This is a genomic window from Paenibacillus sp. FSL K6-4396, assembly GCF_038002525.1.
GTDB classification, from domain to species: Bacteria; Bacillota; Bacilli; order Paenibacillales; family Paenibacillaceae; genus Paenibacillus; species Paenibacillus amylolyticus_B.
In genome coordinates, this window is record NZ_JBBOCR010000001.1 from 4,786,741 (window position 1) to 4,902,083 (window position 115,343).

The window sequence follows — 115,343 nt, forward strand, 5'->3', positions numbered from 1 at the left end:
GTATCCGTAATTGCAACCGCATCGGCCTGAATATCCTCCTGAATAATCCGGCAAATTTTGCGCAGAGAATCCTCATCAATCGATCGAAAATACGGCAAGGTTTTGTTTGCAATCTCCAGTGCCAGCTTCGCCTGACGAGCTGCAATCATTTCCTTTTCCCCTTCCACACTCTGCACCAAGAGCACAATCAGCCCAATGTTGACTTCACCCAGAATCATAGGAAGCGCAATCTGCGAGACAATATCAGCACCCAGTGGATCGGGATAGGAAAATAGCAGGATTAATAACATCGTGAGCGCTTCACAGATCATTCCGGCACCAATACCGATAATCCATCGCTTGGGCTTGGGCGTGTACTTATGTATATATCCGGAGACCAGACCCGCCAGGATACTTGTGATCAGACACGGTATAGCTGTGACTCCATCCATATCAATCAAATACCGATGTACCCCTGAAACAATCCCCGTAATAATACCCACAGGCGCTCCGAACAAAATACCACCCGATAACACGGCGATGATCCGTACATTCACCAGTGAACCTTCAACATTAATGCCCGTATATGTCCCGAAAATGGCAAAAGCACAGAATAACAAGGTAACCGCAATAGACTCCTGCCACCTTAATTTCCCCTTTTGCAGAATCTGCCTAAACCTTGGCACCCTCGACAGAAAGAATAAAAATATAATCAACAGCGCCGCCCGTTCAAATAAACCTAGCAGCATCGTAAACATTTCCAATCGTACTTCCTCCACATCTGTTTGAAAAATAAAATGCATACCGACACAGCCACGCCTTTTTGAAAGAACATCTAGGACATTAATCCATAAAGCTCGTATGCAACAGTTTACCGCTCCCCCCGGAGGAAAGCAAAGTCCATCCTGTGAAAAAACATCAACAAGACAGCACCATGCATGCATATGATAGTTCATCCCTTAACTTCTATGAAAATATCCGACTCCAGAAAAACCTATGTTATAATTAGTTGTCATGTTATTCCAATTATTCCCGATCGCTCATCGGCGATTGTCCTGCGAATAATCTTAAGCATCTCAACTCTGACACTCATCGTTCAAGTCTACAACCTTAAAGGAAACCCATATAACTTTATTTTAATATTCGTATTTATCGCTTCATTAATAGCCACTCGTTCTTTTAACGGTACGAACAAAAACAGATAAATAAAAACAATAGGCATGGCTGGCTCTATAGTTCAATCCTGAAACTAATCCAAAAAGGCCAACCAGACGTACCTGATTGACCTCAAGTCCAAAACTACGAAAAATTTCGCCTGATAAAATAACTTGGTGTGCAGCTCCAAGCATGGCAATAACTGTTGACCAAATTGCTGCCATAAGGAGAATACGTTTTGTCGTCCGGGTCGTAGAGCTCCCAGAAAGTGTCCGCTCCATCCTTCAGCATACCGCCCCAATACCTTCGGATCTGCTCCAGTGCCCGCTCCTCTTCCCCGCACATAAGCAATGCATCAACATAATGATGAACCATGTACGGCGTGGTCATGCCAATAGCTTCTTCGTTACTCGTTAACCGATCAAGTAATTGCCGGGCCGCTGGAGCATCCATGATCTCAGCCAGTACCATCCATACTTGCGATGCCCAGGATACCTGTCTTTTTTCACCACTGACGAAAAAGCCCTGCTCACCATCCCACAGATGTGCGAGGGCTGCTTGCTCAGCGTCTTTGATGTGTGCGTTAATCCATTCCTCATACTCCGGCAGCCCTAGTTCTTCGGCAATCAACCTTCCCCTTTTCATACTATAGATGAGAACTGCCTGAGCACCAGCCTGTTTATTTAGTTCTTCATGCCAGTCCAGAAAACAATACCATGTATCGTCATCCCTTACGATGCCCCGCTCATCAAGTCGTTTAAGTCCAATCTCAATCTGCTCTTGAGCGATCGGCCAAAGTTCTTCCAACGTTTCCCTGTCCTTCGTAGCTTCAAAATAGTCCCATAATGTCGCAATAAAGAACAACGCATAGTCATATAGGTAAATGTCATCCACATACGGTTCCGGCTGTTCGTACAAACAGGCGCCTACCTGGCCTCCCTCCAATCTCGTTCCGGCAAAGAGATACAGACAGCGCTTGACGAGATCATTACAGCCGAATGTTTCATAATTGACGAGGGCCTGGAGGCGAAGATCTCCGATCCATAAACGTCGATCGCGCTTCGGTCCATCTTCGAATACCGTCTGCATGCAATCCCGGAGTGTCTTCACGGACACGCGATCTATTTCCAGCAACTCCGTGTCGATACCTTCAGGCAATTGAGGTACTGCCCCTATGTCTGCTGAAGTCACCGTCAAGCAATATATATCGTTAATTCGAATATCGTAACGGATCGACGTTTCTACCACCTCGATTTTCAGATACCGAAAGGCATACCGACGGTCCAGTGTTAGCGTGCTAGGTAACACGTCCACATTCACGATCTCATCTTGAAGCCATGAACGGCTAAGCCAACCCGAATATTCTGCAAAATCCTCACCGACCTCACAGGGCATTTCTCCAAATGTGAGCTTCAACCTGAGAGGTGCATCTGCATTGCTACGTTCGTTAAGAAGCGACAAGGTCAGATAACCGACGAGATGCTCCCCGAAATCCAGCGTAATACTGTCTCCCTTGCGCAGCACTTGATCGGACCAGTGCTCCGCTGGGCCAAGCGACTCAATACGCCATCCCTGAAAAGCCGCCGCATCCGGAACTGCGCTCACGATATGTTCCGGATAGACCTTTTGCTGGCGAAGCTCCGGCATTAGACGCTGTGCTTTTTCCAGCCAGACGTTGTTTATCAATTTTTCATTCATTGCAGTGTCCTCCTTAACCTTTGACCGCCCCAACGGTCATACCACCGATAAAATATTTTTGCAGGAACAAGAACGCCAGCAGCAACGGTAGCGCGCACAGAAAGCACGCTGCGAACAGGACATTCCACTGCGTGGGATTTTGCTGATCGCCCAAAAATCCGAGCATGGCCAGTGGTAACGGTGAATCTCCTGCGCTGGAAATAAAGATCATATTGAAGAAATAATCGTTCCAAATCCAGACACCTTGCGTAATAATGACCGAAACCGTTACCGGAATGAGTAAGGGGAACACGACGGTCCAGAACCGTTGGAATAATCCCGCCCCATCGATGTGCGCCGCTTCTTCTACCTCCTCAGGCACACCACTTCGAATGAAGCCCGTGTACAGGAAAGTTGAAAACGGCAGACTGCACGTAATGAACATGAAAATAGGCGTATATTGATTCGTTGGAATATGCAGTGCATTGATCATTTGCACGATCGGTATCAATACCATTTGCGCAGGTACCACGAGTCCGGACAAAAAAAACAAATACATGAACTTACTTAGCTTTGTCTTCAAACGGGCCATCGGGTAGGCCGCCATCGCCGCAAACAGGACAACAAACACGACCGATACGCCGGTTAACACCACGCTGTTCCATAGCGCTTCCGGAAAGTGCATGCGATCGAAGGCAGCCTTGTAACTTGCAAAAGACATCTCCCGGAACAGGACCAGCGGATTTGTGTTGTTGCTTGGATCGCGGAGTGATGTCGAAAAGGCAATAATTAACGGAATCAGGTTTAACGCCATCACCAACAACACAACGACCTGAACGGACCCTTTCCCCAAAACTTTACGAAGCATCATGCCGACACCTCCCGTTTGTTCATTTTCAGGACAAAAACAGCGGTAATGACGATAATCACGGCAAAGGAAATGACACCAAGAGCCGAAGCTTTACCAAAGAGTTGTTCGGTAAATGCCATCTTGTAGATGGTATAAATCAGCGTGTTGGTAGCCGTGCCGGGACCGCCATTTGTCATGATAAACGGGAAGTCGAACGCTTTGAGTCCATTGATCAAACTTAACGTCACGTTGATTGTAATTGCTGTTGCCAGTAATGGAATCTTCACATGTCGCAGCAATCTCCATGAGCCGCAGCCATCAATCCGTCCGGCTTCCAACAGGTCGCTTGGAACAGTCTGTAGTCCTGCAAGGAAGATAATCATTGTCGTTCCGATCGTCTTCCAGATTTCCACGAAGATAATAGAATACAGTGCGGTCGAGTAATCACCCAGGAAATTCAGTTCATTTGCGATACCCAGTTTATCGAGAAAGGAAGAAATCAGCCCGTAATCCGGCATATAGACGTAGCTCCACAAAAAGCCGACGACAATCGCACTGAACAATGTGGGAATATACGCCAGGGAACGGTAAATCCCGGTTCCTCTTATTTTCATGTTTAACAGTAATGCCATTGCTAAACCGATGATATTGCCAGCTATGACGGTGACAAACGTATAGATCAGTGTATTTTTTAAAGAAATACCTAGGATGTCGCTCCGGAACAATTCCTTATAGTTGTCGAAACCGATATAGTTATAGGCTTGGGCGTACCCGTTATAGTCCGTTATACTGTACTGGAACAACCGCAGGATCGGGAAGATCCAGAAGGTCAGGTAGAAGATCAATGCCGGCAAAGCAAACCAGTACATGGACTTTTTCATTACAGTAGAGCTCATCCTGCTCCATCCTTTCCAAGGGGCCTGCGGCAAGGGAAGAAGGACAATCATTCTCCCCTTTACAGCAGACAGCATCGTTTTGTTCTAGTTTTTCCACAGCTCTCTAAACTTGGTTTCCATGGCGTTTGCCACATCTTCTGGTGTTGTTTTCTGTCCAGCAATAATCTCGGCAAACTTTGCCTGCATGACGTCCGATACTCCGGCTGGCCACATCTGGTTGCTGAAGTAGACGGAATTACCAGTTTGTTGATAGTTGTCATTCACTTCCTTAAACAATTCGTTTTCAAGTTCTACGTCCTTATAGACGCTGATGGAACTGTTGGCTTCCGCAAATGCTTTGAACAGATCGGATTCACCATCAAACAGGTAGTTCAGTACTTCCTTGGCTGCATCCAGGTTTGCCGATTTGGCGTTCAAAGCGTATCCGGCAGATGTTGCAGCAGATACAAACACCGGCTGTTCCGGCTCGTTACCTGGCAATGAAGCGAATCCGCGAGTAAATTCGGCAGCGCCTTTGGACGTCATGGAGGCATAATCCCATGTTCCCGTAAAGGTCATGGCTGCTTTCCCGTCGATAAACAACTGTGCAGATTGGGCACTGCCAATACCAAGCGAGTTTTTAACGACGTAGTTGTTATCATAGAGCCCTTTGTATTTCGATATCGTTTGAACCCACTTTGGATCAGTCAGCGATTTTTCGCCGTTCTGCAGTTTGACATCAAAATCCATCTCATTTGGATAGACAACATTGGCCGCAATCGGGTACATACCGAATTGGATCATCCAAGGGTCCTTATCCCCCATCGCAATTGGCGTTACGCCCGCAGCCTGCAACTTTTGGCACAACTCCAGGAACGAAGGCCAATCCTTCGGAAACTCGGAATATCCGGCCTGCTGTAACAACTCCTTGTTGTAATAAACGCCGAGGAAGTCTAGTCCTTTGGCCACTCCATAAGGTTTTCCCTCATAGGACATATCTGCCTTCGCGCCTTGGCTGATGTTGTCCCAGAACTTCAGATCGGATAGATCAGCAGCAAATCCTGCCTTTGCGAAATCATTGACGCCGCCAGCTGCATTCTTTGGAAAAATCAAGAACATATCCGGCCCCTGTCCAGCCGCAAGCTTGGTACGTACGGATGTATTGTACTGATCATCAGGCAATTTCTGCACTTCAAGGGTAATGTTCGGAAACTTCTCTTTTACCAGACGCGGCAAGGTTTCCAACTCGAAATCCTCTCCATCAGACGCCTTGTTTCCCGATAGCATCATCGTCAACGTAATCGGCTTTCCTGATTCATCTGAACTCCCGTTGCTATTATCCGTGCCGCTCCCCTCCTGACTACTAGAGCTACATGCGCTCAGAAACATCATGAGCAGTACCAAAGTTAGGGACCACAGTCGTTTTCTTTTTTTCATCTTGTCATTCCCCCAATTCATGTTTATTCTTGCTTTGTGCACATTCTCATCATACGGTGGGCAAAAGTGCATTTGCTTTGGCTCGTATGGTGCACTATTTTTAGAATTGACAAATGGCGGGAGGAGCACGTATGATTCTGTTCAACATCAAAACTAAACTTTTTCTGGTCCTCGTCCTCGTATCAATCGTGCCAATTATCGTTGTTTCTGTCAGTTCCTATCGCAGCTACACGAAGCTGGTGAATGAGCAGACCTCTCTCGTGACGTCGACAACTATAGGCAATTCGGTCAAGAGCATGGAGGAAATTTTGCAGAACATCGACCGGATCTCCGTCACACTCCTTCAGCAGTCTTCCAATGCAACCGCTTACAGCACTGTGAGTGATGAACTAATCAAGTTGAACGGTACCAACGATCAATATGAAATCTTCATGATCCGCAGCAAATTGAAATTGATCTTTGAAAACATTCTGCTTGGTTACAATTACATCAATGGTTTGTACCTTTTCACACCTGATGGGAAATGGATAAGTTATGGCAGTAGCGGCACTGACCTACGCCTCGATTATGTCGCACTTCGCGATGAGTGGTATCTGGATACGATCCAGCGTAAAGGCGATTTGTATATTGGTGAAGTTGGCGTCAAACCTTACATCATTAACGCCAAGGAATCCATTGGCTTCTCCAGAGCTCTTTACGATCCCAACAACAACGAGTTCCTAGGCGTGTTTATGCTGGATTGCAGTATGAACATTTTTGACGGTCTAAAACGTAATCCGGCACCAAGCTTGTCCAATCTATATCTAGCGAACGACGCTGGCGAGATCCTGTACTCCAGCGACGGAAGTAGAGTTCACACGCCTCTCTCCGATACTCTGGCTGCGGCAACGCATCAAGTCGGCAACAGTTCACAGTACAAATTCATCCAAGATAACATGATGACGGTAATTCAAAAGGTTCCCGGCCGCAATTGGAACGTGATTGCCAACATCTCTATGGATCGGCTGTATGAGGAGTACAACATCTCGCAAAAGTTGCTGTTATACGTGGCCATAAGTTGTGCCGTCATTTTCCTTCTACTTTCCTTTTTCTTGTCCAATCTGATCACCAAACCCATCATCGAATTGACCAAACTGATGCGCAAAACCAAATCTCATCGTTTTGTGACCATCAAGCCTCAAGTAACGAGGCAAGTCGACGAGATTGGAATCCTTTACCATGAGTTCAACAAAATGATGAAAGACATCGATACGCATATCCGAGAGAGTTACCAGAATAAAATCCTCATGCTGGACTCCCAGATGAAGGCATTGGAAGCACAGATCAACTCCCATTTCCTCTACAATACGCTGGAGTCGATTAATAGCATTGCCGAGATCGAAGAAGTTGAGAGTATTGTGGTGATGACCAAGTCACTCGGGGACATGTTCCGCTACAGCATCAAAACGGACAGCGAGCTGGTCGCGGTCAGCGAAGAAATCCAGCATGTAGAAAACTACATGGCCATCCAGCAGATTCGGTATGGTGACAAGTTCGCGTTCAACCTGAATGTGGACCCGGAAATTCGGAGTCGTCGCATGCTGAAACTTCTGTTGCAACCACTCGTGGAAAATGCCATCTATCACGGGTTGGAGAACAAACGTGGGAAGGGTTCCGTTACCATTACCGGTTTGTTTCAGGGGGACAGCATCGTGTTCGAGATCTGGGACGATGGCGTGGGCATGTCCTCAACGCAAGCGGAAGAACTTCGACAATTGCTCCAGCAGCCACCTGAATTCGTCGCCGTTGGTCAAAGGCATAAACAAAGCATCGGCATCAAAAACGTGCATTCACGAATTGCTTTGTATTACGGAGAGGGTTACGGCCTTTCGTTTCATACCGATTTGAATACAGGAACTCGAATTACACTCGAAATTCCGTCCAATTGGGAAAAGAGGTGACCAAGAGATGTACACGTATATCATTGTGGACGATGAACCCTTGATCCGCAAAGGTTTGTTGAAAAAAATCGGGACTTTTGAGCACTCGCTTGAACTCTTAGGCGAAGCAGATAACGGGGCAGATGCCTTGGCTTTGATTGAATCCTTCAAGCCGGACATTATCTTTACGGACATGCGCATGCCCGAGGTAGACGGCAAGTTGCTGATCAGGACAGTATGCCAGCAATATCCGCGCATCAAGTTAATTGTCATTAGCGGGCATACCGATTTTGATTATATGCAGGAGGCCATCTCTGCGAAAGTTGTAAATTACCTGTTGAAGCCTTTTAGCCGGGAAGAGATCCACGGTACGCTCCACCAAGCCATCCATGCCATCGAACAGGAGCGCTCTCTTCAGCGGGAAGTCGTTCTAAGAGAAGTAGAAACGGAGCAGATGAAAAGGGATGCAGACATGCAAGCCTTCCTGAATTATGTGCTGGCTCCCCATTCGTCCATCAAAACACCTGTGTTCCGCTCTGCGGAATTTGCCGCCATCATGGCATCTGACCAGTTCATTTTATTGACGATTTATGGTCCTCAACCGCTTACAGCACAGCAACTACCTACCTTTTCGAATGGCCTGTACATTCCTCATCCACAAACGGATCAGGTACTGTTTTTCCTGATGCATGATCTGGATTACTCAGGCCAGCTTGATTTGCAGAAAATGGCGGAACAAACTGCGAGTATCATTTTGACCAAATCTGAAACTACGGATTGTTGTGTGGGGATCAGCTTGCCTCATACAGGCATTGGTGGGGTCCGAGAAGCTCATCATCAAACGATCCTTGCGTTGGACGAACGAGCCTTTACCGATTTTGGCAAATGTTACGTATTTTCACGGGAGCAAATTCCACTACATCAACTGAAGTGGGCTCGAACATATGAACTGTTATTTTTTATAGAGAGCGGGAATGTGCCGAAGGTGGAAGAGGTCATCACCGATTTCTTTGCTTTCTACATACGCCAGCCTGACGCTTTGCTTGCCCACCTGAAAGAGCAGTGCAGAGACATTATCACGGAAACCAAACGGCTGCTGAGTAACTATATCCAGAACGGAGGCAACAGTAGCGCCTCTTCCAGCTTGGAGGCCGTCCTGAACGTCTCGTTCGATATGGAGTGCATTAGGCATTACATGGTAAAGGTGCTGACGGAAACAGCTCTTCTGCTTAAGGAAGACAACCCCTACGCATCAGATCAAGTGATCGACAACGTCAGGACATATATCGATAATCACTATACCAAGGATTTAACGCTGGAATGGGTTTCGTCCCTGTTCTACCTGAACCCGAGTTACCTCAGTCATTTATTTAAAGAAAAGACATCCGAGAACTTCACTGATTACGTAAACAGACTACGGATCAGGCAAGCCAAGCAGCTTTTAACGAGCACAGACGATAAAATCTACCGGGTTGCCAAACAGCTGGGTTACGACAATCCAAAATATTTTTTTCGGGTGTTTAAAAAATTGACCGGTTGGACCCCAGAGGAATACCGAAAGCAACACAAATCCTTCACCGCAAAAAACAAGGAACCAGGCCATGCATGATGGCCCAGTTCCTTGTTTTCGTTGTTGTGGCTCTTATCGATCATTCGGCAGGTACTGCCCTTCTTCCATCAGCCCATATTCCTTGAAGCTCGCAAGTAATAAGATGGTCGATTTAACCAACATAACATACTCAATGAAAACTTTGTTTTTGCGGTAACACAAGCAAGGTCATAGGTCATTTCGATAACTAAAACGAATATTCAACAGTAATTGCCACAAGGCTTGTCCCTAGTTATAACAATCAAAAGGGCGTTCCATAAGTCATCTTCCTAACTTATAGAACGCCCCACCCACCTAAAATTACTTCATAAACATTCGATGTAATTTGGTTTTATAAAATATATCAATTTACACAACAACGGAGAGGACAGAAATAACCTAAAGAAGCGAAGCGTGCGCCTTTATCCCCGGATTTTACCCTTGGAAAGGGTCAATCAGAAAATCCGGGGATAACAGCGCTCGGAAGGTTATTCTGTCATCGTAGTGCCCTCGTGTAAACGAATGTTTTTTCCACCCACATTACATCGAATCCCTACCTAAACATCCCCCACAGCTTAATCAAATGAAACGTATTGTTCGGATCAATCTTCTGCGCGAGCACAAACGCAACAAACTGCTCCTCCTGCGCCGGAGAGAAATTCTCATTCATAATGACAGCGGAAGACTTGACCAACCTTCTGACCTTGGCCTTATCTTGCAAATCAGACTTGGTCACGCCATCAATCAACTTTTTGATACGCTCTTTGACAGCGGGATTTTTCATCTTTAATTTGATCCGCTCCACCAGCTGCGGACTAATTCCATATTGTTGATAACCCAAAACGTATAGCACCTCCCAAAAGAATGAACTCACTTCTTATTCATATGTCGGGAGGGCTTGTACACTTGTCTTTTTTTACAAAGGTAATACGAAAAACCCGCTATTATGGCAAGCTTTAGTCAATCAGATCACCCTTGAATACTTGCTGTTGCTGTAGGAAATCACGCAGAGGTGCATAGTCCATAGAGGTCCAGAAGGTCGCATCCTCAATTAAGTGGGTCACGTCATCTCTGGCTTGTTCGAGCACAGCAAAATCGGCAACCATATCGGCAAGACGGAACTCGGGTAATCCGCTCTGTTTGGTACCAAAGAAATCACCCGGACCCCGGAGATCCAGATCCCGACGAGATACCTCGAATCCATCCTCGGTTTCCGTCATGACCTTCATACGCTCCTGTCCGACCTCCGTCTTGGGATCAGCAATGAGTACACAATAGGAAGCATGCGCACCACGACCGACCCGACCACGAAGCTGATGCAGCTGGGAGAGACCGAAGCGGTCCGCGTCCATAATGACCATCAACGTGGCATTTGGCACATCGACCCCAACCTCGACAACGGTGGTGGAGACAAGCAACTGAATATCATTGCTATAGAAGTCCCGCATCATCTCTTCTTTCTCCGCAGCCGTCATCCGTCCATGCAACAGACCTACACGATATTTCGGAAAGTTCTGCTGCATCTGCACATGCAGATCAATCGCGTTCTGGACATCCAGCTTCTCCGACTCTTCAATAAGTGGACAGATCAGATAGGCCTGACGGCCCTGATCCACTTCTCTGGAGATAAACCCGAGCACCCGCTCCATCATATCGTGTTTAACCCAATACGTAGAGATGGGAATCCGTCCTTTCGGACGCTCCGAGATCGTGGATACTTCAATATCCCCAAAAGCAGTAATCGCAAGTGTCCGTGGAATTGGCGTTGCCGTCATCGTTAAAACATCCGGGTTATATCCTTTGCGTCGTAAAACGCTGCGCTGATTCACTCCGAAGCGATGCTGCTCGTCCGTCACCACAAGACCCAGATCACGGAAGAAAACATCTTCCTGAATCAGGGCGTGTGTACCCACCACGATATCAATCATGCCCATTTGCAATGAGGCGATCAGATCTTTGCGTTTGCGTCCATTTACACTGCCCGTTAACAGCCCTACGGTTACCCCAAACGGTTCAAACAGCTTTTGCAGTGAGCGCATATGCTGCTCCGCCAGAATCTCTGTAGGCACCATCAGAGCCCCTTGGAACCCAGATCGAACAGTCGTGTATAGTGCAATTGCCGCAATAACCGTTTTACCCGACCCTACATCACCCTGCAATAACCGATTCATTGCATAGGGCGAACGCATATCATGCAGAATTTCAAGCTCCACCTTTTTCTGAGCATCTGTCAGTTCAAAAGGTAAACTGCGTACAAACTCACGAATCGTCGTATTGTCCGTGGTATGCACTACACCATCCATGCGATTTCGGTTGAGCGCGCGATACGCCTGCATTTTCAACTGGAACAGAAACAGCTCTTCATACACCATCCGCTGTCTGGCCTGTTGACCTTCCCGGTTGTCCTGTGGACGATGAATTCCCGCAATCGCCTGTTTACGAGGCATCAAGCTGTATTTCTTCATCAAGGACTGAGGCAGAATCTCAGGAATCATATCTCCGAATTGAATTAATCCCTGATTGATCGTTTTCCGCATCCATTGTTGCGTCAGTTTGCCGGTTACCGAATATACAGGTTGCAGTGTACCTGAACGCCCATCGCCTTTATCAGGGAACTCCGAGTCAGTCACTGTCATCTGCATGCGTTTTTGTTCCCATTTTCCCGTAATCACAATCTCCCGATTGGGGGTAAGTTGTTCTTTGAGGAAATGGCGGTTGAACCAGGTGGCTGTAATCATCCACTCTTCCGTCATGATCTTACAGGTAAGACGGGACTTTTTACCGTATCGTTGTAATACAGGAATACCCATTACCTGCCCCTGGACCGTAATCTTGTCCCCATCCTTCACTTCACTAAGTGAACGCAGACGATAATCCTCGTAACGGAACGGATAATATTCAAGCAGGTCTTTAACAGTAGAGATGCCAAAGGCGTGAAGCTCTCCCTCTTTGAGAGCACTCACGCCGTTAATTTGCTTAACTGATATTTCTTCCAATTTCATGTCTAATCCCTCATTCCGGAACAGGCCACATAAAGATCGCAATGACACCAGGTCCAACATGACTGCCTATTACGGCTCCAATATTGGTATAGATCACTTCATTCAGTGTAAAATGACCCCGCAGCTGCTCTGCACAAGCGATCGCTGATCCCGGGTCAGCGGTATGACCTACCGCCAGGTTCACCCGTTTGCCTGCAAGATCCTTCTGGAACAGCTCAATAATGCGTGCCATTGCTTTTTTATGACCTCTGACTTTCTCAACTGCGTAGATAACGCCTTCTTCATCAATAGACAGGATCGGCTTAATGTTAAGCAACGTTCCCAAGATGGCTGAAGCTTTGCCAATCCGACCGCCCTTTTGCAGATACTCCAAAGTATCTACAAGAAAGAACAACTTGCGAGATTGTTGCATCCCTTCAATGGCAGCAGTGATCTCGACTGCTGACTTGCCCTGTTCGGCAAGTTCAGCAGCCTGTACTACCATTAGACCGTATCCATACGAAGCTGACTTCGAATCCAGCACGGTGATGTCACCCTCACGCTCCAGCAAAGACTTGCCAAGCATGGCCGATTGATAGGTACCACTCATGCCGGATGACAGGTGGATCGATACAATCGGGCGTTCCGGGTTCTCATCAAGCAATGCTTGGTACACATCCATGAAATCGGTTGGAGATGGCTGTGAGGTTGTAGGCAACACAGATACCTTCTTCAACTTTTCGTAGAACTGTTCCGAAGTCAGATCAACGCCATCTGCATAGGTCTCTTCACCGAATAGAACACGTAGCGGAACAATATGAATCCCGTATTTGCGAATGAGTTCTTCGGGAATATCTGCCGTACTGTCTGTTACTATCGTAACCTTGTGGCTCATGACTCTCCTCCTCTTCGCTAGAGTGCTATTAGGACTCTACGGAGAACAGATAATAATACACCGGCTGTCCTCCAAGATGTACCTCTACCTCAGCATCAGGATACTGTACTTCAAGCCATGCAGCGAGGGCAGCAGTAACCTCAGGGTCAGCTTCGTCCCCTTCAAGGATCGTCACCACTTCATCTCCACTCTCCATCATCTGTTTGAGCAGACCTTCACATGCTTGAAGCATGGTTTCATCCGTCGCTACAATTTTGGAGTTATGAATACCGATATAGTGCCCCGCCTTGATATCCAATTCATCATATTGCGTATCACGAACCGCATGAGTCACTTGACCGGACTGTACCCGGCTGATGGCCTCCAACATTTGGTCACGGTTTGTTTCCGCAGACTCATCTTCTTGGAAAGCAAAAGCAGCAGCCATTCCCTGTGGAATGGTCTTGCTTGGAATAACCGAAATCCGGCGCTCATCTTCAAGCAATTCACGAGCCTGCTCGGCAGCCAGTACAATATTCGAGTTATTCGGGAGTATAAATACCTGCTCCGCAGCAATGGAACGAACGGCTTTTACAAAATCCTCAGTACTCGGATTCATCGTCTGTCCACCGGATAGAACAACATCAACACCAAGACTTTGGAAAATCTCTGCAATACCGTCACCGGAGGATACCGCAATAAAACCATACGGTGCCATCTCATCTGCAGGAAGCACAGCCTCTTCCATACTGCGCGCTGCCTCAGGTGGAATCTCTGCAAACAATTCAGGTGATGGAGCAATGTCCATGCCTGCTGTCAGGAGATCCCGATGCTGTTCACGCATATTGAGAATATGAATCTGTGTAATTTCACCATAATGCAGCGCCAAGTTTAATACATCGCCTGGTGTCTTGGAATGGACATGAACTTTGATGACTTCATCATCGGCAATGATGATGATCGAATCCCCATTAACTGACAACGCTTTCCGGAATGCTTCGTCATCAAATGCCACTCCTGCGTTCTCTCCAAGCTCACGATTAATGAAGAATTCCATATCATACAGGAATTCAATATCTTCCGTTTCCAGTCTCGCCTGAGCAGACAATGGCATCTCCGGTGCAATCACCTGCTGTGCAGGCTTCTTGATATCCACTGCTGTCGGTGCAGCCGGTTTCAAAGCAGATGCTGCCACGGATGGGGTTACTTCTTTGTTCAGCGAAGTACGACTCCCTCCGTCACTTTGCAGCAATACTTCCATAAAGCCCTCGTAGATATATACAAGCCCCTGACCACCTGAATCCACAACACCAACCTGTTTTAGTACAGGCAGTAATTCCGGAGTCATTGCCAGTGCTTCTTTTGCTTTTAACAAAACTTCATTCATTAATTCAGTAATATCATTCGTCCGTCTTGCATAGTAGTTGGCATGTTTCGCCGCTTCCTTGGCTACGGTAAGAATGGTCCCTTCAACGGGCTTTACGACTGCTTTGTAAGCTGCGTCAACACCGTTCTGCAGGGCTGCTGCAAATTGGAGCGTATTCAGTTCCTCATAGGGAGCAGCTGAACGACTAAAACCACGGAACAATTGCGACAGAATAACTCCTGAATTCCCCCGTGCGCCCATAAGCAGGCCTTTCGATAGAATACCGGCAGCTTCGCCGATGGAGGCAGAACTTTTTCTTTTAATCTCTGCAACTCCTGCACTCATTGTCAAATTCATGTTCGTTCCCGTGTCACCATCCGGCACAGGGAAAACATTCAGGGAATTGACGTGCTCTGCATGCTGTCCAAGTTGTTCCGCTCCGGCAAGTACCATTGCGGTGAAATCTGTTCCATTTAAAGAACGTATACTCAAGTGAGAATTCCCCTTCCTAGCTTGATACACGAACACCTTGCACCAAGATGTGTCTGGTCTGTTCATGCGCTAACGCGGACTGCGTTATTCTTCGTCCATACCTTGTCCGGCACAGGCATACAATACAACATGTCAGCCGGATTAACGGTCTGGGCGGCCGGGCTACCAATATCCTGCACTCTCTGCACCCCTAACTTCGGGGCATACGGATATGCACCGGTATCAAGAGCCGGCATGAATGCCGCATGGAGACTGGTGCCAATGATGGAATGCCGCAGCTCACAGCGTTGCCAAAAAGCAGACCACCGACCTCTAAGTACGGTTTATTCTCCGACTTCCTCGCGGCAACAGCCTGTTCACCACTGTATTATGGACTACTCAACATTGTACTATATTAGACAGGAGAAATAAATAAAGTTTTTGGATCAGTTGACGAAGCTTTTTTAATTATGATATTATATTCAAGTATTGTTTTATGCAGGTTAAGTAATGGAAATGATCCGGTTCATGCCGGCTTAAACAACGCCATTAGCTACTGAAACCTGATCTTTATGATCAGGAAGAACAATTTAGTCCTTATGGAATGACTTTTCGTTTCTGAAGGCAACTGGTTATTTTAGGATAGGAGGTGTAATCTATGTCTCGCAAATGTTATGTGACAGGTAAGAAACCGGGCACCGGTAACCACGTATCCCACGCTAACAACCGTAACCGTCGTACTTGGGGCGTAAACGTTCAGAAGGTCCGCATTCTCGTTGACGGCAAACCAAAACGTGTATACGTAAGCACCCGTGCACTGAAAGCCGGTAAAGTGACTCGCGTATAATCACGCAAAGCTACTATAAATCGGGTAAGCAAAAAGCACCTTGTTCCTTGCAGGTGCTTTTTTGGTATTCAAAAAAGGGATTCTTGAATACGCTCATTAACATGTGAATGGCCGCCGCATGGCGCTTCGCAGGTACGAATTCCAGATAAGCCTGAGCCACAGCGGCGGTATTCCCTGTTACCTTATCAATCGGATCAGTTCTTTTGAAACGTATTAAGAATCGCCTTTACAAACCCTCCCAAAAACTTCGGCAGTTTGAATGTGTAAAATTTCATAATTCACCCTCCCCATCATGCTCATGCGTCCGCCGTATCCTATGCTTCAGGCCTTCTTTACCTCAAACACGACAAAAAAGGCTACATGAGAAACCTGCTCATGTAACCATATTTATGCGGAACCTTCGATCCCTATTCCACAATGACAAGCCCGAAGATCAGGTCATTTATGTTTGGGCAGGAATATATTGATAGGCAGCGATCATGAAAACACTCAGTAAATAATACAGTATGCCGAATATGACAAAAGTAACCCGATGTCCCGTACGATCAAATTTGCGGAAATACATAATAACAACGCCTACCCCGATTAATGACGTAATAGCATTAAACGGGGATTGAATAACCGCAAACAAAGCAAGCACAAGTCCCGTCACGAGACTCGCAGCCATCGTCCACAGTGTCTCCTTGAGGGTCATAGATCAGCCTCCGTAGCTACGGCGAATTTCAGTAATCGCGGCAGCACGATCCTCACGGCCAAATACGGCACTCCCGGCAACGAGCACATCTGCTCCAGCTTCCACTACAAGTGGAGCTGTATCGGCTGCAATCCCGCCATCAACTTCGATATGTACATCATGGCGTCCCTTTTCGTTCAACCAGGTACGAATCTGCTTGATTTTGTTCATCGTACCCGAGATGAATGCCTGTCCGCCAAAGCCAGGATTTACCGTCATGACAAGAACCATGTCCACATCATCCAGAACTTCGAGAATGGCAGACGCTGGCGTTCCTGGATTAAGGGCAACTCCTGCCTTCACTCCTTGCTCCTTGATTAGATGAATAACCCGGTGCAAATGCACACAAGCCTCAGCATGAACGGTAATTACCGCTGCACCCGCTTTGGCAAATTCCTCAACATAACGCTCCGGATTCTCAATCATCAAATGCACATCGAGCGGCAAGCTTGTATGTGGAGCGATTGCCTTCACAATCGCAGGTCCAAGCGTAATATTAGGGACGAAATGACCGTCCATAACGTCAACATGAATCCAGTCTCCTCCTGCAGCTTGAGCTTCTGCAACTTCTGCACCAAGGCGGGCAAAATCAGCTGATAATATCGATGGGGCAATTTTAATCATGTTAATACCTCCGCTTCTTATCTTTCATTTCGGTCAGGAACAGCACATAGTGCTGATATCGGCTTTCGGAGATCAGACCTTCCTCCTTGGCCGCAAGCACACGACAGCCTGGTTCATGTGTATGGGTACAACCTCGGAATTTGCACTGATCTGCAAACTGGGCGAATTCGCGGAAACAAGTGGAGAGTTCCTCCACACCGATCTCCAGAAAGTCCAGTTGGCTGAATCCCGGCGTATCCGCAACAAATCCACCATTATCCAACGGAATAAGCTCCACGTGCCTGGTGGTGTGTTTCCCTCGTCCTAGACGCATGCTGATCGCATTTGTCTCCAGCGTCAGGCCCGGCATCAATGCATTTAACATCGAAGACTTGCCTACACCGGATTGTCCGGAGAATACGCTGATCTTACCAGCCAGACGGTCTCTGAGCAATTCACTGCCTTCACCGGTACGTGAACTTGTGGAGATCACTTCATAACCAACCTGCTCATACAATGCTTTCACTTCAGCAACAGTGTCTTTGGCTGGATCAGCCAAATCCAGTTTGGTCAACACAATGAGTGCATCCAGCCCCGCCTGCTCGATGTGAACAAGGAACTTGTCCAACAGGTTCAGGTTCATATCCGGTTCCTTCACAGAGAACACGAGAACAGCCAAACTTACATTGGCTACAGGAGGACGGATAAGTTCCGTCTCACGCTTCCGAATTTCATCAACCGTTCCTTCTCCGTTCTCAGTCAACATGTAGCTGACGCGATCACCTACAAGCGGTGATGTTCCCCGCTTTCTGAAGATACCTCTGGCTCGACATTGAACGGCGGAACCTTCAACCGAAGGAACCCCGTTGTCTTCCACTGGCATGACATAATAGTAACCGCTTAGCGCTTTAACGATGATACCTTCTGGCATAGCTCCGACGCCCTCCTTTAGATGGTGGTACATTTACTCCAGACGCCAGCATAAGCCGCCCTTATGGACGGCTTGATGCGTTAATGACTTCCTTTTTCTTCTCTTTTTCCTTGCCGTGCCCCTTACCATTATTCATGGCAGAAGTGTCCTCATCTACGCTTTCACCCTCACCGTCTGCCGGTGTGGACTCAGGTTCACCTTCCTGATTGGAATCAACACTTCCCTCATCAACGCTACCTTCACCTGGATCAGGCTCATTTTCTGGCGGCGTCTCAGTGCTTTGTTCCGGGTCAATGGAAGGTACGTTTACTGTTCCGTTTTTGGCTTCACTGTAGGAGACAAGATACGTATCCAGGAACTGTCCATCACGATAGACGGACACAGCCCCATTTTCATTTGGAGCGAGTACAAGTGGAATGGTCAAGATCTGGGTTGAGTTCACGGTGCGAGTTCCCCATTCCTGATTCTTGCCACGTGCATCTTCATATGTGATACGGATTTTACTGTTTTTGCCCTCTTCTTTGGGTGATACATTAATATCAAAAGGATATTGCAGCGCTTCAGGTGGATACCCTGTGCTGATAAAGATTGTAATCTTATCGCCAGGACTCACATCTGCGCCCGCTTCCACAGGCCATTGCTGCGTCACTTTGCCCTTTTCTACCGTATAACTTTGTTCTTCCTGTACCTGAGCAAGCTCAAGTCCAGCAGATTTAAGTTTTTCTTCGGCTTCACTGCGGGTAAGATTTTTCAGATCAGGCATTTTGACCGTTTCAGTGCCTTTACTTACGGTTAACTCAATCTGAACTGTCTCTGGATCAAATTCCTCATTGACACCCGGTGTCTGGGAAATAACAGAACCTGAAGCCACATCATTGGAGAAGTCATTTTTCCGCTGAATCTGATCTTCCTTAATGCCAAGTGCAGTCAACTTCTTGACAGCCTCATCATAAGTTTCTTGTTTGACATCAATCATCTTCACCAGTTCTTTTTCTGCACCAACACTGATCTGGACCTCGGAGCCTTCTTTGACAACATCGCCTTCTTTTCTGCTCTGGTCAAACACAATACCGGGTTCGACACCTTCCTGGTACAGACGGATGACCTCATCACTGACGACGAGTCCTTTCTCCTCAAGTAGTTCCCGAGCCTTTTCTTCAGTCTGGGTGATCACGTTAGGTACGGTAACTTCAGGTACAACCAACATACCCTTGACATACCATACAACGCCCACCATGGCGATTAGAATAAGAACGGTTAATGAAATGAGTAGAGCTGGCTTCTTCCAGCTCTTCGATTTCGCTTTACCCTTGCCAGTTTCTTCGTCAGACTCCATCACAGGCACCGCACCCGTCGATGTAACTCCACGCGGTTCAGGCTTGATCGCTGGCATTACGCGAGTCTGGTCTATATCATCCTCATCCGGAAAATCAATCTTCGTTTCATTACGTCTCTCCGGCATCAGGCAAGTTTCCAGATCGGTCTGCATTTCCTTGGCCGACTGATAACGTTCCTGCGGATTTTTACGCATGGATTTTAAGATGACATTTTCCACACTTTGCGGAATCAATGGATTGAATTTGCGTGGTTCATCGAACTCTTCCTGCAAATGCTTCAATGCCACACTGATAGGACTTTCACCCAGAAACGGAAGTTGCCCGGTAAGCATTTGGTAAAGTACGATCCCAAGAGAATATAAGTCCGATTTTTCACCAGTAACGATGCCTTTGGCATGCTCTGGTGAGAAGTAATGTACAGAACCAACTACGGAACCGGTCTGCGTAATCGTTGTAGATGTAACCGCACGGGCAATCCCGAAATCCGTTACTTTCACACGGCCATTCCGGCCAATTAATATATTGTGGGGTTTGATATCCCGATGAATGATTTGATTATGATGTGCATGATCAAGAGCATCTGCAATCTGGGAAGCGATTCGCACCGATTCGTCCACCTGCAGAGGGGCACGTTCTTTAATAATTTCATTCAGGTTTTTGCCTTCCACGTACTCCATGACAATATAATGAACGTCATCTTCCTGCCCCACGTCATAAATGCTGACTACATTCGGATGAGACAGCGATGCTGCCGACTGTGCTTCCCTGCGGAAACGGCGAATAAACTCTTCGTCATGCACAAACTGTTGTCTAAGAACTTTGATCGCTACATTCCGGTTCAACAGAAGATCCTGGGCTTTGTACACAAGAGCCATGCCGCCACCACCGACACGCTCAATCACTTCATAGCGTCCGCCTAGCTGGTGCCCAATCATGACTCACACCCCGTTTCCGTATCCACGGAACCTTCCCTCTGCAACTCGAACAAAGCAACCGTGATGTTGTCGTCTCCCCCAGCAAGTAAAGCCAACTGAAGCAGTCGGTCTGCACGATCTTCCAATGCCAGTTCCAGATTGCCGGCAACCTGAATAATCTGCTCATTGCTGACCAGGTTACTGAGACCATCACTGCACAGGAGAAGAACTTCGCCTTCCTCCAGCTTGACGGTATCCAGATCTACCTTCACCTCGGCATCTGTTCCAAGCGCACGAGTTAGTACGTTGCGACGTGGATGATGGGACACATCCTCTTTGCTAATCTGACCATTTTTGAACAATTCATTCACCAGTGTATGGTCCTCGGTTAGCTGGATCACAGCTTTGTTCGCAATTTTGTAGGCTCTGCTATCACCGATGTGTCCAATAACACCTTCCGTATCGTTCAATAAAGCCGCAACTACCGTTGTTCCCATGTTGTGATACTTGTCATCTGTTGATGCCGTGCGGAAGATAACTTCGTTGGCATGCAAAATAGCATCGCTGAGAGCCGCAGACAGAGACGCATGTGACAGACCTGGTTCCAGTGTTCCCAGATCTTTCACCAACGTCTCTACTGCCAAGCGGCTTGCCGTATCCCCTGCAAGATGTCCACCCATGCCATCGGCAACAATACCCAGAATATATCCTGTATCAAGATTACGAATCCAGGCTGAATCTTCATTCACCGAACGCACTCGTCCGATATGGCTCACATGAACTGTTTTGATCAAAACGTTCTCACCTCAACTCCATATGCTTTGCACGAAGCTGACCGCAAGCGGCAGCAATATCATGTCCCTGTTCACGACGAATGGTTACATTAACACCCTGTTCCGAGAGAATCTTCTGAAAATTGAAAATGTCGCTTCTCGATGTTCTTACGTATTTGCGTTCAGGTACATGGTTAACCGGAATCAGATTCACGTGGCACAACATGTTCTTAAGCACACTTGCCAGTTCTGCTGCATGCTCTGGCTGATCGTTTACCCCACCAATAAGTGCATACTCGAACGTAATTCTCCGACCTGTTTTGGCCAGATAATAACGAAGGGACTCCATCACGTCTTCAAAAGGAAAACGACGGTTAACCGGCATCAATTTCGAACGCAGTGCATCATTTGGTGCATGGATCGAAATGGCGAGGTTAATCTGTGTATCTTCATCTGCAAACTTGTAGATGTTCGGAACGATTCCGCTCGTGGATACCGTGATGTGACGCTGACCGATGTTCAGCCCTTTTTCATGAATCATAATGCGCAGGAAAGTCATCGTAGCTTCATAGTTTTCGAAAGGTTCACCCGAACCCATGATTACAATGCTGCTGACACGCTCGTTGCGTTCATCCAGAATTTTCTGAGCTTGCACAACCTGGGCAACAATCTCACCAGCCGTAAGGTTACGCTTGAGACCACCCAATGTGGATGCACAGAACGTACAACCAATACGACAACCAACCTGTGTGGTTACACAGATGCTGTTCCCGTAGTTATGCTTCATGATTACTGTCTCAATGGCATGATCATCATGAAGACCAAAGAGGAATTTAACCGTTCCATCTTTGGATTCAAACTTGGTAATTTCCTTAAGCGTTACAAATTCAAATTGCTCTGTCAGTTTTTCACGCAATGGCTTGGACAGATTGGTCATTTCACTGAAATCATTCACGCGTTTTACATAAATCCAGTCAAAGATTTGGCCACCGCGAAACGCCGGCTCCCCATTCTCCACAGCCCATTGCTGCAGTTGTTCCAGAGAATAATCATATATAAAAGGTTTCATTTTGTTGTCAACACCTATTCCTTCTTTTCTTTTCGTTGGCTTCCTTCTTTTCGTTCCATTCGTCCTATTCTATCACAAAGACCACGTTACATCCATGTATACCCTTGATATCTGTACTTCATGCATTATAACATCTCAATGCCGCCATCGCACCCTGTCACCACATTCTCTGACAATTATATCGAAGTCCCATCACAAAGAAATCCGCCGAAGTTCCCCTCGGCGGTCATACTTCCGTGCTCTATTAAACTGTTATTCCGCTGTTTTTGTCAACCGTGCAATGAAAAATCCGTCGCTGTGAGCGTATTGTGGCAAAATCTGAATACCACCGTTTACAACCTTCAAGTTCGCTGTCTCCGATTCAGACCAGACGGATGTTTCTGCTGGACTATATTCCGGATGTCGATTCAAGAAGTCTGCAACCATATCCTCATTCTCAGCAGGCTCAATCGTACACGTGCTATACACCAGAATACCACCTGGTTTTAACAACGGCGCAACCTGATCAAGCAATTCACGTTGCAAGCCTGCGATATCTTCGATATCTTTTACGGTTTTGGTCCATTTCACATCAGGCTTGCGGCGAATAACACCCAGACCTGAACATGGTGCATCCAGCAAAATGCGGTCAAACGACGCATCCGGGTACCGTTCATTCAAGTCTAGCGCATCTCCAGTTACAGCATCGATACAGCTCAGACCGAGACGCTCCGCCTGATCCAGAATCAGCTGGCGCTTGTGAGCATGTACATCATTCGCGACAATACGACCGCGATCCTGCATTTTCTCAGCCATGTGAGCTGTTTTACCACCTGGAGCTGCGCAGCAATCCAATACAAGTTGGTCTACTTCTGGCGCAACTGCTTCAGCGACAAGCATGGAGCTTTCGTCCTGTACAGAGAACAACCCGTCCCGATACCAGGACGTTAGAGCCATGTTTCCGCCACTACGTACAAGAATTCCATCGGAACTCAGCTGAGAGGCTTCAACGACTGCACCTGTACTGGTCATCTCATGCATCAGTTTCTCCCGTGTGGTCATTGTTGTGTTGACCCGGACACTCACCGCTGGCGGCTCATTATTCGCTCGACAGATCGCTTCCGCTGTCTCTTCGCCGTACTGGGCAATCCAGCGTTCAACCATCCATAACGGGTGGGAATGCTCCAGTGAAATACGTTCTGCAACGGGTAGATGTTCTGGAATACGAAGTTCATCCCGATTGCGGATCATATTGCGGAGCACTCCATTCACCATACCCGAGATTCCCTGATGGCCCAGTTTCTTCGCCAGATTAACCGCTTCGCTCACCACGGCATGCTCCGGAATACGATCCAGGTATATCATCTGATATACGCTGATTCGCAGCAGGCTACGAACCCATGGTTGCAGTTTGGATACTCCTTTGGCGACGTAACGTTCCAGAAAATAATCAAGTGTATTCATTCTGGCGATTGTTCCATACACCAATTCGGTAGCTAGTCCAGCATCTGCGGGGCTTAAATCCGCCTCTTTCAGACGGCGGTTCAACTCCAGATTACTGTATGCTCCATCTTGCTCAACAGCACTCAGAACCTTGACTGCCAATGTTCGAGCAGATGTTTTGGGTTGCTGGGAGCGCGATGCACCACCCGATTTACCCGAATTCGGACGACGGTTTCCTTCACGTCCGGATGAATTTCCATTAGCTTTCTGGCCTTTTCCTGACGAACGACCTAGTATGTTACCGCTCATCGCAGCACCGTTCCAGTTTTCAGTGTACCACCACGAGCAAAGTCAGCGGCCTGCATCACCTTTTTACCTGCTGGCTGCACTTCAGTCAACCAGAGAGACCCATTGCCTGTGCGGACTTCAATCCCTGCCTTGTTCAATTGCAGCACCGTTCCAGGCTCTGCTTGTCCAGCATCCGAAGAAGTTGCCAGGTCCACCTGATCGGGATTAGCCGCAGCCCAGACTTTGAAGACCTGATCATCCCACATCGTAAATGCACCGGAGAACGGCACAAGACCACGAATCTGATTGAACAGTTCACGTGAAGTACGACTCCAGTCCATTTTCTCGTCATCCCGAGTCAGATTGCGAGCATATGAAGCCTCGGCATCATCCTGAGGGACCGCTGTTGTCTCGCCTGCAATCAATCGTGGCATTTCTGCCTGAAGCAGTTTGGAACCAGCCTCACTTAATTTATCAAACATCGATCCTGATGTATCTTCATCCGTAATTGGCAGTTCCACACGCGAGATCATATCTCCGGTGTCCAAGCCTTCAGCCATATACATCAATGTGACTCCTGTCACGGCTTCCCCGTTAATAATGGAACGTTGAATCGGTGCTCCTCCCCGATATTTCGGTAAAAGAGAGCCATGCACGTTCACACAACCGCGAACAGGCATATCCAGCACAGCTTTGGGCAGAATCTGTCCAAAGGCCGCAGTTACGATCAGATCCGGCTTCCATTCAGCCAAGCGGGCTACCGCTTCCGGATCACGCAATTTAACAGGTTGAAACACCGGCAGACCGTGGCGTTCTGCCGCGGCCTTAACCGGTGTTGGCGTAAGTACTTTTTTGCGTCCCTGTGGTTTATCAGGTTGAGTCACCACACCCACCACATTGTATCCCTCTGCCATCAGCATATCGAGAGAAGGCACTGCAAATTCAGGTGTTCCCATAAAAACAATATTCAAATCGATCACTCCTTAATTACGACGCGGTCCCGTTTGATCGGCTGCAATTTCGTACACTTTCTCGGCGACATCCGTAAAGAGTACGCCATCCAGATGATCAATCTCATGCTGGAATGCACGGGACAGCAAGCCACTACCCGTAATAATCAGCTCTTTACCTTCACGATCCAGACCTTTAACTGTAACGGTCTCGAAACGGCGAACATCACCATTAATTCCAGGGATACTCAGACAACCTTCAGGTCCAAATTGTTCTCCCTCACTTGCAATGATCTCCGGGTTAATCATCTTGATCAGCCCTTGCTCATCACCTGCGTCGATAACAATCAGACGTTTCAAAATACCGACCTGTGGCGCAGCAAGACCCACACCTTCCGCATCGTACATGGTATCAGCCATATCATCCAGCAATTTTTGTACATTTGGTGTAATTTTGGTTACTTCTTTGGCTCTCTTGTGGAGCACCTCATCTGGTTCTTGCACGATAATGCGAATCGACATGTTGTAAGCACCTTCCTAATCCTCATCATAATTTCAGGACGATATCTGTATTTTTGGGGTATTCATTTTAATCTATGTTTATACCGCTTGTTTACATCCGCATTGCTGCAAAATGCTTACATTAACATTTGCGGGTCTACATCCAGACTAATAAGCAATTTTTGCGCCTGAACATCATCGTCCATGCGCCGGGCCGTAGCCAGAGCGAGTCCTATGGCGTCTACATCCCCCCGCCATTTTATCATACATTGGAATCTGTATCTATTCTTGATCCGAGGAATCGGAGACGCTACCGGCCCCAGTACATCAAAGGCATCATTGCTGAATCGATCCAGACTGCCGAGCCATCCAGCCGCATTAGCCTTCTCTTTCAGTATTCGCGTATAGTTCTCGGCAAGACGAATCAATACCGGAAGTTGCTCATGCGAAAAGGTCACCAGAATCAGGCGACAGTATGGCGGATATTGCAAATTGCGACGGTGCAGCAATTCCTCACGTACAAACGACACATAGTCATGCTGACTCGCATGGCCAATGGAGTAGTGTTCCGGCGTATAGGACTGAACAAACACCTCACCAGGCAATTGGTGCCGACCCGCTCGGCCAGCTACCTGTGTTAGCAACTGAAACGTTTTTTCCGCAGCACGGAAATCAGGTAAATTCAACGCTGAGTCCGCTGTTATCACGCCAACCAGGGTTACATCCGGGAAATCAAGACCCTTCGCAACCATCTGGGTGCCCAGCAATACATCCGCCTTTTTCTCACGAAACTGTTTCAGTAGCTTCTCGTGAGCCCCTTTTTCCGTTGTTGTATCCACATCCATCCGAATGACCCGAATACCCGGGAAGAGCTTGGCAAGCTCTTCCTCGACTCGCTGTGTACCTGTACCAAAGTATCGAATATGCTCACTTCCACAGTCCGGACACACTTCTGGAGCCGCTTCCGCATACCCGCAGTAATGACAACGGAGATTATTCGAGCGCTGATGGTACGTCAATGAAATATCACATTCGGGACAACCTGCCACATATCCACAACTTCGGCACATAACAAAGGTCGAATATCCACGGCGATTCAGCAAAAGCACCGTCTGTTCACCACGCTCCAAGCGTTCCTCCAGCCCTTTGTGCAAAGCCCTGCTGAACATGGAGCGGTTGCCATCCTTCAACTCTTCACGCATATCAACGATCCGCACTTCAGGCAGCTTGTTCCCCAGTGCCCGTGTTGGCATCTCCAGTAAGAGTGGTGCAAAATCATCATTACTCTGCGATCTTGCAGCGTAATAACTTTCCAGCGAAGGTGTCGCTGAACCCAGAACAACCACGGCCTCATGCTGCTGTGCTCTTTTTACCGCTACATCACGAGCATGATATTTCGGAGTTTCCTCCTGTTTGTAGGAAGTCTCGTGTTCCTCATCCATAATGATCAACCCAAGCCGACTGAATGGAGCAAATACGGCTGAACGCGCCCCAATCGCAACCTTCACCTGACCCTCACGAATCTTGCGCCATTCATCATAACGTTCACCGCCAGACAGACGACTGTGCATAACAGCAACTTGGTCCCCAAATCGCCCTTTAAAACGTTCTACCATCTGTGGTGTGAGTGCAATCTCGGGCACCAGTACGATAGCCTGCCGATTCTGTTCGATGCATTGTTGAATGGTTTGAAGATAGACTTCCGTCTTGCCACTTCCCGTAACACCATGTAACAAAAACACCCCATGGCGTTGTTCCTGCAATCGGCCATTGATATTGTCGTAGACAAGTTTTTGCTCATCGGTCAGAACCAGCGGTTCAGTCGCTTTGAACGTCCTGCCCTGATACGGGTCACGGAAGACCTCAACGTCCTCGGTGACGATCAGTCCCTTTTCCTCAAGCCCTTTAATCGTCGCGGCCGATACCTGTAGTGTAGATAACACTTCTTTCATCGGCATGGGCAGCAGTTCTTTCATTTCCAGCAAAAAAGCCAGAATCTCCTTCTGCCGCTGTGCTTTCGCCGGGAATGAAGCAAGTGCTTCCTGAGCAGCAGCAATATCTACAGCCAGATCAACGGACTTCATCGTTTTTTTATTTAACTTGTCCTTGATGGCCTGACTTTCCAGCAGTACACCACCAAGCAATAATTTTTTAATTAGTGCAGCATGATTGGGATATTTCCGACTCAGTTGTTGCAGCGGTACCTGACCCCGACTTTTGACAAAACGGATGATATCCTGCTGTACTTTCTCAGTCGTAGACTCTTCTCCCCAAACAAATAACACCTCATCATCCTGTTGTGCACCCGCCATCTGTCCATCAAGTGCATCTCCCAGCGAGATGTATCGCTCTGCTTTACCTTTCAATGCCGTCGGCACCATGACCTGCAATGACAAAATCCGGTTACTGGCATAACGTCCACTCATCCATTCGGCCAACTCAACCAAATCCTTTGACAACGGGGGAACAATGTCCAGTAACTCCTGAATCTGCTTAAGCTTGAATGTTTCCTCTCCGGTACGCGGCACAAGATCAATCACGAATCCCTGCACCGTCCGATGACCAAAAGGTACACCCACCCGGCTGCCAATCTCGATCCATTCCCTCATCGATTCAGGTACCAGGTAATCAAACGGCCGGTCTGTTTCCTTCACGGGAACATCGACTATGACCTTGGCAATCTCCATATCCTAATTCCTCCCGGCAATGCGCTCCGCCGCAATCCGGAGCAACCGATGAGCCACATCGTCCTTGGCTATCACTGGAAGCTCCTCCACCAAACCTTCCCGGTCATAGATATGTACCGCGTTGGTGTCTGTTCCAAATCCTGCACCCGTGCGGGTTACATCATTGGCTACGATCAGATCACAGTTTTTCCGTTCCAATTTCTCACGTGCATACATCTCAACTGACTGAGTCTCCGCAGCAAAACCAATCAAAAACTGATGGGTTTTCTGTTTGCCCAGTGTTTCAAGAATATCTATATTTTTAATAAGTTCGAGCGACAGCGTGTCGCCTTTCTTCTTGATCTTCTCGGGATAAACTTCCTTTGGACGATAATCGGCAACTGCCGCCGCCTTAACCACGATATCAGCATCGTCCCACTCGCGTGTTACCGCTTCATACATATCCTGTGCAGACTGTACATGGATCAACTCCACGTTCTCCGGTGGCTTGGCTTGGGTACTGCCCATAACCAATTTCACATCTGCCCCCAGATCACGCGCAGCTGCGGCTATGGCAAATCCCATTTTGCCAGATGAATCGTTTGTAATGTATCGTACTGGATCAATGCGCTCAATCGTACCTCCAGCCGTAACGACAACCTTCTTGCCTTGTAATAATGAAGCTTGTCCTTGCTGGGCACGGTCTGCAGACTCGCGCTGTTCGAAGAAACGTTCCACCACATCCACAATGCTCTCCGGTTCTTCCAGACGTCCCTTACCCACATATCCACACGCAAGCAGACCTTCACCCGGTTCAATCATCATGGCGCCCCGTTCAACAAGCAGGTTCATATTATGCTTTACAGCTGGATGATCATACATATGTACATTCATCGCTGGTGCAATCATGACAGGGGCTGTCGTCGCAAGAAGAGTTGTTGAGAGCATATCATCTGCCATGCCATGCGCCATCTTGGCAATCACATTGGCTGTTGCCGGAGCAACCAGAACAAGATCAGCCAGATCGGCCAGATGAATATGAGATACGACTGCTGGCTCACGCTCATCAAATGTATCGGTGTATACGGTGTTTCGGGTCAACGTTTGCAGCGTCAATTCGGTAATAAACTGTGTAGCGGAAGCTGTCATAATCACATGAACATCCGCTCCCTTTTGCACCAGTCTGCTGCATAATGTTGCCGCTTTGTAAGCGGCTATGCCGCCAGTCACACCAAGCACGATTTTTTTACCGTTCAACATGTTTATTTCCCCCGATATTTATACGACGTCTAAGTAAGATTCCGTTAAAATATGCTTATTCGTAAAAAAATAACAACCTCGCGGTTGTCAATTAATCCGGCTTGCGCCGTATGCAGTTGAAGAGCAGCCGCAGGCGGCTTACTCTTCTTCTTCGTCCTGTCCTTTGATGACAACGAGCAGGTCTCCATAGATTTCTTCCAGTGCAACGCCAACTTGTTTATGGGATCTCGCACCTCTTAAATCCGTTTTTTCACCTTCACGTAGCTGTCTAGCCCGGCGGGAAGCAGCAACAACAAGGGAATACTTGCTGTCGACTTTGTTCATCATTTCATCAATAGAAGGATACAGCATATTAACAAACACCTCTTCGCATTAGTATAATCGCAAGTTGCCGCCTGACAGAACTGATGTGGCATGTCTTCACACCCGGGCATTCCGAGAAGGAGTGCTTCAGTATATGATATGACAACTGCCCCACTTATATCGCATTCTGCAGCGGCAAAAGGGATTATTTATTGATCTTACAATGTTCGGCGATTATGATGCTTTCTATTCTCTTGCACGCCAAATCAATTTCATCATTAACAACAGCGTAATCATACTGCTCCAGCAGACTGATCTCATCAACCGCCACGGACATCCGGTGATCAATGGTCGCTTGGCTTTCGGTACCACGGCCCTGAATGCGATCTTTCAGCTCGTCCAATGAAGGAGGAAGCAGGAAAACAAAGATCCCTTCCGGGAATTTCTCTTTCACTTTTAACGCGCCTTGAACCTCAATCTCCAGAATGATGTCGCGGCCTTCGTTAATCGTTTTCTCTACAAAATCACGCGGTGTTCCGTAATAATTACCAACATACTCCGCATGTTCCAACAATTGATCTTCAGCAATCATGTTCTGGAACTCTTCATGACTTCTGAAGAAATAGTTAACGCCATGTTCTTCACCAAGACGAGGCTGACGGGTTGTCGCCGATACGGAATAGATCAATTCCGGCACCCGTTTGCGCAAAGCGCTGCATACAGTACCCTTCCCGACCCCAGATGGGCCGGACAACACTACCAGTAATCCCTTAGACATATTACACTCCATTTTATTCGTCGTTATCATCATCTTTCGAAGAAAGACGATGGGCGACCGTCTCAGGCTGAACTGCAGACAAAATGACATGATCGCTATCCGTAATAATTACGGCACGAGTACGTCTTCCGTACGTTGCATCAATCAGCATGTGACGATCTCTTGCCTCTTGTATAATTCTCTTGATCGGCGCCGATTCCGGACTCACGATGGATATAATCCGGTTCGCCGATACGATGTTACCGAATCCAATGTTAATGAGTTTGATTGCCATAATCAGGTTCTTCCCCCTATACATGCGACTCTTTTGCCGAAATGTGGCCGTTCATTCGATATTCGCAGCTTGCTCACGAATCTTCTCCAGCTCCGCCTTCATCTCGACAACACGATTCACCAGAGCCAAATGGTTGGCTTTTGATCCAATCGTATTGACTTCCCGATTCATCTCTTGAATTAGAAAGTCCAACTTACGACCTACGGGCTCATCACTCTTCAGCAGTTCCCTGCTCTGTCCAAAGTGACTCTGTAGACGCGTAAGCTCCTCTTCTATGTTAGAACGATCGGCAAACATTGCAATTTCCATACCCAATTTATGCTCATCAAAAGGGAAAGAGCCTTCTTCCTGCATTTCCGTAAGCCTTTGTCTTAGCTTGTTGCGATAATCACTTACCACAGTCGGTGCAAGATCAAGCATCTCGGTATGCAGTGACTCCAGACGGGTAATCCGCCGTTCCAGATCACTGGCCAGATGAAGACCCTCGCGAGCGCGCATCTGTTCAAGGCTGGACAGAGCCTCTTTCAATCCTTCCTGCAGAACTCGCTCCCATTCGTCCTTCTGCTCTTCGGGAATGGAACTTGTCCCATCCGAATGAACCATGACGTCCGGCAGACCAAGCATATCCACAATACTTGGTTTGCCCTGCATTCCATATTGGGTCTCCAGTTGCTCTGCAGCCTGCAGATAGGCCCTGACCGTCTGTTCATTCAGAACAGCGGGAAGAGCCTGGTCTTCCTCTTTTTCTTTCATTACATAAACATCAATCCGCCCACGTTTCAAACGACTCTGTACGATCTTCCTCAAACCGTCTTCATAATACGTCCACTCTCTTGGCAGACGCATCATCACTTCGCAATAACGATGATTAACAGATTTGATCTCTAATTGTACCTTATAGCCGCCAAAATGAAAGGCGGATTGACCGTATCCGGTCATACTGAATGACATCGGCATCACATCCGTTTTACTATTGTAATTGATTATTAGGGTTGAAACAAGTAGGACATTGATGCTCCGACTTCTCCCATACGTATTGCGTCAGTTCGGCCGTCATGCCGTAGAACATAAACGGTGTCATGAGATAGATGCCTTTGAAATGCGCTGTTGCTACGTCCAGCAGTTCTTTGGCAATTTTTACTCCCATCGCACGGCCTTCTTCGCCTTCCAGACCCGCCATACGGGAACGCACTTCATCCGAAAGCTGGATTCCGGGAACCTCGTTGTGCAGATACTCTGCATTCCGTCCACTCGCTAGCGGCATTACACCTACAAAAATGGGCACATCCAGATGTTTGGTCGCTTCGTGCATTGCTACAATCAACTCAGGATCATAGATCGGTTGTGTCATGATGTAATCAGCGCCAGAGGCAATTTTCTTCTCCAGACGTTGTACAGCTTTCTCCAAATATTTCACATTGGGATTAAATGCTGCTCCGATTACAAAACCAGCTTTTTGCTTCAGTGGTTTACCTGAGAAAGCTACTCCATCGTTCAACTGTTTGATCATGCGTATGATTTCAAAAGAAGTCAGATCGTATACCGAGCTCGAACCAGGCAGATCGCCAAATCTTGCAGGATCTCCTGTTACAGCCAGTACATGATTAATACTCAAAGCATCAAACCCCATCATGTGGGACTGCGTTCCAATCAGATTCCGGTCACGGCAGGCAATATGCACCAGTGGACGAAGGCCCGTGCGATCCTGAACGAGGTGACCCAGCGCCATGTTGCTCATGCGTGTAACCGCGAGTGAATTATCGGCCAGTGTCAGGGCATCGGCTCCGGCTGCTTTCAGTGTCTCGGCACCTTTCATGAACTTGGCAATGTCCAAGTCACGTGGCGGGTCAAGTTCAACGATAACGGTGTGACGATGCTTGACCAGATCAACGATCGTAGGCTGTCCGCCACGTCCGGAACGCTCATCCACATTTTCATGCAACACAATACGCGGTTTGGATTCTGACGGATCAGGCTCCAGAATAGGCGAAGGCACATAGTCAGCAAGTGCCTCCTTCATAGCAGTAATATGATCAGGTGTCGTACCACAGCAACCGCCGATAATACGAGCGCCCAGTTCAGCAAATTGTACTGCCGTCTGACCAAAGTACTCCGGAGTCGCACCATAACGGAACTCACCATCTACATAATCTGCTGCACCCGCATTCGGGTAGACGGACATTGGAATACCAATTCGTCCCGAGACGGTTTCCATGGCACGCATAATCCCGTTTGGACCTGAGCGACAGTTAAAACCAATGACATCCGCGCCCTGCTCCCGCATAATCCGGAAGGCTTCAGGCATTGTATATCCGTCCAGTGTGTGTCCTACATCCTCTACCGCGAACTGCCCAATTACGGGCAGATCACTTAGCTTGCGCGCTTGCAAAAGAGCAATATCCATTTCCTCGATATCATAGAAGGTCTCAAGCAAAATGCCATCCACGCCTTCATCTAGCAGTGCAGAGATCTGTTGTTGATAAAAGCGTTTCAGTTCACTCGTTGACACGTTCGTCCGCTTGCCACCTCGAATGGAACCAACTGCACCAAGCACATAACCGGTATCTCCAGCTACCTCTTTGGCGATGCGTACGCCGGCACGGTTCACGTCCTCCACCTTGGACTCCAGACCGAACTTGGACAACTTGTCGTAATTGGCAGAATACGTATTTGTTTCAAATATTTCTGTACCTGCATCCCGATAACGGCGATGTACATCCGCCACTACTTCAGGTGAAATCAAGTTTAATTCTTCATATGAAATCCCCACCGGGAACCCCATTTGGTACAGAAATGTTCCCATGGCCCCATCTCCAACGAGAACCCGTTCCTGCATAACTTTGCGCAAATCCGCCTTCATCCCATTTCCCCCCGCCTAGCTGTGATCATTTACATACTAATGTAACACAAAAAACGCTAAAAAACGAAGAAAAACACAGGTTTTTGATGAGTATCCAGCTCATATGGACTTTCTTGCCATACAGCCCCCAATATGTCTCTGTACAGGAGACACGACCTATCCTTTTTGACAAAAAAAGAGGCCCGCAGGCCCCTTTGGTTAAACCTTTCACTTTTTATGAAGTGATTCCTTTAAAAACAACTTCAGCAGGTCCAGTCATGTACACATGATTGTCAGCTTCATTCCACTCAATGTGGAGATCCCCACCCTTGAGGCTGATGACTGCTGTACGATCTGTATGTCCATTCAGGACAGAGGATACCAGTGTCGCACAAGCTCCAGTTCCACAAGCTAGTGTTGGACCCGCTCCGCGTTCCCATACACGCATGTCCACATATCCACGGTCACGAACTGTGGCGAATTCCACATTGATTTTTTTTGGAAACATAGGGTGCACTTCAAGAAGTGGTCCCCAAGTCGTGAGGTCAAAATTCACAGCGTCATCTACATAGATAACCGCATGCGGGTTACCCATGGATACGGCAGTGAATTTGAACGCATGTCCATTTGCTTCAATGTAGTGATCAACCACTGGGTTGGCATCCACCGTTGTAGGCACTTGAAGACCGTTCAGGATCGGCTCACCCATGTCGACACGTACCGTTTCCACTTTACCATCACGAATGTTGAGACTCACAGGTTGTACCCCTGCACCAATCGTTTCAATGGTGATTTGCTCCTGGCTCACGTGACCATGATCGTATACGTATTTGGATACACAGCGAATGGCATTACCGCACTGTTCTGCTTCCGAACCGTCCGAATTCATGATACGCATCTGAAAGTCCGCCTTCTCCGAAGGCAGTATATAAACCAGGCCGTCCCCACCGATGCCAAAGAAACGGTTGCACCATTTCACAGCCAACTCTGCCGCATCTGCCGGAAGCTCCTTTTCACCAAATACAACGATAAAATCGTTACCAAGTCCATGCATTTTCGTAAATTCCATAATCTTGCCCACTCCTTTTGGCAGTCTACTGCCAAAGCTATATTCTTGCTCTTCTACAGGATTACCATAGAAATTCATATTCAGCATTTACACAAAAAAGCTATCCTGCAAAATGCCAAAGCTTCCGCTTTGAATCATTTTGAGGATAGCATACCGAAATAGGTAAGGAAAAGGTATTGATTTTATGCCGAAAACTTTGTACTTTTCGGTACGAAGCGGCCAGAACCACCCATACGGCGGCGGTTACGACGACCACCCCAGACGCTGCCTGCGCCCATAAGGAACGTGGGAATGCCCGCAGCAACGATACAGATCGCCCATTCACGCAATCCCAGAGGTACGGTTTTGAAGATCGGCTGTAACGGTTCAACGTACATGACAACCAGCATCAGTACAACCGATGAAATCACCGCAAGAACCAGATATTTGTTCTGTAAAGGATTCCGGTGGAAGATGGACCGCGAACTACGGCAATCAAAGACATGAATAAGCTGCGCCAAAACGAGTGTAGCAAAAGCCACAGACTGTGCCTTGATCAGTTGACCCGGGTTATCCGGTGCAGCCTGAAGGGTGAGCCAGAACGCGCCGAGTGTACATAATCCAATCAACACACCCCGGCTAACGATTTTCCAACCCAGTCTCCGCGCAAAAATATTTTCCTTGGCTCCACGGGGTTTGTGTTCCATCAAATCTTTTTCCGGCTGATCTACCCCCAGCGCCATTGCAGGCAAACCATCCGTTACGAGGTTAACCCACAGAATCTGAATAGGTACGAGTGGTAGCGGCAGGCCCATCATCATCGCAAAGAACATTGTCAATATTTCGCCGACGTTCGATGCCAGCAAATAACGGATAAATTTGCGAATGTTCTCATAAATATTACGGCCTTCTTCAATGGCAGCCACGATCGTTGAGAAGTTATCATCACTCAGAATGAGCGCCGAAGCTTCCTTCGTGACATCTGTACCCGTAATGCCCATCGCGATCCCGATGTCTGCCGCTTTAATAGCTGGAGCATCATTGACTCCATCACCCGTCATGGCGACGACATGCCCTTTGCGCTGTAACGATTTCACGATGCGAAGCTTGTGTTCAGGAGACACTCTTGAGAATACGTATATGCCCTCTACCTGTTTATCCAGTTGCTCGTCTGTCATGCCTGCCAGTTGTTGACCACTTAGCGAGGCACCTCCACGTGGAAGAATCCCGAGTTGATGAGCAATGGCTTCTGCCGTTGTTCCATGATCACCTGTAATCATGACGGTACGAATGCCTGCTTTGCGGCATGTGGCAATCGCATCTCGCACTTCACGACGCGGTGGATCTATCATACCTGCAAGCCCAACGAAGACAAGTTGACTTTCGGCGGCGTGTTCGTCAGCCACTTTTTCTTCCGGCCGCACTTCACGATAGGCCATTCCGAGGACACGCAGTGCTGCTCCAGCCATGCTCTCGTTAGCTGCCATCACTTTCTGCCGCAGCGTTCCAGTGAAAGGTACAACCTTGCCTTCCCACAAAATATAACTGCAGTGTCCGATTAACACATCCGGTGCACCTTTGGTGTAGATCATTCGGCCACCCTGATGATGAACCAGGACCGACATGCGTTTACGCTCCGAATCAAACGGGAATTCCTGCTGGCGGGCATACAACTCTTTGAGTCCGGCAGGAGTAAGCCCCATTTTGGAGGCCAGTGTGACGAGTGCCCCTTCCGTCGGATCGCCTTTCAGCTCCCAGAATACATTATCTCGTTGAACGGTTTCTTCTTGGAGGTCACCTTTTTTCGTGTTTTTCTTGCCGTCCTTTTTGTTATCCTTGCCCTTTTTCTTGCTCCCCACCTCGTTTGAAGCACTTTCCACAATACTCGCATTGTTGCAAAGCGCGCTGATCTGAAGCATTCTGCGTAACGACTGGTCACTCTTCAGTTCCACCGTACGACCGTTCTCCAGCATCTGCCCTTCAGGTGCATAACCATCCCCGGTAACCTTGATGTTACGCCCCTCCAGCCACACATCCGTTACCGTCATCTTGTTCTGAGTGAGCGTGCCAGTCTTATCCGAACAGATTACGGATGCACAGCCCAGAGTTTCGACAGAAGGCAGTTTGCGTACAATGGCTTTACGTTTGATCATACGCTGCACGCCTAGTGCGAGTGCAATGGTTACAATGGCCGGCAGGCCCTCCGGTATGGCAGCCACCGCGAGGCTGACCCCTGCCAGAAACATGCCAACGGCTGGTTGTCCGTGCAATATACCTGCGACGACAACCATAATGGTTAATCCCAATGCGACAAAAATCAGAATTTTGCCCAATTGCTCCAGCCTGTGCTGTAACGGTGTTTCTTGCTCCTCCGTATTTTGGATCAGATCGGCGATTTTGCCCATCTCCGTCTCCATCCCCGTACGGATAACCACACCTTTGGCTGTACCACGAGTGACCATGGTACCCATAAAACCAATATTCTTCTGATCACCCAGCGGAACGTCCTCGTCCGCAATCGGAAGGCAGTGTTTGCTTACAGGAACCGATTCCCCGGTAAGTGCCGACTCCTCGACATCCAGACTGTTTGTTTGCAGCCAGCGAACATCAGCGGGTATGCGGTCCCCACTCTCCACCATGACAATATCTCCGGGTACAAGTTGTTTGGCGGCAAGGTGTACTTCCTGACCTGAACGAAGCACTTTGGCAAGAGGTGCAGACAACTGTTTCAATGCACGAAGAGATCGTTCAGCCCGGAATTCCTGTACAAACCCCAGAATCGCATTCAGTACGATAATAGCCACAATCGTTACCGCATCCAGATACTCACCCAGCAATCCGGATACCAACGTTGCTCCCATCAACACCAGCACCATAAAATCCTTGAACTGATTCAAGAGCAATGTAATTGGAGAAATGCGTTTCCCCTCGCTCAGCTCATTTGAACCGACCACTTTCCTCTTCTCTGCTACAGCTTCATCCGTCAATCCTTCCTGCGGGCTGACGCCAAGAGTGTTACGAAGCTCTTCGTCACTAAGTTGATGCCACTTGGTATGTTCCATGCTTCAAGTTTCCCTCCCAGTCTGTATTTCATCTGCAAAATAAGCTCACATGACTCACCGGCGCGCTGGTCGACAGGCTGTACACTATGCCGGACAAACTACCTGCTCTATATGTATTCGGACAGGTCTGTGATTAGCACCCGGAAGGTGAATCCTTTCCCTGATGGACAGAATAGGCTAAAATAAAAGTCTGCGATGTTCTGCGCAGTACCGATTCCAGCGTTCAACAGGCAAGCAACGAAGAATCCGCAGCCAGTCCTTGTTTTTTTACATACCTGGTTGCACGGTTTCAGTTATATAGATGAAGCATTTGGCATGATAAATGCAGGTGCTCGATAGAGAGAGGAAGTGGAAAAAATGGCATTGGACGGCATCGTAACACGGGCCATTGTTCATGAACTGCAAGGCTGCATTGGTGGACGTATCAGCAAAATCCATCAGCCGAATGGTCATGACGTAGTTCTCACACTACGTGCTCAGCGCGGTAATAGTAAATTGCTTGTTTCGGCAAGCCCAACCTATCCCCGTGTGCATTTTACGGAAAAGACATTCCTTAACCCTACGGAAGCACCCATGTTCTGCATGCTGCTCCGCAAGCACTGTGAAGGTGCCATCATTGAGGAGATCCGTCAGATTGGCATGGAACGTATTATCCACATCAATGTGCGCCAGCGTGACGAATTGGGGGATGTTTCGGTTAAACGGATCATCATTGAATTGATGGGGCGTCACAGTAATATTATTTTGCTTGATCCTGTTACAGAAACGATTCTGGATGGCATTCATCATGTGACTCCTTCCATCAGTAGCTACCGGGTAATCATGCCTGGATTCGCTTATACTGCCCCACCCGAGCAACATAAAAGTAATCCGCTCGAAGTGAGTCGTACAGCATTCGAGGACAGCTATCATGCCGCTGAGGAAGAGGCATCACGCTGGCTTGTGAACTCCTTTAGCGGTCTTAGCCCGTTAATTGCGGGAGAGATTGCTGCCCGTGGAATTGCAGCTGAAGGTACAGTGAGCACTCAGGCTGTGGTGGAGGGTGAGAGCCGAGTTGAGGCTGGTGCACTGTGGAACGCTTTTGAAGCCGTGATGGGACCTGTCAGAGATCATATCTACACGCCTGTAACCGGAACAAACGCCAAAGGCAAAATGATTTTCTCGGCCGTTCATCTTCAGAGCATCCAGGAGTTGGAGAAAACCTATGACACGATGAGCAAGTGCATGGAGGATTACTACGGAGACAAGGCTGAACGGGACACGGTAAAACAGAGAGTAAGTGATCTGCTCCGTTTTCTGCAGAATGAGCGAAGCAAAAACATCAAAAAGCTGGACAACCTGAACAAGGACCTGCTGGAAGCAGACGATGCGGACAAGTTCAGACTATGGGGCGAGTTGCTGTTTGCCTCCCTGCATCAGGTCCACAAAGGGGACAAGAGCGTGGAGCTTGTGAACTTCTACGATGAAGACCAAGCCAACATTACCATTCAGCTTGATCCACTGCTCACACCGTCTGACAACGCACAACGTTATTTCAAGCGCTATAACAAATACAAGAACAGTCTGGCTGTGATTCATGAGCAGCTTGGCAAAACCAAAGACGAGATTGACTATCTCGATAACCTGTTGCAGCAGCTGTCCATTGCATCCATGAACGATATTGAGGAAATACGGGATGAGCTTGTGCAACAGGGATACCTTCGTGACCGTAACAAGAAGGGTAAAAAGAAGAAGAAAAGCGACCGTCCGACCGTACACCAGTTCACCTCCTCCGAGGGGATTGATATTCTTGTGGGCAAAAACAACCTGCAGAATGAATACGTGACCAACCGTCTCGCTTCTTCCAACGACACCTGGTTGCATACCAAAGACATTCCTGGTTCACATGTCGTTATTCGCAGTACGGACTTTGGTGAAGCTACATTGGAAGAAGCAGCCCAGCTTGCTGCCTATTTCAGCCAAGCCAAGGAGTCAAGCAGTGTACCTGTGGATTACACGTTTATCCGTCATGTACGCAAACCAAGTGGTGCGAAGCCAGGTTTTGTGATCTATGATCATCAGAAGACCTTGTTTGTCACGCCAAATGATGAATTGATCAAAAGTCTGCCGTCCACGATTAAAAATGGATAAGGCTATATAAGTTGAACTAAAGATTATTTACACTAACACTACGATGACAGAACAACCTTCCAATCGCTGTTATCCCCAGATTTTTCGATTCCCTTTTTCAAAGGGGAAAATCCGGGGATAAAGGCGAACGCTTCGCTTTTTCAGGTTTTTTCTGTCCTCTCCGTTATCGTGTAAATGATTAGTTCCACTTATATAGAGATGTAACAGTAAAAAAAAACAGAATCCCCTGACCATAACGGTTCAGGGGATTTTTGTGGATGCATCAAAATTGTTTCAATACTAATGTGAATTTCATCTTTATCTATCGTTTTTGTTGAATATTAATTCTTTAAAATGTATAATAATTCAATTCTCACGAATAAAACTACTGTTAAGGAAGTGTACCATGACCATACATATTCGAGAAACTCAACCTGATGATCTGAAACCCTTGATGGCATTAATGCATGACTATGTGGTGGGATTCTACAATAACCCCTGGCCTGGTGATCAATCCATCCAGCTTTTGATTAATAACCTGCTTAATCAGCAGATCGGTGCTCAATTCGTGGCAGAAGAGAACGGGAAGCTTATCGGATTTTCCACCCTCTTCTTTACTTACAGCACGATGAAAGCAGAACGTGTCGCCATCATGAATGACCTATTTGTTACGGAAACATTCAGAGAAGGCGAAGCAGAAGCCAAATTATTTGCACACTGTCAGCAATATACACGTGACCATGGATGTGCATATATGTCTTGGATCACAGCAGTGACCAATGAGCGAGCACAGCAATTATTCGAGCTTCTTGGGGCTACACGCGGCGCTTGGGTCAACTATTCGATTACATAAACTCTTTTTGACACAAAAAAGGACATGAATACATGCAGGTTTATCCCTAGCATGATCCATGTCCTTTAATTCTCAAACGTCCCTAAAATTTACCCCACTAACGGCAGTATTCATTATAGTCCTAAGGAGCGTTACCACGTTTAGCTTATACTCCATATTGCTGTGAGGCAGCTGCCTTCAGCCTTTCCAACACATCAACCGTTACGGTCTTGCTACCCAGATCCCCGTGGAAAACGACACCTTGCCGTTCCCCATGATAATCTGATCCGCCAGTCTCGATTAACCCATAACCCTTAGCCATCTCGGCGTATCTGCGCTCATCTTCCGGTTCATGGTCCGAATGAAATACTTCGAGTCCATCTGGACGGCAGTCCTCAATGATACGCCGTACCAATTCATCATCTTCATAGAGACCCGGATGGGCAATTACAGCGGCTCCACCTGCGGCTCTGATCCATTCGCACGCATCCTTCGGCGCAACGCGGGGTACAGACACGAAGCCAGGCTTGTCTTCAGCAAGATATCGATCGAATGCATCCCGCATGTCGACAGCATATCCCTTCTTCACCAGTACATCAGCCATATGGGGTCTGCCGATACTCTCGTCAGGCTCTAGTGGTCGTCCCAGCTCATCCAGTACCTCCTGCCAGCTTATATCAAGCCCGAGTTCTTGCAACTTGGCGATAATCAGATGATTCCGCTCATCTCGAGCTTCTCGTAATCCGCGCAACCGTTGCAGGAACTGCTCATCCTCTGTATTCACATAATACCCGAGCACATGAATATCTTTCCCACCAGCCCGAGTGCTGATCTCCACTCCGGCAACAACATCAATATCGTACTCTTTTCCCGCTTGTTGTGCTTCCGCTACACCAGCTACTGTATCATGGTCCGTTAGGGCAACCGCAGATAGCCCTTTTTGTTTGGCAAGCTTCACATTATCAGCAGGTGGCTGCATTCCATCGGAAGCCTGACTATGTGTATGAAGATCACAGCGTCCTTGGCGCTGATCCATGATCAACAGCTCCTTTGTTTAAAATTGATTATGATTCAATCTTATCTACCATTGATGTTGCCAACTATTATGCCTTCCCCGTCTTATGTACCGACTTAGGCTGCTCCTGCTGACGCAGATAATTCAGGAAAGCGACTGCTGACAGGGGCAACAAGGACGATTTTAGATGGATGGCATAGAACTGCCTTTTGAATTCGAGTCCGCGGATATCCACAATATGAACAAGTCCCAGAGCCAGTTCATGCTGCACCGAAGAAGGAGATAACATCGTAATACCTACCCCTGCCTCCACGGCCGATTTTACCGCTCCTGTACTGCCAAGTTCCATCACAACATTCATATCCTGTGGATCAATCTTTTTCTTTTGCAGTTGGTCTTCCATCACCTGACGAGTACCCGAGCCCTTCTCACGCAGCACAAAAGGATAATACATTACATCCTCAATATTCACTTTGCTACGCTTAGCCAAATCATGTCCGGCAGGTACAATCAGTTTCAGCTCGTCCTGCATGACAGGCTCCACAATCATGTCCGGGTGGTGTACTGGTGCTTCAATCAGACCAAAATTAAGCTGGTGCTTCAATATATCATCCATAATTTGCGTTGTATTCATCACTTTCATGACAATTGAAATGTCCGGATATTGAAGTGCAAATGGTCCGAGCATGCGTGGAAGCACATATTCCCCAATCGTTAAGCTGGCTCCCAGCTGGAGTCTGCCCTGTAACATCTGAGTAAACGCCGACATCGCTTCGTCCGTCTGTCTGACCAGCTCTACACTCCGTTTCGCATGAGGTAATAAAGTCCGGCCAGCCTCGGATAATTCTATTTTTTTGGTGGAACGATGCAGTAACTTTGTCCCAAAATAGTCCTCCAATGATTGAATCTGCATCGTTACTGCCGGTTGAGTCATATGTAATGCTTGTGCAGCAGCCGAGAAACTCCCCTTCTCTGCTACCGTATAAAAAATATGCAATTGGTGAAAATTCATATCTTCGCCCCTCTTCGATTACACTCTCTACATTGTAGCCGATTTCCCGCTTGGCAACAAAAAAAGCATGCAGCTTGTCTGCATGCGATAATACTTGAATCTATGATTTCAACATATTGAATCTACTCAGGCTTACTTATGCTTACGGCTATTTTTGACCAACGTCATTCTTCTTGAATGTCTTAACCATGAATAATATGACTTCAGGTCCCTTAATTCAATGGTCTCCGACATACGTCCCAGAAACGTAACTACAATCATTTTGTGCAGCGGGTTGCCCGCAATATCATATTCTCCTTCGAGTTCGGAAAATTCGGCGACCACCACCAGATCCTCATCAATCAGGTAGACGTCCTGTTCATTACGGTAGTATGGTGTTATACGGTCCTGCTTCAGACACTCCCATAACCACGCCGCAATATGGTCATCATCACTACGTGCAGGCTCAATACGGTCTGCATACCGCATCTTGGCATGATGGGTAATGACGATGTCGGCCACTTTCTTGTCTCCAAGAGCCACGAAAAACGGCTCGTAGGTGCTCCAACGTTGCATCACCTTATCACGCATGGGAATCACTCTCCACCAGATAGGACTTTCTATCTATTTATTACCAAATATATTACAACATTAGTCCCGCAACCTCAAGGCGTAAGTTTAACTTTTTTTCACAATAGCCAATTTGTGTATAATTCAAGAAAAGAGCGACCCCAAAGGGTCCCTCCAGTTTCTCGTCTATATTCCGTAAAAGCTCGTTTTGTCCATCGTTTTGCTGGCATACTCGGTTTTGATCTCATTACGATACGAGCGTTCGATCTTGCGCACATAGGAAAGTCGCTTCACATTTTTCATCGTATCATCTGCCCGTTCTGCATTAACATACATGACTACATAATGCATACGGCGGGAGATATAATGCACGGTGCCATATTTTTCGAGATTACGGGCAGCTTTCAAATCACTGACCCAAATAATGAATCCTGTCCTTTCCGCAAACATCATCGTTCCCCGCCCTTCTATAATGATTACTTAACTGCAACCACACTTGCCGCCACTACCGCAGCCGCCCTTCGGATTCGGGTCATTGCTCGGTACCTTAATGGTCGTTGACACTGCAAATGCAATGGTCTCTGACATCTGGAATAACATATCATCCAGGGACTTCTCTGCCTGTTTGAAGCGGATTACCGCCTCAAAATTTTCCAACTCCTGTTCCAAAGCCTTCACCTGGTCTTTTGCTGCATGATAATCCGGGTGAAAATGACCGAAACGCTGTGTTTCTTCAAACAATTCCTTCTTGGCATTCAGCTTCCGAATCCCCATCTGAATCTCAGGGGTAGTCTCGACTTGCTGCTTCCAATATAAATAATCCGATACTTCGGCAGATTGGTTAATCATGTCGCCCAGTTCATATGCGCCCGTTAACACTTGGGCCATATCGACCGTGTTCATTTCCGCTACGCTCATGAAATATTCATCCTATCTATATATAAAGTTCTACTTAATGTAGACTATCTCATCATAGCATATCCATGAATAGTTAAGAAGAGTTTTTCCTGCAATTAGAAATAGGGGGAACTTGAAAATTCGCCTTTCAACCTGATATTCATGTGAAATAGTCAGGTTATGACATCATCTGGCAGGATAAGACGCATTGTATCCCACTCTGACGGGGAGAATGTACGCCATTCTGTCTCTGATGTATTTTCACTTGAATCCAGCATGCACCAACCGCTTAAAGTCCAGTGTTCATGACCCTCTACCTGATGTGGAATGAGGTATTGCGTACGATTTTCCTGTTGTATACCCAGCTTGGTCTGCCACTCAATGGCTTTGGCAGCAATCTGTCGGGCGGTTGAACTATGATATCGACGCCACTCCTTGTACCAGGTCTCCGGTATCTCCTCAAACCCCAACAGAGAGAACTTCTTCTCAATGACAGAATGATCACGCTCCAACCCACGCAGAGAAGCAGGGACATCAACCAGACCTAGATTATTGGGAGTGTAGAAAGAAGAATATACACCACTCAACATATCTTTTTCTAATAACTTCGGATCATCTGCAGAGCCTGTATTTGCCTCCATTACCTTCATACTCCGAATTACTGTCAACGGTGCAGCATCGGTCTCCTTTCTCCAATCTGCTAATGCAATACGCACATTCTCTGGTATGCCTGTCAGCGCATATTGTTCCAGAAACTCTATCACTTCATGTAAATCAAACCCTCTGGCTAAGGCCGAAATGAATCGTTCTCTTGTCATACGGTATATGGACATTCGATCACGCGTCACCCTCTCTGCGCATTGCTCCAGAATCCAGATCACATCAGGCCCTGCTTCGGGCGGCACCAACATTTCGAAATCAGGCTGCATGTAAAATCCACACGGCTCCGCTTCACTTACCATCTCTTGTTCTCGATATAACAGGCTCTGCGGTTCGATCAGCCAGCGGAATGCCAGATCTCCCGACTGATCTTCTCCTACTTCACCATACCCCCAGCCAGCTAGTGCGTAGAGCCAGCCCCTGACTCGTGGTTTCAATTCCGAATTCTCTATACGGCACCATATATTTTTTTCTGGAGCAAACACTGCCAATTGATAACGGAAATGCTGCAAAGCGGGTTCATCTTCTCCGTATCTTTCCATACACGCTTGATATATTTCCCAATGCATCTGTCTCCACGAGAGCTGCAACCATGTTTGTAATCGATGATCTACAATCTGAATTTGGCCATCTGACTTCTGAACGAGGTTCAGACTGAGCAGTAGATCGAGAAGGATTGCTACGTGGGTCGGATACAAATCCGAATGTCCATATCGGATACCCAGACCTTCAAAGTCTGTCGAAGATAATACCGTGATCACACTTAATTTTTGAACACTTTTCTTATGTATAGTGCCCTTCCCTGTCAAAGGAAGTCCTTCTCTTTCGATCCACGCGATCAGATGAAGCAGCTCCGCAGCAATATCCGGCTTTCCTTCCTGTAATACATGAGCATGCTGTGCCATCTGTTTAACGGTTATACCCACTCTTTGTGCGTAAGCAATCGTCAATGTGTCCATCAACGAAGCAGGAATATAAAATAATCGCTCTCCCCAACTCTTATATACAGACTCAATCCATCTTTGCTGCCTAAGGTTGGCAAATGAAGATTTGGCTTCTGCGACACTTAGTCCTTCGATGGCCCACTGTTCTCGCGGCAGGAGGGAGGAGAAAGGCTGACCGGCATGTTTGTGAAAAATTGCACCAAGCACTTTTTGTTCCACCACAGTCAGCTTTGACCATGAATCAAGGTTCAGTACCACCGGCTCATCTATTGGTTCAAATGAAGACATATCCCAATCCCTCCTCTTTTCGCGAGTATAAATGGACTATTCGTTCTCATGAACGATAGCATATTCATATCCCTGCTCCACCAAGAACATCTGACGGTTTAATGCAAACTCCTGTTCCTTGCTATCCTCTGATACCAACGCATAGAAATATGCTTTGTTTTCTCCAGCTTTCGGCCTCAGAATTCTCCCCAAACGCTGTGCCTCTTCCTGCCTTGACCCGAAACTCCCGGATATCTCAAGCGCAACAGCAGCATCGGGCAGATCCACAGCAAAATTGGCAACCTTGGATACCACAATCGTTTTAATCTCTCCTCGTCGAAAAGCGGCAAACCATTTGATTCGCTCTTGCTGTGACATGGTTCCCGAGATCAGAGGTGCTTCAATTTCCCGGGCAATCAACTTGAGTTGATCCAGATATTGTCCAATCACAAGTGCAGGCAAATCCCGATGACGTTCAAGCAAACGCTTGACTACACTTACTTTCGCCGGATTCTCGGCAGCCAATCGGAATTGGTGCTTAACCTCGGCTTGCAGATAATTCGATCTTAGTTCCTGGGAAAATGGGATACGTATCTCCTGGCATTGTACATCAGCAATCCACCCTTGCTGCTCCAGTTGTTTCCACGGCATATCATAGAGCTTCGGACCAATCAGCGAGAAAACATCCTGTTCACAGCCATCCTCTCGAACCAATGTAGCCGTTAATCCCAGTCTTCGCGTAGCTTGAATATCCGCAGTTGCACGAAACACTGGTGCTGGCAGCAAATGTACTTCATCATATATGATCAGCCCCCATTCCCGCTCACTGAGCAGTTTGATATGAGTAAAATCAGCATCCTTTGATTTCCGGTGTGTCAGAATCTGATATGTAGCTACTGTCACAGGTTTCACCTGTTTTTTCTGACCTGAATACTCACCAATCTGTTCACTGGTAATCGTGGTTTTGTCTTGAATTTCCTGAATCCACTGTCGCACAGACGTTGTATTGGACGTCAAAATAAGGCATTCACATTGGAGCCGCTCCAGCACGGCCATGCCAATGACCGTTTTGCCTGCTCCGCAAGGAAGTACGAGCAAACCGCTTCCTCCCATGCCCTCACTGCCTTCGAATGCATCCACAGCCTCTCTCTGGTAAGAACGCAGCGCAAATCGCTCAGAGTGGTCCCCTGGATCATTAGACCGCCAATCAAATGAAAGTTTGGTTCCCTCCCGATACCCCACGTAATCAAGCACAGGGTAACCCAATCGTGTTAATTCCCTTTTTAATAACCCTCGCTGTTCTCCTGGGAGCAGAAGTTCATGAGCGTCCTTGCGTTCCATCCGAAAGGCAGCTATCGTTTTCAATCCACTTAATTCATCCAGCAACCGCTCATCCTCACTATAAAGACGCATTCTGGTGTGATCTGCTTCGGAATGCAGCTTTAATTTGCCATACTGATCCATGATTCTCCGAACATCCTGTATCAGTGCAGCAGGCACCTTCCAGCGGGATACCAGCTCCAGACTTGCGATGACTTGATCTGCATTCCATCCCAGCGCAGCCGCATTCCAGAGCGATAACGGAGTGATTCGGTAAGTATGAAACGCTGCTGGTGTCTTAACCAGTTCTGAATACATCCCAAGCTGCTCTCTCGCTCTTTCGAATCCGGGGTGGCCAACTTCCAGCAAAACTGTAAAGTCTCGCTGAACGATACAAGCATCTGTCCTTACCATATGTTCTGTTCCTTCCATTTGGAACCTTCCTCCTATCACAAAAAAGTCCAGTTCCGGCAGCTTCCGAAAATGAACCTGTATAATTGCGAGTTCAAAAAGTCTGGTTTTCAGTACCGAGAAGATGGACTTTTTGAACACATCTATAAAAATCCACAAAAAAACATCCTGCCCATACCTCGGTATGAACAGGATGCCCAACTAGCTATAAAGTCATTCGGCTGTGTAACCCTTGGCCATGGCGATAAATAATCTCACGGCAGTCTGCATCGCGTTTTCATCAAAATCAAACATCGGATGATGATGCGGATAGATCGCATTTTTATCCGGGTTGCCTGCTCCAACAAACATAAAGCACCCTGGCACCTTCTGCAGATAATACGCAAAATCTTCCGCTGGCATCAGCATGGGGGATGCTTGCACTCGTTCTGCCCCAAATAATTCTGTAGCTTCTCTGAAGAAACGCGCTGTCTCCTGTTCATCGTTCACCACAGGCGGATATCCCATAATATATTTCACTTGCGTCTCTGCCCCATAAGCTGCCCCTGTCTGGGCTACCATGGTAAGCACGCGCTCTTTCATCCCGTTTCGGGTTTCTTCATCAAACGTTCTTACCGTACCGCTCATTTTGCATTGCTCTGCAATTACATTCTGAGCCGAGCCCGCCTGCATTGTACCAATGGTCAGCACCGCCGGTTGCAATGGATCAACCGAACGACTGACAACGGTCTGAAGCTGCATCACAAGCGCAGAACCCGCGATGAGACTATCTATCGTGGATTGTGGCATCCCGCCATGTCCACCTTTGCCTTTGATCTCAATGTAAAAATCGTCCGCCGCAGCCATCATCGGTCCTGCTTTGCTGGCAACAACACCTACAGGCAGCGGGGTCCACAGATGAATGCCATATATGACATCCACGCCTTCAAGCGCACCATCCGCAATGACCTGGACTGCACCGCCCGGAAGCAGCTCTTCTGCTGGCTGGAACAAAAAGCGAATCTCGCCTTGGATCTCCTGCTTGTGACGGCTGAAATACAATGCCGTACCGAGCAGGATTGAGATATGACCATCGTGGCCACATGCATGCATCGCTCCTGCTTGTTGTGATGCATACTCGATATTCTTCTCATCCTGAATTGGAAGTGCGTCCATATCAGCTCGCAGCATGACGACAGGACCCGGCTTGTCCCCACGAAGGGTACCGATGACCCCGTGACCACCAACATGACGCCTCACTTCCACGCCAAAACTCTCCAACATATCCGCTACAAAAGAAGATGTCTTCTCCTCATGAAAGGAAACCTCTGGATTGCGATGAAGGTGACGCCGCCATTCCACCATGTGGATCTGCAGATCTTCCCACCATATATTATTAGTCATTTCTCTCCACCCTTTCAATCTTGAACGGGACTTATATCAAGCCCGAACCTTCCTCTTCAAACCTATTGCTGTATATTGTAGCAGAATTGGAAGAAAACCGATACGAAACGCCTTCGGAAAGCTTGCACGGGAAGGGGAAACATACTATCATGAACTAGAGAAATACTCGAGAAATTATACTCGGAAGCTTATGAGGAGGATCAAACGCTTATGATTTTTGAGAATACAGGCTTGGATGGCTTGAAGAGCGACTTGGCATACCTGGATGAGAGCGCCGAGAAAGTCGGATTTGTCCGGTGGCAATGGGAATATTACCGTGCTACATATGACTACAAAATTGAAGATGAACAAACCAACTCAGAATACTTTGTACGCATTAATACCCGCGCTGTGGAAGGCAAATTGGAAAAACCGGATACCGTTCTTGCTGTGGAAGCAGTATACCTCGGCAAAGCCACTTTCCCTCACGGCCTGGATTATGACTCTTCCGTTCCGCAACCAGTCGTGAAGCTGGCAGCCCAAAAATTACAGCAGCTCAAAGAACTGCTGGAAGCATAGGCTGGGCCAAACGATGAAACAACAAACGGCCCAAACGAAAACGAAGAGAGGCACGCCGGATTTTCAACTGCTAATCCTCACTTTATTGTTGGTGGGCTTTGGACTGGTGATGGTATTCAGCTCCAGTTCCAGCATTGCAATCGCAAGCGATAAATTTAACAATGATGCCCTTTACTTCACGAAAAAACAACTTATGTGGGCGATTATCGGTCTATTTGGCATGTTTTTTGCCATGAATATCCGCTTCAACAAGTACAAAAAGCTCTATGCACCCTTTTTCCTGCTCACTACGGTCATGCTGGTGATTGTTTTGATCTCAGGTGCAGTATTGAACGGTGCACGAAGCTGGATTCACATTTTCGGTTTTAGTCTTCAGCCTGCAGAGTTCGCGAAAATTGCTATCATTCTCTATCTCTCTGCTCTTATTACCAAAAAAGGTGAGAAATTCAGGGTTTTCAAGACAGGGTATTTTCCCGTCTTGTTCATCGTTGGATTCATCGCAGGACTGATTATGCTGCAACCAGACTTCGGTACCACCTTTATCCTGGTGTCCACCTGTGGTCTCTTGATCTATGCCGGTGGAGCCAGTATGAAACATATCCTGGGTTCCATTCTCCTGGTTGTACTCGGTGGGGCACTGGCGTTCGGAGCGAATTCTCTGTTTTCTTCCATGTCTCCTTCCGACACAACAACCGCTACAACAGCAGTCACTGCGGAGCAGAACTACAAGATCGGACGTATTCAAGCTTTCCTGAATCCATTATCCGATATTAATGGCGGAAGTCTTAACCTCTACCGTTCTCTTGTTGCCATTGGTGATGGCGGCATGACAGGTTCCGGGATTGGACAAGGTACGATGAAGCTGCACTATTTGCCAAATGCGTATAATGACTTTATTTTCTCCGTAATTGGGGAAGAACTTGGATTCATCGGAAGTGCATTATTCCTGCTTGTTTACCTGTACTTTATCTGGCGAGGAATTATTGTCTCTCTCCGCTGTCCCGATCCATTCGGAACATTGGTCGGCATAGGTATCATGGGACTAATCGCGATTCAGGCATTTATCAACATTGGTGGTGTAACTCAGACCATTCCGGTGACGGGGGTCACGCTTCCGTTTATCAGTTATGGGGGTACCTCACTCTTTGTGATGATGGTTGCCATGGGCATTCTGCTCAGTATCTCACGCACCAACAATCTGGACGTGATCAAGGAAGAGAAAACGAAGTCCGTAACTGTACAGACACAGACTCGTACCTCTCCTGCTCTTCGTTCACGGGAGTCCATCCGCCGGATTCGATAAAGAACAACACCAAAAAGGCTGTGCACCTAATGGATGCGCAGCCTTTTTCTGTGTACTCGGTACTATTCTGTCCATCAAGATGAAGAACAGGTCAATATGGCTCTGTCCTCCATTGCGGATTGCGATTTCTACAGATCGTCGCCTTTGAAAGATACGCCTTCTACCTTTACATTGACTTCAACCACGCGTAATCCGGTCATGGTCTCTACCGCTTCTCTTACATTCTGCTGAAGCATACGGGAAACTTCATGAATCGGGGTTTCGTACAGGACGATGATGCGCAGGTCAATGGCTGCTTCCAGCTGGCCGACCTCAACGCTCACGCCTTTCTGTACGTTTTTACCGCTGAGTCGCTTCGCCCAGCCCTCTGACAATCCTCCAGACATTGCGGCAATTCCGGGTGTTTCCATTGCAGCCATTCCGGCAATTTTTGCAACCACGTCATCGGCAATCCGGATGTTTCCGCTCTCCAGTTGAAGTTGTTCTGCCATGCCACATCCTCCTTCACTTCGTTACTCGTATTTTAAATCCTTTCCACCCCAAAAAGCAAATTAAACTCAAAAAGATGCGTTTACAACCTACCACCATTTGGTTATATTGAAATATGAAAATAATCTCATAAGCGATTTACAATGCAATTCAAAACAAAATAATTTATAACCGAGGTGTTTGTTGTGAGAAACCGGATTTCATCCATTTTGCTGATTGCGTTCTTTGCACTCAGTGCCATCGCCCACTACTTGAAATGGGATTCGATTCTACAGTTCGTGATATCAGCCATTTCGGTTATTTTTGTGGCCGGTTTTTTAGGCAAAGCCACCGAAAATGTGGCCCACTACGCCGGACAGCGGTTGGGTGGATTCTTGAATGCGACCTTCGGCAATGCCGCCGAATTGATCATCGCCATTTTCCTCGTCAAAGAGGGACTGTTCGACATGGTCAAAGCAAGTCTGACAGGTTCCATCATCGGAAATCTGCTGTTAGTGCTCGGGTTAAGTATTTTTGCCGGAGGACTCAAGTTCAAAATCCAGAATTATAATGTTTCACTCGCAGGTCTGAATGGTTCCCTGATGATTGTTGCCATCATTGCCCTGTTTATTCCGGCAGTCTTTCTCAATACACATTCCATTACACAGAAAGACACCAATACACTTAGTCTCATCGTGGCCGGGTTGCTCATCCTCGCGTATATTGCGTGGTTGCTATTCTCCATGGTGACACATAAGAACTACCTTGCAGACGTCACTGAGGATCGCGATGAAGAGCTACCTCATGAGCATGCTCCGGCGTGGTCCAAGAAAAAATCTATTCTCTACCTGGTGCTCGCAACAGTCATGGTTGCTTTCGTCAGTGAATGGCTGGTGGGCACGCTTGAAGTCTTCACTTCGGAATTTGGACTTAGCGAACTGTTTGTCGGTGCATTCCTTGTGGCCATCATCGGTAATGCGGCCGAACACAGTGCAGCCATCATGCTTGCCATGAAAAATAAAATAGGAGCCGCCGTTGAAATTGCGGTTGGCAGCAGCTTGCAGATCGCACTCTTCGTTGCTCCTGTACTGATTTTTGTCAGCTACTTCACAGGCAGAACCATGGACATCGTATTTACAACGATTGAGTTGGTCGCCATCGGCGTATCCGTATTTATTGCAAAGTCCATTACCCAAGATGGTTCAACGAATTGGTACGAAGGTTTACTCCTGCTCGTGGTATATATCATACTCGGTGTTTCCTTCTTCCTGGTGTAACCATGCCCTCACGTAGCCATCATTAAAAATAAACAAGCCGCAAGAGGCAGTCCGAATTTACATTCGGTGCTGTCTCTTTGTTTGTATACGCCTTCCGGCTGGGCTTGCATTCCAGTCCCGTTCAGACGCACAAAAAAAGCATGCATAAACGCCTGCATGCCTTCTATTCTGACCCGCGCATTTGCAGGCTATTGCTCATTCTTCTTGTTCAAGGCTTCATATAAAATTGCCAAATTCCGCTCAAGCGCGCTAACCAGCTGCTTACCTGCACCTTCTGGAAGGAGCCCTGCACGAACAGCAAAATCAACTTCCTTGGAGAACCCATACATCTGTGTATCCAATACTTCCTCATAGAGAGGGCAGTAGCGGGTAGCCAGATTCTCCATCTGTACTTCAATAAGCTTCTGTATTTTATCTGCATCTTCTTGAAGAAGACTGATCGCTTTCAAATTCAGCTGGTCCTGCAGATCAGATGAAGTCATGCATTTTTCCCCCCTATGTCCCAAAAATCGCGTAAAGACGTTCTACCTCTAATATTAGACGAAATGAAGAGCTAATACAAGAACCTGACCAAAATAAGCCCGCAAAGTTAAGCCTTTTGTTGAAGCTTAATCCACCTGTTCCAGCCACGTCCAGACGAGTATTCAGATCATTCCATGCCAAAAAACACCCCTGCCAAAAAAGGCAAAGGTGCTTCTTGAGAGCTATTACTCAGATGCGATGCTTACATTCAGTCCATGCTTGGCAAATACTTCTGACATGGCTGCTTTCGCTTCAACTGCATCTGGACCATGAACATGCAGTTCATAGCTGTGCGTGCTGATCAGCGTTGTAAACAATCCGAGAATACTTTTCACATCGATATACTTGTTCTCCGAATGAAGCACGATTGAAGAAGTAAACTTGCCTGCTGTTTGAGCAATTTCTACTACAGCCGCGTTATTACTCGACATAGGAATCCCTCCGTCTTTTTACGATTGGTATCATCTATTAATTACCACTACATGATACCGTGAATCCGCTTTCCTAGCAACAGCAAAATCCTGTTCCTACTTCAAACGGTCCGGATTCAAGCATTCCAGCTCAGGAATAACAAAGATACCGTCTTTACGAATCAGCACATCGTCAAAATAAATCTCCCCGCCGCCATAATCCGGACGCTGGATTAACACCAGATCCCAGTGGATGGACGAGCGGTTGCCATTGTCCGTTTCTTCGTATGCCTGACCTGGCGTAAAGTGCAAGCTGCCTGCGATTTTTTCATCGAACAGGATATCTTTCATCGGATGCAGAATATGCGGGTTAAATCCAATCGCGAATTCACCAATATGACGAGCACCCTCATCCGAATTCAAAATTTCATTCAAACGCTCTGTGTCGTTGCTTGTTGCTTCAACAATTTTGCCATCCTTGAACGTGAACTTGATATTTTCAAAAGTCACTCCATTGTACAGGGTTGGCGAGTTATAACTAATTGTTCCGTTCACGGAATTACGCACAGGGGCACTGTACACTTCGCCATCCGGGATATTCTTTTGGCCAGAACATTTCTCTGCACCGATATCTTTAATGGAGAAGCTCAGCTCTGTTCCAGGTCCGGTGATACGAACTTTGTCTGTCCGCTTCATCAGGTTAGCGAGCGAGTCCTGCGCTTTATCCATTTTGGCGTAATCCAGATTACATACGTCGAAGTAGAAATCTTCGAACGCTTCTGTACTAGTATTGGCGAGTTGCGCCATACTTGCGTTAGGGTAACGAAGTACAACCCATTTCGTATGTTTGACACGTTGTTCGCTATGTACCGGGTGGGAGTATAATGAATTGTACATTTTCATTTTTTCTTCCGGCACATCGGACAGATCATTCACATTTTCTCCCGCACGAATACCGATATAACAATCCATCTGTTTCATCCGGTTCAGATCAATCTCTGCCCATGTTTTCATCATTTCTTCTGTGGCATTTTTCAGCATCGCACGCTGTACGGTTTTATCAGTCAACTGTACAAAGACGTTACCACCTTTTTTTCCTACCTCTTCAATAATGGCGTTAATCAGTTCACGTTCCGATCCAATCATTTCAACCAATACATTTTCACCAGGCTGAACATCTACTGAATAGCCTACCAGGTTTGCTGCAAGCTTTTGAATTCTTGGGTCTTTCATCTTGGTAAAATCCTCCTGTCATCTGCCATACTTAAATTGAACAACGGTAAATTACGATACTATTGTAGCACGCGAACAGTCATCCCGTCAGCAGGCAGTCCCTCACTTCGTTTATTGATATGACTTGAAGTTTACATCGGTGACAAGGGCTTCTTTGTTACTTTTACGGTTGTTGTCCGTGTAACTCATCTGACTTTCAGAGGATAAACGAAGAGGCAGACTGCTCTTCCGATCTACCGTGAGATGATATACCGTCTGCACGCTCGCTTGTTTCATCATCTGTTGCATCGTTGTTTCACCCTGTTTCCAAACTTTCTCCAGATCCTTCTCAAGCTTCTCCTTACGCGCCCCTTTCACCGAAGCTGCCTTATGCATATATTCTGCCCGAATGGCGTTCATCTCGTCGTTTAGCTGGGTTACAGCCCATGATTTAGCGTCTTCCGGTGCAAGTTCAATCCGTAATGTTCTGGTTCGACGACCAGCGCCATACTCCGATTGGATGGTTTTGTGCATCCCATCGATCTTCTCCAATTGGGCAATTGGGTTAAAACGAGAAAGAGACCCACGCAGCGGCTCATGCTGCGCTGACAATGCCATCCATTGCCCTTGTTTCCGCTCGAAAGAGGCGCTAAACCCACTGGGCTGTCCATTATTTTTTACGGCAGTTGTTTGAATGCCTGTCCCCACAGCAGTTACTTCTCCAGGTAATCGGGTCTGAAGGGTCAGACGATCATGATTCTCCAGCTTGCCTTCAAACTTGAACTGATTCTCGAACAGCCCACTGTTCTCCCGTCGAAGTCCTGCCTCTCCTTCAAAACTCAACGTTTCTTTTCCCGCTATCCCCGATAAAGCCAAGGAAAAAACCTCTTCAGGCGTTTGATCTCGCTGGATTAATCCACAACCCGGAACACCAATAATCACGATGCTCACAAATAACCATAATGTACGTACCGAATGGCGGTTAAACATGTCTATCTTCATCCTTCCGTGAACTTTCTCCATAGATTGCCCCGCCCGTATACGCTTATACTTCCTTCTACACACAACTTGATTCTCCCATGCACAAAAAAAAAAGAGAACGACTCCGCAATTGGAATTGTTCTCTCTTAACGTGTTACATTCTGTTCCTCTACAACGATTCTGTTCCGACCACCATTCTTGGCGCTGTACAAAGCCATATCAGCCCGATAAAACAAGGACTCTACACTGACCTTTTCATCCATCCAATTCCACTCTGCGATGCCACTGGATACCGTAACGGGCGGTCTGGTCTCTTCTTCGACTCTCTTTCGAATCACTTCCGCATAATCTAACGCCTGCCTTACACTCACCTGTGGCATATAGATCGCCAGTTCTTCTCCACCCCATCTGGCACAGACATCCTCCGAGCGAACAGAGCTCGTGACGATCTCACTCACTTGCTTCAATACTTGATCCCCCGTCTGGTGTCCGAATGTGTCATTCACCTGTTTGAACTGATCAATATCCACCACTATGAGGGAGCCACAGAATTCATGAGCCTGTCGCTCGTGAATTACACTATCCAGATAATGCCTCACATACAGACCTGTCAACATATCCAGATTAGCCAAGCGCCGAACCTCGGCATGCAGCGTGGCATTTGACAGGGCAAGCCCGATATGAATGGATAACATCTGCAAGAGCCGATAGTTATCATATGAAAAGTAATGCTCTCTACTATGTCCCAACAAAATGGCACCCTTCACTTCACCATTAACTCTGATCGGTGATGCAATAAGTGACATGGACCCCGTATCTTCCATGAAAAAGGAGGACACTTTATCATATTGCGCATAATTGACTATAATAAGCGGTTCCTCTGTTCGATAGATCAAGCCTGCGATACCGTAGTCTACAGAAAAGGATTGGTGAAAAACATCTTTCACGTTAGATGACATCACTTCAAAGTCATTGGTACTGTCATTGAGTTGAAGAATGCAACACGTTTCAGCCTGGAATATTTCCTTTAACTCTTGCTCGGATAATTGATAAATCTCCGAAAGATGGAGGCTCTTGTTCAACCGCTGTGTAAGATCATTAATTAAACGGAGTTCCTGAATTAACATATTGGATTGTTCATGCAACTTGGCGTTCTCAAAGGCCGTTCCGGCAGTGTCTACCATCATCGTAATCAATTGCAAGTCCGATTCTTCCATAATCTCTTCATTCATTTCGATATGGAACACACCGTATATGCCTTGTTTGCCTTTCAGCGGAATCCCTACATCTACAATGCGGTTCTCTGCATCATGTGAGCGAGCAACAATCAGCTTACCTTCCATAAAAGAACGCACACAAATATCTTCTCCTCGCTCGTGGACAAGCAACGGTTTAATCCGTGGATCAGAGTTGCTCTGATCCTGAGACATATACAATTCGATATAAGTGGCCGGGTACAAGTAATCCATACTGTCAAATACCTCATCCAATATGGCCTCGACATCCATTTTGTCATGCATTCTCTGAACAATCTGAAAGAGGATGGACCTCCGGTGTTCCTCACGGGCTGTTTGTTCATGAGCATGTAACAGGTCCGTCATAAATATGTATTCGAATCTTCGGTAAAAGCAGGTGTGATAATGCAATGCCTCAGATTGAACCACAGCTTCAGACGTTTCATATCCATTGGATTCATAGATCACAGCAGTGAATACGGCAAACATATCCTTGTTAGTTCTGGAGAATAAGGGATGTGTTATTATAAGATATTCTCCGTGTTCGCTTGTCCCTTTAAGGGACAGGACCTGTCTCTTATCCAAACATTCCAATACCAGCCTGCGTGCATTTACGCCCGGATCAGCTTCATGATCGCTATCGTATCCTATGCAATCACCTTCTGTGTTCCACACGCTGTAAAAGGTTGATGGTCTGGCCAGCATTGAACCCACTCTGGAGTTCCAGTCACTGTATGCCTGCTCTAGCAAGCCGCCCAAATATGAAAAATCAAAAGGTGTGATATCCATTTTTTGCATCCACAACACATGCTCATCATGAGAACGAGGAGCTGCAAAAGATGCGGAATCGCCCGAACTTCTTGAATTCAAGCTGGCAGGTAAACTTCTTAGATGTTCTAACATGTCAGGCGCTCCTTTGCACCGTTTTTGCATCCACCAGGATGCATTAATCTGCAGACGTTATCGCAAACCTGCAAATCCGTTGCGATAACCTTGTTACATAAAGATGATTTAAAGTTAAGATACAATCTATTTTACTCTGTTTAAACCTTTTTTGCATCCATATTTCAGAAAATTGTCCCATTATTTTAGGCCCAATGACCTATCGACAAATTTAGACGTTTTTTTGCTTTTATTCTGCGCTTGACTTTGTTTCTCTTAAACTGTAATATAAATTGTTGATGAAGACTACTAAATGGGTCTTTAAATTTGGGCATTACCGGTTGTGTCACCCTCATTCTTTTTGTTGCTTTCAGGACAGCGGCTGAACTTTCCTGATCGTTCTATGCGAGGCCAAGCCCGCATCAACAAATTGGAGCGCAAACAGAGCCCTAATATGAACTTTAACTAAAAAGGAGCTACTTTAAACATGGCACGTTACACTGGTCCTAAATTTAAATTGAGCCGTCGCCTCGGCATTTCCCTTAGCGGAACAGGCAAAGAATTGAAACGCCCTTTCCCTCCAGGTCAGCACGGAGCTAACCAACGCAGAAAAATGAGCAACTACGGTATGCAATTGCAAGAAAAACAAAAATTGCGCCACATGTACGGTTTGGGCGAGAAGCAATTCCGCACACTGTTCTCTAAAGCTCAAAAAATGCAAGGTATTGCCGGTGAGAACTTCATGTTCTTGCTTGAGTGCCGCCTTGACAACCTCGTTTACCGCCTTGGGTTTGCTAACTCCCGCGCTGGAGCGCGTCAGTTGGTAGCACACGGTCACGTAACTGTAAACGGCAAAAAAGTCGATATCGCTTCTTACCAAGTAAGCACTGGTGATGTAATCGGCTTGCGTGAGAAGAGCCGCGCTCTTTCTTCCATTAAAGAAGCTTTGGAAGGCCGTTCGCATCTTCCAGCATACGTTGAATACAACGAAGCAGCTGTAGAAGGTAAATTCATCCGCTTGCCTGAGCGTGCTGAATTGTCCCAAGACATCGATGAAAAACAAATCGTCGAGTTCTACAACCGTTAATCGTTGCAATCACATTAAAGTTTCAATCCAAACAGCTGTCGAGATTTTCTCGGCAGCTGTTTTTCTATGCTTTTTTTAATTATCTTCATTATAGGAACGTAAATAACGATATAAAATATAGACTCCCTTCAGGAGAAGCACACATCCATATATACATCACAAGAATGACATCGAGGGGGATTAAACATGCATTTTTTTCGCAATCGCAAGCTCGCTGTTAAGCTTGGACTTTTACTCGGGATCGTATTACTCTGTTGTATTGGAGCCCTGATTGCATTTAATACCAAATCCATTTACGACAAAAGCCTCCAGTACGGCGAAACCGTTGCTGGACAGGCAGCAAACCGGGCTACGAATGAGTTTATGACTGACATTAATCAGGTTAAAAACACGTTGGACACCATGAGTACCACGTTATTGGATGCCGCTCAGAACGGATCACTCAACCGTGAAGAAGTCGTCAGACTCCTTGAACAATATCTGAAGAAGGACGAGAAAGTTTTTGGCTTTTATACGGGCTGGGAACCAAATGCCTTTGATGGAAACGATGCGGAGCACATCAACAAAAAAGAATATGATGATGGTACGGGGCGATTCGTTCCATACGTTATACGTGATGGCAACTCCCTGCATTTTGAGCCTATGCCTACTTATGAGGGAAGCGGTGAAACCAGTACTTACTATCAGCAGCCAAAGAAAACCAAATCCATCTATTGGTCCGAGCCTGTTACCTATACGGTTGGTGGTAAAGAAACACTGCTCGTTTCGATTGTCCTCCCTCTATTAGATGAAAACAAAAATTTTCTGGGCATTGTTGGGGCCGACTTTACCATTGATCGTTTTCAGCAAAATATAGCATCACTTAATCCGGATCAGGGTTATGCCATGCTTATTACTAGTGAAGGACAGATTGCTGCACACGGCTCCAAACCGGAACTGGCTAATGAAGGTGCCGTAATTCCATCTGAAATGAAGACAGTCATTCAGCGTATACAGTCTGGCGAATCTCAGTTTTACGCTACGGACCCTGAATTAGGTGAAGAACTGTTTATTGCCGAGCCCGCCAGGTTACAAGGAACGGATTCAAACTGGTACCTTGTATCGGCGCTGCCAAAGAGCCATATCCTTCAACCTTTCTATGACAGCTTGAACTGGTCCATACTGATTGCGGCACTGGCAGTGCTTATGCTTGCAGGTGTGGTTACCTACACCATCGTCTCCATTGTAAGGCAGTTGAATCAAGTTAATATCGTCGCTGGACAGCTGGCTGGTGGAGATTTGACACAAAAGTTACCTGTACGATCCAAAGATGAATTTGGCATCATGGCGGGTCATATGAATCAGATGATGGATACATTGCGACATACCATATCGGTTATATCCGAACATGCTTTATCTGTCGGCTCCACCTCTCAACAGTTGACCGCAGGTGCCGAAGAAACAGGTAAAGCAGCCGAACTGATTGCATTAACAGGAGTCGAACTTGCAGATAAAGCAGGTAAACAGGTGCAGGAGCTGCAAGAGTCCTCCCGTTCCATGAATGAAATATCTGCAGGGATCGGAAGAATTGCAAAGGCCGCCTCCGATGTATCCGATTCATCGCGAACTGTGGCCGAACGAACAACCATCGGAACGGATAAGATTCAGTCCGCTATGCGTATGGTCGATAGTGCCACTTCTTCTGTGCAGACGTCGATGACCGCACTGGAGAATTTCCGCCAACGTTCGGAAGAGATTGGCCATATTACAGGCATGATCACAGAAGTTAGCCGTCAAACCAACCTACTTGCACTTAATGCTTCCATTGAAGCATCGCGAGCAGGTGAACACGGGCGCGGGTTCGGTGTTGTTGCTTCCGAGATTCGTAATCTGGCGGAACAATCCAGAGTATCAGCAGCGCAGATTGCAGCGTTAATTCATAGCGTTCAGCAAGAGGTCCTTTCTCTCGTTGAAAATATGGGACATGGGAATGCCGAGGTGAGCCATATAGCGGAAGTGATTAATGAAAGTGGTGAACTATTCCTCTCCATTTCATCACAGATTACAGATGTTAATGAGCAGATTGAACATGTCTCAGCTATTGCACAGCAGATGTCAGCTGGATCACAGCAGGTTGATGCCACGTTAGTGCAACTCAAAACCATTGGTCATGAGACAGCAGATCATGCAACTCGTGTTGCCTCTGCCTCTGAAGAACAACTCGCATCCATGGAAGAGATTACGGCGGCATCTGCCTCACTGGCTAATCTTACGCAGGAGCTATTAGAACTGATTCAACGCTTCAAAACCTAATGTAGAAGACCTCCAAAACGACAAGTCATTCAGGCCACCCCTGTGAACCTCAGCATGGAGGTGGCCTGCTTATTTTGGCTTACAACTCATGAAATGTGCTTCAATATCGCATGATATATAGCATAATGCATGGCAGAATGGCAAATTTCGACCATTACTTGTATTTCTCAGGCATGCAAACCCGCCTTTTTATGCTATAATAAGTGCTGTTAAAAGGAGGAAGACACTGAATGGTTGATGTTAATAAGAAAAAGCCCGATGAACAGCCTGTACGCAAACGCAGTTTTGCCCGCAGACTGGGAAGTTTCGTCAAATGGATGGTTGTCCTTGGATTTATGGGGGCACTATTTGTAGGCGGTGCTTTGATGGGATACGTCAGTTCCATTGTGAAAGACGAGCCTGTCCGTTCAAGGGCCCTGATTGAACAAAAAGTCAGCGAAAACTCCATCACAGGCTTTGCTTACTTTGCCGACGGCAGTCCGATCGGTCAATTACGTACGGAAGAAGACAGGCGTCCGGTCACTACAGACCAGATCCCACAAAAGGTTATTGATGCTGTCATTTCGATTGAAGACAATCATTTTTACGAACATAAAGGTGTAGACATGAGCGGAACACTACGTGCCGTGAAACAGAAAGTGCTGAAAGAATCAGTACAAACCGGCGGTAGTACACTGACTCAGCAATTGGCGCGTCGTGTGTTTTTGAATCTGGATCGCACGGAAGATCGGAAAGTGAAAGAAATTTTGCTCTCACTCCGACTCGAACGTTTCCTGACCAAAGACGAGATCATGACAGCCTATCTGAACAAAGTTCCTTTTGGTAATGGTTCCAGCGGATACAACGTTTACGGAATCAAGGCGGCCGCCAAAGGATTGTTCAATATTAACGATCTGGAAAAAATCAACATTGCTCAAGCTGCTTATCTTGCTGGATTGCCACAACTCCCCTCCTCTTACTCCGCTTTTAACGGTAAAGGTGATTTTGTAGAGGAGAATTTTGACCGCGCAATCAACCGTCAGCATCTGGTACTGCGCCGTATGCTTGAACTGGGCAAGATCAATCAGTCCGAGTATGACAAAGCTCTTGCTTTTGATATCAAAAGCTCACTTGCTCCGAAGACCATCAAGGCTTACAACACTTATCCATATCTTATGATGGAAACGGAACGACAAGCTGCACAGATTTTGATGAAACAGTTGAATTCCGACACAGCTGAATCTACTGACAAAGATACGGATGCAGACACACCTCAGAAGGAAAGCAGTGCATTATTAGAGGAAGCTCAGACGCAACTGCGGACAGGTGGATATCGTATATACACGACCATCAACAAAAGTATCTACAAAACGATGCGTACCATTGCGGAAGATGACAGCAATTTCTCAGCAGATGATCCTGTCAAAGGAAAAGAACAAACTGCTGCCATGCTGATTAATCACAAAACCGGTGCTATTCTGGGCATGATTGAGGGACGGGATTTCCAGGATGAACAGATGAACTACGCAACGCAGATGATACGTCAGCCAGGTTCAACGATGAAACCTATTGCAGCTTATCTGCCAGCTCTGGATGAAGGTCTTGTCCAACCTGCTTCTATTATTGATGACTCACCGATCATTCTCAAAAATGGTCCGAGCGGCTACCACATTGCCAAGAATGCCAACAACCGGTATCAGGGACTGGTCACTGCCCGCAGAGCACTGAACTATTCTCTTAATATACCGGCTCTGAAGTTGTTTAATGAAGAAGTAGGGATCGAGAAGGCTTGGACCTTCTCCAAGAAACTGGGGATTACCACCATTCAGAAGGAAGACTATCAGGCTCAGACAGGTGTTCTCGGAGGTCTCCAATACGGTGTAACCGTTGAAGAATTAACCAGTGCCTATGGCGCCATCGCCAATAATGGTGTATATAACGATTCTTACATGATTAGCAAAATTGTAGATTCCAAAGGAAACATCGTTTATAAACACGATACTGAACCTGTCCAAGCCTTCTCGGAGCAGACAGCATACCTGATGACCGATATGCTGCGGACCGTTATTACAGAAGGAACGGCAGATAAAGTACGTGAGAATTACAAATATTCGAAGAGTGTGCCGATTGTAGGTAAAACGGGTTCCACTCAAAACTACGCAGATGTCTGGTTTGAAGGTTATACACCAGATGTCACACTTGGCGTGTGGGTTGGATACAAACAGCCAGTGAACACGCTGGAAAGTAAATCACAGAGAAAACGTGCGCAGCAACTGTGGTCGAAAATACTGAACGAAGTGATCGATACGCAAAAAGATCTGTTTGTCACGGATTCGTTCAAAAAACCATCTGGCATCGAAACGCGCACGGTGTCGGCATACAGTGGCAAGTTACCAACATCCATGACTGACAAATTTGTTACGGATATTTTCAACAGCAAGTTTGTTCCGAAGGATAGCGATGACGGTGTAGCCAAAGCCAAGTACATTACTTACAATGGTGTAAACTATATTCCACGTGACGGAACACCTTCGGACATGTTGAAGGAAAAAACAGTAATCAAGCGTAAAAAACCAATCTCGGATCTCATCAAAGAATTGCAAAATGCATTCTCACGTATGAGTCGACATGAGTCACTTGCTTATTATCTTCCTGAAGATGCTGGTGCAGACATGCCAACACAGATTGATCCAAGGACAGATAATGGCAAAGCTCCTGATGCACCAGGTAACGTACGCATCTCAACCTCAGGTGACCGAGCTGTCATTACATTTAATTCCACACCTGAAAATGATGTCGTGGGTTATCGTCTGTACCGTTCTGTAAACGGTGGAGGATTCCAGAACCAGGGTCAGGTTGTCTTGGTCGGTGAATCCAGATCATTCTCTGCATATGCAGCGCAAGGCGGCAACTTCGCCTTCTATGTAACGGCAGTGGATGTTGCCGGCAGGGAGTCTGCTCCTAGCGCTACAGTAAATAGTGCTGGTGTAGCTCCTCCTGTGGAAGAAGAGATTGATGAACCGATTGAAGTTCCGGGTACAGTCATTACCCCGGGAGAAACGCAGACCGATAATACAACAACGACAGCTCCAGGCACACCTGGTCAAGTCAGCGTATCCGCCCTCACTCAAGGACTGCGTATTCAATGGGCATCCAGTCCAAACGCAGATAGTTATACTGTATATTACAGTGAAACAGGCTCGGCTCCTTACACCAAAATTGGAACAACAGCGGGAAATACCATGGATTATGGAGTACCCGCATCGACCAGTGGATGGTTTAAGGTATCTGCCAGCAACAGTGCGGGTGAATCCGAACCTTCTGCAGCCATACATTTTCAACCCTGATTCAGACATAGCGTTCCAAAACAAGCCGCATCCTCAGACTGTATCTGAGTGTGCGGCTTTTTATTTGTATTTACAGCAGCCAAAAAGCCTGCTTCATGCCATTGGCATAAAACAGGCTTTTACAATCCATTTTAATGGGTAGAGTCACCGGATTGACTTCTCGTAGAGTATTAATCTCTCCCCACAGCCAGTTGTATTACCATCGATACCGACACATTGATGATCCTTGCACTGTCGTGTTAGTCTTCAATGGTGGATAGATCTCCTGTTGGCAGATCAAGCTCCCAGGCCTTCAGCACACGGCGCATGATCTTGCCGGAACGTGTCTTGGGCAGTTTATCCTTAAACTCAATCTCACGCGGAGCAGCGTGGGCAGACAGGCCCTCTTTGACAAAACGATAGATCTCTTCTTTCAGCTCCGGTGTCGCCTCATATCCTTCACGAAGCGCCACAAAGGCCTTGATGATCTCCCCACGTGTCACATCCGGCTTACCGATTACACCCGCCTCTGCTACCGCAGGATGCTCCACGAGCTTGCTCTCCACCTCAAAGGGGCCGATACGCTCGCCTGACGAATTAATCACATCATCAATCCGTCCCTGGAACCAGAAATATCCTTCTTCATCCATATAAGCGGAGTCACCGGATACATACCAGCCCGTAAGCCTGAAATACTCCTCGTATTTCGCAGGGTTATTCCAGATCTTCGCCATCATGGATGGCCATGGTGCCCGTATGGCCAGATTACCCATACTGTACGGCGGCAATTCCTGCCCGCGATCATCAATAATCGCTGCTTCGATTCCAGGTAACGGACGTCCCATGGAGCCAGGCTTGATCGGCATTCCGGGATAGTTACAGATCAGCTGTGCACCTGTTTCCGTCATCCACCATGTATCATGAATTCGCTGACCATAGGCTTTCCACCCCCAACGAACAACCTCCGGATTGAGCGGTTCACCGACAGACATGACATGACGCAGACTTCTCAGATCATGCTGGGCAATGGTCTCTTCTCCCGCTCCCATCAGCATACGGAAGGCCGTTGGTGCACTGTACCAGATCGTGACTTTGTTCTTCTGGATGGTGCTGTACCAATCTTGAGGACTGAAACGACCACCCCGTATCACATTGGTCACTCCGTTGAGCCATGGAGCAAAGATACCGTAAGAAGTGCCTGTCACCCAGCCAGGGTCAGCAGTGCACCAGTACACATCATCCTCACGTAAATCCAGAACAACCTTACCTGTATAATAGTGCTGAATCATGGCATTTTGAACATGGTATACCCCTTTGGGTTTCCCCGTAGAGCCTGAGGTATAATGAATAAGCAAACCATCCTCACGATTTAGCCACTCTACCTCCATCTCATCCGAAGCGGCAGACATCTCTGCATCAAAATCGATGAGTCCTTCTTCAGTCTGCGCGCCCCCACCCACAATAAATATATGTTTGAGTTCGGGCAATTCGGAACGTTTGATCCGTTTCAGTAATTCCGGAGTGGTGACGAGTGCTACTGCTCCGCTATCCTCCAGCCGATCCTTCACAGCCGTTTCCATAAAAGCTTCGAACAAAGGGCCCGCGATGGCTCCAGCTTTCAATATGCCCAGAAGACTAAAATACAGCTCAGGGCTTCGAGGCATAAAAATAAACACCCGTTCCCCTTTGGCTATACCATATTTGCGGAGAACGTTCCCGAACCGACTCGACTGTTCACTCAGATCAGCGAAAGTATAGGACTCTTCACGTGAAGCATCGCTATACAATAAAGCGGTTTTTCCGCCCCTTCCTTCCAGTACATGACGATCAATCGCTTCATGCGCCATGTTAACTTTTCCGCTGGCGTGCCACGTAAAGTGCCTTTCCACCGATTCCCAATCGAACCGGCTTCTCGCCTCCGTGTAATCGCCCAGATTAGATTCAGACACAACCGTTTGCAGCATCTCACCATGTGCTTGACTCATGCTTGCCAGCCTCCTTCAACTCGACATTTCGATTCCCGTCAGGGGTCAATTCTCATTGCCTTTGTGTTGACTGAACTTCCAGTTAGCGCTTACATTAGTAGAGAGAACTTCTCATCATGTACTTGCTCGGCCAAACAGATGTTAACTATACTGTATTGAATTGTGAACATTTTTTGTCTACGCAATTATAGCAAATCTTTTCAATTGTCGTCTATGGCTTTTCAATTTTTTGGATTTTTGCTATAACGGACCTTTTGAACAACCTCTATAAGTAGGAGAGAGAGGAGCATGAACCATGGAACATATCAAAGAACATCATATGCGTTCCATCTTCAAGTCCGGCCACCGAATTACTGTTGAAGGCCCCGTGCAGGCCGAGGAGATAACACGTCTTGCCTTCCATCCGGATCTGGATGCCTTTCGGCGCCCAACGGAGCAGCAGGAAGCTCTGGCCGAGATCGCAGCATTACCTGAAGGGCGAATTATCATTGCACATGAAAATGAAACGATTATCGGTTATGTAACCTTTCACTATGCAGATGATTGTGAACGATGGTCCGAGGGCAACATGACTGATCTGATTGAGCTTGGAGCAATCGAGGTTGCGGACGACTATCGCTCGCTTGGCATTGGACGTGAAATGTTGCTTACGGCTCTGGAAGATAAATACATGGAGAATTACATTATTTTCACCACAGAATATTATTGGCATTGGGATCTGAAGGGCAGTGGACTAAACGTATGGGATTATCGTAAAATGATGGAGAGGCTTATGGAAACGATCGACATGACCTGGTATGCAACAGACGACCCCGAAATCAGTTCACATCCTGCGAACTGTTTGATGGTGCGAATCGGAAGTCAGGTGCCGATCACATCAGAAGAACAGTTTGATCGTGTACGCTTTCGCTATCGATTCATGTACTAATTCGATGATCTGTTCGAAAAACGAAATACATAACAAAAACCGCCTCTCGCAGCGTTGCTCCATACCTCATGGAACAGCTAATCGAAAGGCGGTTTTTCAAGTTACTCCCATTACATATTTTCTAACATATGCTCCACAATACGGTGTGAACGCTGGGAAGATTCCACGGTAAATTCAGCAAAATTGACATGCGCCGAACCATCCGCTTTATCTGACATCCCACGCAGGACAACAAACGGTACTCGATTCATGTAACAGACCTGAGCAACTGCAGCCCCTTCCATCTCCGCACATGCACCGTCCATCTCAGTATATAACATATTAACCGTATCTTTATTTGCAATAAATTGGTCTCCAGATAACACTTTACCGATCAGATAATTGGCTCCCTGAGCTTTACATGCTTCTTCAGCCAGTGTAATAAGCGAAGCCTCGGCAGGGAATGCAGATGTTTCCTGGTAAGGGATAACCCCGCGTGCGAACCCCAGTGGCGTTACATCCATGTCGTGCTGAACACATACAGACGATATAACCATATCTCCGATGTTCAGATCGGGGTTAACTGCACCCGCAACACCTGTGAAGATAATCCGATTAACCTGAAAACGATCAATCAAGATCTGCGTCGTAACCGCTGCATTTACTTTACCTACGCCTGATTTGCACACGACAATGTGCTTGCCCAGCCACTCGCCTGCAACGTATGTAATGCCGGTTTGTTTAACCGTCTCAAGCTGCTTCATACCTGCCAGCAAAAGTTCGACTTCCTCATCCATCGCTCCGATAATCCCAATCGTTTCACGCATCTTCCGATACCTCCTGTTTTCACTTTTAACCTCATTCAGCACAAAAGCTCCGTCTCCGGAGCTTTCGCATATCCACTATGTAGAGAGAATGACTTCTCCCTTACTGTATATAATCCCGATTAAACTACATCTGCGTGACTTACAGACAGACGAAGAATCGTTTCATGCGGCAAAATAACCCGTGGGTTCTCTACATTTTCTTTCTTCATCAACTTGGTCAGCAAACGCATCGCTACTGCGCCAAGGTCGTACATTGGCTGAGCCACTGTTGTCAACTGAGGACGCACCATGGAAGCCATACGGATGTTATCCACACTAATAATGGAGAAGTCATCCGGTACTTTCAGACCGTCATCCTGAATGCTGTGAATGGCACCAATGGCCATTTCATCTGTAGCAGCAAAGATAGCTGATGGTTTTTTCTTGAGTCCAAGGAAATATTTCATTGCTTCCACACCGGATTCATACCGATAATTACCGATTCGAACAAGATCCTCCTGGTATTCAATCCCCGCTGCTTCCAGTGCTTTTTTGTATCCTTGGAAACGGGCATATCCATTCGCCGGATCTTGCAGTGTACCACTGATCATCGCAATTTCCTTGTGTCCATGACGAATCAGGGTGTTTACCGCGTCAAACGCAGCCGCCTCATGGTCAATATCCACCGAAGGGAATGTGCCCTTCTCATCACTCGTTGCACAAAGTACGATCGGCACAGCCGCAGACTGGAACGCCTGAATGTGTTCGTCCGTTACTGTTCCACCCATGAAGAGCAGTCCGTCTACTTGCTTTTCGAGCAACGTGTTAATAACACGAATTTCTTTTTCTTTCTTCTTATCTGCATTACACAAAATAATATTGTAGTGATACATATTCGCAATATCTTCAATTCCGCGGGCAATCTCCGCGAAGGTTGAGTTCGAAATATCTGGAATAACGACCCCGACCGTGGTTGTCTTCTTGCTTGCCAGACCTCTGGCTACCGCATTCGGACGATATCCCAACCGTTCGATCGCTTCATATACTTTTTTCCGCGTTTGCGGTTTGACATTAGGGTTATTATTAACTACCCGTGATACCGTTGCCATAGACACTCCAGCTTCACGTGCCACATCATAAATGGTTACCGTCACAGTACTTCTCTCCATTACCAGTAAATTTTCATACCATTTTCATTAAGATTTATATTACGACAAATTTTTGCATTAATCAATTAAAATAGGCTTTAGGACTCACTCAAAACATTCGTAAGTGTGGTTCTAGTAATATCTGAATGGGAAGTATGCCATACAGGAATTCCCTTTTTAATCAGGATCGCCTGTGGAGATTCGTGCTTAACACCCAGCTTATCTGCTGCTTCATTGGATACTGGGCGATCTTCCACAACATAGATGATGCCGTATTTCACTTGTTCATTGGCATGGTTATGCAAATAATCGTTCATCTCCTGATAAGCGTTTGAGCTGATCGGACAGCGCGTGCTATGCTTAAACAGAAGCAAAGGTTGATCCTTGGTAGCCTCCACTGCGGAGTTTAGCTGTTCAATACTTGTCATTTTAGTCATGTCAGCCATTAGATATACATCCCCCTTTACCAGGAATACCGCTATGTTGAGCGTTTTCACTCTTCGATATCTTAACAAAAAGTACGCGAAAAAGCCAATTTTCATGAAAACAAGCATTTTACACGTCAAAATTAGACAGCATTTGAGAAGTACTCCTGCCACACAAATCCGGATAATTGACTTAATCTGCGCTCCGTGGTCTCAATCCACGCTGTATCACCAGACTTCGTTGCGTAGCCCATAATGTCCAGCAACAAATTGATACGCTCCTCTACTGCTTGCTGCATTCGATATTCCATCTCCCGATCGGTTGCATCCGGCCAGGCCAGCAGTAACTCATGAAACAGGTCTGCCAGTTCATTACGTTCACCAAAAGATACATCTTGTTTCACGGGCTGTTCACCCAATGTGTTAATGCATTCTGTTAAGTCCGGCTTGACCGGCGGAAGCACTTCATATGATACACAGTCTGTACACGCAAATACGGGTACGTTTCGAATCTCCACTTTTTTGGCGTATACCACTGTTCTTAATTCCAACTCCATTACATGTCCACATCTGCACGACTTGCGCACCACCATCACCTCATTCGTTCTATGCTCTATATAAGTACCATTCGACCTATTTCGGCTCAAATCCTGCTATAAACGAAAGGTTGCACAAATTACCACTCCCTCCAGATGAAGGTTGTCGAATGCAGGCAGTTACTGACTTGTAATCGCTTCCTCCAAACTGAATATGCACTTCCATGAAGTCCCTTGGAGAATCTGTTACAATTAAAGACGCAACAGACCTAATCACCGCAAAAAGGAGAGATGGACATGAGATTAACTGGTAAAAAAGTCATCGCTCTAGTCGATGAAGAATTCGAGGATTTGGAATTGTGGTACCCTGTGCATCGTGTTCGTGAAGAAGGTGCAGAAGTGCATCTTGCTGGAGAGAAAAAAGGAAAAACCTATATTGGCAAATATGGTGTGCCTGCTGAAGCCGAATACAGTTTCGATGAACTCGATAGTTCAGATTACGATGGCATTCTCGTGCCAGGCGGCTGGGCGCCAGACAAGCTGCGTCGTTATCCCAAAGTACTCGAGCTTGTGAAGGAAATGAATGCAGTTCGGAAACCGATTGGACAGATCTGTCATGCGGGCTGGGTGCTGATTTCTGCCAAAATTCTGGACGGGGTTACAGTAACCTCTACACCAGGCATTCGGGATGACATGGAAAATGCAGGTGCCATCTGGAAAGATGAAGCCGTTGTTGTTGATGGACATATCATCTCAGCTCGTCGCCCGCCTGACCTTCCACCTTATGGCAAAGCATTCTGTGATGCACTCGCTGACAAGTAAAAATAACCCCACTGTGCTCTCATTCACAGTGGGGTTATTTTATATAACAAGGTTTCCAATAAATAATTATCACAAATGTAAATATATTAACTTAAAGGTATTTATATCCAGTTATCCTAATTACGATGCGTTCGAACCACTTTGTTCGTCTGGACTTCCTGTGGAGTCATTAAAAACTTGCAATCGCTCCTCAATATCTCCGCTGGTCCGCAGGGCGAAGCACTTTCGCGCTTCTTCTTTGGCGTCCGATGCTGTTGTGTTCAACACTCTGTGCTTCACACGTAACAGGGATTGCGGAGACATACTCAAGTGGCGAATGCCAAGCTCCAGCCAAAGTGGAATGGCACGCTCGTCCCCTGCCATCTCACCGCACACACTGACATCAATTCCGGCCGTATGCGCCGCATCCGCTGTGGCACGAAGCATCCGCAGAACAGCCGGATGATAAGGGTGATACATATGAGCGATCTGCTCATTCATTCGATCTACTGCCAGTACATATTGAACCAGATCGTTCGTACCAATACTGAAGAAATCAGCTTCCTCTGCGAGCAGATCAGCAATCATCACCGCTGCAGGAACTTCAATCATGATCCCCACCTGAATGTGAGGGTCGTATGATAATCCCCGCTCGTCCAGATCGGACATCGCCTCACGGAGAATCTCATTGGCCTGTTGAAGTTCTTCCACCGAAGAAATCATCGGGTACATGATTTTGACATTTCCGGCAGCGCTGGCACGCAGAATGGCTGTAAGCTGTGTTTTGAACAAATCCTTGCGGTCCAGACTAATCCGAATGGCACGGTATCCCAGAAACGGATTGTCTTCCTCCGGCAGTTCAAAGTAATCGAGTTGCTTGTCACCACCGATATCCAGTGTACGAATAACAACGGATTGTCCTGCTGTTTTCTCTGCCACAAGGCGGTACACCTCATACTGTTCTTGCTCACCCGGGAACGTAGCACGGTCCATATACAAAAACTCTGTTCGGAACAAGCCTACCCCTTTGGCTCCTTGTTTCAAAGCAAGGTCCAATTCCTTCACCGAACTGATATTGGAAGCCAAGTGCAAAACGGCCCCATCTTTGGTTACGGCATCCACGGTAGCAAGAACTTGAAGTTGTTCCTTTTTCTTCAGTTGTTTGCTGCGAAGCATGGTATACCGTTCAATTGTCTTGCGATCCGGGTCCGTAAATACCAAGCCATTGTCACCATCCACCACAAGCATATCCCCTGTCTCTACTGGCATGCCAAGACTCGCTTCCAGACCGGAAACGAGAGGAATGCCAAGGGCACGAGCCATAATCGCAGAATGTGATGTTTTCCCGCCAATCAAGGTCACAATGCCTAGTACATGGGTGGGATTCAGATGCGCCAGTTGAGATGGCGACAGTTCTTTGGCGACGAGTACATACGGCTGGGTATCCGAAGGAAGTGTAATCTCCGGTGCACCGAGCAAATGCTTGAGCAGACGGTTCCCTACATCCTTGATGTCAATGGCCCGCTCCTTCATATACTCGTCTTCCAGCAAGTCAAACATCGTGACAAAATGGTCTATGGCTTCTTTGACCGCCACTTCTGCTGCCTTATATTGACGCTCAATAATACCGCGAATTTCGTTCATGAATACCGGATCTTCCAGGATTGCCAGATGTGCATCAAAGATACTGGATTCCTCTGGACCAACAACTTCCTTGAACTCATTTTTGATATATTCGATCTCATCCTTTGATGTCCGTATGCCCTCATACAACCGTTCGAACTCTTGGGCGAGATCCACCGAATCCATCTTCTGATCCGGCAAATCCCATTCCCAACTGGGCAGGACAAATGCTTTGCCGATGGCTATGCCTGCAGCTCCGTTGATGCCTTGTATCTTCATTCTACCCCTCCAACGTTCCTGTCATAGAGCACCACGGACATAACGGATGCCTGACCTTTCTTAACTTGCTTAAATGGAGCAAAACTCCATGATTTTACACGATCCGGATTCGTAATTACCATTGGTGTTGTCAGTGACGCCGCTTGCTCACGGAGTACTGCCAGATCAAACTTGATCAACAACTGCCCTGGCTCCACCGTATCGCCCTCCTGAACAAAAGCTTCAAAATGTCCTTTCAACTGAGAGGTATCGATGCCGATATGCAGTAACACCTCAAGCCCCTCACGGGTAGAAATACCCAAGGCATGCATGGTCGGGTACAGGTGCATAATCGTTCCGTACACGGGTGAGACCAGCTCTCCCTTTTCCGGAACAAAGGCTACACCATCACCGACAAGCTTGGCTGCAAAGATCTGATCCGGCACCTCTTCAATTGGGAGCATTTTGCCCTGAACGGGGGCACAGAACAGAACCTGTTGCAGATCTCTTTCCAGCAGCTTCGCGATTTCTTCCCGAATCAATTCCGAGTAGGTACCGAATACCACCTGTACATTACCGCCACCCAGCTTGATCAGTCCAGCGGACCCCATACTCTTCATGGCACCCGTGTCGATCAGGCGGTCATCATGCACAGTCAGGCGAAGACGTGTAATACAAGCTTCAACCTGTACAATGTTACTCTTCCCACCCAATGCTTCGAGGATTAAAGGTGCCTGATAAGGAATGTTACCTACCCAATCTTCCAGCATGGAGCCCTCTTCACGTCCTGGTGTTGGAATCTTGAACGTACGAATCGCCCATCTGAACAGGAAGTAATAAACCAGCCCATATAGTATGCCAATCGGAATGAGTTTCCAAGCATTCTCCGATAGATGGAAATTGAGTATGTAATCAATAATACCTGCGGAGTAAGAAAATCCATGCCGGATATCAAGCCAGTAACTAATCCACATGGCAACGCCGGACATCACTGCATGCACGATGAACAGATAAGGTGCCGCGAACAAAAAAGCAAACTCAATCTGTTCCGATACCCCGGTTAGAAAACAAACGAGTGCCGATGTCAGAAAAGTTTTCTTGATTTTTGGTTTCAGATCTTCTCTGGCTTCCTGAATAATAGCAAAGGCTATTGCCGGAATGGCAAACATCATGATGGGAAACAAACCCGCCATAAAGAATCCTGCCGTTGGATCACCTGCAAAAAATCGGGGCAAATCCCCTTGCACAATGTTACCATCAGGCGTTTCAAACGTCCCTAACTGGAACCAAAACACATTGTTAAGCAGGTGATGAAGCCCAAAAGCGACCAGCACCCTGTATAACACTCCGTAGATGAACAGACCAAAACCCCCGAGACTGTATTCCCAAGTAGCAATGCCATTCAATCCATGCTGTAGGATCGGAGCGAGCCATAACATAAAACAGGAGAACAATGCCGAACAAAGTCCGACGATGAGTAAAACAAACCTTGAACCTCCAAAAAATTGTAAAATTTCAGGCAGTTTAATGCTTTTAAACCGATTATGCATCCCACCGGCAAGCGCGCCGAGTATGATTCCGATTAAGGAAGCGGGCTGAACAGTGCCATCCCCAAAGTTCCGAGTCACCTGATCATATATCACGATACCAGCCAGAGCAGCAAGTCCCGCTTGTCCGGCCTGGTTGGAGAGTCCCAGTGCTACACCGACAGCGAACAGATACGGTAAGAAATAAAAAATACCGTGTCCGGCCACGGTAGACACTTCACCGACAATATCCAATCCCCAGGCGTCCCAAGGCAGACTGCCAACACTGAGCAAAATTGCGGCGGCGGGCAGGACCATTGTAGGCAGCATTACCGCTCGTCCGAGCTGCTGCAAGGATCCGAGCCAATTCATGGCGACCTCTCCTTTCTATCCTAGATGGTAAGCTTTACGCAACGTTTTGTCAAAGCAAAACAGTAACCAATTCGTTAAGCATTCATGCTGTACAGTAAACAATAAAAAGACCGCATCTTCATGCGGCCTTGGTTCTAAATTATACTATACACAGAACGATTAGTTAACATTTTTTTGAAATATTTCACTCATTGACCATAAAACTATAAATGGCTTTTCTAATTTTTTTTACCAATAGCCACCAGTTTGGTTCCTGCAACATAAATGGTTCCATCACTAGAAATAACCCATTGGTCATTAATGTCATGATTAACTGACATTTTCCAATTAATCTTGGCTGTATCCAGTTTCATGGATACGAGATAGTTTTTATTTTCTGCATAGTTTTTATAATGATAAATAAGATTCCCATTACGATCAATGATGGGTTCACTGGTGAAATAAGTTCTGTCCTCATTGTTAAATGTTGTTACTTTTTTGTTCTGTGCATGATAAATGTTTCTCCCAAACACCACGTCACCTTTTTTGCTTATTGAAGGACCGTGTGAGTTACTTGTACTTTGAAATCCCCCCCTAATAGTCTTCTTCAGCTTACCCTTGGTATCAAATATGTGAAGATTATCGCCACCGATAACATAAATTTGATGGTTATCGTAGATCGGACTCAGAAGATTCTCCCCGGTGTACCTCGTACTCGATATCTTCTTCCCCTCTTGGTTATACTGAATCAATTCACCCGATTTCACCCTGCCGCTCTGTCTGATATCATCTTGGGATGATATCGTTAAAAAGATTCGGTCCTTAACAAAGATAGGATCGGAGACAATAAAAAAGGGTTTAGAATTAATCTCTGTGCCCATGAGAATGTTAAACTTTTCGCTGCCATCCTTACGAATTCCAAGTAGTCTTTTCTCCTCTTTTATATCTTCTCCCTCACTAACAGGTTTATTATTATGTATAACTTGTACATACGAAGCAGTAACAATAATTACTCCATCCTTATTGACATCAACGTTATTACCAGTCGTGTAATCCCTGTACCTTTTTTCCCAAATCTGTTTGCCGTCTAGTGTATAACTCGATATACTCGCTGTTCCAAAGTCCTCTGATCCTCTTCCTCCTTCAGGGATATCATCCCCAACAATAACCAGGGAACTATCCTTGTAGAGATACATATCGGATATAGCATTAATATGTTCTAGTTTACTCGACCACAACATTTTCCCTTTAGGCGTGACAGCCGTCAGTTGTGGGTGACCAAAATTATCATGAGAAATAAGATATATTATCCCTTTGGAATCCACAACAACATGTCTTACATAATTTTTCAAATCTAATGCCCATTTAATTTCTGGTCTTTTAGCAGGTGCAACGTAAGGGGACTGTCTGGTCCACACATCACTCTGATGAATGGCTGCATTGGCAGCATAAGCGGTAGTTTCTCTTGGCAGGGCTACTACGGCCAAAGCAACGAGCAGCATGACTGCTATTTTTTTCAAAGAACATCTCATTCTCACTTCATCCTCCTTTTATTTCATTCCATAATACTATGATAAACAGAAAAAATCCCGTCAACTTCAAGTTAACGGGATTCATCCTATAATCATTCAATTAGTTCAGATCAGGAGATCATCCGATCACAGGTGAACGAGCCTCTCAGCCGCGTCCAGCGCCGCGCAGAACGATGGAATCCTCTACCTTGATACAACGATTCGTTACCGCTGTCATGCCGTTCTCTGCAGCAATCTGGACCGCTTCTTCACTATGGATGCCAAGCTGCAACCACAGCACATTGGCTTTGATGGCAGCGGCGTCACGAGCGACATCCGCGCAAAACTCTTCGCGACGAAACACATTGACAATGTCTACCGGCTCTGGGATATCCGCGAGTGTAGCATATACCGTCTCTCCCAGGATTTCACCTTGCACCTGTGGATTAACCGGGATGATGCGATAACCTCTGCTCTGCATGGCTTCTGCCACCATATAGGAAGTGCGATCTGATTTGTCTGATAAGCCGACGACTGCGATGTTGCCTGCCTTGCGCAAAAGTTGTCCAATTTCTTCACGAGTAGGGTTGTTAAATTCCATGTTCAAGCACCATCCTTTTCTGATTAAAGTGCGTGTTCAAAAAAAACAGGTTTTCAGTTATTTACTCTTTTACCCATTGAACCGAGGCGCCAAGCGCCTGCAAATGATCGAAATATTGCGGATAAGACTTGGCTACATGGTGTGCATCCCGAATACGAAGCGGCTCCTTGGAACGCAGACCAACAACAGTGAGCGCCATAATTACGCGATGATCGTAATGAGCGTTAATCTCAACGCCGCCTTCAACGCCTTCTGGACGTCCATGTACGATAATCTCAGCTTGACGCTCTTCAACGTTCGCTCCTGCCTTCCGCAGTTCGTTCAAGTAATCGGTGATTCGGTCACATTCCTTGTAACGCAGGTTCTCTACATTATAGAACCGTGACGTGCCTTCCGCAAACACAGCTGCGGCTACCATAGCCAAAACGGCGTCCGTGGCGGCATCCCCGTCGAATTCGATCGCTTTCAGTCTGCCATTACCTTGAACGTGTACAACATCGTTCTCATGTGTCAATGGCACTTCCATCATGCGCAGCACGTCAACGATGGCACGTTCACCCTGTTTGCTCTGCTCCATCAGGCGCAGAATTTTCACATCAGACTGTGTAACCGCTGCTGCGGCAAGAACCGCTGCTGAACCCGGGTAGTCCCCTTGAACCGTGTAGGTCGTCGGCTGGTAAGCCTGTCCACCTGGTACACGGAAGGACATGTAATCATCGCTTGCATGGATAACGATGCCTGCCTGCTCCAGCACTTCCAGCGTCTGTCCGATAACGACCTTGGACTTCAGGTCATTCAGTACTTCGATGGTGCTGTCTTCTGCAAGCAACGGAGTTACAAACAACAACGCACTCAGATATTGGGAGCTGACGGAGCCGGATACACGAATGTGTCCACCCTTGGCATTGCCACCCTTGATTGTAATCGGCAGGCGTCCTTGTTCGTGCTGTACATCTACACCCAGTTGGCCAAGCGCATCGATCAGGTCATCATGTGGACGTTTGCCCAAAGAATCCGGGTACGTATTCACAAAAGTTACTTCAGGGCAGAGCGCTGTAACGCCCATCAGGAAACGAAGTACAGCACCCGCATTCCCAACATTTAATTCACGCACATCACGGGGATGACTGCCAAAACCCTGGATTACAATCTTACTGTCGTCTTCTTCAAGTACTGCCCCCAGATCACGAATACATCTGCGCATGGCATCACTGTCTTCACTGTGTGCCGGGAAATGGATGGTACTTGTGCCTTCTGCCAGCGCAGCAGCCAGCAAATAGCGGGTAGTGTAGTTTTTGGAGGACAGAGCCCCGATTTCCCCGTTCAGCGTGGGGGTTGGTTTAACAATAACGTCCATGGATGAAATTCTCCTTCATTGATTATATTGTGGCCAAATTGACATTCCGTGCATCGCTTGGGTATCATTATAGCGTTAAGTCCATACAGAAAAGAGGACCTGAATATGACACAAATAGCTGAAATTGAAACGTCTGAGCTGCGCCGCCGTTTACAGGCGGGAGAGAAGCTGCAGATGATAGACGTCCGCGAGGACGATGAAGTCGCGCAAGGCATGATCGAAGGAGCCAAGCATATTCCGCTTGGACAGATTCCAGACCGGCTGTCTGAGATTGAGAAATCAGGCGAGATCGTGATCATCTGTCGTAGCGGTTACCGCAGTGAGCGTGCATGTGAATATCTGCAGCAACTGGGATATGAAGGCTGTACAAACATGGTCGGCGGTATGCTTCAGTGGCAACAGGAAGACTAGAGAAACCCGGAGAGAAGCAAAGTCATTTGTAACCTTGTGACTTCTGCTCTGCTCCACTTCTAGAAACGGGCCTATATGGCCCGTTTTGTTATATCTGCCACCACCTATCAACTATTAAACTTCCATGATAACAAGCTTAGACGCGGTAATGCGCTAAAATTAAACGAGTCACTTCAGCAGCGGATAACTCCGTTGTATCCACCGTATAATGTGCGAACCGATATGCGTCTTTCCGTTCTTCCATAATCGTCTTGATGCGTTCCTCTGCATTGCCTGCAAGAAGCGGACGATTGTCACAGCCGCTAACACGTTCTACAATCACTGCCGGGTCAGCAGTCAGGGCAACAACCCAACCATTCTTCGACATTACGTCACAATTATCCGAACGCAGCACCACGCCACCTCCGGTCGCTATGACCTGTGACTTCTTCTCCAGCACCGAGCATAACATGCGGCTCTCGGCATCACGGAAATATGTCTCTCCCCTGCCAGTGAACAATTCTGGAATTGTACAGCCTTCCTCTTTTTCCACCGCGGCGTCTACATCAATCAATCGATAACCAAGCTCGCGTGCAAGCATGTCAGCGACGGTTGATTTGCCGGTTCCCATCATACCAATGAGAATAATATTGTTAGACTTGCTCAAGGTGTACACTCCTTTAATTCAAGCAATTCGTGAGCACTTTTGTCCTATCATAACACAGCCCTGCGGACTGGGAAAGACCATCTCCTTACCGACTTCCTTTCGACCATCCGCAAGTACTTCCAAGACAGATTAAGTAACTCCCAGCATCTAAGCCTACGTCAGATCACCCTCAAGCAGTTTTGAGCCCCAAACGTCTCAATCAGTAACCATCCCAGCAAACTAACGAACTCCAATGAGCCTATTTACCTAAAATAGGAGCAGTTAAACTTCTAACGAATCTCAGTAAACTTATTTCAAAAAATCACCGTCAAAACCTCGACATCTCGCTGCGAATTATTGAAATAGAGCCATCTGAGTTCGTTAAAAAATAGAACCGGCTCATTTTGCCAAAATAGAGTGTCTCCTGTTCATTAGGTCTAGAACAAGCTACATATCTTCTCCATAAACACTATTACTGTATAACACAGTAAAAAAAGAGGCCTAGCGTTAACCGGCAATCACCGGAACGCCAAACCTCTTTTGAGCCCCTTAGCAGGCCAAAGCTCCTGTTTAAAGGTACTTTGGCCAAATCTAATAGACTCGTATATGTGGTACTACTCCATCCAATTGTGGTGGAAGCTGCCTTCTTTGTCCACACGTTTGAACGTGTGAGCACCGAAGTAGTCACGTTGAGCTTGCAGCAAGTTTGCTGGCAAACGCTCTGTACGGTAGCTGTCGTAGTAAGAAAGAGCGCTGGAGAAGCCAGGTACCGGAACACCTTGTTTTACAGCAGCCGCTACAACTTCACGCCATGCGCCTTGATAAGACTCAACGATGTTTTGGAAGTAAGGATCCAAGAGCAGGTTTTTCAGTGCTGCGTCTTTATCATAAGCTTCCTTGATGTTTTGCAGGAACTGCGAACGGATGATACAGCCACCACGGAAGATCATGGCAATGTTACCGTATTTCAGATCCCAGCCATACTCGTCGGAAGCTGCACGCATTTGTGCAAATCCTTGTGCGTAGGATACGATTTTACTTGCAAAGAGGGCTTTACGCACGCTCTCGATAAATGCTTTTTTGTCACCGGAGAACGCTTCAGTCGCTGGTCCATTCAGGATTTTGCTAGCTGCTACACGCTCGTCCTTCATGGCAGACAGGAAACGGGAGAATACGGATTCCGTAATCATGGACAATGGAACGCCGAGATCCAGCGCGCTTTGGCTTGTCCATTTACCTGTTCCTTTTTGTCCAGCAGCATCCAGAATGACGTCAACCATTGGTTTGCCCGTTTCTGGATCGTATTTAGAGAAGATATCTGCCGTGATTTCGATCAGGTAGCTATCCAGCTCTCCTTGATTCCATTCCGTAAAGATCGCATGCAGCTCTTCAACGGAAACGTTCAATACGGATTTGAGCAAGTGGTACGCTTCACCAATCAACTGCATATCTCCGTACTCGATACCGTTATGCACCATTTTCACATAGTGTCCGGCACCATCAGGTCCAATATATGTACAACATGGATCGTCACCGACTTTGGCCGAAATCGCCGTCAGGATCGGTTCAACCAGTTTATAAGCACTTTCCTGTCCACCTGGCATGATGGAAGGGCCTTTCAGTGCACCTTCTTCACCACCGGATACACCTGTACCGATGAAACGAATGCCTTTGTCTTCCAACTCTTTGCTACGACGTTGCGTGTCAGGGAAGTATGCGTTCCCTCCGTCAATGATGATGTCGCCCTCATCCAGGTGAGGAAGCAGTTGTTCAATGGTAGCATCGGTCGCTTTACCAGCTTGTACCATGATCAAAATTTTGCGCGGGGATTCCAAGGATGCTACGAACTCTTCAATGGAGAATGAGCCTGTCAGGTTTTTACCCTCAGCTTCTTTCAGAAGATCATTGGTTTTCTCCGGGGAACGGTTAAATACCGATACTGAGAAACCTTTGCTTTCAATGTTAAGGGCCAAATTTTTGCCCATGACAGCCAGGCCAATTACGCCAATTTGTTGTTTTGTCATCTGGTCCTCCATCCTTTGCTCCAATTAATTTTATTGAAATAAATTCTCAACAATACTCCCATTTTAACGGTTTTATGTATAGAAGTGAACCCCGTGGCACGGCTACGCAACGAGAAAACACCCCAATCTGCTGAGGTGTTCATCGTATTTTCATAAATACGGCCTTATCTTGTCATCCTTCCAACATTAACAGATGTCCGGACAACTGTTTTAAGACTTGACGGCAAGCATTTGCTTTTTCGATATTATCCATCTGCATGGCGGTGTAAAGGCGTTCCAGTTCATCGTCCACTTCCATGCGCAACAACATGAGCCTTTCCTCACCTTCACGCGAGAGGAACATTTCTTCCATCTCTTCCGCCGTCGGCGCAGGTTCCTTTTGAAAAATGACACGCTGTTTGAATCCGGAAACTTCCACGAGCCGAATGACTTCACCGAATAAAATGTTCTCCACGGTCATCTGCTGATCCTTGAAACGCTTCACAACTGCATGCCCGCGTGTATCTCCAATCAGCTTCTCCAGCCACTCTGCAAGTTTTGCATCCTTAATGATATAATCTCCAGTCATCTTGTAATTCCCCGTACGTGTCTGTTGAAAGCGGAGCTTTACCAGCTTGCGGCCGGTCCGGACTGACAGGATAAAAAAGGATTCGTCCTCGCTCCAATATAGTGAATATCCCTCACGAATAAGGTCTCTGATCAAATTTTGGATATGCCGACGGTTGAACCGCAGCTCCAGATTGCAATATTCAACTTCATAACTCTTATTCACGGCACTCCCTCCATCTGTACCGGATCAACTCCGGCCCTCGTCTTCAATCGCTTCTACTCAATCGGCTTACCCTATTTTATACTTCATTTTATGTAAGGGTACTTGGTTATTTGACTATTTTTCACCGAAAGGACCGCCGGATTGCAGCTTTCCGCAGACGCACAGGGGCAAGCCCCCGATTATCGTGATATATTGGACGCGAAAAAGGGAGCCCCACAACCAAGACGGTTGGTGGAACTCCCTTTTCTTTTGCTTATTTGGCCGGAGCAGTGCGAAACGGATTGCGGGATAACACAAAGTGCACAACGGCAAGTCCTGCCATGACGATGGCACTGCCGATGAATGGAGCCGGATGGCTAACGTGGTCCCACAGCAGTCCGGAAACAATAGGGCCTACAACCATGCCTGATCCCTGCAATGTAAGGAAGAATCCCCAGATCGCTCCCCGCTCCCCTTTGGGAATCAGTGTGGCTACAAAAGCATTCCAGGCGGGCAGAATCATGGCATAACTGATGCCCACCAACATGACAACACCAAACACCACCGGAATGGATGTTATGGAGGAGAATGCGAACAGACTCGCCGCCGCCATCAAAAAACCAACGTTCAGGAACGGTTTCGTGCCAAACCTGTCTACCATTTTACCTACAGGCAGTAAGGCAATAACGGTTATTCCACCTCCCGCAATCAGCAACAAACTGTAAAGGTTCGGTGAGATGTGCAGATCTGTGCGTGTATATAACGTGATTACTGGACTAAGCAAACCAATGACAAACGACTGCATAAACAGTGCAGGATACACCAGTGGATTAACATTAAGCGTGCTGCGTACCCGTTGCAGTGTGTCCTTCACACTCTTTTGCAGCCGGATGAACGGCGTGAGCAGATTCGGTTTGGCTGGATATTTCACATCACTATTCTTCGCTGCTTGCTCGGCATGCTCTCCTTCAACAATGACACGTCCAGGAAGAATCATGGCCACCAGAATAACGAGAATGGCACAACCCATCAGCACGAGGAATATAGTTCGATAATCATGATGCGTGCGCTCCAGCAGCCAGTTCATGCCTATAGGTCCAAGCCCCGTTCCGCCGAGAGCAGCCATCTCCAGCGCCCCCATTGCTGTACCATTCTTATTCTGTGGGCCTGACATCGCCGTCACGCCTGTCATGGCGCAAGGCCAGAGCGGTGACGTACCAATGCCAAGAATCAGACAGGCCATGGCCAGTCCAACGGCACTTTTGAGAAAAAGGATCATAATAACAGCGATTAAGGTACAGATTAATGCTGTAACCATCGTTGCGCGGAACCCGATCCGTTCTGCTGCCCAGCCGGAAGGCGCCCGGAACAGATTATCTCCCAGATATTGAAGAGCAAATGCCACACCAATGACGCCTGCAGACAGACCCAGTATATTGTCCATATACACGGGCAAAACAGCTACCAACAGGGCTCCTTTGATAATTTCAACTAGAAAAAGTGTCAGCCACATCGCGATAAAAAATGGTGATCGCAGAATTTTGGCTGGTTTTGTGTCGGTTTGCATTCTTTTTCCCCTTTCGGTGTTCATTTGCCTATTCCCTATCCTTAGTGTAACCGTGGGGAATGTGCCCAAATCTCGGCAATTTAAAAAATTGTCGATTTATACTGTTGCATTCGGTTCTTAATTTGCTATACTCATCTTTGTTTACCAATTTTATTAGGAAGGGTTGTGACAGCACTGATGAATCACCACCGTACGCCGCTGTTTACCGCTTTAAAAAATCATGCGGCACTCAATCCGGTACAGTTTCATATTCCGGGCCATAAAAAAGGATTGGGAGCGGATACCGAATTCCGTGAATTTATTGGCGATAATGCCTTCTCCATAGATTTGATTAACATCGCACCGTTGGATGACCTGCATCAGCCAACCGGTGTCATTCAGGAAGCACAGATTTTGGCAGCAGATGCCTTCGGAGCCGATTATACCTATTTTAGTGTACAAGGCACAAGCAGTGCCATTATGACCATGATTCTGTCTGTATGCTCACCGGGTGACAAAATTATTGTGCCCCGTAATGTGCATAAATCGGTTCTGTCCGCAATTATTTTCTCAGGCGCCAAACCCGTATTTGTTTCTCCTTCACAAGATCCCAATCTGGGCATTGACCATGGAGTGACTACACAGTCTATCCGTCGCGCACTTGAGCGTCATCCAGATGCCAAGGCATTGCTTGTAATTAACCCGACCTATTACGGCGTGGTTACCGATCTGAAAGAGATTGTTGAGCTGGCACACAGTTATCAAGTCCCTGTGCTTGTTGATGAAGCCCATGGCGTACTCATTCATTTCCATGAGGATCTGCCACTGTCTGCGATGGCAGCAGGTGCCGATATGGCTGCAACCAGTGTTCACAAGCTTGGTGGCTCCATGACACAGAGTTCCGTACTCAACCTGAATACCAAGAATGGGTTCGTAAATCCACAGCGTGTACAGACGATCCTGAGTCTGCTCACCTCAACATCAACTTCATACATTTTGCTTGCTTCACTCGATACATCAAGACGTAACCTGGCACTCCACGGTCGTGAGATTGCACAGAAGGCGATTGAACTAGCTGAGTTTGCCAGACGTTCGATTAACGATATGGATGGCCTGTATTGCTTCGGTAGAGAGCTGCTGGGTACAGAAGCGACCTTCAACTATGATCCAACCAAGGTAACGATCCATGTTCGCCATCTGGGTATTACAGGGTATGAGACAGAGAACTGGCTGCGTGAACATTACAACATTGAGGTCGAACTTAGTGATATGTACAATATTCTGTGTCTCATTACGCCAGGAGATACGGATAATAGTGTGGATATCTTGCTGAACGCTTTGCAGGATCTCTCCCGTACCTATTATCAAGTGAACCCGGCCCATGAACTGGTCGTAAAAGTTCCGGATATTCCACAGTTGATGCTGACTCCACGTGATGCATTCTACGGTGATACCGAAGTGATTCCGTTTAAGGAATCCGCAGGACGTATTATCTCGGAATTCATCTATGTCTATCCGCCAGGAATTCCGATCCTGTTGCCGGGTGAGGTTATCACCCAGGAAAATATCGACTACATCATCGATCATGTCGAAGTTGGATTACCCGTCAAAGGACCCGAAGATCGCAGCGTAACCAACGTTAAAGTGATCGTGGAAGCCGATGCCATTTTCTAAAACAACCCCCTTGCGCTGTGCAGGGGATAAACTTAAAGGACCAAGCCCTAGCTTGGTCCGTTTTTATTTTATGGGACAAGCGAGTTTGCATTTTCCCGTCTATTTCGTAGTTCAAACCGGTGGTGTAAATGCTCGTATATCTCTTAAAAAAAAAAACAAAAGGCCCCCTGAAATCAAGGAGCCTTCATGTTATGTTCCAAAAGAATGACTATTCTTGTGATGCAACGAGTTCGTTGTAAGCCGCTTCAACGCGGTTCCACTCTTCTTCGTCTTCAATATTGTAGAGCACCATTTCCTCGTCTTCTTCTTCCATACGCAGGATGATGCCGTCAGCTTCAGGATTGTTACGTTCCAGCAGGAGCGCATAAACATGCTTCTCCACGTCAAACGTCTCCACCAAAACCATCTCCACGTCTTGGCCGTTCTCGTCTGTTAATGTGAGAAGGACTTCTTCATGCTCGTGGTCGTGGTCGTGGTCTTGCCCGCATCCGCAGCCATCGCCGTGTTCATGTGTGTGATCGCTCATTGAAATACCTCGCTTTATAAATAGAAATTGTGTAACCTTGCATATCGTAACATGTTCAATGACCCAGGTCAATTTAACTCACAGGGTAATTTTCGCTTCAATCGTTCAGCGCTGTAATGATTTTCTCCGCTACCAGGACGTAGCTGCTGTTTGCATTTTCTTTAATATGAAAGCCGACCTGATACTTACCGGCACGACTGAAATCGTACGTAAAATCATATGTGCGGAACCAGAAGTTATCCTTCTGGGTCGTAAGCTCCTGGGACTGGATATCCTTCACCTGACCGCTTGGATTGGTAATCGTTACTTTCACCGCAGCTACATCTGCTGTCAGACTGTCCACTTGTGAAAATACATTGAATTTCAGCTTACCTACGTTAACGTTGCCAAATACAGTGTCTCCCTTGAAGAGAAAAATATGTACATTCGGTTTGATCACCGTTACTCTCTTGTTACTGCTGTCCCATTTGACGACGCCTCCGGCTTCTCTTACAGGTACATAGGTCGTTCCATCAATGAGATAACCTCCATCAGCTGCTTCCTTGCCGTTAATGAGAACACGAATCTTCTCGTTCACCGAATCTGCAAACAATAAAGACCCGCCGAGCAAGGAGAATACCGTGACACAAAGCAATATTCGTTTCCATTTCATCCCGTCAATATTCCCTCCCCTGCTGCTAGCTGTTGTACATTTATACTGCAGATTCATCCACAAAGTTGCGCTGTTTTTCATCATTTTTCATTTTTTATCCAGAATTTTTTCCACCCCTTGGAATGCACAAAAAGAGGCGATCCTCATTAAAGGATGCCCCTGATCTATAATTGTTATATATACGGGATTATACGAAGAGTTTATGAAGAAGTATGGCGGGTCAATATACAGGGAACGCCCTTGCCTAAAGCCCCTTCAATTCTCATACGTGCAGCGTAATCCATACCTCGTGTACATGGTGTCTTACATCTCTCGCATACATCCGATGTGACCAACTTCATGGATACACGTATTTTATCACTCTTTAATGCGGGAGCTTTCTTACCTTTTGCCTTTGCCATCCCGGATTCCCCATTTCCCCAAGTGCTTACTGATGTAATGCATCATATGGGGATTCGCCCGGTTGTGTGTCTATTTAAAAAACGTATTTAAATAATAAAAATATGACAAGGAGGATACCTCCGAGAATGAGCCAGTTGCTGATTTCATACCAAATACCCTTGCCTCCGGACAGGTATTTCTGTTCATTCTCCTGATGACGCTGACGGTGGGCATCGGTCTCAGAGCCATGGGGTGGTTTGCTAAAATCCATCATAAGTACATTCCCCTTTCAGCAGTTTTGTGTAAACTTACTACCATTATAACCCACAATTGAGTGCAAAATTGATTTTTATGCATAAAACACCAAAAAACCTCCGATTTCTCGGAGGCTTCTTATCAACAAATAGTATCAGTGATTACGCCAGTTCCACGTTAACATTCACGTTCCCTTTGATTCCTTTGGAATATGGGCAGTAGTCATGGGCAAGTTTCACAAACTTCTGTGCTGTTTCTTCATCTAGACCAAGGATTTTAACTTCCAAATCTACTTGAAGCTTCACGCCGTTATCCTCAGAGTCCGTCACCAACATTACGGTTGCAGCTACCGTACTTCTTTCAATCTCAACTTTGTGTTTCTTCAATTGAAACTCCAGTGCGGAGTTAAAACAAGCACTATACCCTGCTGCAAACAACTGCTCCGGATTGGTAGCTGTCGTCACTTGTCCTCCGAGTTCAGGCGGTGCAGCAACATCCAACATAAACACGTTATCGGGGGATTGTACGATGCCTTGACGTCCGCCTGTATTGATGACTGTTGTTTCATATAATGTTTTCATTTGTGAAAACTCCTTTAGTTAATTAGATTTATTTTGACTGAATTTTGATCTCTCTTATATCGCCAACAATTACATTGTACACAATTAAATTGTATATGTAAATAGTTGATATAAAAAAATATAGTTTAAAACACGTTTGGAGAATAATTCATCTCTAACCCCGGACAGCCCAAACATAGAGTCAGAGCACTTCCTGAGTTGTTCGCTTGTATCCAATAAACTTGGCCTGACTTCATTCTCTAAATAAAAATGGTACCCAAACACTGCACTTCATTTTCAAAGTGTCTGTGTTTAGGTACCAAATTACTGCACGTATGTCTTTTTATTGATCCATCCAGATAATCTATCTATTCTCGTCGTCATTCCAATACAAATCATGCACCTTGTTCATCTTCAGACATCTTCCCAGTTTGATTAATTACTCCAGATATCCACTTTCATCTGTGCACATTTGAAATACTTAGCCTCGGCCTTACTTGTAGTCAGTTTTAACAGACATTGCAGTTCTCCATGATGGAACAACCCACCGCTAAGGTCAGCAGCAACACCGCCATATTGATCATCCGCACCAAGCCATACGGACGGTCTCTCGAACCCAGCTGAGAACTGTAACCCTGTACAGAGCAGCACAGTGAGATTCTTACGGTTCTGTGCTTCATCTCCTGCTACGCCATGTGTGGTGAAGAACACCATATTTTGATTAAAATCCGTGTACGTTCCATCTGCTTTATAGGCACGGACCATACCATATTTCTGATTTACATTTTGATAAAAGGTGATTCCGGCCTTGCTATCCTTTGATTTAATGCCAACCTGAACTGAGATTCCAATGTTCCCGTTTAATTGTAGCGCTTCCAAAGTGATTGCAATTGCGGTTACTTTCGAGCTGTCAATCAGATGTTTCATTTTCAACTCTGCCGTGGCTCCTGCTGTTGTCGGTGTTGTAACGGTTATGGTTCCTCTGTCGGGCAAAGGCTCAAACGTAGGGTTGCCCACCACCTCCACCCAATCCGGTAACGTTCCGTAAAGAAAATCGGCCACAAGCTGTTTGTGGACCTTTCCAAAGGGCACGATCTGACCCGCTGCATCACGTATAATCATCTCTACACCCCCACCGAATAGGCTACACCGATATTATGATCGGTATTGTAATACACGTACACTACGCCGTCCATAACGGACACCATCAAGGATTGCATGTTGGTCGTTTCCCAAGTCAATGCCGGAAAATATATATCTGTAGGTTTGTCCAGCAGTTGACGAAAGTCTGCGCTGATCTTTGCAATGGCAGGCCGAGCTACAGTCGTAACCCCACCGGAAGCATAAGCCGATAACATACCCAGCCACCACATGCTCCCTTTGTACATAAATACACCAGCATTGGGTCTCGAAATGTTTTCTCCTGCACTTAAAGTGGCATCATTCCCACCCATTAATGGTCTTGGATCAGCTAACCAGCTACGTCCGTCATGCGAATGCCAGATACATTTACGACCAAAGTCCCCACCGCCCATCACTGAGAAACCGATCCATTTGCCACCATTTCTGAAACACGAGAAATATCCGGTATGACCATCACCTGGGAACCCGGGAGGTTTGTCCAAAATCAAACCCTCTCTTGTCCAGTTAATCATGTCTACAGAGGTCGCAAGTGCCGTCGATTGATTGATCCCCAGTCCGTTTTGTTGATAATACATAAAGAACAATTGTTCTTCATCGTTCCAGATCACAAATGGAGTTTCCGTCGAATTCCCAACCACAGTATCGAGATACACCTGTCCGTGTTTGGTCCATGGTCCTGTCGGGCTGTTCGAGTAGGCTAGTCCAATTCCTCCGATGTGATTATGGTTGGTAGAATACGTAGCATAATAATCTGCTTTTGCATCAGGGATAAGCCCCTTTACTTTGATCGCCCGAAACCAATAGATCGATTGAAGGCCCGCCATTGCAGCGGTATACATAGGATTGTCCATTTTTTTATCAAATTGAGGCGTGTACATCCGTCTGGTTTCTGCATCACAATAATCATAAGGCGCAACGGCCCTGTTTGCCTTCATCGCTGCGTCGAGTGCTGTCTGAGCAATATTTTCAGTCATGGACATGGGAACTCAACTCCTTCGTGAGCAGGGTATTACCATTTACCGGTCGCGAATATAAAACATCCGAAGTGTCCTTTAATAGGATTGAAAAATCAACAACATTATCCTCATTCGTAGCGGGCTCCAGAGTAATACAAATGATAGGACAAATTCTAGCATTATATGAATACGCTTTCATTTTGTTCATTCCTTTATTTCCTTTACAGTTGTAATCAGCAACTGTCCCTTTCATTGGTACGCCCGGATAATGTTGATCCTTCATATTAATCCCTCCTATTGTTTTCTCCCGATAAGTATATTCATGAAGTTGCCTTTGTGTTAAAGCATTATGCCCATCTTGCAGCCTATTATTCTAAGACTGGTTTTCATATAAAACATAAACAGGCTAACCAATACAAATTGGCTAACCTGTTTGAACGAAGAAACTGCAAAACCAATTACTTATTACTCTGCAAAAAGTGAAGATATGGGATTCGCAACTTTTTTATTGGATTGCTCCTTGCCTTGGTTATCCAATACATAGTACTGATAAAAGTCGTTAGTGAATCCGATAGACTCCTGTATTTTCAGCTTAAAAGCTTCAAATGCCACATCACTCAGCTGATCCTCATTCCAGAAATAATGAAGCATCAATCGATTCTGGTTATAGGGATGTTTGATAACATATGCACCCGCGGCGAGAGGTTGATTCATGGTATTTTTCCAAGGAAAACCCGTCTGTTTCGTTCGATCAATAATGTTGAATTTTAAAGCCTGCACCAATCCGTTTGACTTGGCATTGCCAATGACAATAAGGTTGCTGTTGCCGATCTCTTTTTTCATCTTTTGCTTCAGTTCCTTGCGATCCCGTATAACGTCGTATTTCACACCGCTCATATCAAGGAATCCGGTCAACTGATTAACCATATCTTCCTGCTGTTTAGTTGCAAGCTTACTCACCTGATCGCTGAGCACAATGGTTAATTCCTCGCCTTGAAGGACTTTGTCCATCAATCGATTCATCACTTCATATGGCAGATCAGGGATCATACCCATGACAGCCTGATATTGCACTTGTAAGACATCATGCACATAGGCGGCGGTCTCTTCCTGTGATAATTGGTATTCCGGCTTTAAGACAAAATCAGGCTGATATAGGGCCATCTGCATTTCTGAACGTATTTCTTTACCAAGCACATCTTCAATGGTTTGAAGCAGCCCCTCTACCGTTGCATTTTGGTACACGTAGCGTTTGAAATATGTCCTCATCAACTCGTCAAATTTCTCTTCACCGACGGAACGGTAAAGCTGATAGATCGCTTGTCGCCCCTTCTGATAATATACCAAACTTGCCAAATCCCCAGCTTCATCGTTTGTTGATGCAATCGCCATATCTACGGGCGCAGTATCAAACTGTATGGATCTGAACCCATTTAGCTTGTCTCCCTGTTTCTCGGCAAAATACACCATGGAGAAATCAGCAAAGCCTTCATCCAGGAAGGATTCTGTCTCCGAATTATTACCGATCAATGCATGGAACCACTGATGCGCTATTTCATGAACAAATGTTGTGTCTTCTTCTGGAACAGCACCATTTTGAATCTGTCCCATCTGGATGAGCCTCGCATATTCCACGGCAACACCTTGTACATACGTCTCGACAATTCGGAACTCTGGATAGGGATACTTGCCATATTTCTCACTATAGAAATCGATGACCTTGAATGCCTGATTAATGTAGCGGTCAACTATCTTTTTCTTGGATGGATCATCGTTGTAATAATAGTATTCCACCGTCAGACCGTTACGAGTAACACTCTCCACTTGAAGGTTTGGGCTAGCAAAGAATACAAACTCCCTTGTGTTCTCGGCCACAGCAGAAACAACTTTACGACCATGTTCTGTACTGATTTGAGTGGTAATCGTACCCGGCATGGCTACTTGATACTCATCAGGAACATTTAATTGAACTTCAAAGTCCGATGAGGTGTAATAATCGCTCTCAAATGTTTGACTATACGGTGCCTTGTTCCACTGATGCTTTACCTCGTCGTATACAGACATCACCGGGAACCAGTGTGCACCATTGATCATGTCCTTGTAGTAGGAAACTCGCTGTGAGCCATAGGGTATATTCAACTGAAACTCCAGTTGGAATGATACCGATTCACCTGGTTGTACGGGCTTCTTCAACTGCACGGTCAACGCTTGGTTTTCCTTATGGAAGTCCAGCGATTGGCTATCTGCGCTTACAGCCTGAATATCGATGCCACCCAGAAAGTCCTCCGCTGTCTTCTCCGGGTGATCTTCACTAATCTTCTCATTATGCTGTTGGTACATGCTCGCCTGTGTAGACTTGGAGAGGTTTGCATCAGCATATGTATGAAGAACCAGCTGCTGGAGTGCATCCTTGCTTGTGTTGCGGTACGTTACCTTCTCGCTCCCCTGGATCGTCATGTCCTTCTCATTTAATCGAGCCTGAATCTGGTATTGAATCGGCGTCTGCTCTATCGAGTCTTTCTGTGTGTTATATATCTTCGTAGATACAGGTGCTGGGCCTGCTTCCGCGGCAACAACCCCCATGTTGGCAAGTGGGCTTGTTGCCAGTATTAAAGCCAGTGTACCCGCGATCCCTACTCTGGCTAACTTTGATGTAAATGGACTTGAATAATTCATAAGTTCTCTCCTTCTCCTGTTCTATATTGACATCAGAACCAAGTATAGAAGACGAACCTTACGCTGAATTTATGTTTTATTTAAGTTTTGTTTAAAAAGAGGAAGAGAAACTGAAACTATCGCAAATCGCATTCATGTTTGTATGTAAAAAAAAAGAAAAGAAGCCTTACAATGTAAGGCTTCTCATGTATGATCTGTAGTGGGCTCGAACCACTGACCCCTACCCTGTCAAGATAGTGCTCTCCCAGCTGAGCTAACAGATCATGATATATAATTGTTTCCCAATCAAGTAACAGTATCATATCAAGTAACCGTGTTCATTGTCAATGATTTATTTGGTTATAATTCACCCGAAATGGTGCACAATAAAGGAAAGATTACCATTTCTACAACGAGGTGAATTCCCTATGAGAAACATAACAAAACGGTCAAAATCCAATAAACATACATTTACCAAATGCTTCTTTCTCTTTGCTGGGCTTATGATTCTCATTACCACCTTTACTGGTTGCGGCCTGGAGCGGGATGAACATACGGTTCAATTCCAACAGTTAAATCAACCCAATGAGAATGTTGAATCTCTACCCGTCTGGCTGGACGTATACTCCAAATCTGTAATTCAAGATGTGTATTCTCCACGAGGAAGCAGTGAAGTCTTGCCGTGAAGGTTAACAGGTGAATCACTCGTCTTCATCCCACTTGCGTGAGTATGCTTTCTTCGTAACGAAATACAACAGAGTAATCATTCCTGCCGACATTAGCAATGTAATTACCATGATGCCTGTCATGCCCATCACTACCCCCTCCTCTCCCAATATGTTCCAGACTTCACTATACAGGAAAAACATTTTTTTGTATAATTCAGTCTGATATGTCGCGCAAGAGCAGAAAGAAGGAATGGAATTGGCAGCTGAGATTAGTTATGTATCGACAGAAGAACAACTGGAGCAAGCCCTGGGAATTCGCCATCACGTTTTTGTGATCGAGCAACAGGTGCCTGCCGAGATTGAGATTGATCAATATGATGTCATCAGTCCAGATGTGCATCATGTATTGTTAAGTACGGATGGCCAAGCTGTAGCCACAGGACGTCTGATCTATTACAGCAAGGATACGGCCAAAATGCAGCGGATCGCGGTGCTTGAATCTCATCGTTCATTTGGTTATGGACGTGTGCTTCTGCTCGCGATGGAGGAGCTGGCACGTGAACTCGGCTTATCCTATTCTGTACTGGATGCGCAGTGTCAGGCACAGAAATTCTATGAAAAACTGGGTTATGAAGTGATTTCGGAAGAACCTTTTTATGATGCAGATATTCTGCATGTTCGTATGAGAAAGAGCCTGTAAAACCTCGACGTTGGAAGGTCTCATCAGCATATGGTGCATACTTCCGATGAATTCGGATAGGCTAATCAGGTAGACAGATTCCTATCTCGTCATATAAGGAGAGTGTGACATCATGGATCAAACGACACGCGAGAGTTTCACAGCCGTACAGAAAAATGGTGACGGTGACCTGACAGCTTTTCAGACTTCAGCAGGACGCGTACTGGATTATCAGCAGGCACTTGCAGAAGTAAAAGCTGGCGCTATTGCCGGTGTGAATGTATTTAAAGGCAAGGATGGCGAAATGTACATTCGCGGCGATGCCGACGGTGACCCAACCAACAACCTGGACCAACTCCCCCATTTCTAAAATAGATGCACATGTTGTATGTGTGACACAGTAAGCGCCGATCCGGATATCCGGGTTGGCGTTTTCTTATGTTCACTGGAGGGTCTCTTCAAACCTACTGAAAGCCGAACTCAGGCCCACGAGCGGTAACGAATCTGAGGCGTCTTATTCAAGGATTTGAACCCTCCTTAGAAATCTAAGGAATCTGAGACACGCTATGTCAGAATTTTTTTTATAGCGTTTTGTCAGGGGATTTGGGGAAATAAGGTGTCTGATGTTGCTTACAATTTAAAAAGAGGAGCGGAAGGCCTAATAAGACGTCCTGTGTTCCTTAGAAAATCATCTACTCATTCGCCAGAATCAACCAACTTGGACTCCCATACTGTTGAGATGCTGACATCCATCATCGTTGTATAGCTTCCTTAAGTTTGAAAACACACCCTAGTAGTCCGTAAAATATTTTACGGAATCACCGGAAGGCTGGCTTTTGCGAATCGGCTGTTGTACCTGTTCCCATGCCTGCAAAATCTGTATCCCTTCCAGAGTAGACCGGTTCTCCCACGCGATGTGCCCGGTGCGTTCAAGCTCCAGCAAAGACTCATGAATGTAAGCTCTGCTTCGTCCCGTCTTGTTCTCCAGTTCATCCATACGCGGCAGCCTGCGCCGTTGTCCTGCATAGTTCACCATAATACGCAAAATCTTGCGTTCAAAGTCGTTCAGCATACTTTACCTCCCCATTCAGATCGGTAACAGGACGCCATGCCAGAATACCTTGCTCCAGAAATGTTCGGGGTGAGCCTTCTTTTCCCGCTGATGCTCTAATCATCCCGCCACGCACACTGTTAATTCGAATCTGTCGCTGCGTAATCTGCCCTGCACGATCCATGTAGACAAGCTCCACCATCTGGCCAATATATTTCCCTAGCATAATCATCCCTCCGATAAGAACATTTGTTTGTATTTCATATTATATGCGAACATAAGTTCTTTATTCAATAGTAAAAAAAGGATTTTGTAAAATAAAAAAACCAGACTTTCACCTTAATGATTAAGGCAGTCTGGTTCAACCCACAGTGTAGCTAAGATGAAAACATGGCTTGTAATGACCAAGTCCGGCGGATCAGTGTCGATCCGATTCGGAAAATTGTACTTTCTTCAACTGCTGTGTAGATGGATTAAAATCAACATTTACATAGACTGCGAATTGCTTGCCGTCTTTCGCACGAACCCACAGCTTGAACTGTTCCCGTGATTGATCCGCTGTTAGAGAGGTGCGACCGATATGCTTATAGTCCAAAATATCCACATTATACTTGGTCTGTGTTTCTTTGACCGCAATAATTCCCCACTTCGCATAATCAGGGATGGCGGCGCCTGTGCCTGATGTAATTCCGGCTAAACTCAGGACTACCGACATGACGGTAACGATGAGCATTCTCATTTCACTCACTCCTTGGGACAATATGTTTCTGTTATATTGCCCGTCCGGGTTTCATTTTACACGAATAAACGAAAGATCCAGGCCAGTGGCCGTAGGGAAAAAGGAACCACATGAACAAGTCGGTCAAACGAATCAGGAGGCTCTGTCCGGAAACTTATTCCCCAGTCACCCGAGAAAAAGTGTTGTTGTGTCTTCGGCTCCTCAGGACGTTCCAACCCGTATTTCTTTTCAAGCCTTTGCCTCGTTTGTTCATCCATCTGAACCTCGTTCGTAACGTCATATGCTGTGGCAGGCTCGCTGCTTATGTACATTTGAATCATTAGAAACATCACAATCCCAACTATTTGTATCCAACGCTTATTCATCTCTTACTCCTTTATGGATTCATAACTCTCTTCTCTTGTACGTAGAGACTCGTTTGAATGTTTGATTATACATAAAATTGACCGTATTGGAAATAACAAATGGGAGAAGAGTTGGGGCATGCGTTATACGATGCTTAAGACCCATTTGGTTGATTTTTTGTTTAAAAAACCCAACAAACGTGTAATAGGCCATGACAGAGTGACTCCACGATCTGAAACCCTACACGATCTGCAATACCAATTTGAGGAGGTTACACCCGAATGTTCAAACGCTTGGATGAAATCCTGATTGAGATTCCCAATGTCGAGAAGCCAGATCCGAACGCTGCAGCAGCCATACAAGAATTGCTCGGCGGCAAATTCGGAGAAATGTCAACGTTGAACAACTACCTCTATCAATCGTTTAATTTTCGATCCAAAGAAAAGCTGAAGCCTTTCTATGACCTCGTCATGAGCATTACGGCTGAAGAATTGGGTCATGTTGAACTCGTGTCTCATGGGATTAACAAGTGCCTCAGAGGCTCAACCGAGTACAAAGAACCCGACGATACGCCGCTAGGTTCGGTGAAAGATGCTCGTCTGTCGTATCACTATCTGGCAGGTGCACAAGGCGCAATGCCTTTCGACTCTATGGGTAATCCATGGACGGGAGCAAACGTCTTCAACAGTGGCAACCTGGTCGAGGATCTGCTGCATAACTTCTTCTTAGAATGTGGCGCTCGTACCCATAAAATGAAAGTATATGAGATGACGGATCACCCGGCAGCCCGGGAAGTAGTTGGTTTCCTGCTGGTACGTGGCGGCGTTCATGTTGTCGCATATGCGAAAGCACTTGAGATTGCAACTGGTGTAAATGTGACCAAGCTGGTTCCTATTCCTTCACTGAACAACAAAGCCTTCAACGAGGCTCGTAAATATGAAGAAAAAGGGGTACACACCAAGCTGTACACCTATAGTGATAAAGACTTCAATGCGATCGGCCAGATCTGGAAAGGGACTCACCCCGAAGATGGACAACCTCTTGAAGTCATCCAAGGGATACCTGAAGGATTCCCGATTCCAGAAGCCCCTGCGGTGGAAGAAGAATTCGCCCCAGGCATTTCGCAAGAAGACTTTAAAGAGATTGCTCGTCGTCTGAAGATGGCGGGAAATATTGCTGATTAAGGAACAAGTTGTTTAACAGGTTCTTTCCCTATATATAAATTGTTAACTCTATGTTTAAGTGAAGCCCTCGAACCCTGCTGCTGAATGCAGAGAGGATTTGAGGGCTTTGTTATACTAAATGTATGATACAATTTTATGGTGCAAAATGAATATGTTGTATACACGTCATTTTCTGAGAATTTAGCTGTAAAAGTAAACCAGATCTCTGCTAACATCGTTAAACTTAATTAAACTCCAACACTGATTCCTCACGCTGACTCATAACTTCAATTAGCATGTTAGCACCCAAGCGAAAACCTTGTGCAAACGCTGCTTCCGTATGCATGCCCTCACATCTGCCACACAAGTCAAATAACTGTTCAAGCTCACGGAATTCGTTCTCGCTCAATCGATTCTTCCACTGCTCTGTCAGAGCTGCAATCTGCCGCCCTAACGCTTGGTATTCAGGATGTGTCGGCATCATCATCTCATCCGGTCGAAGTCGTCCATTATATAATGCTTCTAATATCGAATTCATGTGCATCCTCCTGTATATCAATTCGCACCTCACTTGAATGAACGTTCTGCACATGGTAGGATATTTATGCAGTCGCTCATTCAACAAGTGATTGCGGGTTAGGAGGCAGCGTGTTCTTCGTGGGACTAGCGCTGCTTCCTTTTTATTTTTGGAGCTCGTCGTAAATCTTCTCAATCCCTTTGCGAACGATGTCTGATCGATTCGTATTCAGCTTTTCTGCCGAAATATCGAGCTTGTTCATAATTTCCTCGTCAACACGTATCTCAATCGTTCTGCTTTTGGGTTTGTCAGACTTAGGCCGCCCCATCTTTTTGGCGGACATTTGCTTCACCTCTTTTTTTGTCCTGACAACAATATATTATTGCCAGGACAAAAAGTCAATGTAATTATAAAACATACGTTCGTTTTTGTGACAGCAGATTCATAGATAAATGTATAGTCAGTAATCCGTTTGAATGATAAAAAACAACCTTGAACGGCTAGGCGCTCAAGGTCGTTAGAGTACTATTATTGAGTAACAAATTAAAATTCAAGAGATACGCAGACAGGTAGGGAAAAGAAGTTGGTATTTTAGCATTGTTATCACTACATATTCAATATTTTTATCTCGAAAACCGTTTCACTTGTTCATTGGTTTTCCATATCTCACTAAGACATGCCAAAGTAATTTTAATTCTTGTAGAACTTCTTTGTAGGTTCCTCTATCACTCCAATGACTTGGATTTCGTTTCAGGTCCATAGCTGCAGAACCAATCATATTTGCATCAATCAAATCACTTTTTGCAATTCTCTTGGCTAGTGAAGGCATCGAAGGACCTCGAAAATCCATAGGAACGTCATCTACCAATAGTGTAAAGCCCATGTGCCAGTGGAGATCAATGGAATACTTTAAACATATCTGCTCTAAGATTCGTCCTGTATGTGTGCCTTTAAATGATGGGTCGGCAACAAGAATCTTTACATCTTTTTCAAGGGAAATATCACCATGAACCTGAGCTTCGATATAATGGTCCAGATTTCGGTTTGGCTCTTGGTTGGATGGATTTCGGAATGATTTCTCAAGATTGATGAGCATATGGTCAATTAACTTTTGAACTGTTAGATTTCTTTCACCAATGGCAAAATTATTATAAAATACATCCCTCATAAGAGCAGCCAAAACGAGGTCAAATTCCTCATACGTTCCCTTTTCCTCAGGGTCTTGGTGAGAATCCAAATATGTATACGTGCAACGCTGAGAGACCTCAGTGGATAAAAGGAAATAACATGATCCAAAACGCGGAGCAGGTCCATCGGGATGTAACATGACATTGAGTGCCCCATACTTGGGACGTTCGCTATTGGTTGAGCCATTAATTTGGTACGCTCCGCCAAACATTTTATTCTCCCAAACGTCACGTTCACCGCCTGAAAATGCGGATACACTTCCATTCGATAAGAAAGTCTCAAACTGACTTTTATAAACCCCCTGCTCAAGTAGTACCTCAGCCACGCTTTTCATATTCGGATCTAATCGATCTGGGTGAAAGTGTAGCGCGATACTTGCATGAGATTTTAGTTTAGTGATAGCATCTTCAAATGTCTTCAGCTCGATGTTGGACATACGAAGGATTTCCCTAATGGTTTGCTCCGCCTCATTTTTGCGGCTTCTTGCATAATTGGTTACATGCTCTTGAGCTAATTGCTGAGACCTTGATAATTCCATGTGCAGAAGATTCCTTTCCATTTTTATAAAATCATAATACATGATGGACAGTAAGGGAACTTACAGGCGGTTCAAAAATCATGATAGCCTGCAATGAATCTAATCCACATCATTTCTTTCAATTTGAATCATATTCATGTGCAACGCGCGTTCCTCCACCATCATAAAGCTATGAGCCCCTTATTCTCCGCCTTGTGTCTTAACTTTCTCCTCATCCTTCACGGTCACATGAACTACTTGCCCTTCATTCGCTGTATTCGCATCTCGCATCTGAATGGTCCATGTCCCTCTATCTGCATCAAACCGTGTGTCCTCTATGACGGGAATATGCATGTTCTCTGTATCAAGTGAATGCAGTCCGCTACGAATCGCATCCGCAGCCGTCATGTGCGCACCATCTGGTGCCACTGGACAAGATACGGCTATCTTTTCTGCTCTGGCCTGCCCAGGATAGGGTTGATTTTCCGGGCCTCCATCCGTCCAGACTTCAACATAGGAGCCGATCTGCGGATCAGGTGCATTGGAGAACCACTTTGCCGGATAATACCGACTTCCTCCTCCGTTCGCACTGAAATCCTCATATGCAGAATCAACCACAAGAATGGAATTGTCTTTACGATCAACTACATAACCAGTAAATCCATCTTCACTAGGTGCATTTGCTTGAGACTGCACAGAGTTGCACTCGATATGTCCTGAACATCCCGTAAGACATACGAACAGAATAGAGAGTAATATAAGGACTCGACGAAGATGGATCACATGTAAATCCCCCTTTAATAACACTTCTTTCTAAATTTAACGTACCCGGTCAGATTATTGTTGCATTCACTTCCTCATATCCCTTTTATACACGTACCTTCCCCAGATCACCAATGTTGCGCATAACAAGACAGCACAGTAGGCCCAGACAAATAACATGGCGAGTCCTAACCCGATGTTGGCATCCAGGCGTTCATCAAAGATCTCTGTGAATAGCGAAAAACCAAGTGGCACGGCGCCAACAATGAAAAGTCCAATGGACCATCCACCCCAGCGTCGAAAACCAGACCCCTCACGAGTACTTGAAAGTTTGCGAATCCCTTGAGTCAGAAGCCACCAAATCAGAATAAATAATAGACAGGTTAGAAGAATTTTCAGCATATCGTTCAACTGCATATCGCGCACCTCCTACATCTTGCAAGATGATGAACATATCTTACACGTTAAGTGTTCTCTTTACTATATTACCCGTTTCCATATCCATGATCACAGGCAGATCAGAGCGCAGTATCCCTGACTCACACTTGATCATGAAAAAGAAAAAAACGCCACCGTCCTGACTCCTTCCAAGTCAAGAACGATAGCGTTACTTCTCATATTTACATTGTTACATCCACATAGGATAGGATAGGTTACGCACCAAACTGCGCATAGTGAAGGCGGCTGTACACCCCACCTGCTGCGAGTAATTCTTCATGACCTCCCTGCTCCGTAATACCTTGTTCAGCAACGACAATAATACGGTCTGCATTTTTGATCGTTGCCAGCCTGTGAGCGATGACCAGTGTAGTCCGACCTTCGGACAGCTCAGCAAGGGATTGCTGAATGGCTGCTTCCGTTTCTGTATCCAGCGCGGATGTCGCTTCGTCCAGAATCAGAATTGGCGGGTTTTTCAGGAACATACGTGCAATGGACAAGCGCTGTTTCTGTCCACCGGACAGTTTCACGCCACGTTCACCAATTAACGTATCCAATCCTTCCGGCATCGATTGAATCAAAGGTTCCATCTGTGCACGTCTGGCAGCCATCCAGATTTCTTCTTCGGAGGCATCAAGCTTCCCGTAGGCAATGTTCTCCCGAATGGTTCCATCGAAGAGGAATACGTCCTGTTGTACAATTCCGATATGACTTCGCAAGGAATCCAGCGTCATATTCTGAATCTCCTGCCCATCGATCGTGATGCGACCTTCCAGCACATCATAGAACCGCGGCAACAGACTGCACAGCGTTGTTTTACCTGCCCCCGATGGACCTACAAGCGCTACGGTTTCACCTGCACGCACGTTTAGATCGATACCTTTGAGAACAGGCTCCTGATCCGAATATCCAAAGGTCACTTGCTCATAACGAATATCTCCACGCAAATGGGATACCGCAACGGCCCCTGGACGATCTTCCACATCCGGTTCCATATCAAGCAACTCCGTATAACGTTTGAAGCCTGCAATCCCTTTGGGATACGTCTCGATAACCGAGTTGATCTTCTGGATCGGTGTCAAGAACACATTGGACAACATAATAAATGCAATGAACTGACCGTAGGTCATACTGCCTTGAATGACAAACCATGTTCCGCATACCAGGACAAAGAGGGATACCAACTTCATCAGCATATAACTGACAGAAGAGTTCCAGGCCATGATTTTGTATGCAATTAACTTGGTTTGACGGAAACGACCGTTGTTCACAGCGAATTGTGCTTTTTCATGCTCTTCATTAGCAAAAGCCTGAACAACACGGATACCTGTAATATTGTTCTCTACACGAGCGTTGAAGTCCGCAATATCACCGAACATTCGACTGAATGCCTTGGACATTTTGCTACCAAAGTAGAGCGACAGATAAATAATCAGCGGTACAATAATAAAGGTTAATACCGCCAGATTCCCGTTAATGCTCATCATGATGCTGAATGCACCAATTAGCGTCATGACCGCGATAAATACATCCTCTGGACCATGATGGGCAATCTCACCGATATCCATCAGATCGTTAGTCATACGGGACACGAGGTGTCCTGTTTTGGTATTATCGAAGAAACGGAACGATAACTTCTGCACATGATTAAACAGACTTTTACGCATATCCGTCTCAATGTTAATACCGAGCTTGTGTCCCCAATAGGTAACCACGAAATTCAAAAATGAATTCAATAAGTAGATGCCGAGCAATGCCAGACATGCCCATAGAATCCAGTCCCAGCGACCGCCTGGCAGCAGATCGTCGACTACCCGGTTGACCGCCAGTGGAAAGGCAAGCTCCAGCAAGGCGACTAAAATCGCACAACTGAAGTCAAGAATAAAGAGCTTTTTGTAAGGCCTATAATAGGCAAAGAAACGGCGAAGCATGGACTGAAGTCCTCCTTATGCAACCACACAATGATGATTACGTTCTATTTCGTCTTGCTTAAGAGGTACAGGAAGTATGGCGCACCAATAATGGCAACCAGGATCCCCGCAGGAATCTCCGAAGGCTGTAGGATGACACGACCCAGCGTATCTGCAACCAGTACAAGCAATGAACCGATCAGTGCAGATGCGGGTAACAGGAATTGATGTTTTGGACCCACCAGACGACGCGCCAAATGCGGTCCGATCAGACCTACAAAACCGATCCCCCCACTCACAGATACACATGAGCCGGCAAGTCCTACAGCAGCCGCAAGCAAAATCAGTCGCTCACGCTCAACCGGAGTCCCGAGTCCACTTGCAGTCTGGTCCCCCAGATTCAGTACGTTCAACACACGTGCCTTATACAGAACAAGCGGGACAAGAATAATAAGAAACGGTAGCAATGCCGTTACAAATTTCCAGTTCGAACCCCAGATGCTGCCTGCCATCCAGGTAGCTACAAATTGATACTTTTCCGGACTAAGCCTTAACGTAAGCACGATCATGGCAGAACTGATTCCCGCCGCTACCCCGATCCCCGTAAGCAACATACGTGTAGGCAGGATGCCCTCTCCTTTTTTGTAAGAGAGAATGTAGATCAGAAATGCAGCAAAACCGGAACCGATCAGGGCCAGAATTGGCAAAAGAAATACCGGCGCTGCTGTCGTTGTCGGGAAAAAGGAAACAAATAACATGACGACCAGACCAGCACCTGCATTAATCCCGAGGATCCCCGGATCGGCCAACGCATTCCGAGATACTCCCTGCAAAATACAACCAGATAACGCAAGTCCAGCCCCGACCAGCACCGAAATCACAATCCGTGGCAGACGGAATTCAAACAGGATCAATTCCTGTTTCGCCGTGCCTCCACCAAACAGGGTTCGCATCACCTCAAGCGGCGAAAGCTTGGTAAAACCTGTGTTCATGCTCACCACAAAAGCCGTAATAATTAATAGGGCAAGCACAATGAGGACAATCGTACTCTTGGTTCTCTTCTTGCGCTCTGCTCCAACTATTGTTGAGGATTCCATCGTTACAGAGTCCTCCTTTCTTTACGCGCCAGATACAGGAAGAATGGTACCCCGATGAGGGCAACCAATGCGCCAATTGGCGTCTCGTACGGCGGGTTAATCATACGTGCAGCCAAATCCGCAAATACAAGCAACAGACTGCCCATCACAGCGGAACATGGAATAATCCAGCGATAATCGACCCCAACCAGCTTCCGCGTGAGATGGGGAATAATGAGTCCAACAAAACCGACCGCACCCACCACGGACACAGCCGTACCCGCGAGAATCAGTACAACAATCAGGCCTATGAGCTTGATCAGCCCAGTACGTTGCCCCAAGCCCACCGCAATATCTTCTCCGAGACTAAGCAGAGTAATGGAACGGGAGATGAGAAGACCTGCGATTAGTGCAGCGAGTACCCAGGGGAACATGACCTCAAGTTGAGACCACTTCGTTCCTGCTACACCACCAGCTGTCCAGAAAGCCAGATCTTGTCCAATTCTGAAATATAATGCAATCCCTTCACTGAGTGCCGACAACATCGCAGATACAGCCGCACCTGCAAGCACAAGGCGTAGTGGCGTAAGGCCTGATTTGGAAGCTGCACCAAAGCCATACACCAACAGGACACCAAGCCCTGCTCCAAGGAAGGAATACATGATGATATACATAAATGGCAAGCCAGGGAAGAAAGCAAAACAAACTGCAAGTGCAAATCCAGCTCCTGCATTCAACCCAAGTAGACCTGAATCGGCCAGCGGGTTACGAGTCATGCCCTGCATGATCGCACCAGCTACAGCGAAACATGCACCTACCATTGCTCCTCCAAGGATACGTGGTAATCGAATCTCCCATATGATCTGATGTGGAGTCAGCTCAGGATTGAAATCAAAGATGGCCTTCCAGACTACACTAAGCTTAATATCAGCAGCGCCAAATGAAATGGACAACGCCATACCCAGAGCGAGTAACAAAACTCCCCCTGTAAGAATAAGTGTGGCTGCCCACGGACGAGTGTGTATCTTCGCTGTGGGTGAATCCGGATTATGTTTTTCTGGTGAAGCTTGTGAACTCATACGCGCCCACCCTCGTTATGAGTGGAGCTGCTCAAACCTATGTACATAACAATCACCTCTCTATAAATACCGAACTTTAATGATATTGATTCTCATTCCCATAGACCATTGTAAGTGAATCCACCGGCTCTGGCAATGGACAAATAGGACATGTTTATTGCATATATGAAGATTTGCACACAATTTCACCCGCAAAAAGGCTGCGCAAGAGCCAAAAAGCTCGAACACAGCCTTATCATTGCATATGTAGAACATGTAAAATACAGACTTGTTTAACGGACATGTACCGTAAGTAAGGATGCCAGGACATCCGGAACATCGGTAATAATTCCTTGCACACCCATGTCAATCATGGCCTGCATCTCGGCAGGATCATTCACCGTAAATGGATAAGTAACAACGCCATGTGCCAATGCAGCAGCAACATCTTCTTGTGTGACCGCCAGCTTGTAGGGATGAAGGCCTGAAGCTTCGAGTTTGGTAGCATAATCATAGGGACGATACAACTTTTCCATATATAGAAGTGCTGTACGAATCTCCGGGGCAAGACGTTTACATCTCACAAGCGAAGCATGATTGAAGCTGGAAAGCACGACCTGTTGCTCCAGGTTCCAGTCCCGGATCGCCTGTATAACCTTCTCTTCCATCCCCTTATAACTCACAATACCATTTTTCAATTCCAGATTAAGCAGTGTTCCTTTCCCCTGTACCAGCTTGAATAACTCCTCCAAAGAAGGAACACGCTCCCCGGCAAAATCGGCATGGAACCAGGACCCGGCATCCCGTATGCGCAATTGATCGTAAGTCGTATCCTTAACCCAGCCTTCTGTGCCGCCAGTTCGACTTAACGTCTCATCATGAATCAGTACCAGTCTGCCATCACTTGTCATCTGCACATCGGTCTCAATGCCTGTCGCTCCAAGCTCCAGACTTCGTTCAAAAGCGCTCATCGTATTCTCCGGGCATACGGCAGATGCACCGCGATGGGCAATAATCTCCATGTTCCTCATTCCAGCGCCTCCTGTGTTCAAGCTTCACTCTATGATCCTTACTATAAACACCGTTTGTAAGACCTGTATTAACAGAGCGTATAATGGGTTACCTGTTTCGCTAATACTAGCGACCGGGCCCAACATCTAACGGGCTGGGGATTCACTCATTTTTGCGAACTCAATCTGAAAATCGACATACCATAGTATGAACGATGGAAGCACTGAACTCCGTTATAAGGAGGTTGACTATTGAATCCCTCAAAGAAAAAATCGATACCTACGCGTGCTCACACCTCCCAGTTACAGTCGGCTTCCAGGCTTTCCAGATCATCTGTCCATATCAAAAATAAATCCGGCAAGACGGCTAATCAGCGTTCTTTTAACTCCACTTCATCCAGCACACTGGATCAGCTGGCTATTGTTGCAGCAATACTCTCCTTAATTGCAGCCGCCATCGGGCTATATATCGCCTGGAAATCGTTAAGTGTTCCGGATCAAACTGCTGTTGTGGTGTAAGCTGCTTGTTGTGCAGCTAATGGCTCAGGAGGCTCTCTCCTGCTTCTGACCTTATTCAGGGGCAGGTTTTTGCTTTTTCAATTACTTAACGTATGCTGGAAACGTCAAATAACCGTTCCCCTGAAACGCCGGGATATACCGGCGTCTCTTTGGAAAGGTCATTTTTTATTCGGGCGCTGCCTCTGCAGCATGATCCCCGTCCCCGGATTTGACCGAATTACAGAATGAATGTGCGAGAGATAATAACCAACAGAATGAACAATACCAGAATTGCACCTGTTGATGTCCATGCTCCACCACCGAAGCCTCCGCAATATCCGTAACCTGTACCTTTGAGTTCGCTCATCAGTGACACTCCCCTCTTCATCGAAGTACACTATAGACTATGTCCGATAGCGCAACTTGCTTGGGCAGATCGAAAATTCTCCCGAGGAACGAGTGGGTTCAGGCCCGTCTTCTTATGCACTCATTTCCCGTTGAGTTGTGACCACTTCTGAGTCAGCTCTGCAGGAATGTAGGATGACATTTGTTTGATCAGTTCAGCCGGATCAGATTCCAGACTCCACAGACTGAGATGCGAGGTGTTAGAGAATCCCTCCTGTACACTATGTTCTACCATCTTCATCAGCGGTCCATAATATCCGTTGACATTCAATAAGCCAACAGGCTTACGATGAATGCCGATCTGTGCCCAGCACAGTACCTCAAATAGTTCTTCAAATGTACCCATGCCTCCGGGAAGCGCAATGAACCCATCGGATAATTCAGCCATCGTAGCCTTGCGTTCATGCATGGTTCCCACTTCAATCAGTTGTGTAAGCCCTCCATGAACAACCTCACCCCGGAATAATCCCGTAGGCATAACCCCGATTACTTCTCCCCCTTGCTCAAGAGCAGCATCGGCTACTGCACCCATCAAGCCCATACAAGAACCACCATAGACCAGTGCATAACCACTATCGGCAATCTGTTTGCCAAGTTGAACAGCCTTCTCTGTATAATCGGGGTGATTTCCCGGATTGGAGCCTGCAAAAACAGCTATACGTTTCATTGGGTTTCACTCCTTCTCATGATCTTTTTAGATTGAACTAAAGAATATTTACACTTGCCACTTCGATGACAGAACAACCTTCCGATCGCTGTTATCCCCAGATTTTTTGATTCAATTTTACAAAGGTGAATATCTTGGGATAAAGGCGAACGCTCCACTTCTTCAGGTTATTTCTGGCCTCTACGTTTCTCGTGTAAATGTTTAGTTCAATTTATCTATTTTAATAATATATATCATGAATGTAATGGGTATGTACAACAGGTTAACAGAACCCATGGACAAAAAAATACCCGACCGTTTGCAGCCGGCCGGGCTCCCGTTTTATTACACATCAATTTAGAAGGGGTTGTTACTACCTAATATACAGACCAAACATTAAATCCATATGATCTTTGCATGAAATGAATATTAAATCTTCGTGGTACTAACGTATCCCGCGGCGTGAACGTACGACAAACATATGCTTGTCTTTACGAAGAACCCGACCATCTGCAAGTTCAACCTGATCCTCGTCATGACGCAGAACCGTCGTGGATAACGCTACAATTTTGGCCCGGCGCCAGATCATAACCTGTGACTTGAAATAGATCGCATTTTCGAACTGAATTGCCTTTTTCATCACATATCCAACCTTGTGCACCTCAGAACGTGCTTTCTTTAAGGGAAGACTCTCTTCGGGAAGAGGTCTGATCATTGCGATATTGTCAAACGATACCTTGATCCGTTTCGGTCCGATCCGTACACATTCCGCTTCTTCATCCCACTCGACCAGCGTTCCCTTCAATGGCTCCCGTATGCCTGTTGCACGATATACCGCTACTTTTCGTCCTATCCAATGTCGCAATGTTCTCACCTCCATCTGTCTATATAAGTTGACTACAGATTATTTACACAGACACTACGATGACAGAACAACCTTCCAATCGCTGTTATCCCCAGATTTTTTCGATTTCCTTTTCCGAAGGGAAAAATCCGGGTATAAAGGCGAACGCTTCGCTTTTTCAGGTTTTTTCTGTCCTCTCCGTTATTGTGTAAATGATTAGTTCAACTTATATCGTTTTCAGGTATCTTCCAATTGATCGGTTCAATACCTTTGGAGGTCAAGAAATCATTGGCTTTGGAAAAGGGACGGCTGCCGAGGAATCCGCGATGCGCAGCCAGCGGACTGGGATGTGTAGACTCCAGTACCAGGTGCTTGTCCCTATTAATAAAAGCACCTTTCTTCTGGGCATGACTGCCCCATAGCATATATACCATTGGCTCTGAACGTTCATTCAGCGCACGAATTACAGCATCCGTAAATGTCTGCCACCCTAGTGCCTGATGCGAGTTAGGCTGACCTTCACGAACCGTCAGAACAGCATTTAATAGCAGGACTCCCTGCTGTGCCCAATGAACCAGAGATCCATGATTCGGAATGGGCAGGTCCAGATCGGCGTGAAGTTCCTTGTATATATTTTTCAGAGAAGGCGGTACGCGTACCCCCGGTCTAACCGAAAAGCTTAATCCATGAGCCTGTCCCGCACCGTGATAAGGGTCCTGACCAATAATAACGGCCTTAACCTGATGATATGGCGTCAGCTTCAGTGCAGAGAACAAGTCTTCTTTCGGCGGAAAGACCGTCTGCGTTTTGTACTCGGCGGCGAGGGTATAACGAATTTTGTTAAAATATTCGGCTTCCGTCTCTTCCTGTAGCACCTTGTCCCAATCGTTTCCAAACATATGTATAGGCTCCTTTCCCCTGATGAATGCAGTTACGTGTAGCCCAACTACCGGGCTCTTCCTTCTGAGAGCCACATGTCATGCAACTCATAGACTATCCACCATTTTAACATAACCGGGGACAGCAGACCAGAATTGCACATCAGGGTATACGTTCACCTCGAAATTAATCGTATTCTTGCTACATTCAGTATACTCATACAAAAAAGTCACCTCGCTATTGCGTGATGACTTGATGACTTTACACTTGAACGGGTACCTCTTCGACTTCTTTCACAAGCACACTACTGATTCTCCGTAATCCTTCCTGAAGGACAGAACGCGGACAAGCCAGATTCAACCGAATACAACCCTCACCATTCGCTACAAACATATGACCATCTTCCAGAAGCACACCTGCTTGCTCAGCGAAGAGTAACGGTAAACTTACATGTTGGGGAGCATAGGCTGAAATGTCAATCCAGGCCAGGTATGTGGCTTCCGGAATATGAAAGACAGCCAGCGGCAGATGTTGCTTCACATATTGTTCTACACAGGCAAAATTGGCGTCGAGATAAGCTTTTAATTGTTTCAGCCATTCATCACCCGTTTCATAAGCTGCTTGAGTGGCAGCAATGCTCAGTGGGTTTTTGAAACCATAATGGCGTGCCTGCCAGATGTCTCGAAGTTCCTTATTCGGAATGATGACATTGGAGAACATCAGTCCAGCCATATTGAATGTTTTGCTCGGGGACATGCATGTAATGATTCGATCCGTATCCGGGAACAGCTTCGCAAGTGGCGTATGTCTTTTGCCAGTCCGCAGCAGATCACAATGAATTTCATCCGAAATGACCCATACATTGTTCCTCAGGCAGATCTCACCCACACGCTGTAACTCTTCCGTTGTCCAGACGCGTCCAGACGGATTATGGGGGTTGCAGAAAATACATACCCTTACCTTCTCATCCTTGGCCTTGGCTTCAAAATCCTCAAAATCAATCGAGTAACGCCCCTGCTTGTTGATCATATCCGAACATACCAGATCAAGATCATTATGCTCTGCAGCTGACTTGAAGAAACCATAAGACGGGGTAACAATCAGTACTTTCTCATCCGATTGACAAATATACTCCACCAGTTCATATAAAGCAGGGATGATTCCGTTTGAGGTCTCCAAATGCTCCTTCGGAAAGGACCAATCATAGTACCTTTTCATCCAATTCGAGACAGCTTCATAGTATGCCGGATCAAACACCTGGGAGTAACCCATAATTCTGCGGTCCAAACGTTCCTTCACTGCATCCAGAATCTCGGGAGGTGTAGCGAACTCCATATCTGCAATCCACATGCGAATGAATTCTTCGTCCTTAAATGGAAATGTCATATCTTCTGAGGCGTTAAAAATATATTGACGGAATCCATCCGTATTCATGGCATTTGTACCTGTGCGATCTATAATCTCATCAAAGTTATATTTCATAGTAGCTTCTGCTCCTCTGTCTGCTCAACTTTTCATTGTCGGTTCATGTCGTATAAGATCTATTATTCCATGACGTAGAAATTGCATCAAATGCAATACAATCTATCCTGACGAAACAAATAAAGTTTATTGTTTCCCCAGAATAGGTTTTTCGGTGAGAAAGTGATATATTTCTCATATAACATCATTTTTATGAATGACTTTCACCATTTTCACGTACTCTCAAGAAACATTGCATAAGGAGAACCAGTTATGAACAATATCAATCAGGAAGTTGGCAAGAAAATACGAAACTTTCGGAAGTGGCGGGGACTGACCATTCAACAGCTTGCGGATCAGATCTTCAAGAGTAAGGGTACGCTGTCCAAGTATGAGAGCGGAGATATTACACTTGATCTGGTGACGTTACATCATATTGCGAACGCACTCAACATCCAGGTGGAGCAACTCTTGTACCAAGAACCCAGACACGCTTCCCCCCTGATGAATGCGGTCCCGTCCAGCTTTTTCAAGAATTCCACACGTTTCTATTCCTACTTCTATGACGGGCGTAACAACAGTCTCATTCGATGTGTCATTGACATGATGGCTCAATCGGATGCCAACCGTTATCGCACCGTGATGTATATGAATGTGAAGGATTTTGAGAACTACCAGGAGTGCGAGAATATGTATTGGGGTCACACCGAGCATTATGATACACTCACCACGCTGATTTTGAAAAATCAGGCCACGCCGCTGGAGAATCTATATATTAATATTCTGGCGTCTTTTCAGGAATCAGAGAAAAAGTGGGGACTGATGGCTGGTGTCTCCTTCAGACCTTTCATGCCGATCGCGCTCAAAATGTTATTCTCCAGAACCCCGCTGCCCGAGAATCAGGAGTTGTATAATGAATTGAAAATATCAAAGGAAGATCTGCGGACACTGAAAATATACAACATGCTCGCTGTCACTTGAACAACGCAGCGTATCACCCATTCTCATTATGGGTCGGCGACAGTTGCTCCACATTCCTCCTCATTAAATAAGGCACTTCTATAAGCTGTTGAAACCAGCTCATAAAAGTGCCTTTCACTTTGATGCCTATCGGTTCGGGGATAAGCGAGACAAACGTTTAGTTTTTGATTAAATCCAGCGTTTCGTCAAACATTTGCTTCTGTTCCTCAATCTTGTTCTCATTACCGATCACGCAGCGCTGTTGTTGTTCAAGAATGGCCGATAAGAGCTCAGCAAAACCGATAATGTCGCTTTCCTTCGTGCTTAACACTTCGTCACGTTCCTGTTGCAGATCTGCTTCAGTCACATTCGACAGATAACACTCCAGAGAGAATGCACCTTCGCCATAAGGTGTTCTCGGCGTATCGAGATCCTGAATCGCACCAATGATATAACGCGTCATCTCACGCTCGTCTGCCCGGAAATCGGTCAAATATTGCGGAATCTCTTCATATACTTTGTACGTTTTATCCAGGTTCGGATCACGATACGATGCAACATAGCTGTCTCCGTTCCGTCTGAAGCCTGACATACAGCCATAAGCTCCGCCTTTGGCGCGGATATTGGTCCACAAGTAATCCAGAGACAGGATACCCTGCAAGACCCGTAGGGAACCGGTGTATTGATATCCTTTGTTGATATAATTGCCCGTTTGCACCACGTACTGCACCTCTGAAGGAGAACGGAATCCTTCCTTATGCGTAGCCGGTGTGAACGTAAACTCTTCCTTGGCAACCTCATGTGTGAACAGCTTCGCTTTCAGATCGGATACCTGTTGCTCCAGTCCTTCATATCCCTGCTCATCGGCAGTGTAACTAACAAGCAAGTTCTCCGGTCTGAAAATATACCCCGTTAACTCTTGCAGGCTGGAAGATAACTCTTCTTTTCTGGCCTCAAAATTCGCCTGAAGATCCTCAAGCCACTGGTAAAAGGTAATGCCACTCACAGCTTCTCTGAAATCCGCAACCGCTGAATGTTTGGACGATGACCGACCAATTCCCGCAGAGTGTCCGCTATTGATCAGATTACGTTGCAGATTACCTTTCATCTGAGAGATGATCTCATATAACCGCTTCGAATTATCGAATTGGGATGTGAACACAATTTCTTTGATCATATCAAAGGCAAATCCAAGCTTGTCATACAACACTTTTGCGTTGAACTCATAGGTAGCCTTGAATTCATTGTGCTTATGCGCGTTGGCATAAGATCCAATCCCGCTATGAATACCGCCCGAATGGATATGGATCTCATTGGACAGTTCATTGAAGGAGTAGTTTTGAGTATCCACGTAACCCAGCACATTCTTCAGCAATCCTGCATACGGCAGCAGATGACGTGGCACTTCTTTGATATCGAACAGCAGCCTCAGATAACCAATCCCGTTTGTATAGAGGTTATGATGCAGAATGGTTGTGCCGTCGACCTGGTTCACCGTTTGATGCAACGTAGAAGCCTTCGGTTCAATATCTTCAATCGATAATGTCGGAATAACCTGCTGCTGCTCTTTGGTTGAAGGTGTATTCTGATACTCGGCAAGGGCTTCCGTTTTCTGAATCAGCGTCTGTACTTCTTCCTCGCTAAGACCCGCTTGAATAGTTTTCAGACGTGCTTTCAGCGCTTCTTCTTTGCGCGAATTCAATCCTTTGTCCGGTGTCAGGGCTACAAAGGAAGTATGTGTGTTTTGCAATAGATACTTCTCGATCAGCTGCTCAAAGTAACCTTCGTTCATTTTTGTCCGCAGCTCAGCAAATACATCATTGGCTTCCAAATGGGTGAAAGGTGCCTCTTCATCGTACAACCAGCTTTGCAGGGAAGAGAATCCGTAGATCAGACCCTTCGGCATTCTGCCATAGTCCGCTTCTCTGTGATTGAACTCATACGAGTTAATTCCAGCAAGCAGCGCTTTAGGATCAAATCCTTCTTTTACCACACGCTCAAGCACTTCTTGGACCGTTCCCAAGAAATCCTCTTTGCTCGCCAGATTGCTCTTCTTCAGTCCCACAGTGAATACAGGTTGATACAGGCTGTCATCATAGGAACCGTAGACGTCCTTGGCAATGCCCTTATCCAACAACGCCTGCTTTAGTACCGCTCCCGGAGCGTTCAGCAAGGCGTATAACAAAATCTGGAACGAAATGTTCAGTTCCTTATCCAGACTTGTGCCAATCACCGCATTATAGGTCAAGAAGCTGTTATCCACTTCGGATTCCGTACTTCCCGCAGAGTAAGTCTTAACTGTGTCTACCCGTTGTGCAAAGGCAGGTTGAAGTTGAATGGCCGAATCAATCTCGATTCGATCATATGCACTCAGGTAGTTCTCATCTAGCCATTGCAGCTTCTCTTCCATATCCATATCTCCGTAGAGATAGATGTAACTGTTGGAAGGATGATAGTATCTCGTGTGGAAATCCAGCAACCCCTGATATGTTAGATCCAGAATAGCTTCCGGGAATCCGCCAGACTCGGAGGAGTATGTGGTATCCGGGAAAAGGGAGTTCAGCACTTCTCTGCGCACCATTCGTTCCGGTGAAGAAAAGGCCCCCTTCATCTCATTATATACAACTCCGTTGTAGGTTAACTCATCGTCAGCAGAGGTCAGGTTGTAGTTCCAGCCCTCTTGCAAAAATATCTTTTCATTCTCATAAATATTTGTATTCAATACTGCATCCAGGTAAATATCCATCAGGTTATGGAAGTCATGATCATTACGACTCGCGATCGGATAGATCGTCTTATCGGGATACGTCATGGCGTTAAGGAATGTATTCAATGAACCTTTCAGCAACTCAACAAAAGAATCCTTGGCCGGAAATTTCTTGGACCCACAGAGCACGGAGTGTTCGAGGATATGGGCTACCCCTGTATCATCTTCCGGAGGTGTGCGGAAACCGATACTGAATACTTTGTTGTCGTCCTGATTGGACAAAAGTACAATTTTGGCCCCGGATTTCTGGTGCTCCAACAGATACGCATCCGATTTCAGTTCTTCAATTCTGCGCTCTTGTAACACCTTGTATGGCTTAAGCTGTTTCAACATAAACTTGAGTCCTCCGTCCATAAGATTGTTTTATTGGTTTTGTGACTCTACATAAGTTCACATATGGTTATTTACACGGGCACTCCGATGACAGAACAACCTTCCGATCGCTGTTATCCCCAGATTTTTTTGATTCCCTTTTGAAAGGGAAAATCCGGGGATAAAGGCGCACGCTTCGCTTCTTCAGGTTTTTTCTGTCCCCTCCGTTATCATGTAAATGTATGTTTGAACTTATATCGTTCAGCAAGGTAAAGGTAATATATGCCTACGGATAGTATACACCATTGTTCCGTCTCTTCATAAAAAGCGAGTTAAAGAAACATTACTTTGCATGGTTAAACCATTTCGGTTCAGAATATGCTAATAGATCTTTAACATGCCCTGATATAAGAGTGGCTTCATAACTTTACAAAAAAAAGACATCAGAACAATTTCTAATTCTGTTGTCTTTATCAAATTATTTCCCCAAATATGTCTTGTGGGAAGTCTCCGTAGAGGAATAAATGGAAACAAGAAAAATAAAATATATTCATATACTAAATTAAATTTCTATTACTAATGGTGACATCACGTATATTCTATATTAACTCAAATTTAGTTCTTAATGATTGTTAATAAACTCAAAAATTCTAAACTACAGTATGAGAGATACAGAAATTTTAAGGAGGTACTTATGAGGATCAATTGGTACGACCTTAATACCGAAGAACGTAAAAAACTGATTGAACAACAAA

General features: G+C 46.3%; 106 protein-coding genes and 1 tRNA gene (2 of these 107 only partly in view). 22 read left to right on the plus strand and 85 right to left on the minus strand.

What is annotated here, in order from left to right:
* From MHB85_RS21055 to MHB85_RS21075, 5 genes are all read right to left on the minus strand, one after another.
* Window positions 1–728, minus strand: the beginning of a protein-coding gene (locus tag MHB85_RS21055) for a LytS/YhcK type 5TM receptor domain-containing protein (RefSeq protein WP_445739058.1). The gene continues 925 nt to the left of window position 1, outside the view; the window shows 728 of its 1,653 coding nt (coding positions 1–728); its start codon is at window positions 726–728; its stop codon lies off the left edge, out of view.
* Window positions 729–1,278: 550 nt separating this feature from the next.
* The gene (locus tag MHB85_RS21060) at window positions 1,279–2,832 is read right to left on the minus strand and encodes an alpha-L-rhamnosidase-related protein (RefSeq protein WP_341073641.1); all 1,554 of its coding nucleotides are present in this window, start codon (window positions 2,830–2,832) and stop codon (window positions 1,279–1,281) included.
* A 13-nt stretch (window positions 2,833–2,845) separates the two neighbouring features.
* Entirely contained in the window at window positions 2,846–3,682 is an 837-nt protein-coding gene (locus MHB85_RS21065; protein ID WP_076318917.1) for a carbohydrate ABC transporter permease, read from the minus strand.
* Entirely contained in the window at window positions 3,679–4,557 is an 879-nt protein-coding gene (locus tag MHB85_RS21070; RefSeq protein ID WP_036614579.1) for a carbohydrate ABC transporter permease, read from the minus strand. Before MHB85_RS21070 ends, MHB85_RS21065 begins: the two co-directional genes overlap by 4 nt.
* 84 nt (window positions 4,558–4,641) lie before the next feature.
* Window positions 4,642–5,973: an ABC transporter substrate-binding protein gene (locus MHB85_RS21075; protein ID WP_341073642.1), complete on the minus strand. Its 1,332-nt coding sequence runs from the start codon at window positions 5,971–5,973 to the stop codon at window positions 4,642–4,644.
* A gap of 131 nt (window positions 5,974–6,104) precedes the next feature.
* On the opposite strand from MHB85_RS21075, the gene MHB85_RS21080 reads away from it, so the two are divergent.
* Window positions 6,105–7,913 (plus strand): sensor histidine kinase, encoded by a 1,809-nt coding sequence (locus MHB85_RS21080; protein WP_341073643.1) that lies wholly within the window; start codon window positions 6,105–6,107, stop codon window positions 7,911–7,913.
* A 7-nt stretch (window positions 7,914–7,920) separates the two neighbouring features.
* Window positions 7,921–9,501, plus strand: a complete 1,581-nt coding sequence (locus MHB85_RS21085) for a response regulator transcription factor (protein WP_341073644.1) — start codon at window positions 7,921–7,923, stop codon at window positions 9,499–9,501.
* A 532-nt stretch (window positions 9,502–10,033) separates the two neighbouring features.
* Here the strand turns inward: MHB85_RS21085 and MHB85_RS21090 are convergent.
* The 5 genes from MHB85_RS21090 to MHB85_RS21110 form a co-directional block, all read right to left on the minus strand.
* Entirely contained in the window at window positions 10,034–10,321 is a 288-nt protein-coding gene (locus MHB85_RS21090; protein ID WP_036614589.1) for a stage VI sporulation protein F, read from the minus strand.
* A gap of 115 nt (window positions 10,322–10,436) precedes the next feature.
* Complete coding sequence (gene recG, locus MHB85_RS21095; protein WP_076250891.1) at window positions 10,437–12,482, minus strand: ATP-dependent DNA helicase RecG; 2,046 nt, start codon at window positions 12,480–12,482, stop codon at window positions 10,437–10,439.
* 10 nt (window positions 12,483–12,492) lie between these two features.
* The gene (locus tag MHB85_RS21100; RefSeq protein WP_036614594.1) at window positions 12,493–13,356 is read right to left on the minus strand and encodes a DegV family protein; all 864 of its coding nucleotides are present in this window, start codon (window positions 13,354–13,356) and stop codon (window positions 12,493–12,495) included.
* Window positions 13,357–13,384: 28 nt separating this feature from the next.
* Window positions 13,385–15,193: a DAK2 domain-containing protein gene (locus MHB85_RS21105; protein WP_341073645.1), complete on the minus strand. Its 1,809-nt coding sequence runs from the start codon at window positions 15,191–15,193 to the stop codon at window positions 13,385–13,387.
* A 62-nt stretch (window positions 15,194–15,255) separates the two neighbouring features.
* Window positions 15,256–15,429 carry a hypothetical protein gene (locus tag MHB85_RS21110; RefSeq protein WP_155985128.1) on the minus strand — a complete coding sequence of 58 codons (174 nt, stop codon included), beginning with the start codon at window positions 15,427–15,429 and terminating at the stop codon, window positions 15,256–15,258.
* A gap of 401 nt (window positions 15,430–15,830) precedes the next feature.
* Here MHB85_RS21110 and rpmB point away from each other — a divergent pair, with 401 nt between their 5' ends.
* The gene (rpmB, locus tag MHB85_RS21115) at window positions 15,831–16,019 is read left to right on the plus strand and encodes a 50S ribosomal protein L28 (RefSeq protein ID WP_017687459.1); all 189 of its coding nucleotides are present in this window, start codon (window positions 15,831–15,833) and stop codon (window positions 16,017–16,019) included.
* 194 nt (window positions 16,020–16,213) lie between these two features.
* Here the strand turns inward: rpmB and spoVM are convergent, their stop codons facing one another.
* The 19 genes from spoVM to MHB85_RS21210 all read right to left on the minus strand — a co-directional run bounded on the left by spoVM (window position 16,214) and on the right by MHB85_RS21210 (window position 37,770).
* A complete protein-coding gene (spoVM, locus tag MHB85_RS21120; RefSeq protein ID WP_019424875.1) occupies window positions 16,214–16,294 on the minus strand; it encodes a stage V sporulation protein SpoVM in 81 nt (26 codons plus the stop codon).
* A gap of 167 nt (window positions 16,295–16,461) precedes the next feature.
* A complete protein-coding gene (locus MHB85_RS21125) occupies window positions 16,462–16,713 on the minus strand; it encodes a hypothetical protein (protein ID WP_047843680.1) in 252 nt (83 codons plus the stop codon).
* Window positions 16,714–16,716: 3 nt separating this feature from the next.
* A complete protein-coding gene (gene rpe, locus MHB85_RS21130; RefSeq protein WP_017687456.1) occupies window positions 16,717–17,376 on the minus strand; it encodes a ribulose-phosphate 3-epimerase in 660 nt (219 codons plus the stop codon).
* Between the two features lies 1 nt (window position 17,377).
* Window positions 17,378–18,286, minus strand: coding sequence for a ribosome small subunit-dependent GTPase A (gene rsgA, locus MHB85_RS21135; RefSeq protein ID WP_017687455.1), 909 nt, complete (start codon window positions 18,284–18,286; stop codon window positions 17,378–17,380).
* A gap of 61 nt (window positions 18,287–18,347) precedes the next feature.
* The gene (pknB, locus tag MHB85_RS21140; RefSeq protein WP_341073647.1) at window positions 18,348–20,558 is read right to left on the minus strand and encodes a Stk1 family PASTA domain-containing Ser/Thr kinase; all 2,211 of its coding nucleotides are present in this window, start codon (window positions 20,556–20,558) and stop codon (window positions 18,348–18,350) included.
* Entirely contained in the window at window positions 20,555–21,331 is a 777-nt protein-coding gene (locus tag MHB85_RS21145; RefSeq protein WP_036614606.1) for a Stp1/IreP family PP2C-type Ser/Thr phosphatase, read from the minus strand. Before MHB85_RS21145 ends, pknB begins: the two co-directional genes overlap by 4 nt.
* 7 nt (window positions 21,332–21,338) lie before the next feature.
* Window positions 21,339–22,379, minus strand: a complete 1,041-nt coding sequence (gene rlmN / locus MHB85_RS21150) for a 23S rRNA (adenine(2503)-C(2))-methyltransferase RlmN (protein WP_017687452.1) — start codon at window positions 22,377–22,379, stop codon at window positions 21,339–21,341.
* A 252-nt stretch (window positions 22,380–22,631) separates the two neighbouring features.
* Window positions 22,632–24,110 carry a 16S rRNA (cytosine(967)-C(5))-methyltransferase RsmB gene (gene rsmB, locus MHB85_RS21155; RefSeq protein ID WP_341073648.1) on the minus strand — a complete coding sequence of 493 codons (1,479 nt, stop codon included), beginning with the start codon at window positions 24,108–24,110 and terminating at the stop codon, window positions 22,632–22,634.
* Window positions 24,107–25,060: a methionyl-tRNA formyltransferase gene (fmt, locus tag MHB85_RS21160; RefSeq protein WP_341073649.1), complete on the minus strand. Its 954-nt coding sequence runs from the start codon at window positions 25,058–25,060 to the stop codon at window positions 24,107–24,109. Before fmt ends, rsmB begins: the two co-directional genes overlap by 4 nt.
* 12 nt (window positions 25,061–25,072) lie before the next feature.
* Entirely contained in the window at window positions 25,073–25,561 is a 489-nt protein-coding gene (gene def, locus MHB85_RS21165; protein ID WP_017687449.1) for a peptide deformylase, read from the minus strand.
* Window positions 25,562–25,677: 116 nt separating this feature from the next.
* Window positions 25,678–28,227, minus strand: a complete 2,550-nt coding sequence (priA, locus tag MHB85_RS21170) for a primosomal protein N' (protein WP_341073650.1) — start codon at window positions 28,225–28,227, stop codon at window positions 25,678–25,680.
* A gap of 3 nt (window positions 28,228–28,230) precedes the next feature.
* Window positions 28,231–29,466 carry a bifunctional phosphopantothenoylcysteine decarboxylase/phosphopantothenate--cysteine ligase CoaBC gene (gene coaBC / locus MHB85_RS21175; RefSeq protein ID WP_341073651.1) on the minus strand — a complete coding sequence of 412 codons (1,236 nt, stop codon included), beginning with the start codon at window positions 29,464–29,466 and terminating at the stop codon, window positions 28,231–28,233.
* A 138-nt stretch (window positions 29,467–29,604) separates the two neighbouring features.
* Complete coding sequence (gene rpoZ / locus MHB85_RS21180) at window positions 29,605–29,817, minus strand: DNA-directed RNA polymerase subunit omega (protein WP_036614619.1); 213 nt, start codon at window positions 29,815–29,817, stop codon at window positions 29,605–29,607.
* A 157-nt stretch (window positions 29,818–29,974) separates the two neighbouring features.
* The gene (gmk, locus tag MHB85_RS21185; RefSeq protein WP_017687445.1) at window positions 29,975–30,547 is read right to left on the minus strand and encodes a guanylate kinase; all 573 of its coding nucleotides are present in this window, start codon (window positions 30,545–30,547) and stop codon (window positions 29,975–29,977) included.
* Between the two features lie 13 nt (window positions 30,548–30,560).
* The gene (gene remA / locus MHB85_RS21190; RefSeq protein ID WP_006209218.1) at window positions 30,561–30,821 is read right to left on the minus strand and encodes an extracellular matrix/biofilm regulator RemA; all 261 of its coding nucleotides are present in this window, start codon (window positions 30,819–30,821) and stop codon (window positions 30,561–30,563) included.
* A gap of 51 nt (window positions 30,822–30,872) precedes the next feature.
* Window positions 30,873–31,772, minus strand: a complete 900-nt coding sequence (locus tag MHB85_RS21195; protein ID WP_076211386.1) for a YicC/YloC family endoribonuclease — start codon at window positions 31,770–31,772, stop codon at window positions 30,873–30,875.
* 19 nt (window positions 31,773–31,791) lie between these two features.
* The gene (locus MHB85_RS21200; RefSeq protein ID WP_339186538.1) at window positions 31,792–33,681 is read right to left on the minus strand and encodes a bifunctional homocysteine S-methyltransferase/methylenetetrahydrofolate reductase; all 1,890 of its coding nucleotides are present in this window, start codon (window positions 33,679–33,681) and stop codon (window positions 31,792–31,794) included.
* Between the two features lie 214 nt (window positions 33,682–33,895).
* Window positions 33,896–34,729: a diaminopimelate epimerase gene (dapF, locus tag MHB85_RS21205; RefSeq protein ID WP_341074260.1), complete on the minus strand. Its 834-nt coding sequence runs from the start codon at window positions 34,727–34,729 to the stop codon at window positions 33,896–33,898.
* 182 nt (window positions 34,730–34,911) lie between these two features.
* Complete coding sequence (locus MHB85_RS21210) at window positions 34,912–37,770, minus strand: cation-translocating P-type ATPase (RefSeq protein ID WP_341073652.1); 2,859 nt, start codon at window positions 37,768–37,770, stop codon at window positions 34,912–34,914.
* 357 nt (window positions 37,771–38,127) lie between these two features.
* On the opposite strand from MHB85_RS21210, the gene MHB85_RS21215 reads away from it, so the two are divergent.
* The gene (locus tag MHB85_RS21215; protein ID WP_091014296.1) at window positions 38,128–39,900 is read left to right on the plus strand and encodes an Rqc2 family fibronectin-binding protein; all 1,773 of its coding nucleotides are present in this window, start codon (window positions 38,128–38,130) and stop codon (window positions 39,898–39,900) included.
* Between the two features lie 385 nt (window positions 39,901–40,285).
* The gene (locus MHB85_RS21220; protein ID WP_341073653.1) at window positions 40,286–40,732 is read left to right on the plus strand and encodes a GNAT family N-acetyltransferase; all 447 of its coding nucleotides are present in this window, start codon (window positions 40,286–40,288) and stop codon (window positions 40,730–40,732) included.
* 145 nt (window positions 40,733–40,877) lie between these two features.
* Here MHB85_RS21220 and MHB85_RS21225 read toward each other — a convergent pair whose 3' ends face one another.
* From MHB85_RS21225 to MHB85_RS21260, 8 genes are all read right to left on the minus strand, one after another.
* Window positions 40,878–41,747 (minus strand): PHP domain-containing protein, encoded by an 870-nt coding sequence (locus MHB85_RS21225; RefSeq protein WP_341073655.1) that lies wholly within the window; start codon window positions 41,745–41,747, stop codon window positions 40,878–40,880.
* Window positions 41,748–41,814: 67 nt separating this feature from the next.
* Window positions 41,815–42,738: a selenium metabolism-associated LysR family transcriptional regulator gene (locus MHB85_RS21230; RefSeq protein WP_091014289.1), complete on the minus strand. Its 924-nt coding sequence runs from the start codon at window positions 42,736–42,738 to the stop codon at window positions 41,815–41,817.
* Window positions 42,739–42,870: 132 nt separating this feature from the next.
* Window positions 42,871–43,308 (minus strand): hypothetical protein, encoded by a 438-nt coding sequence (locus MHB85_RS21235; protein WP_017687436.1) that lies wholly within the window; start codon window positions 43,306–43,308, stop codon window positions 42,871–42,873.
* A gap of 165 nt (window positions 43,309–43,473) precedes the next feature.
* Window positions 43,474–43,737 carry a YlbG family protein gene (locus MHB85_RS21240; RefSeq protein WP_026080981.1) on the minus strand — a complete coding sequence of 88 codons (264 nt, stop codon included), beginning with the start codon at window positions 43,735–43,737 and terminating at the stop codon, window positions 43,474–43,476.
* Between the two features lie 30 nt (window positions 43,738–43,767).
* Window positions 43,768–44,205: a YlbF family regulator gene (locus tag MHB85_RS21245; RefSeq protein ID WP_036614642.1), complete on the minus strand. Its 438-nt coding sequence runs from the start codon at window positions 44,203–44,205 to the stop codon at window positions 43,768–43,770.
* Window positions 44,206–44,357: 152 nt separating this feature from the next.
* A complete protein-coding gene (locus MHB85_RS21250; protein WP_341073656.1) occupies window positions 44,358–46,076 on the minus strand; it encodes a helicase-associated domain-containing protein in 1,719 nt (572 codons plus the stop codon).
* 36 nt (window positions 46,077–46,112) lie between these two features.
* Window positions 46,113–47,789 carry a DNA repair helicase XPB gene (locus MHB85_RS21255; RefSeq protein ID WP_445739059.1) on the minus strand — a complete coding sequence of 559 codons (1,677 nt, stop codon included), beginning with the start codon at window positions 47,787–47,789 and terminating at the stop codon, window positions 46,113–46,115.
* 210 nt (window positions 47,790–47,999) lie between these two features.
* Entirely contained in the window at window positions 48,000–49,169 is a 1,170-nt protein-coding gene (locus MHB85_RS21260; RefSeq protein WP_341073658.1) for a M20 family metallopeptidase, read from the minus strand.
* A gap of 210 nt (window positions 49,170–49,379) precedes the next feature.
* Here MHB85_RS21260 and MHB85_RS21265 point away from each other — a divergent pair, with 210 nt between their 5' ends.
* The gene (locus MHB85_RS21265) at window positions 49,380–49,727 is read left to right on the plus strand and encodes a YugN family protein (RefSeq protein WP_017687430.1); all 348 of its coding nucleotides are present in this window, start codon (window positions 49,380–49,382) and stop codon (window positions 49,725–49,727) included.
* Between the two features lie 13 nt (window positions 49,728–49,740).
* The gene (ftsW, locus tag MHB85_RS21270) at window positions 49,741–51,030 is read left to right on the plus strand and encodes a putative lipid II flippase FtsW (protein ID WP_091014278.1); all 1,290 of its coding nucleotides are present in this window, start codon (window positions 49,741–49,743) and stop codon (window positions 51,028–51,030) included.
* Between the two features lie 128 nt (window positions 51,031–51,158).
* On the opposite strand, the gene MHB85_RS21275 is transcribed toward ftsW, so the two are convergent.
* Window positions 51,159–51,521, minus strand: coding sequence for an Asp23/Gls24 family envelope stress response protein (locus MHB85_RS21275; RefSeq protein ID WP_017687428.1), 363 nt, complete (start codon window positions 51,519–51,521; stop codon window positions 51,159–51,161).
* 183 nt (window positions 51,522–51,704) lie between these two features.
* Here MHB85_RS21275 and cax point away from each other — a divergent pair, with 183 nt between their 5' ends.
* Window positions 51,705–52,775 carry a calcium/proton exchanger gene (gene cax / locus MHB85_RS21280; RefSeq protein ID WP_036674882.1) on the plus strand — a complete coding sequence of 357 codons (1,071 nt, stop codon included), beginning with the start codon at window positions 51,705–51,707 and terminating at the stop codon, window positions 52,773–52,775.
* 188 nt (window positions 52,776–52,963) lie between these two features.
* On the opposite strand, the gene MHB85_RS21285 is transcribed toward cax, so the two are convergent.
* The 5 genes from MHB85_RS21285 to MHB85_RS21305 form a co-directional block, all read right to left on the minus strand.
* Window positions 52,964–53,257 carry a YlaN family protein gene (locus MHB85_RS21285; RefSeq protein WP_017687426.1) on the minus strand — a complete coding sequence of 98 codons (294 nt, stop codon included), beginning with the start codon at window positions 53,255–53,257 and terminating at the stop codon, window positions 52,964–52,966.
* Between the two features lie 225 nt (window positions 53,258–53,482).
* Entirely contained in the window at window positions 53,483–53,728 is a 246-nt protein-coding gene (locus MHB85_RS21290) for an HPr family phosphocarrier protein (protein WP_036614658.1), read from the minus strand.
* A gap of 96 nt (window positions 53,729–53,824) precedes the next feature.
* Window positions 53,825–54,940, minus strand: a complete 1,116-nt coding sequence (locus MHB85_RS21295) for an aminopeptidase (RefSeq protein ID WP_091014275.1) — start codon at window positions 54,938–54,940, stop codon at window positions 53,825–53,827.
* 111 nt (window positions 54,941–55,051) lie between these two features.
* Window positions 55,052–55,942, minus strand: a complete 891-nt coding sequence (locus MHB85_RS21300; protein ID WP_206759571.1) for a hypothetical protein — start codon at window positions 55,940–55,942, stop codon at window positions 55,052–55,054.
* Window positions 55,943–56,046: 104 nt separating this feature from the next.
* Entirely contained in the window at window positions 56,047–58,038 is a 1,992-nt protein-coding gene (locus tag MHB85_RS21305; protein ID WP_091014271.1) for a sensor domain-containing diguanylate cyclase, read from the minus strand.
* A gap of 466 nt (window positions 58,039–58,504) precedes the next feature.
* On the opposite strand from MHB85_RS21305, the gene rpsD reads away from it, so the two are divergent.
* From rpsD to MHB85_RS21320, 3 genes are all read left to right on the plus strand, one after another.
* Window positions 58,505–59,104 carry a 30S ribosomal protein S4 gene (rpsD, locus tag MHB85_RS21310; RefSeq protein ID WP_076211410.1) on the plus strand — a complete coding sequence of 200 codons (600 nt, stop codon included), beginning with the start codon at window positions 58,505–58,507 and terminating at the stop codon, window positions 59,102–59,104.
* 186 nt (window positions 59,105–59,290) lie between these two features.
* The gene (locus tag MHB85_RS21315; RefSeq protein ID WP_091014268.1) at window positions 59,291–61,396 is read left to right on the plus strand and encodes a methyl-accepting chemotaxis protein; all 2,106 of its coding nucleotides are present in this window, start codon (window positions 59,291–59,293) and stop codon (window positions 61,394–61,396) included.
* A 230-nt stretch (window positions 61,397–61,626) separates the two neighbouring features.
* Window positions 61,627–64,722 carry a transglycosylase domain-containing protein gene (locus tag MHB85_RS21320; RefSeq protein ID WP_091014264.1) on the plus strand — a complete coding sequence of 1,032 codons (3,096 nt, stop codon included), beginning with the start codon at window positions 61,627–61,629 and terminating at the stop codon, window positions 64,720–64,722.
* A 239-nt stretch (window positions 64,723–64,961) separates the two neighbouring features.
* Here MHB85_RS21320 and acsA read toward each other — a convergent pair whose 3' ends face one another.
* Window positions 64,962–66,686: an acetate--CoA ligase gene (gene acsA, locus MHB85_RS21325; protein ID WP_091014261.1), complete on the minus strand. Its 1,725-nt coding sequence runs from the start codon at window positions 66,684–66,686 to the stop codon at window positions 64,962–64,964.
* 295 nt (window positions 66,687–66,981) lie between these two features.
* On the opposite strand from acsA, the gene MHB85_RS21330 reads away from it, so the two are divergent.
* Window positions 66,982–67,614, plus strand: a complete 633-nt coding sequence (locus MHB85_RS21330; RefSeq protein ID WP_341073659.1) for a GNAT family N-acetyltransferase — start codon at window positions 66,982–66,984, stop codon at window positions 67,612–67,614.
* A gap of 110 nt (window positions 67,615–67,724) precedes the next feature.
* Here the strand turns inward: MHB85_RS21330 and MHB85_RS21335 are convergent, their stop codons facing one another.
* From MHB85_RS21335 to MHB85_RS21350, 4 genes are all read right to left on the minus strand, one after another.
* Entirely contained in the window at window positions 67,725–68,420 is a 696-nt protein-coding gene (locus MHB85_RS21335; protein ID WP_091014256.1) for a 5'-methylthioadenosine/adenosylhomocysteine nucleosidase, read from the minus strand.
* A 119-nt stretch (window positions 68,421–68,539) separates the two neighbouring features.
* Window positions 68,540–69,553, minus strand: coding sequence for a catabolite control protein A (gene ccpA, locus MHB85_RS21340; protein ID WP_036614690.1), 1,014 nt, complete (start codon window positions 69,551–69,553; stop codon window positions 68,540–68,542).
* A gap of 92 nt (window positions 69,554–69,645) precedes the next feature.
* Window positions 69,646–69,993 carry a bacillithiol system redox-active protein YtxJ gene (gene ytxJ, locus MHB85_RS21345; RefSeq protein WP_341073661.1) on the minus strand — a complete coding sequence of 116 codons (348 nt, stop codon included), beginning with the start codon at window positions 69,991–69,993 and terminating at the stop codon, window positions 69,646–69,648.
* Window positions 69,994–70,115: 122 nt separating this feature from the next.
* Window positions 70,116–70,529, minus strand: a complete 414-nt coding sequence (locus tag MHB85_RS21350; protein ID WP_091014249.1) for a hypothetical protein — start codon at window positions 70,527–70,529, stop codon at window positions 70,116–70,118.
* 276 nt (window positions 70,530–70,805) lie between these two features.
* Between MHB85_RS21350 and MHB85_RS21355 the strand changes: the two genes are divergently transcribed.
* Window positions 70,806–71,330: a type 1 glutamine amidotransferase domain-containing protein gene (locus tag MHB85_RS21355; protein ID WP_341073662.1), complete on the plus strand. Its 525-nt coding sequence runs from the start codon at window positions 70,806–70,808 to the stop codon at window positions 71,328–71,330.
* Between the two features lie 120 nt (window positions 71,331–71,450).
* Here MHB85_RS21355 and ptsP read toward each other — a convergent pair whose 3' ends face one another.
* The 5 genes from ptsP to aroA all read right to left on the minus strand — a co-directional run bounded on the left by ptsP (window position 71,451) and on the right by aroA (window position 78,536).
* Window positions 71,451–73,211 (minus strand): phosphoenolpyruvate--protein phosphotransferase, encoded by a 1,761-nt coding sequence (gene ptsP / locus MHB85_RS21360; protein ID WP_091014243.1) that lies wholly within the window; start codon window positions 73,209–73,211, stop codon window positions 71,451–71,453.
* Window positions 73,208–75,088, minus strand: a complete 1,881-nt coding sequence (locus MHB85_RS21365; RefSeq protein ID WP_036674872.1) for a glucose PTS transporter subunit IIA — start codon at window positions 75,086–75,088, stop codon at window positions 73,208–73,210. Before MHB85_RS21365 ends, ptsP begins: the two co-directional genes overlap by 4 nt.
* Window positions 75,089–75,306: 218 nt before the next feature.
* Window positions 75,307–76,587 (minus strand): hypothetical protein, encoded by a 1,281-nt coding sequence (locus MHB85_RS21370; protein WP_341073664.1) that lies wholly within the window; start codon window positions 76,585–76,587, stop codon window positions 75,307–75,309.
* A gap of 157 nt (window positions 76,588–76,744) precedes the next feature.
* Complete coding sequence (locus MHB85_RS21375) at window positions 76,745–77,179, minus strand: CoA-binding protein (protein ID WP_341073666.1); 435 nt, start codon at window positions 77,177–77,179, stop codon at window positions 76,745–76,747.
* A 61-nt stretch (window positions 77,180–77,240) separates the two neighbouring features.
* The gene (gene aroA / locus MHB85_RS21380; RefSeq protein WP_017687408.1) at window positions 77,241–78,536 is read right to left on the minus strand and encodes a 3-phosphoshikimate 1-carboxyvinyltransferase; all 1,296 of its coding nucleotides are present in this window, start codon (window positions 78,534–78,536) and stop codon (window positions 77,241–77,243) included.
* Window positions 78,537–78,641: 105 nt separating this feature from the next.
* Between aroA and MHB85_RS21385 the strand changes: the two genes are divergently transcribed.
* Entirely contained in the window at window positions 78,642–78,947 is a 306-nt protein-coding gene (locus MHB85_RS21385; RefSeq protein ID WP_017687407.1) for a rhodanese-like domain-containing protein, read from the plus strand.
* 136 nt (window positions 78,948–79,083) lie between these two features.
* Here MHB85_RS21385 and MHB85_RS21390 read toward each other — a convergent pair whose 3' ends face one another.
* From MHB85_RS21390 to MHB85_RS21405, 4 genes are all read right to left on the minus strand, one after another.
* Entirely contained in the window at window positions 79,084–79,593 is a 510-nt protein-coding gene (locus tag MHB85_RS21390; protein ID WP_341073668.1) for a shikimate kinase, read from the minus strand.
* Window positions 79,594–80,186: 593 nt separating this feature from the next.
* Entirely contained in the window at window positions 80,187–81,596 is a 1,410-nt protein-coding gene (gene gndA, locus MHB85_RS21395; RefSeq protein ID WP_036614715.1) for an NADP-dependent phosphogluconate dehydrogenase, read from the minus strand.
* A gap of 172 nt (window positions 81,597–81,768) precedes the next feature.
* Entirely contained in the window at window positions 81,769–82,368 is a 600-nt protein-coding gene (locus MHB85_RS21400) for a hypothetical protein (RefSeq protein WP_036614719.1), read from the minus strand.
* 253 nt (window positions 82,369–82,621) lie between these two features.
* Window positions 82,622–83,914, minus strand: coding sequence for an MFS transporter (locus tag MHB85_RS21405; protein WP_101313582.1), 1,293 nt, complete (start codon window positions 83,912–83,914; stop codon window positions 82,622–82,624).
* Between the two features lie 177 nt (window positions 83,915–84,091).
* On the opposite strand from MHB85_RS21405, the gene MHB85_RS21410 reads away from it, so the two are divergent.
* Window positions 84,092–85,567 (plus strand): aminotransferase class I/II-fold pyridoxal phosphate-dependent enzyme, encoded by a 1,476-nt coding sequence (locus MHB85_RS21410; protein ID WP_036675042.1) that lies wholly within the window; start codon window positions 84,092–84,094, stop codon window positions 85,565–85,567.
* A gap of 208 nt (window positions 85,568–85,775) precedes the next feature.
* Here the strand turns inward: MHB85_RS21410 and MHB85_RS21415 are convergent, their stop codons facing one another.
* The 9 genes from MHB85_RS21415 to MHB85_RS21455 form a co-directional block, all read right to left on the minus strand.
* Window positions 85,776–86,093: a DUF1292 domain-containing protein gene (locus MHB85_RS21415; RefSeq protein ID WP_036614722.1), complete on the minus strand. Its 318-nt coding sequence runs from the start codon at window positions 86,091–86,093 to the stop codon at window positions 85,776–85,778.
* Between the two features lie 97 nt (window positions 86,094–86,190).
* The gene (locus tag MHB85_RS21420) at window positions 86,191–86,745 is read right to left on the minus strand and encodes a copper amine oxidase (protein WP_036614723.1); all 555 of its coding nucleotides are present in this window, start codon (window positions 86,743–86,745) and stop codon (window positions 86,191–86,193) included.
* A gap of 475 nt (window positions 86,746–87,220) precedes the next feature.
* Entirely contained in the window at window positions 87,221–87,400 is a 180-nt protein-coding gene (locus MHB85_RS21425; protein ID WP_100527096.1) for a hypothetical protein, read from the minus strand.
* Between the two features lie 142 nt (window positions 87,401–87,542).
* Complete coding sequence (locus MHB85_RS21430) at window positions 87,543–87,962, minus strand: organic hydroperoxide resistance protein (RefSeq protein WP_017687397.1); 420 nt, start codon at window positions 87,960–87,962, stop codon at window positions 87,543–87,545.
* Window positions 87,963–88,376: 414 nt separating this feature from the next.
* Window positions 88,377–89,063: a hypothetical protein gene (locus MHB85_RS21435; RefSeq protein WP_341073669.1), complete on the minus strand. Its 687-nt coding sequence runs from the start codon at window positions 89,061–89,063 to the stop codon at window positions 88,377–88,379.
* Between the two features lie 2 nt (window positions 89,064–89,065).
* Window positions 89,066–90,064 carry a hypothetical protein gene (locus MHB85_RS21440; protein WP_341073671.1) on the minus strand — a complete coding sequence of 333 codons (999 nt, stop codon included), beginning with the start codon at window positions 90,062–90,064 and terminating at the stop codon, window positions 89,066–89,068.
* Window positions 90,051–90,323 (minus strand): hypothetical protein, encoded by a 273-nt coding sequence (locus tag MHB85_RS21445; RefSeq protein ID WP_339283440.1) that lies wholly within the window; start codon window positions 90,321–90,323, stop codon window positions 90,051–90,053. Before MHB85_RS21445 ends, MHB85_RS21440 begins: the two co-directional genes overlap by 14 nt.
* Before the next feature lie 182 nt (window positions 90,324–90,505).
* Complete coding sequence (locus tag MHB85_RS21450; RefSeq protein WP_341073673.1) at window positions 90,506–92,716, minus strand: M1 family metallopeptidase; 2,211 nt, start codon at window positions 92,714–92,716, stop codon at window positions 90,506–90,508.
* A 190-nt stretch (window positions 92,717–92,906) separates the two neighbouring features.
* Window positions 92,907–92,979: transfer RNA gene (locus tag MHB85_RS21455), tRNA-Val, on the minus strand.
* Between the two features lie 144 nt (window positions 92,980–93,123).
* On the opposite strand from MHB85_RS21455, the gene MHB85_RS21460 reads away from it, so the two are divergent.
* The 3 genes from MHB85_RS21460 to MHB85_RS21470 all read left to right on the plus strand — a co-directional run bounded on the left by MHB85_RS21460 (window position 93,124) and on the right by MHB85_RS21470 (window position 94,412).
* Window positions 93,124–93,381: a hypothetical protein gene (locus MHB85_RS21460; RefSeq protein ID WP_289389820.1), complete on the plus strand. Its 258-nt coding sequence runs from the start codon at window positions 93,124–93,126 to the stop codon at window positions 93,379–93,381.
* 238 nt (window positions 93,382–93,619) lie between these two features.
* Entirely contained in the window at window positions 93,620–94,063 is a 444-nt protein-coding gene (locus tag MHB85_RS21465; RefSeq protein WP_036614958.1) for a GNAT family N-acetyltransferase, read from the plus strand.
* A 112-nt stretch (window positions 94,064–94,175) separates the two neighbouring features.
* A complete protein-coding gene (locus MHB85_RS21470; protein WP_017687389.1) occupies window positions 94,176–94,412 on the plus strand; it encodes a DUF3892 domain-containing protein in 237 nt (78 codons plus the stop codon).
* Window positions 94,413–94,832: 420 nt separating this feature from the next.
* On the opposite strand, the gene MHB85_RS21475 is transcribed toward MHB85_RS21470, so the two are convergent.
* From MHB85_RS21475 to MHB85_RS21490, 4 genes are all read right to left on the minus strand, one after another.
* The gene (locus MHB85_RS21475) at window positions 94,833–95,114 is read right to left on the minus strand and encodes a hypothetical protein (RefSeq protein ID WP_047843713.1); all 282 of its coding nucleotides are present in this window, start codon (window positions 95,112–95,114) and stop codon (window positions 94,833–94,835) included.
* Window positions 95,098–95,319 carry a hypothetical protein gene (locus MHB85_RS21480; protein ID WP_017687387.1) on the minus strand — a complete coding sequence of 74 codons (222 nt, stop codon included), beginning with the start codon at window positions 95,317–95,319 and terminating at the stop codon, window positions 95,098–95,100. Before MHB85_RS21480 ends, MHB85_RS21475 begins: the two co-directional genes overlap by 17 nt.
* Before the next feature lie 192 nt (window positions 95,320–95,511).
* Entirely contained in the window at window positions 95,512–95,832 is a 321-nt protein-coding gene (locus tag MHB85_RS21485) for a DUF3889 domain-containing protein (protein WP_036614744.1), read from the minus strand.
* A gap of 56 nt (window positions 95,833–95,888) precedes the next feature.
* The gene (locus tag MHB85_RS21490; protein ID WP_341073675.1) at window positions 95,889–96,197 is read right to left on the minus strand and encodes a hypothetical protein; all 309 of its coding nucleotides are present in this window, start codon (window positions 96,195–96,197) and stop codon (window positions 95,889–95,891) included.
* Between the two features lie 261 nt (window positions 96,198–96,458).
* On the opposite strand from MHB85_RS21490, the gene MHB85_RS21495 reads away from it, so the two are divergent.
* The gene (locus MHB85_RS21495) at window positions 96,459–97,361 is read left to right on the plus strand and encodes a manganese catalase family protein (protein ID WP_091014199.1); all 903 of its coding nucleotides are present in this window, start codon (window positions 96,459–96,461) and stop codon (window positions 97,359–97,361) included.
* 223 nt (window positions 97,362–97,584) lie between these two features.
* Here the strand turns inward: MHB85_RS21495 and MHB85_RS21500 are convergent, their stop codons facing one another.
* The 9 genes from MHB85_RS21500 to MHB85_RS21540 form a co-directional block, all read right to left on the minus strand.
* Window positions 97,585–97,878 carry a DUF6809 family protein gene (locus MHB85_RS21500; RefSeq protein ID WP_105599660.1) on the minus strand — a complete coding sequence of 98 codons (294 nt, stop codon included), beginning with the start codon at window positions 97,876–97,878 and terminating at the stop codon, window positions 97,585–97,587.
* 142 nt (window positions 97,879–98,020) lie between these two features.
* On the minus strand, window positions 98,021–98,200 hold the full coding sequence (locus MHB85_RS21505; protein ID WP_017687382.1) for a ribbon-helix-helix domain-containing protein: 180 nt from the start codon (window positions 98,198–98,200) through the stop codon (window positions 98,021–98,023).
* 297 nt (window positions 98,201–98,497) lie between these two features.
* Window positions 98,498–99,583, minus strand: coding sequence for a DUF3626 domain-containing protein (locus tag MHB85_RS21510; RefSeq protein WP_341073677.1), 1,086 nt, complete (start codon window positions 99,581–99,583; stop codon window positions 98,498–98,500).
* A 180-nt stretch (window positions 99,584–99,763) separates the two neighbouring features.
* Window positions 99,764–100,345 (minus strand): DUF3221 domain-containing protein, encoded by a 582-nt coding sequence (locus MHB85_RS21515; RefSeq protein WP_091014168.1) that lies wholly within the window; start codon window positions 100,343–100,345, stop codon window positions 99,764–99,766.
* A gap of 66 nt (window positions 100,346–100,411) precedes the next feature.
* Complete coding sequence (locus MHB85_RS21520; RefSeq protein ID WP_210108872.1) at window positions 100,412–100,741, minus strand: hypothetical protein; 330 nt, start codon at window positions 100,739–100,741, stop codon at window positions 100,412–100,414.
* A gap of 236 nt (window positions 100,742–100,977) precedes the next feature.
* On the minus strand, window positions 100,978–102,693 hold the full coding sequence (locus tag MHB85_RS21525; RefSeq protein ID WP_341073679.1) for an ABC transporter ATP-binding protein: 1,716 nt from the start codon (window positions 102,691–102,693) through the stop codon (window positions 100,978–100,980).
* 44 nt (window positions 102,694–102,737) lie between these two features.
* Window positions 102,738–103,769 carry a FecCD family ABC transporter permease gene (locus MHB85_RS21530; RefSeq protein ID WP_074095819.1) on the minus strand — a complete coding sequence of 344 codons (1,032 nt, stop codon included), beginning with the start codon at window positions 103,767–103,769 and terminating at the stop codon, window positions 102,738–102,740.
* A gap of 2 nt (window positions 103,770–103,771) precedes the next feature.
* Window positions 103,772–104,827, minus strand: a complete 1,056-nt coding sequence (locus MHB85_RS21535; RefSeq protein ID WP_036614761.1) for a FecCD family ABC transporter permease — start codon at window positions 104,825–104,827, stop codon at window positions 103,772–103,774.
* Window positions 104,828–105,099: 272 nt separating this feature from the next.
* The gene (locus MHB85_RS21540) at window positions 105,100–105,837 is read right to left on the minus strand and encodes a glycerophosphodiester phosphodiesterase (RefSeq protein ID WP_341073680.1); all 738 of its coding nucleotides are present in this window, start codon (window positions 105,835–105,837) and stop codon (window positions 105,100–105,102) included.
* Between the two features lie 231 nt (window positions 105,838–106,068).
* On the opposite strand from MHB85_RS21540, the gene MHB85_RS21545 reads away from it, so the two are divergent.
* The gene (locus MHB85_RS21545) at window positions 106,069–106,335 is read left to right on the plus strand and encodes a hypothetical protein (protein WP_091014158.1); all 267 of its coding nucleotides are present in this window, start codon (window positions 106,069–106,071) and stop codon (window positions 106,333–106,335) included.
* Window positions 106,336–106,552: 217 nt separating this feature from the next.
* On the opposite strand, the gene MHB85_RS21550 is transcribed toward MHB85_RS21545, so the two are convergent.
* The 5 genes from MHB85_RS21550 to MHB85_RS21570 form a co-directional block, all read right to left on the minus strand.
* Window positions 106,553–106,681 carry a hypothetical protein gene (locus MHB85_RS21550; RefSeq protein WP_255319930.1) on the minus strand — a complete coding sequence of 43 codons (129 nt, stop codon included), beginning with the start codon at window positions 106,679–106,681 and terminating at the stop codon, window positions 106,553–106,555.
* Between the two features lie 120 nt (window positions 106,682–106,801).
* Window positions 106,802–107,386: an LOG family protein gene (locus tag MHB85_RS21555; protein ID WP_091014155.1), complete on the minus strand. Its 585-nt coding sequence runs from the start codon at window positions 107,384–107,386 to the stop codon at window positions 106,802–106,804.
* Between the two features lie 424 nt (window positions 107,387–107,810).
* Window positions 107,811–108,230: a hypothetical protein gene (locus MHB85_RS21560; protein ID WP_341073681.1), complete on the minus strand. Its 420-nt coding sequence runs from the start codon at window positions 108,228–108,230 to the stop codon at window positions 107,811–107,813.
* Window positions 108,231–108,430: 200 nt separating this feature from the next.
* A complete protein-coding gene (gene ung, locus MHB85_RS21565; protein ID WP_341073682.1) occupies window positions 108,431–109,108 on the minus strand; it encodes a uracil-DNA glycosylase in 678 nt (225 codons plus the stop codon).
* A 241-nt stretch (window positions 109,109–109,349) separates the two neighbouring features.
* Window positions 109,350–110,570, minus strand: coding sequence for a MalY/PatB family protein (locus tag MHB85_RS21570; protein WP_341073683.1), 1,221 nt, complete (start codon window positions 110,568–110,570; stop codon window positions 109,350–109,352).
* Window positions 110,571–110,822: 252 nt separating this feature from the next.
* On the opposite strand from MHB85_RS21570, the gene MHB85_RS21575 reads away from it, so the two are divergent.
* On the plus strand, window positions 110,823–111,530 hold the full coding sequence (locus MHB85_RS21575) for a helix-turn-helix domain-containing protein (RefSeq protein ID WP_017687366.1): 708 nt from the start codon (window positions 110,823–110,825) through the stop codon (window positions 111,528–111,530).
* 157 nt (window positions 111,531–111,687) lie between these two features.
* On the opposite strand, the gene MHB85_RS21580 is transcribed toward MHB85_RS21575, so the two are convergent.
* Window positions 111,688–114,609, minus strand: coding sequence for an insulinase family protein (locus MHB85_RS21580; RefSeq protein ID WP_149846733.1), 2,922 nt, complete (start codon window positions 114,607–114,609; stop codon window positions 111,688–111,690).
* 673 nt (window positions 114,610–115,282) lie between these two features.
* Here MHB85_RS21580 and MHB85_RS21585 point away from each other — a divergent pair.
* A protein-coding gene (locus MHB85_RS21585) for a hypothetical protein (protein WP_341073684.1) crosses the window boundary here: on the plus strand, window positions 115,283–115,343 show its 5' end (the start). It continues 197 nt past the right edge of the window; 61 of the gene's 258 nt are visible here — the first part of the coding sequence; its start codon is at window positions 115,283–115,285; its stop codon lies off the right edge, out of view.

Coding starts and splice junctions, on each gene's coding strand:
- MHB85_RS21060 (WP_341073641.1), bottom strand. CDS start 2,832: ATGAATGAAAAATTGATAAACAACGTCTGGCTGGAAAAAGCACAGCGT.
- MHB85_RS21065 (WP_076318917.1), bottom strand. CDS start 3,682: ATGATGCTTCGTAAAGTTTTGGGGAAAGGGTCCGTTCAGGTCGTTGTG.
- MHB85_RS21070 (WP_036614579.1), bottom strand. CDS start 4,557: ATGAGCTCTACTGTAATGAAAAAGTCCATGTACTGGTTTGCTTTGCCG.
- MHB85_RS21075 (WP_341073642.1), bottom strand. CDS start 5,973: ATGAAAAAAAGAAAACGACTGTGGTCCCTAACTTTGGTACTGCTCATG.
- MHB85_RS21080 (WP_341073643.1), top strand. CDS start 6,105: ATGATTCTGTTCAACATCAAAACTAAACTTTTTCTGGTCCTCGTCCTC.
- MHB85_RS21085 (WP_341073644.1), top strand. CDS start 7,921: ATGTACACGTATATCATTGTGGACGATGAACCCTTGATCCGCAAAGGT.
- recG (WP_076250891.1), bottom strand. CDS start 12,482: ATGAAATTGGAAGAAATATCAGTTAAGCAAATTAACGGCGTGAGTGCT.
- MHB85_RS21100 (WP_036614594.1), bottom strand. CDS start 13,356: ATGAGCCACAAGGTTACGATAGTAACAGACAGTACGGCAGATATTCCC.
- MHB85_RS21110 (WP_155985128.1), bottom strand. CDS start 15,429: ATGCCGGCTCTTGATACCGGTGCATATCCGTATGCCCCGAAGTTAGGG.
- rpmB (WP_017687459.1), top strand. CDS start 15,831: ATGTCTCGCAAATGTTATGTGACAGGTAAGAAACCGGGCACCGGTAAC.
- spoVM (WP_019424875.1), bottom strand. CDS start 16,294: ATGAAATTTTACACATTCAAACTGCCGAAGTTTTTGGGAGGGTTTGTA.
- MHB85_RS21125 (WP_047843680.1), bottom strand. CDS start 16,713: ATGACCCTCAAGGAGACACTGTGGACGATGGCTGCGAGTCTCGTGACG.
- rpe (WP_017687456.1), bottom strand. CDS start 17,376: ATGATTAAAATTGCCCCATCGATATTATCAGCTGATTTTGCCCGCCTT.
- rsgA (WP_017687455.1), bottom strand. CDS start 18,286: ATGCCAGAAGGTATCATCGTTAAAGCGCTAAGCGGTTACTATTATGTC.
- pknB (WP_341073647.1), bottom strand. CDS start 20,558: ATGATTGGGCACCAGCTAGGCGGACGCTATGAAGTGATTGAGCGTGTC.
- rlmN (WP_017687452.1), bottom strand. CDS start 22,379: ATGAAACCTTTTATATATGATTATTCTCTGGAACAACTGCAGCAATGG.
- rsmB (WP_341073648.1), bottom strand. CDS start 24,110: ATGAGCGGTAACATACTAGGTCGTTCGTCAGGAAAAGGCCAGAAAGCT.
- def (WP_017687449.1), bottom strand. CDS start 25,561: ATGTCGATTCGCATTATCGTGCAAGAACCAGATGAGGTGCTCCACAAG.
- priA (WP_341073650.1), bottom strand. CDS start 28,227: ATGGAGATTGCCAAGGTCATAGTCGATGTTCCCGTGAAGGAAACAGAC.
- coaBC (WP_341073651.1), bottom strand. CDS start 29,466: ATGTTGAACGGTAAAAAAATCGTGCTTGGTGTGACTGGCGGCATAGCC.
- rpoZ (WP_036614619.1), bottom strand. CDS start 29,817: ATGCTGTATCCTTCTATTGATGAAATGATGAACAAAGTCGACAGCAAG.
- gmk (WP_017687445.1), bottom strand. CDS start 30,547: ATGTCTAAGGGATTACTGGTAGTGTTGTCCGGCCCATCTGGGGTCGGG.
- remA (WP_006209218.1), bottom strand. CDS start 30,821: ATGGCAATCAAACTCATTAACATTGGATTCGGTAACATCGTATCGGCG.
- MHB85_RS21195 (WP_076211386.1), bottom strand. CDS start 31,772: ATGTCATTCAGTATGACCGGATACGGTCAATCCGCCTTTCATTTTGGC.
- MHB85_RS21200 (WP_339186538.1), bottom strand. CDS start 33,681: ATGAAGGCGGATTTGCGCAAAGTTATGCAGGAACGGGTTCTCGTTGGA.
- dapF (WP_341074260.1), bottom strand. CDS start 34,729: ATGGAATTTACGAAAATGCATGGACTTGGTAACGATTTTATCGTTGTA.
- MHB85_RS21210 (WP_341073652.1), bottom strand. CDS start 37,770: ATGGAACATACCAAGTGGCATCAACTTAGTGACGAAGAGCTTCGTAAC.
- MHB85_RS21215 (WP_091014296.1), top strand. CDS start 38,128: ATGGCATTGGACGGCATCGTAACACGGGCCATTGTTCATGAACTGCAA.
- MHB85_RS21220 (WP_341073653.1), top strand. CDS start 40,286: ATGACCATACATATTCGAGAAACTCAACCTGATGATCTGAAACCCTTG.
- MHB85_RS21225 (WP_341073655.1), bottom strand. CDS start 41,747: ATGGATCAGCGCCAAGGACGCTGTGATCTTCATACACATAGTCAGGCT.
- MHB85_RS21230 (WP_091014289.1), bottom strand. CDS start 42,738: ATGAATTTTCACCAATTGCATATTTTTTATACGGTAGCAGAGAAGGGG.
- MHB85_RS21235 (WP_017687436.1), bottom strand. CDS start 43,308: ATGCGTGATAAGGTGATGCAACGTTGGAGCACCTACGAGCCGTTTTTC.
- MHB85_RS21240 (WP_026080981.1), bottom strand. CDS start 43,737: ATGTTTGCGGAAAGGACAGGATTCATTATTTGGGTCAGTGATTTGAAA.
- MHB85_RS21245 (WP_036614642.1), bottom strand. CDS start 44,205: ATGAGCGTAGCGGAAATGAACACGGTCGATATGGCCCAAGTGTTAACG.
- MHB85_RS21250 (WP_341073656.1), bottom strand. CDS start 46,076: ATGTCTTCATTTGAACCAATAGATGAGCCGGTGGTACTGAACCTTGAT.
- MHB85_RS21255 (WP_445739059.1), bottom strand. CDS start 47,789: ATGGTAAGGACAGATGCTTGTATCGTTCAGCGAGACTTTACAGTTTTG.
- MHB85_RS21260 (WP_341073658.1), bottom strand. CDS start 49,169: ATGACTAATAATATATGGTGGGAAGATCTGCAGATCCACATGGTGGAA.
- MHB85_RS21265 (WP_017687430.1), top strand. CDS start 49,380: ATGATTTTTGAGAATACAGGCTTGGATGGCTTGAAGAGCGACTTGGCA.
- ftsW (WP_091014278.1), top strand. CDS start 49,741: ATGAAACAACAAACGGCCCAAACGAAAACGAAGAGAGGCACGCCGGAT.
- MHB85_RS21275 (WP_017687428.1), bottom strand. CDS start 51,521: ATGGCAGAACAACTTCAACTGGAGAGCGGAAACATCCGGATTGCCGAT.
- MHB85_RS21285 (WP_017687426.1), bottom strand. CDS start 53,257: ATGACTTCATCTGATCTGCAGGACCAGCTGAATTTGAAAGCGATCAGT.
- MHB85_RS21290 (WP_036614658.1), bottom strand. CDS start 53,728: ATGTCGAGTAATAACGCGGCTGTAGTAGAAATTGCTCAAACAGCAGGC.
- MHB85_RS21295 (WP_091014275.1), bottom strand. CDS start 54,940: ATGAAAGACCCAAGAATTCAAAAGCTTGCAGCAAACCTGGTAGGCTAT.
- MHB85_RS21300 (WP_206759571.1), bottom strand. CDS start 55,942: ATGGAGAAAGTTCACGGAAGGATGAAGATAGACATGTTTAACCGCCAT.
- MHB85_RS21305 (WP_091014271.1), bottom strand. CDS start 58,038: ATGTTAGAACATCTAAGAAGTTTACCTGCCAGCTTGAATTCAAGAAGT.
- rpsD (WP_076211410.1), top strand. CDS start 58,505: ATGGCACGTTACACTGGTCCTAAATTTAAATTGAGCCGTCGCCTCGGC.
- MHB85_RS21315 (WP_091014268.1), top strand. CDS start 59,291: ATGCATTTTTTTCGCAATCGCAAGCTCGCTGTTAAGCTTGGACTTTTA.
- MHB85_RS21320 (WP_091014264.1), top strand. CDS start 61,627: ATGGTTGATGTTAATAAGAAAAAGCCCGATGAACAGCCTGTACGCAAA.
- acsA (WP_091014261.1), bottom strand. CDS start 66,686: ATGAGTCAAGCACATGGTGAGATGCTGCAAACGGTTGTGTCTGAATCT.
- MHB85_RS21330 (WP_341073659.1), top strand. CDS start 66,982: ATGGAACATATCAAAGAACATCATATGCGTTCCATCTTCAAGTCCGGC.
- MHB85_RS21335 (WP_091014256.1), bottom strand. CDS start 68,420: ATGCGTGAAACGATTGGGATTATCGGAGCGATGGATGAGGAAGTCGAA.
- ytxJ (WP_341073661.1), bottom strand. CDS start 69,993: ATGGCTGACATGACTAAAATGACAAGTATTGAACAGCTAAACTCCGCA.
- MHB85_RS21350 (WP_091014249.1), bottom strand. CDS start 70,529: ATGGAGTTGGAATTAAGAACAGTGGTATACGCCAAAAAAGTGGAGATT.
- MHB85_RS21355 (WP_341073662.1), top strand. CDS start 70,806: ATGAGATTAACTGGTAAAAAAGTCATCGCTCTAGTCGATGAAGAATTC.
- ptsP (WP_091014243.1), bottom strand. CDS start 73,211: ATGAAGATACAAGGCATCAACGGAGCTGCAGGCATAGCCATCGGCAAA.
- MHB85_RS21365 (WP_036674872.1), bottom strand. CDS start 75,088: ATGAATTGGCTCGGATCCTTGCAGCAGCTCGGACGAGCGGTAATGCTG.
- MHB85_RS21375 (WP_341073666.1), bottom strand. CDS start 77,179: ATGGAATTTAACAACCCTACTCGTGAAGAAATTGGACAACTTTTGCGC.
- aroA (WP_017687408.1), bottom strand. CDS start 78,536: ATGGACGTTATTGTTAAACCAACCCCCACGCTGAACGGGGAAATCGGG.
- MHB85_RS21385 (WP_017687407.1), top strand. CDS start 78,642: ATGACACAAATAGCTGAAATTGAAACGTCTGAGCTGCGCCGCCGTTTA.
- gndA (WP_036614715.1), bottom strand. CDS start 81,596: ATGACAAAACAACAAATTGGCGTAATTGGCCTGGCTGTCATGGGCAAA.
- MHB85_RS21405 (WP_101313582.1), bottom strand. CDS start 83,914: ATGCAAACCGACACAAAACCAGCCAAAATTCTGCGATCACCATTTTTT.
- MHB85_RS21410 (WP_036675042.1), top strand. CDS start 84,092: ATGAATCACCACCGTACGCCGCTGTTTACCGCTTTAAAAAATCATGCG.
- MHB85_RS21415 (WP_036614722.1), bottom strand. CDS start 86,093: ATGAGCGATCACACACATGAACACGGCGATGGCTGCGGATGCGGGCAA.
- MHB85_RS21420 (WP_036614723.1), bottom strand. CDS start 86,745: ATGAAATGGAAACGAATATTGCTTTGTGTCACGGTATTCTCCTTGCTC.
- MHB85_RS21425 (WP_100527096.1), bottom strand. CDS start 87,400: ATGATGGATTTTAGCAAACCACCCCATGGCTCTGAGACCGATGCCCAC.
- MHB85_RS21430 (WP_017687397.1), bottom strand. CDS start 87,962: ATGAAAACATTATATGAAACAACAGTCATCAATACAGGCGGACGTCAA.
- MHB85_RS21435 (WP_341073669.1), bottom strand. CDS start 89,063: ATGATTATACGTGATGCAGCGGGTCAGATCGTGCCCTTTGGAAAGGTC.
- MHB85_RS21440 (WP_341073671.1), bottom strand. CDS start 90,064: ATGTCCATGACTGAAAATATTGCTCAGACAGCACTCGACGCAGCGATG.
- MHB85_RS21445 (WP_339283440.1), bottom strand. CDS start 90,323: ATGAAGGATCAACATTATCCGGGCGTACCAATGAAAGGGACAGTTGCT.
- MHB85_RS21450 (WP_341073673.1), bottom strand. CDS start 92,716: ATGAATTATTCAAGTCCATTTACATCAAAGTTAGCCAGAGTAGGGATC.
- MHB85_RS21460 (WP_289389820.1), top strand. CDS start 93,124: ATGAGAAACATAACAAAACGGTCAAAATCCAATAAACATACATTTACC.
- MHB85_RS21470 (WP_017687389.1), top strand. CDS start 94,176: ATGGATCAAACGACACGCGAGAGTTTCACAGCCGTACAGAAAAATGGT.
- MHB85_RS21475 (WP_047843713.1), bottom strand. CDS start 95,114: ATGCTGAACGACTTTGAACGCAAGATTTTGCGTATTATGGTGAACTAT.
- MHB85_RS21480 (WP_017687387.1), bottom strand. CDS start 95,319: ATGCTAGGGAAATATATTGGCCAGATGGTGGAGCTTGTCTACATGGAT.
- MHB85_RS21485 (WP_036614744.1), bottom strand. CDS start 95,832: ATGAGAATGCTCATCGTTACCGTCATGTCGGTAGTCCTGAGTTTAGCC.
- MHB85_RS21490 (WP_341073675.1), bottom strand. CDS start 96,197: ATGAATAAGCGTTGGATACAAATAGTTGGGATTGTGATGTTTCTAATG.
- MHB85_RS21495 (WP_091014199.1), top strand. CDS start 96,459: ATGTTCAAACGCTTGGATGAAATCCTGATTGAGATTCCCAATGTCGAG.
- MHB85_RS21500 (WP_105599660.1), bottom strand. CDS start 97,878: ATGAATTCGATATTAGAAGCATTATATAATGGACGACTTCGACCGGAT.
- MHB85_RS21505 (WP_017687382.1), bottom strand. CDS start 98,200: ATGTCCGCCAAAAAGATGGGGCGGCCTAAGTCTGACAAACCCAAAAGC.
- MHB85_RS21510 (WP_341073677.1), bottom strand. CDS start 99,583: ATGGAATTATCAAGGTCTCAGCAATTAGCTCAAGAGCATGTAACCAAT.
- MHB85_RS21520 (WP_210108872.1), bottom strand. CDS start 100,741: ATGCAGTTGAACGATATGCTGAAAATTCTTCTAACCTGTCTATTATTT.
- MHB85_RS21525 (WP_341073679.1), bottom strand. CDS start 102,693: ATGCTTCGCCGTTTCTTTGCCTATTATAGGCCTTACAAAAAGCTCTTT.
- MHB85_RS21530 (WP_074095819.1), bottom strand. CDS start 103,769: ATGGAATCCTCAACAATAGTTGGAGCAGAGCGCAAGAAGAGAACCAAG.
- MHB85_RS21535 (WP_036614761.1), bottom strand. CDS start 104,827: ATGAGTTCACAAGCTTCACCAGAAAAACATAATCCGGATTCACCCACA.
- MHB85_RS21540 (WP_341073680.1), bottom strand. CDS start 105,837: ATGAGGAACATGGAGATTATTGCCCATCGCGGTGCATCTGCCGTATGC.
- MHB85_RS21550 (WP_255319930.1), bottom strand. CDS start 106,681: ATGAGCGAACTCAAAGGTACAGGTTACGGATATTGCGGAGGCTTCGGT.
- MHB85_RS21555 (WP_091014155.1), bottom strand. CDS start 107,386: ATGAAACGTATAGCTGTTTTTGCAGGCTCCAATCCGGGAAATCACCCC.
- ung (WP_341073682.1), bottom strand. CDS start 109,108: ATGTTTGGAAACGATTGGGACAAGGTGCTACAGGAAGAGACGGAAGCC.
- MHB85_RS21570 (WP_341073683.1), bottom strand. CDS start 110,570: ATGAAATATAACTTTGATGAGATTATAGATCGCACAGGTACAAATGCC.
- MHB85_RS21575 (WP_017687366.1), top strand. CDS start 110,823: ATGAACAATATCAATCAGGAAGTTGGCAAGAAAATACGAAACTTTCGG.
- MHB85_RS21580 (WP_149846733.1), bottom strand. CDS start 114,609: ATGTTGAAACAGCTTAAGCCATACAAGGTGTTACAAGAGCGCAGAATT.